This window comes from Streptomyces sp. CNB091, assembly GCF_000377965.1.
The window spans coordinates 55,114-168,130 of the sequence record NZ_KB899006.1; the positions used below are offsets into that span (position 1 = coordinate 55,114).

105 protein-coding genes, 1 tRNA gene and 1 pseudogene (2 of these 107 running past the window's edge) are annotated in these 113,017 nt (G+C 71.7%); 63 read left to right on the forward strand and 44 right to left on the reverse strand.

Annotated features, from left to right (window positions below; translation table 11 throughout):
- On the forward strand, window positions 1-315 hold the end of the coding sequence (locus D581_RS0127405) for a Zn-dependent alcohol dehydrogenase (protein WP_018960352.1). It extends 735 nt beyond the left edge of the window; only the last 315 of its 1,050 coding nucleotides appear in the window; its start codon lies beyond the left edge, outside the window; the stop codon is at window positions 313-315.
- 10 nt (window positions 316-325) lie between these two features.
- Here the strand turns inward: D581_RS0127405 and D581_RS0127410 are convergent, their stop codons facing one another.
- Window positions 326-1,351 carry a GlxA family transcriptional regulator gene (locus tag D581_RS0127410; protein ID WP_026290959.1) on the reverse strand — a complete coding sequence of 342 codons (1,026 nt, stop codon included), beginning with the start codon at window positions 1,349-1,351 and terminating at the stop codon, window positions 326-328.
- Between the two features lie 73 nt (window positions 1,352-1,424).
- On the opposite strand from D581_RS0127410, the gene D581_RS0127415 reads away from it, so the two are divergent.
- Window positions 1,425-2,828, forward strand: coding sequence for an MFS transporter (locus tag D581_RS0127415; RefSeq protein WP_018960354.1), 1,404 nt, complete (start codon window positions 1,425-1,427; stop codon window positions 2,826-2,828).
- A complete protein-coding gene (locus D581_RS01000000137805) occupies window positions 2,825-3,298 on the forward strand; it encodes a ribosomal maturation YjgA family protein (RefSeq protein ID WP_018960355.1) in 474 nt (157 codons plus the stop codon). Before D581_RS0127415 ends, D581_RS01000000137805 begins: the two co-directional genes overlap by 4 nt.
- 39 nt (window positions 3,299-3,337) lie before the next feature.
- On the opposite strand, the gene D581_RS0127425 is transcribed toward D581_RS01000000137805, so the two are convergent.
- From D581_RS0127425 to D581_RS1000000141390, 4 genes are all read right to left on the reverse strand, one after another.
- Window positions 3,338-3,718, reverse strand: coding sequence for a hypothetical protein (locus tag D581_RS0127425; RefSeq protein WP_018960356.1), 381 nt, complete (start codon window positions 3,716-3,718; stop codon window positions 3,338-3,340).
- A gap of 272 nt (window positions 3,719-3,990) precedes the next feature.
- Complete coding sequence (locus D581_RS0127430; RefSeq protein WP_051114649.1) at window positions 3,991-5,880, reverse strand: ATP-binding cassette domain-containing protein; 1,890 nt, start codon at window positions 5,878-5,880, stop codon at window positions 3,991-3,993.
- A 432-nt stretch (window positions 5,881-6,312) separates the two neighbouring features.
- A complete protein-coding gene (locus D581_RS0127435) occupies window positions 6,313-6,918 on the reverse strand; it encodes a 3'-5' exonuclease (protein ID WP_018960358.1) in 606 nt (201 codons plus the stop codon).
- Window positions 6,915-7,277 carry an NAD-dependent epimerase/dehydratase family protein gene (locus tag D581_RS1000000141390; protein ID WP_158688642.1) on the reverse strand — a complete coding sequence of 121 codons (363 nt, stop codon included), beginning with the start codon at window positions 7,275-7,277 and terminating at the stop codon, window positions 6,915-6,917. The genes D581_RS0127435 and D581_RS1000000141390 overlap by 4 nt, the downstream gene beginning before the upstream one ends.
- Before the next feature lie 159 nt (window positions 7,278-7,436).
- Between D581_RS1000000141390 and D581_RS0127440 the strand changes: the two genes are divergently transcribed.
- Window positions 7,437-8,744 carry an MFS transporter gene (locus D581_RS0127440; RefSeq protein ID WP_018960359.1) on the forward strand — a complete coding sequence of 436 codons (1,308 nt, stop codon included), beginning with the start codon at window positions 7,437-7,439 and terminating at the stop codon, window positions 8,742-8,744.
- 144 nt (window positions 8,745-8,888) lie between these two features.
- Here the strand turns inward: D581_RS0127440 and D581_RS0127445 are convergent, their stop codons facing one another.
- On the reverse strand, window positions 8,889-9,479 hold the full coding sequence (locus tag D581_RS0127445) for a TetR/AcrR family transcriptional regulator (RefSeq protein WP_018960360.1): 591 nt from the start codon (window positions 9,477-9,479) through the stop codon (window positions 8,889-8,891).
- 79 nt (window positions 9,480-9,558) lie between these two features.
- On the opposite strand from D581_RS0127445, the gene D581_RS0127450 reads away from it, so the two are divergent.
- Complete coding sequence (locus D581_RS0127450; protein ID WP_018960361.1) at window positions 9,559-10,575, forward strand: hypothetical protein; 1,017 nt, start codon at window positions 9,559-9,561, stop codon at window positions 10,573-10,575.
- Between the two features lie 100 nt (window positions 10,576-10,675).
- On the opposite strand, the gene D581_RS0127455 is transcribed toward D581_RS0127450, so the two are convergent.
- The 3 genes from D581_RS0127455 to D581_RS0127465 all read right to left on the reverse strand — a co-directional run bounded on the left by D581_RS0127455 (window position 10,676) and on the right by D581_RS0127465 (window position 12,751).
- Complete coding sequence (locus D581_RS0127455) at window positions 10,676-11,287, reverse strand: flavin reductase family protein (protein ID WP_026290961.1); 612 nt, start codon at window positions 11,285-11,287, stop codon at window positions 10,676-10,678.
- Window positions 11,288-11,487: 200 nt separating this feature from the next.
- Window positions 11,488-12,024: an HPP family protein gene (locus tag D581_RS0127460; RefSeq protein WP_018960363.1), complete on the reverse strand. Its 537-nt coding sequence runs from the start codon at window positions 12,022-12,024 to the stop codon at window positions 11,488-11,490.
- A 142-nt stretch (window positions 12,025-12,166) separates the two neighbouring features.
- Window positions 12,167-12,751 (reverse strand): CGNR zinc finger domain-containing protein, encoded by a 585-nt coding sequence (locus D581_RS0127465; protein WP_018960364.1) that lies wholly within the window; start codon window positions 12,749-12,751, stop codon window positions 12,167-12,169.
- 160 nt (window positions 12,752-12,911) lie between these two features.
- Between D581_RS0127465 and D581_RS0127470 the strand changes: the two genes are divergently transcribed.
- From D581_RS0127470 to D581_RS0127485, 4 genes are all read left to right on the forward strand, one after another.
- Window positions 12,912-13,367 (forward strand): VOC family protein, encoded by a 456-nt coding sequence (locus D581_RS0127470; RefSeq protein ID WP_018960365.1) that lies wholly within the window; start codon window positions 12,912-12,914, stop codon window positions 13,365-13,367.
- Between the two features lie 102 nt (window positions 13,368-13,469).
- The gene (locus tag D581_RS0127475; protein ID WP_018960366.1) at window positions 13,470-14,405 is read left to right on the forward strand and encodes a pyridoxamine 5'-phosphate oxidase family protein; all 936 of its coding nucleotides are present in this window, start codon (window positions 13,470-13,472) and stop codon (window positions 14,403-14,405) included.
- Window positions 14,406-14,447: 42 nt separating this feature from the next.
- Entirely contained in the window at window positions 14,448-14,639 is a 192-nt protein-coding gene (locus D581_RS0127480) for a ferredoxin (protein ID WP_018960367.1), read from the forward strand.
- On the forward strand, window positions 14,636-15,859 hold the full coding sequence (locus tag D581_RS0127485) for an FAD-dependent oxidoreductase (RefSeq protein WP_018960368.1): 1,224 nt from the start codon (window positions 14,636-14,638) through the stop codon (window positions 15,857-15,859). The genes D581_RS0127480 and D581_RS0127485 overlap by 4 nt, the downstream gene beginning before the upstream one ends.
- On the opposite strand, the gene D581_RS0127490 is transcribed toward D581_RS0127485, so the two are convergent.
- Both D581_RS0127490 and D581_RS0127495 read right to left on the reverse strand, forming a co-directional pair.
- Window positions 15,856-16,899 carry an enoyl-CoA hydratase-related protein gene (locus tag D581_RS0127490; RefSeq protein WP_018960369.1) on the reverse strand — a complete coding sequence of 348 codons (1,044 nt, stop codon included), beginning with the start codon at window positions 16,897-16,899 and terminating at the stop codon, window positions 15,856-15,858. The two genes, D581_RS0127485 and D581_RS0127490, sit on opposite strands and share 4 nt — an antisense overlap.
- Window positions 16,890-19,118 (reverse strand): acetate--CoA ligase family protein, encoded by a 2,229-nt coding sequence (locus D581_RS0127495; RefSeq protein WP_018960370.1) that lies wholly within the window; start codon window positions 19,116-19,118, stop codon window positions 16,890-16,892. The genes D581_RS0127490 and D581_RS0127495 overlap by 10 nt, the downstream gene beginning before the upstream one ends.
- A 203-nt stretch (window positions 19,119-19,321) precedes the next feature.
- Here D581_RS0127495 and D581_RS0127500 point away from each other — a divergent pair.
- Window positions 19,322-19,395: transfer RNA gene (locus D581_RS0127500), tRNA-Met, on the forward strand.
- A gap of 235 nt (window positions 19,396-19,630) precedes the next feature.
- Window positions 19,631-20,497: an NAD(P)H-binding protein gene (locus D581_RS0127505; RefSeq protein WP_026290962.1), complete on the forward strand. Its 867-nt coding sequence runs from the start codon at window positions 19,631-19,633 to the stop codon at window positions 20,495-20,497.
- 70 nt (window positions 20,498-20,567) lie between these two features.
- Here D581_RS0127505 and D581_RS0127510 read toward each other — a convergent pair whose 3' ends face one another.
- Window positions 20,568-21,599, reverse strand: a complete 1,032-nt coding sequence (locus tag D581_RS0127510; protein WP_018960372.1) for an AraC family transcriptional regulator — start codon at window positions 21,597-21,599, stop codon at window positions 20,568-20,570.
- A 101-nt stretch (window positions 21,600-21,700) separates the two neighbouring features.
- On the opposite strand from D581_RS0127510, the gene D581_RS0127515 reads away from it, so the two are divergent.
- Entirely contained in the window at window positions 21,701-22,552 is an 852-nt protein-coding gene (locus tag D581_RS0127515; protein ID WP_018960373.1) for an NAD(P)H-binding protein, read from the forward strand.
- Window positions 22,553-22,588: 36 nt separating this feature from the next.
- On the opposite strand, the gene D581_RS0127520 is transcribed toward D581_RS0127515, so the two are convergent.
- From D581_RS0127520 to D581_RS0127540, 5 genes are all read right to left on the reverse strand, one after another.
- Entirely contained in the window at window positions 22,589-23,062 is a 474-nt protein-coding gene (locus D581_RS0127520) for a carboxymuconolactone decarboxylase family protein (protein WP_018960374.1), read from the reverse strand.
- A 253-nt stretch (window positions 23,063-23,315) separates the two neighbouring features.
- The gene (locus D581_RS0127525; protein WP_018960375.1) at window positions 23,316-24,509 is read right to left on the reverse strand and encodes a flavin-containing monooxygenase; all 1,194 of its coding nucleotides are present in this window, start codon (window positions 24,507-24,509) and stop codon (window positions 23,316-23,318) included.
- Window positions 24,510-24,659: 150 nt separating this feature from the next.
- Complete coding sequence (locus D581_RS0127530) at window positions 24,660-26,468, reverse strand: hypothetical protein (RefSeq protein ID WP_018960376.1); 1,809 nt, start codon at window positions 26,466-26,468, stop codon at window positions 24,660-24,662.
- A 168-nt stretch (window positions 26,469-26,636) separates the two neighbouring features.
- Complete coding sequence (locus D581_RS0127535; protein ID WP_018960377.1) at window positions 26,637-27,476, reverse strand: class I SAM-dependent methyltransferase; 840 nt, start codon at window positions 27,474-27,476, stop codon at window positions 26,637-26,639.
- Between the two features lie 14 nt (window positions 27,477-27,490).
- Window positions 27,491-29,359 carry an FAD-dependent oxidoreductase gene (locus D581_RS0127540; RefSeq protein ID WP_018960378.1) on the reverse strand — a complete coding sequence of 623 codons (1,869 nt, stop codon included), beginning with the start codon at window positions 29,357-29,359 and terminating at the stop codon, window positions 27,491-27,493.
- 254 nt (window positions 29,360-29,613) lie between these two features.
- Here D581_RS0127540 and D581_RS0127545 point away from each other — a divergent pair, with 254 nt between their 5' ends.
- From D581_RS0127545 to D581_RS0127555, 3 genes are all read left to right on the forward strand, one after another.
- On the forward strand, window positions 29,614-30,066 hold the full coding sequence (locus tag D581_RS0127545; RefSeq protein WP_018960379.1) for a hypothetical protein: 453 nt from the start codon (window positions 29,614-29,616) through the stop codon (window positions 30,064-30,066).
- Entirely contained in the window at window positions 30,063-30,497 is a 435-nt protein-coding gene (locus tag D581_RS0127550; RefSeq protein WP_018960380.1) for a Zn-ribbon domain-containing OB-fold protein, read from the forward strand. The genes D581_RS0127545 and D581_RS0127550 overlap by 4 nt, the downstream gene beginning before the upstream one ends.
- Before the next feature lie 71 nt (window positions 30,498-30,568).
- Window positions 30,569-31,048, forward strand: coding sequence for a hypothetical protein (locus tag D581_RS0127555; RefSeq protein WP_026290963.1), 480 nt, complete (start codon window positions 30,569-30,571; stop codon window positions 31,046-31,048).
- 401 nt (window positions 31,049-31,449) lie between these two features.
- Here the strand turns inward: D581_RS0127555 and D581_RS0127560 are convergent, their stop codons facing one another.
- Entirely contained in the window at window positions 31,450-31,863 is a 414-nt protein-coding gene (locus tag D581_RS0127560; protein WP_018960382.1) for a hypothetical protein, read from the reverse strand.
- A gap of 78 nt (window positions 31,864-31,941) precedes the next feature.
- Here D581_RS0127560 and D581_RS0127565 point away from each other — a divergent pair, with 78 nt between their 5' ends.
- Window positions 31,942-32,763, forward strand: coding sequence for a helix-turn-helix domain-containing protein (locus D581_RS0127565; protein ID WP_486585887.1), 822 nt, complete (start codon window positions 31,942-31,944; stop codon window positions 32,761-32,763).
- Entirely contained in the window at window positions 32,763-33,014 is a 252-nt protein-coding gene (locus D581_RS0127570; protein WP_018960384.1) for a DUF397 domain-containing protein, read from the forward strand. Before D581_RS0127565 ends, D581_RS0127570 begins: the two co-directional genes overlap by 1 nt.
- 199 nt (window positions 33,015-33,213) lie before the next feature.
- On the opposite strand, the gene D581_RS0127575 is transcribed toward D581_RS0127570, so the two are convergent.
- The gene (locus tag D581_RS0127575; protein ID WP_026290965.1) at window positions 33,214-33,873 is read right to left on the reverse strand and encodes a pentapeptide repeat-containing protein; all 660 of its coding nucleotides are present in this window, start codon (window positions 33,871-33,873) and stop codon (window positions 33,214-33,216) included.
- 461 nt (window positions 33,874-34,334) lie between these two features.
- On the opposite strand from D581_RS0127575, the gene D581_RS0127580 reads away from it, so the two are divergent.
- Window positions 34,335-34,931, forward strand: a complete 597-nt coding sequence (locus tag D581_RS0127580) for a dihydrofolate reductase family protein (RefSeq protein ID WP_018960386.1) — start codon at window positions 34,335-34,337, stop codon at window positions 34,929-34,931.
- Window positions 34,932-35,285: 354 nt separating this feature from the next.
- Here the strand turns inward: D581_RS0127580 and pspAB are convergent, their stop codons facing one another.
- From pspAB to D581_RS0127595, 3 genes are all read right to left on the reverse strand, one after another.
- Window positions 35,286-35,879, reverse strand: a complete 594-nt coding sequence (pspAB, locus tag D581_RS0127585; RefSeq protein WP_018960387.1) for a PspA-associated protein PspAB — start codon at window positions 35,877-35,879, stop codon at window positions 35,286-35,288.
- Between the two features lie 33 nt (window positions 35,880-35,912).
- Window positions 35,913-36,821, reverse strand: coding sequence for a zinc metalloprotease HtpX (gene htpX, locus D581_RS0127590; protein ID WP_026290966.1), 909 nt, complete (start codon window positions 36,819-36,821; stop codon window positions 35,913-35,915).
- Between the two features lie 155 nt (window positions 36,822-36,976).
- The gene (locus tag D581_RS0127595) at window positions 36,977-37,657 is read right to left on the reverse strand and encodes a pyridoxal 5'-phosphate synthase (RefSeq protein ID WP_018960389.1); all 681 of its coding nucleotides are present in this window, start codon (window positions 37,655-37,657) and stop codon (window positions 36,977-36,979) included.
- A 126-nt stretch (window positions 37,658-37,783) separates the two neighbouring features.
- Here D581_RS0127595 and D581_RS01000000137810 point away from each other — a divergent pair, with 126 nt between their 5' ends.
- On the forward strand, window positions 37,784-38,407 hold the full coding sequence (locus D581_RS01000000137810; protein ID WP_032753157.1) for a hypothetical protein: 624 nt from the start codon (window positions 37,784-37,786) through the stop codon (window positions 38,405-38,407).
- Between the two features lie 59 nt (window positions 38,408-38,466).
- Here D581_RS01000000137810 and D581_RS0127605 read toward each other — a convergent pair whose 3' ends face one another.
- Complete coding sequence (locus D581_RS0127605) at window positions 38,467-39,729, reverse strand: thiolase C-terminal domain-containing protein (protein WP_018960391.1); 1,263 nt, start codon at window positions 39,727-39,729, stop codon at window positions 38,467-38,469.
- Between the two features lie 169 nt (window positions 39,730-39,898).
- Between D581_RS0127605 and D581_RS0127610 the strand changes: the two genes are divergently transcribed.
- Together D581_RS0127610 and D581_RS0127615 are read left to right on the forward strand one after the other, a co-directional pair.
- A complete protein-coding gene (locus tag D581_RS0127610) occupies window positions 39,899-41,110 on the forward strand; it encodes an acyl-CoA dehydrogenase family protein (protein ID WP_018960392.1) in 1,212 nt (403 codons plus the stop codon).
- On the forward strand, window positions 41,107-41,592 hold the full coding sequence (locus D581_RS0127615; RefSeq protein ID WP_018960393.1) for a nitroreductase family deazaflavin-dependent oxidoreductase: 486 nt from the start codon (window positions 41,107-41,109) through the stop codon (window positions 41,590-41,592). The genes D581_RS0127610 and D581_RS0127615 overlap by 4 nt, the downstream gene beginning before the upstream one ends.
- Before the next feature lie 270 nt (window positions 41,593-41,862).
- On the opposite strand, the gene D581_RS0127620 is transcribed toward D581_RS0127615, so the two are convergent.
- Window positions 41,863-42,510, reverse strand: a complete 648-nt coding sequence (locus D581_RS0127620) for a TetR family transcriptional regulator (RefSeq protein ID WP_026290968.1) — start codon at window positions 42,508-42,510, stop codon at window positions 41,863-41,865.
- A 355-nt stretch (window positions 42,511-42,865) separates the two neighbouring features.
- Here D581_RS0127620 and D581_RS0127625 point away from each other — a divergent pair, with 355 nt between their 5' ends.
- Window positions 42,866-43,675, forward strand: a complete 810-nt coding sequence (locus D581_RS0127625; protein ID WP_018960395.1) for a VOC family protein — start codon at window positions 42,866-42,868, stop codon at window positions 43,673-43,675.
- A 300-nt stretch (window positions 43,676-43,975) separates the two neighbouring features.
- Window positions 43,976-46,402, forward strand: a complete 2,427-nt coding sequence (gene afsK / locus D581_RS0127630) for a protein serine/threonine kinase AfsK (protein ID WP_018960396.1) — start codon at window positions 43,976-43,978, stop codon at window positions 46,400-46,402.
- Between the two features lie 129 nt (window positions 46,403-46,531).
- Here the strand turns inward: afsK and D581_RS0127635 are convergent, their stop codons facing one another.
- From D581_RS0127635 to D581_RS0127660, 6 genes are all read right to left on the reverse strand, one after another.
- On the reverse strand, window positions 46,532-47,641 hold the full coding sequence (locus D581_RS0127635) for a hypothetical protein (RefSeq protein ID WP_018960397.1): 1,110 nt from the start codon (window positions 47,639-47,641) through the stop codon (window positions 46,532-46,534).
- 88 nt (window positions 47,642-47,729) lie between these two features.
- A complete protein-coding gene (gene fxlM, locus D581_RS0127640) occupies window positions 47,730-49,811 on the reverse strand; it encodes a methyltransferase, FxLD system (protein WP_018960398.1) in 2,082 nt (693 codons plus the stop codon).
- 21 nt (window positions 49,812-49,832) lie between these two features.
- Window positions 49,833-51,098: a lanthionine synthetase C family protein gene (locus D581_RS0127645; RefSeq protein ID WP_026290969.1), complete on the reverse strand. Its 1,266-nt coding sequence runs from the start codon at window positions 51,096-51,098 to the stop codon at window positions 49,833-49,835.
- Window positions 51,095-54,049, reverse strand: coding sequence for a lantibiotic dehydratase (locus tag D581_RS0127650; protein ID WP_018960400.1), 2,955 nt, complete (start codon window positions 54,047-54,049; stop codon window positions 51,095-51,097). The genes D581_RS0127645 and D581_RS0127650 overlap by 4 nt, the downstream gene beginning before the upstream one ends.
- Window positions 54,050-54,267: 218 nt before the next feature.
- Entirely contained in the window at window positions 54,268-54,447 is a 180-nt protein-coding gene (locus tag D581_RS0127655) for an FxLD family lanthipeptide (protein WP_018960401.1), read from the reverse strand.
- Window positions 54,448-54,702: 255 nt separating this feature from the next.
- On the reverse strand, window positions 54,703-55,149 hold the full coding sequence (locus D581_RS0127660) for an ATP-binding protein (RefSeq protein ID WP_018960402.1): 447 nt from the start codon (window positions 55,147-55,149) through the stop codon (window positions 54,703-54,705).
- 259 nt (window positions 55,150-55,408) lie between these two features.
- On the opposite strand from D581_RS0127660, the pseudogene D581_RS1000000138710 reads away from it, so the two are divergent.
- Both D581_RS1000000138710 and D581_RS0127670 read left to right on the forward strand, forming a co-directional pair.
- Window positions 55,409-56,654: pseudogene (locus tag D581_RS1000000138710) on the forward strand (NsdA family TPR-like regulatory protein).
- The gene (locus D581_RS0127670; protein ID WP_026290970.1) at window positions 56,651-57,193 is read left to right on the forward strand and encodes a GNAT family N-acetyltransferase; all 543 of its coding nucleotides are present in this window, start codon (window positions 56,651-56,653) and stop codon (window positions 57,191-57,193) included. The pseudogene D581_RS1000000138710 and the gene D581_RS0127670 overlap by 4 nt, the downstream one beginning before the upstream one ends.
- 124 nt (window positions 57,194-57,317) lie before the next feature.
- On the opposite strand, the gene D581_RS0127675 is transcribed toward D581_RS0127670, so the two are convergent.
- Window positions 57,318-58,001 (reverse strand): hypothetical protein, encoded by a 684-nt coding sequence (locus D581_RS0127675; protein WP_018960403.1) that lies wholly within the window; start codon window positions 57,999-58,001, stop codon window positions 57,318-57,320.
- Between the two features lie 203 nt (window positions 58,002-58,204).
- Here D581_RS0127675 and D581_RS0127680 point away from each other — a divergent pair, with 203 nt between their 5' ends.
- Window positions 58,205-58,735: a hypothetical protein gene (locus D581_RS0127680; RefSeq protein WP_018960404.1), complete on the forward strand. Its 531-nt coding sequence runs from the start codon at window positions 58,205-58,207 to the stop codon at window positions 58,733-58,735.
- Between the two features lie 57 nt (window positions 58,736-58,792).
- Here D581_RS0127680 and D581_RS0127685 read toward each other — a convergent pair whose 3' ends face one another.
- From D581_RS0127685 to D581_RS0127695, 3 genes are read right to left on the reverse strand one after another with little or no spacing between them, the layout of a single operon-like run.
- Window positions 58,793-59,569, reverse strand: a complete 777-nt coding sequence (locus tag D581_RS0127685; protein ID WP_018960405.1) for an enoyl-CoA hydratase/isomerase family protein — start codon at window positions 59,567-59,569, stop codon at window positions 58,793-58,795.
- Between the two features lie 4 nt (window positions 59,570-59,573).
- A complete protein-coding gene (locus D581_RS0127690) occupies window positions 59,574-60,038 on the reverse strand; it encodes an OB-fold domain-containing protein (protein ID WP_018960406.1) in 465 nt (154 codons plus the stop codon).
- 4 nt (window positions 60,039-60,042) lie between these two features.
- On the reverse strand, window positions 60,043-61,191 hold the full coding sequence (locus tag D581_RS0127695; protein WP_018960407.1) for a lipid-transfer protein: 1,149 nt from the start codon (window positions 61,189-61,191) through the stop codon (window positions 60,043-60,045).
- A 95-nt stretch (window positions 61,192-61,286) separates the two neighbouring features.
- On the opposite strand from D581_RS0127695, the gene D581_RS0127700 reads away from it, so the two are divergent.
- The 3 genes from D581_RS0127700 (at window position 61,287) to D581_RS0127710 (ending at window position 63,601) form a co-directional block, all read left to right on the forward strand.
- Window positions 61,287-62,840, forward strand: a complete 1,554-nt coding sequence (locus D581_RS0127700; RefSeq protein WP_018960408.1) for a FadD3 family acyl-CoA ligase — start codon at window positions 61,287-61,289, stop codon at window positions 62,838-62,840.
- Window positions 62,841-62,927: 87 nt separating this feature from the next.
- Window positions 62,928-63,206, forward strand: a complete 279-nt coding sequence (locus D581_RS0127705; protein ID WP_032753197.1) for a hypothetical protein — start codon at window positions 62,928-62,930, stop codon at window positions 63,204-63,206.
- Window positions 63,206-63,601 (forward strand): PIN domain-containing protein, encoded by a 396-nt coding sequence (locus tag D581_RS0127710; protein ID WP_018960410.1) that lies wholly within the window; start codon window positions 63,206-63,208, stop codon window positions 63,599-63,601. The genes D581_RS0127705 and D581_RS0127710 overlap by 1 nt, the downstream gene beginning before the upstream one ends.
- A gap of 138 nt (window positions 63,602-63,739) precedes the next feature.
- Here the strand turns inward: D581_RS0127710 and D581_RS1000000141720 are convergent, their stop codons facing one another.
- Together D581_RS1000000141720 and afsR are read right to left on the reverse strand one after the other, a co-directional pair.
- Window positions 63,740-63,898 carry a hypothetical protein gene (locus D581_RS1000000141720; RefSeq protein WP_018960411.1) on the reverse strand — a complete coding sequence of 53 codons (159 nt, stop codon included), beginning with the start codon at window positions 63,896-63,898 and terminating at the stop codon, window positions 63,740-63,742.
- A 208-nt stretch (window positions 63,899-64,106) separates the two neighbouring features.
- On the reverse strand, window positions 64,107-67,064 hold the full coding sequence (afsR, locus tag D581_RS0127720; protein ID WP_026290971.1) for an SARP-family global regulator AfsR: 2,958 nt from the start codon (window positions 67,062-67,064) through the stop codon (window positions 64,107-64,109).
- Between the two features lie 302 nt (window positions 67,065-67,366).
- On the opposite strand from afsR, the gene D581_RS0127725 reads away from it, so the two are divergent.
- Window positions 67,367-68,587, forward strand: a complete 1,221-nt coding sequence (locus D581_RS0127725; protein WP_018960413.1) for an amidohydrolase family protein — start codon at window positions 67,367-67,369, stop codon at window positions 68,585-68,587.
- Between the two features lie 112 nt (window positions 68,588-68,699).
- Here D581_RS0127725 and D581_RS0127730 read toward each other — a convergent pair whose 3' ends face one another.
- The gene (locus D581_RS0127730; RefSeq protein WP_026290972.1) at window positions 68,700-69,524 is read right to left on the reverse strand and encodes a MerR family transcriptional regulator; all 825 of its coding nucleotides are present in this window, start codon (window positions 69,522-69,524) and stop codon (window positions 68,700-68,702) included.
- A 97-nt stretch (window positions 69,525-69,621) separates the two neighbouring features.
- Window positions 69,622-70,521 carry a MurR/RpiR family transcriptional regulator gene (locus D581_RS0127735; protein WP_381909608.1) on the reverse strand — a complete coding sequence of 300 codons (900 nt, stop codon included), beginning with the start codon at window positions 70,519-70,521 and terminating at the stop codon, window positions 69,622-69,624.
- Window positions 70,522-70,711: 190 nt separating this feature from the next.
- Here D581_RS0127735 and D581_RS0127740 point away from each other — a divergent pair, with 190 nt between their 5' ends.
- The 6 genes from D581_RS0127740 (at window position 70,712) to D581_RS0127765 (ending at window position 77,450) form a co-directional block, all read left to right on the forward strand.
- Entirely contained in the window at window positions 70,712-71,965 is a 1,254-nt protein-coding gene (locus tag D581_RS0127740; protein ID WP_018960416.1) for a C45 family autoproteolytic acyltransferase/hydrolase, read from the forward strand.
- Complete coding sequence (locus D581_RS0127745; protein ID WP_018960417.1) at window positions 71,962-73,686, forward strand: ABC transporter substrate-binding protein; 1,725 nt, start codon at window positions 71,962-71,964, stop codon at window positions 73,684-73,686. The genes D581_RS0127740 and D581_RS0127745 overlap by 4 nt, the downstream gene beginning before the upstream one ends.
- Before the next feature lie 6 nt (window positions 73,687-73,692).
- Window positions 73,693-74,640 carry an ABC transporter permease gene (locus tag D581_RS0127750; RefSeq protein WP_018960418.1) on the forward strand — a complete coding sequence of 316 codons (948 nt, stop codon included), beginning with the start codon at window positions 73,693-73,695 and terminating at the stop codon, window positions 74,638-74,640.
- Complete coding sequence (locus tag D581_RS0127755; RefSeq protein WP_018960419.1) at window positions 74,637-75,494, forward strand: ABC transporter permease; 858 nt, start codon at window positions 74,637-74,639, stop codon at window positions 75,492-75,494. The genes D581_RS0127750 and D581_RS0127755 overlap by 4 nt, the downstream gene beginning before the upstream one ends.
- 112 nt (window positions 75,495-75,606) lie before the next feature.
- Window positions 75,607-76,623, forward strand: a complete 1,017-nt coding sequence (locus D581_RS01000000137820; RefSeq protein WP_018960420.1) for an ABC transporter ATP-binding protein — start codon at window positions 75,607-75,609, stop codon at window positions 76,621-76,623.
- Complete coding sequence (locus tag D581_RS0127765; RefSeq protein ID WP_018960421.1) at window positions 76,620-77,450, forward strand: ATP-binding cassette domain-containing protein; 831 nt, start codon at window positions 76,620-76,622, stop codon at window positions 77,448-77,450. Before D581_RS01000000137820 ends, D581_RS0127765 begins: the two co-directional genes overlap by 4 nt.
- A 162-nt stretch (window positions 77,451-77,612) precedes the next feature.
- On the opposite strand, the gene D581_RS0127770 is transcribed toward D581_RS0127765, so the two are convergent.
- A complete protein-coding gene (locus D581_RS0127770; RefSeq protein ID WP_003984261.1) occupies window positions 77,613-77,816 on the reverse strand; it encodes a cold-shock protein in 204 nt (67 codons plus the stop codon).
- Between the two features lie 341 nt (window positions 77,817-78,157).
- Here D581_RS0127770 and D581_RS0127775 point away from each other — a divergent pair, with 341 nt between their 5' ends.
- From D581_RS0127775 to D581_RS1000000141395, 8 genes are all read left to right on the forward strand, one after another.
- Window positions 78,158-79,039, forward strand: a complete 882-nt coding sequence (locus D581_RS0127775) for a menaquinone biosynthetic enzyme MqnA/MqnD family protein (RefSeq protein WP_018960422.1) — start codon at window positions 78,158-78,160, stop codon at window positions 79,037-79,039.
- Window positions 79,040-79,369: 330 nt separating this feature from the next.
- Window positions 79,370-81,442 (forward strand): serine/threonine protein kinase, encoded by a 2,073-nt coding sequence (locus D581_RS0127780; RefSeq protein WP_018960423.1) that lies wholly within the window; start codon window positions 79,370-79,372, stop codon window positions 81,440-81,442.
- A gap of 72 nt (window positions 81,443-81,514) precedes the next feature.
- The gene (gene mqnC, locus D581_RS0127785) at window positions 81,515-82,714 is read left to right on the forward strand and encodes a cyclic dehypoxanthinyl futalosine synthase (RefSeq protein WP_018960424.1); all 1,200 of its coding nucleotides are present in this window, start codon (window positions 81,515-81,517) and stop codon (window positions 82,712-82,714) included.
- A gap of 14 nt (window positions 82,715-82,728) precedes the next feature.
- Window positions 82,729-83,379: an imidazolonepropionase-like domain-containing protein gene (locus tag D581_RS0127790; protein WP_018960425.1), complete on the forward strand. Its 651-nt coding sequence runs from the start codon at window positions 82,729-82,731 to the stop codon at window positions 83,377-83,379.
- 73 nt (window positions 83,380-83,452) lie between these two features.
- Window positions 83,453-83,776, forward strand: coding sequence for a divalent-cation tolerance protein CutA (gene cutA, locus D581_RS0127795; protein WP_026290974.1), 324 nt, complete (start codon window positions 83,453-83,455; stop codon window positions 83,774-83,776).
- A gap of 107 nt (window positions 83,777-83,883) precedes the next feature.
- The gene (locus tag D581_RS0127800) at window positions 83,884-84,975 is read left to right on the forward strand and encodes a hypothetical protein (RefSeq protein WP_486585888.1); all 1,092 of its coding nucleotides are present in this window, start codon (window positions 83,884-83,886) and stop codon (window positions 84,973-84,975) included.
- Between the two features lie 348 nt (window positions 84,976-85,323).
- Window positions 85,324-86,070 carry a hypothetical protein gene (locus D581_RS0127805; protein WP_486585889.1) on the forward strand — a complete coding sequence of 249 codons (747 nt, stop codon included), beginning with the start codon at window positions 85,324-85,326 and terminating at the stop codon, window positions 86,068-86,070.
- A gap of 487 nt (window positions 86,071-86,557) precedes the next feature.
- Entirely contained in the window at window positions 86,558-86,944 is a 387-nt protein-coding gene (locus tag D581_RS1000000141395) for an SdpI family protein (protein WP_158688643.1), read from the forward strand.
- A gap of 207 nt (window positions 86,945-87,151) precedes the next feature.
- Here the strand turns inward: D581_RS1000000141395 and D581_RS0127810 are convergent, their stop codons facing one another.
- The 3 genes from D581_RS0127810 to D581_RS0127820 are packed head-to-tail and all read right to left on the reverse strand — an operon-like array spanning window position 87,152 to window position 89,616.
- Window positions 87,152-88,147: a DUF3152 domain-containing protein gene (locus D581_RS0127810; RefSeq protein ID WP_018960429.1), complete on the reverse strand. Its 996-nt coding sequence runs from the start codon at window positions 88,145-88,147 to the stop codon at window positions 87,152-87,154.
- The gene (locus D581_RS0127815) at window positions 88,144-89,097 is read right to left on the reverse strand and encodes a hypothetical protein (protein WP_026290975.1); all 954 of its coding nucleotides are present in this window, start codon (window positions 89,095-89,097) and stop codon (window positions 88,144-88,146) included. The genes D581_RS0127810 and D581_RS0127815 overlap by 4 nt, the downstream gene beginning before the upstream one ends.
- A gap of 9 nt (window positions 89,098-89,106) precedes the next feature.
- Window positions 89,107-89,616, reverse strand: a complete 510-nt coding sequence (locus D581_RS0127820; protein ID WP_018960430.1) for a SigE family RNA polymerase sigma factor — start codon at window positions 89,614-89,616, stop codon at window positions 89,107-89,109.
- Between the two features lie 206 nt (window positions 89,617-89,822).
- On the opposite strand from D581_RS0127820, the gene D581_RS0127825 reads away from it, so the two are divergent.
- Window positions 89,823-90,515: a demethylmenaquinone methyltransferase gene (locus tag D581_RS0127825; protein ID WP_018960431.1), complete on the forward strand. Its 693-nt coding sequence runs from the start codon at window positions 89,823-89,825 to the stop codon at window positions 90,513-90,515.
- Between the two features lie 22 nt (window positions 90,516-90,537).
- On the opposite strand, the gene D581_RS0127830 is transcribed toward D581_RS0127825, so the two are convergent.
- On the reverse strand, window positions 90,538-91,065 hold the full coding sequence (locus D581_RS0127830) for a GNAT family N-acetyltransferase (protein WP_026290976.1): 528 nt from the start codon (window positions 91,063-91,065) through the stop codon (window positions 90,538-90,540).
- A gap of 97 nt (window positions 91,066-91,162) precedes the next feature.
- On the opposite strand from D581_RS0127830, the gene D581_RS0127835 reads away from it, so the two are divergent.
- The 3 genes from D581_RS0127835 to D581_RS0127845 all read left to right on the forward strand — a co-directional run bounded on the left by D581_RS0127835 (window position 91,163) and on the right by D581_RS0127845 (window position 94,873).
- Complete coding sequence (locus tag D581_RS0127835) at window positions 91,163-92,446, forward strand: geranylgeranyl reductase family protein (protein WP_018960433.1); 1,284 nt, start codon at window positions 91,163-91,165, stop codon at window positions 92,444-92,446.
- 506 nt (window positions 92,447-92,952) lie between these two features.
- Window positions 92,953-93,129, forward strand: a complete 177-nt coding sequence (locus D581_RS1000000141725; protein ID WP_018960434.1) for a hypothetical protein — start codon at window positions 92,953-92,955, stop codon at window positions 93,127-93,129.
- Between the two features lie 532 nt (window positions 93,130-93,661).
- The gene (locus tag D581_RS0127845; protein ID WP_018960435.1) at window positions 93,662-94,873 is read left to right on the forward strand and encodes a Cmx/CmrA family chloramphenicol efflux MFS transporter; all 1,212 of its coding nucleotides are present in this window, start codon (window positions 93,662-93,664) and stop codon (window positions 94,871-94,873) included.
- Between the two features lies 1 nt (window position 94,874).
- Here the strand turns inward: D581_RS0127845 and D581_RS0127850 are convergent, their stop codons facing one another.
- Window positions 94,875-95,735: a C40 family peptidase gene (locus D581_RS0127850; RefSeq protein WP_018960436.1), complete on the reverse strand. Its 861-nt coding sequence runs from the start codon at window positions 95,733-95,735 to the stop codon at window positions 94,875-94,877.
- An 857-nt stretch (window positions 95,736-96,592) separates the two neighbouring features.
- Between D581_RS0127850 and D581_RS0127855 the strand changes: the two genes are divergently transcribed.
- The 15 genes from D581_RS0127855 to recQ all read left to right on the forward strand — a co-directional run.
- Window positions 96,593-96,952 (forward strand): NADH-quinone oxidoreductase subunit A, encoded by a 360-nt coding sequence (locus D581_RS0127855; RefSeq protein ID WP_003967084.1) that lies wholly within the window; start codon window positions 96,593-96,595, stop codon window positions 96,950-96,952.
- Window positions 96,953-96,970: 18 nt separating this feature from the next.
- Window positions 96,971-97,525, forward strand: coding sequence for a NuoB/complex I 20 kDa subunit family protein (locus D581_RS0127860; protein ID WP_018960437.1), 555 nt, complete (start codon window positions 96,971-96,973; stop codon window positions 97,523-97,525).
- On the forward strand, window positions 97,522-98,250 hold the full coding sequence (locus D581_RS0127865; RefSeq protein ID WP_018960438.1) for an NADH-quinone oxidoreductase subunit C: 729 nt from the start codon (window positions 97,522-97,524) through the stop codon (window positions 98,248-98,250). The genes D581_RS0127860 and D581_RS0127865 overlap by 4 nt, the downstream gene beginning before the upstream one ends.
- Window positions 98,250-99,572 carry an NADH-quinone oxidoreductase subunit D gene (locus D581_RS0127870; RefSeq protein WP_026290977.1) on the forward strand — a complete coding sequence of 441 codons (1,323 nt, stop codon included), beginning with the start codon at window positions 98,250-98,252 and terminating at the stop codon, window positions 99,570-99,572. The genes D581_RS0127865 and D581_RS0127870 overlap by 1 nt, the downstream gene beginning before the upstream one ends.
- A gap of 29 nt (window positions 99,573-99,601) precedes the next feature.
- Entirely contained in the window at window positions 99,602-100,441 is an 840-nt protein-coding gene (nuoE, locus tag D581_RS0127875) for an NADH-quinone oxidoreductase subunit NuoE (RefSeq protein ID WP_018960440.1), read from the forward strand.
- Entirely contained in the window at window positions 100,438-101,820 is a 1,383-nt protein-coding gene (gene nuoF, locus D581_RS0127880; protein WP_199787844.1) for an NADH-quinone oxidoreductase subunit NuoF, read from the forward strand. The genes nuoE and nuoF overlap by 4 nt, the downstream gene beginning before the upstream one ends.
- Window positions 101,817-104,327, forward strand: a complete 2,511-nt coding sequence (locus tag D581_RS0127885; RefSeq protein WP_018960442.1) for an NADH-quinone oxidoreductase subunit G — start codon at window positions 101,817-101,819, stop codon at window positions 104,325-104,327. The genes nuoF and D581_RS0127885 overlap by 4 nt, the downstream gene beginning before the upstream one ends.
- Window positions 104,324-105,727 carry an NADH-quinone oxidoreductase subunit NuoH gene (nuoH, locus tag D581_RS0127890; protein WP_018960443.1) on the forward strand — a complete coding sequence of 468 codons (1,404 nt, stop codon included), beginning with the start codon at window positions 104,324-104,326 and terminating at the stop codon, window positions 105,725-105,727. The genes D581_RS0127885 and nuoH overlap by 4 nt, the downstream gene beginning before the upstream one ends.
- Entirely contained in the window at window positions 105,720-106,427 is a 708-nt protein-coding gene (gene nuoI, locus D581_RS0127895) for an NADH-quinone oxidoreductase subunit NuoI (protein WP_032753166.1), read from the forward strand. Before nuoH ends, nuoI begins: the two co-directional genes overlap by 8 nt.
- Window positions 106,424-107,290: an NADH-quinone oxidoreductase subunit J gene (locus D581_RS0127900; RefSeq protein ID WP_018960445.1), complete on the forward strand. Its 867-nt coding sequence runs from the start codon at window positions 106,424-106,426 to the stop codon at window positions 107,288-107,290. The genes nuoI and D581_RS0127900 overlap by 4 nt, the downstream gene beginning before the upstream one ends.
- Window positions 107,287-107,586, forward strand: a complete 300-nt coding sequence (nuoK, locus tag D581_RS0127905; protein ID WP_018960446.1) for an NADH-quinone oxidoreductase subunit NuoK — start codon at window positions 107,287-107,289, stop codon at window positions 107,584-107,586. The genes D581_RS0127900 and nuoK overlap by 4 nt, the downstream gene beginning before the upstream one ends.
- 12 nt (window positions 107,587-107,598) lie before the next feature.
- Window positions 107,599-109,494: an NADH-quinone oxidoreductase subunit L gene (nuoL, locus tag D581_RS0127910; RefSeq protein ID WP_018960447.1), complete on the forward strand. Its 1,896-nt coding sequence runs from the start codon at window positions 107,599-107,601 to the stop codon at window positions 109,492-109,494.
- Window positions 109,495-109,498: 4 nt separating this feature from the next.
- Entirely contained in the window at window positions 109,499-111,070 is a 1,572-nt protein-coding gene (locus D581_RS0127915) for an NADH-quinone oxidoreductase subunit M (RefSeq protein WP_018960448.1), read from the forward strand.
- The gene (gene nuoN, locus D581_RS0127920; RefSeq protein WP_026290978.1) at window positions 111,067-112,731 is read left to right on the forward strand and encodes an NADH-quinone oxidoreductase subunit NuoN; all 1,665 of its coding nucleotides are present in this window, start codon (window positions 111,067-111,069) and stop codon (window positions 112,729-112,731) included. The genes D581_RS0127915 and nuoN overlap by 4 nt, the downstream gene beginning before the upstream one ends.
- A gap of 153 nt (window positions 112,732-112,884) precedes the next feature.
- Window positions 112,885-113,017: the beginning of a DNA helicase RecQ gene (gene recQ, locus D581_RS0127925; protein WP_032753199.1), read on the forward strand. The gene runs 1,988 nt beyond the window's last position; only the first 133 of its 2,121 coding nucleotides appear in the window; its start codon is at window positions 112,885-112,887; its stop codon lies off the right edge, out of view.

The window sequence follows — 113,017 nt, forward strand, 5'->3', positions numbered from 1 at the left end:
GGCCGCACCGAGCTGATCCGCCAGGCGATCGACCTCCTCGACCGGCACGGGCAGGCCGTGCTGCTGGGCGTACCGGCGGCGAGCGCCGAGGCGTCGTTCCTGGTCTCCTCGATGTACCTGGACAAGTCGATCCTCGGCTGCCGCTACGGCTCCTCCCGGCCGCAGCGCGACATCGCCCTGTACGCGGACCTCTACCGGGAGGGCCGGCTGCTGCTGGACGAACTGGTCACCGAGACGTACCCGGTGGAGGACTTCGCCAAGGCGGCCGACGACGCGCACCACGGGCGGGTGGCCCGGGGGGTCCTGGTCTTCTGAGCCGCGTCCTCTACAGGCGTCCCCGGGCCGGGGCGCGAGGGCCCCGGGGCGCGAGGTCCGCCGAGGACCGGAACGTACGCCGGTAGGCCGTCGGCGGTACGCCCAGCGCCGCCTGGAGGTGCTGGCGCAGCGAGGTCGCCGTGCCGAAACCCGCGTCGCGGGCCACCTGGTCGATGGACAGGTCCGTCGACTCCAGCAGGTGCCGGGCCCGCTCCACCCGCTGCTGGGTGAGCCACTGGCCGGGGCTGATCCCGACCTCCTCGCGGAAGCGGCGCGTGAACGTCCGTACGCTCATCGCCTCCTGCTCCGCCATGTCCCGCAGCAGGATCGGCCGGTCGAGACGGGCCAGCGCCCAGGCCCGGGCGCCGGTGGTGGTCGCGAACTGCGGCTCGGGGACGGGGCGGTGGATGTACTGGGCCTGCCCGCCGTCCCGGTGCGGGGGCACGACCGTGCGGCGCGCGATCTCGTTCGCGACGGCCGCCCCGTGGTCGCGCCGCACCAGGTGGAGGCAGAGGTCGATCCCGGCGGCGACCCCGGCGGAGGTGAGGACGTCGCCGTCGTCGATGAACAGGACGTCCGGGTCGACGCGGACCTGCGGGAAGGTCCGCTGGAAGTGGTCGGCGGACGACCAGTGCGTGGTGGCGGGGCGGCCGTCGAGGTACCCGGCCGCCGCCAGGACGTAACTGCCGGTGCAGATGGAGACCATCCGGGTGCCGGGCCTGACCAGGGCGAGCGCGGCGGCCAGCTCCTCGGTGAGGCGGCCCTCCTCGAAGACCGGGCCCAGCTCGTAGGAGGCGGGGATGACCACCGTGTCGGCGGTGGCGAGCGCCTCCGGGCCGTGCTCCACGAGGATGGAGAAGTCCGCGTCGGTACGGACCGGGCCCGGCGGGCGGATGGAGCAGGTCACCACGTCGTACAGCCTCCCGCCCTTCCCGCCGGACTCCGTGCCGAGACTGCGGCCGAAGATCCGTTGCGGGATGCCCAGTTCGAAGGGGAGCAGCCCGTCGAGGGCCAGAACGACGACGCGGTGCTGCACGACGGCCTCCTCGAAGATCACAGGAAATTGCTGTAGTGGTATAGACCACGAGCTGGTACAGGTTAGCGACGTGATGGAGAAGCCGACAGAGCGCGCGTCCCTTCCCGACGCCGCGTGCGACACCCGAACGACCCAGCCCCAGCCCCAGACCTCGCCCCCGAACCCGCTCCCGGACCCGAACCCGCTCGCGACGCTGCCTCCGCTCGATCCCGGCGGGCCCGGCGGCCCCGCCGGGACGGGCCTGGGCGCCGGGTCCTCCTTCGGTTCCGCCCCCGGCCCCGCGCGGCTCTGGAACCGTAACTTCCGCTACTTCTTCGTGGCCCGTACGGTCGCGCTCTTCGGCGACGGCATGATCCCGGTGGCCCTGACCGCCGGTCTGCTGGGCGCGGGGCGGCCCGCTTCCTCGGTCGGCTTCGCGCTCGCCGCCTGGATGGGGCCGCTGGCGGTGTTCGTCCTGTTCGGCGGGGTGCTCGCCGACCGGTTCACCCCGCGCCGCATGATGATCATCGCCGACGCCCTGCGGCTGATCGGCGCCTCCGTGCTGGCCGTGACCTTCGCGACGGGCAACCCGCCGCTGTGGTCGGTGTACGTCCTCAGCTCGGTGGCCGGCGTCGGCGCGGCGCTCTTCCAGCCCGGGGTCGCCTCGACCGTGCCGCGCGTCTCCACCGACGTCCAGCGCGCCAACGCGGTGCTGAGGGTCGCCGAGGCGCTGATGACCATGGCCGGGCCCGCCTTCGCCGGAGTGCTCGTCGGCCTCGCCAGCGCCGGCGCCGTCTACGCGGCGAACGCGGCGACCTTCGCGGTCTCCGGGGCCTGCCTCTTCCTGATGCGGCTCGCCCCGGCCCCGCACGACGACGCGGCGCGCGGCACGTTCGCCGCGGAACTGGTCGACGGGTGGCGGGAGTTCCGGGCCAGGTCCTGGCTGTGGGGAGTGATCGCGGTCTGGACGGTGTACGGCTTCGCGGTCCTCGGCCCGATGCTCCCGCTGACCGCCGTCCTGGTCACCGAGGCGCACGGCTCGGGGGCGTACGGCATGCTGATGGCGGTGAACGGGGCGGGCAGCGTCGTCGGCGGACTCCTCGCCCTGCGGCTGCGCCCGTCGCATCCACTGGCGGCGGGGGCGGTGGCGCTGCCGCTGGTGGCGGTGAGCCTGCTGGTCCTGGCGCTCGGGATGCCGCTGCCGGTGCTGGCGGCGGGGCAGTTGCTGGCGGGCGGATCGGCCGCGTTCTGGCTGGTGATGTGGTCCACGACGGTCCAGACGCACATCCCGCCGGAGGCCCTGAACCGGCTGCACGCCTACGATGTGGCCGGCTCGCTCCTGATGGTCGCGGCGGGCCGCGCCCTGGCGGGTCCGGTGGCCGAGGCGGTCGGGGGGCCGGAGCTGCTGGTGGCGGCGGCCGTGATCAACCTGGGGGTGGTGGCGGTGCTGCTGGTGGCCCGGCCGATCCGGCAGCTCAAGAGGATCGGGCCGGCATGAGGCCATCGGCGCGGCCCGCGGAGCGCGCGGACGACTCCACGGGGCGACGCCGCGAGCACGGGGACGATTCAACGGGGCGACGCCGCGAGCGCGGGGACGATTCCACGGCTCGTGCCGTCGCGGCGGCGGCGGCCGTCGTCACCGTCGCCGCGGGCCTGGCCGTGCGCGCCGGGGCGGACGGCGCCTTCGCCAAGTACGCGGGGAGTGCGCTCTACACGGTGCTGCTCTGCACCCTCGTCGCGTTCTGCGCGCCCCGCGCGCGGCCGGCCGTGGTGGCCTCCACGGCGCTCAGCCTGAGCTGGGCGGTGGAGTTCGCGCAGCTCACCGGCGTACCGGCTCAGTGGTCGGCGCACAGCACGGCGGCCCGGCTGGTGCTCGGCTCGACCTTCAACGCACCGGACCTGCTCGGGTACGCGGTGGGCGCGGCCTGCGCGTGGGCGATGCTCCGGGCGGCCGGACGGCGCCGCTGACCGCCCGGAGCACTCCCTGCCGTGGGCCCGGCCCCTGGCTCACTTCTTGGCGCGGGCCCGCTCCTCGCTCGCCTGCGCCTCCAGTACCTCGAAGACATGGGCGCTGACGCGCCGTCGGGAGGTGCCGCTGACGATGAGCGCCGCGCCCGCCGCGGTCGTGGGCACGGACAGGGCCAGGATGCCGAGCAGTTCGGGCCACTCGCGCTGCCCGGCGCAGACGGAACGGCTGTTGTGCGAACCGCCGTTCTCCAGGGGGGAGCCGCACTCCACGTCCCGGATGTGGGACGGGACGGTGTACGGGACCAGCAGCAGCCAGCCGAACCACAGCAGCAGCCCGGCAGCCACGGCGGACAGCCCCACTCCCCAGACCACGCGGGCGCCGGCCCGACGGTCGAATTCCTGGCGCAGGGCCCAGTGCATGACGCTCCTCGTACTCGGTTCTCGCTGACCGGCTCGCTGACGGTTCTCGCGTACGGGCTGAGATCGTACGCAGGACCCGGGCGGAGTCCGGCCGGGGGTGGTGGGCGGGAGCGGGCGGTCCGGATGGCGGGACAGGGCCCGGGTGTGGCCCGATCCCTGCGCAGCATGTCCTCCGGGCCGCTCGTCCGCACCTGTCCGGCCCCGGATGCCGGCTGACGTGACCTACGTGACCAGCGGATTCTCCGCGGAGCCTGCAAGGGAGGTACTCGCAGTCACCGGTCCTTGGCCAGCGCGACGAGTTCGGCGAACAAGCCACCGCCACTGACGAGGTCGTCGTACGCCCCGTGCTCGATTACGCGGCCCTTGTCCATGACAAGCACCCGGTCGGCAAGGCGAGTATTTTCAAGTTGATGGGTGACGACGATCGTCATGCGGCCGGCAGCGATCCGCTTGATTTCCAGGAACAGGGCGTGCTCCCCGCGCGCGTCCATCTGAGACGTCGGCTCGTCCAGGATCAGCAGGGGCGTCTGGCGGTAGAGGGCTCGTCCGCACACCAAGCGCTGCCACTGGCCGCCGGACAGTTCGGCTCCACCGAACATCTCCCTGGTGAGGAGTGTGTCCAGCTGCTGGGGCAACTTCTCCACCGCGTCGCGCATACCGACGGCGTCGACGACGTCCCATACGGCGTCGTCGTCGAAGGTGCGGGGTTGGCCGAGCGTGATGTTCTCGCGGACACGCAGCGGCCAGCAGGCGAAGTTCTGCGGGACGAGCGCCGTGTGGTTCCACACGGCGTCGGGATCGGCTTGGGCCAGGTCGATGCCGTCCCAGAGGACGCGGCCCTTGTCGGGGAGGAGGATGCCGGTGATCAGCTTGGTCAGTGTCGACTTGCCGGAGCCGTTCTCGCCCACGATGGCCAGGATCTCTCCACGGCGCAGGGAGAGTGAGACCCCTGCGACGGCAGGTTCGTCCTTCCCGGGGTACTGATACACGGCTTCGTCGATCCTGATCTCCTCGACGACCTCCGGGATCGTCAGTGGGCCGCGCTTGGGTGCCAGCTCCTCGGTCATGTCGAGGAACGCGCGCATGTCGGCGAGATAGAGCGAGGTGTGGAACAGCGCTGCCCCGTAGATCACGAAGTTGCTGAGCGCGGCGAGTGTGGTCTGCACGGCGACGACTGCGGTGGCGGCAATGGGCAGTCCCACACGACCGGTGGCGGCGAGCCAGGCGAGAGTGGCCCAGGTGCCGCACAGGAACACTCCGCCGAGAGCGCTGGTGGCGAGCGTGATGCGCAGCAGGCGGGGGGCCGCGGTGAGGGTCCGCTGGTCGATGCGGTCGGAGAGGGCTCGGTACCAGTAGACGAGGTAGCCGGTCATGCCGTTGGCCCGGACCTCGTCCCCGTGGCGGGAGAAGGTGGCCCACGACCGCATGAGCGCACGGACGTTACGGTCGCCGACGTTGAGGTAGTGGGTCTCGTAGTCGACGCGCGCGGACAGGACCGCCCCGGCGCCGGCGGGAATGACGGCCAGGAGCAACAGCGGCAGCATCAGGGGGTGGAGAGCTGTGATGACGGAACTGGCAGCGATCATGCGAACCAGGGCGGACATGAATCGCTGAGCGTCCTGCACCATCATCGAGGTACGCGTCACACCGACCTCTGCGGCCTCCTGCCTGTCCTTGAAGCCGTCCTGGCCGTAGGCCGAGGATTCGACCCGGCACACGGCGGCTACCAGGGCGACGTCCGCCTCGGTCATCAGCCGCGGAGTGATCCGGCCGTTGGCATAGGCGGACAGGGCGCTGCTGACACGGCCGATTCCGGCAGCGGCCGTGACGACGATCAGAGCGGGCAAAGCGTTGTGCAGGCGTTCGGATACCTCGTCGTTGCCGAGAATGTGGGTCATGGCCTGGGCGGTGAACGCGAGGACGACGCCGGCCGAGACGCCGGTAAGGAGCTGGCAGGCGAGGAGGAGCAGCGAGGCTGCTCCGTCGACGGCCCATGCCATGCGCGCGGTGCGCCCCAGCACGGAGGGGAGGCGGCGGCACATGGCGCTGAAACTGGCGTCTGCCAGCGGGTTCTTGCCGTGCTTGCCGTTGAAGGTGATGGTGGCCGGGGGTGGCGGGGGAGGTGTCTCGGAGGATTCGGTCGAGGCGGCGGTCACAGTCACCTGTTCCCTCCCGTGGGGATGGACGCCGGGCCTGGACGGCCCGGGCAGTGCACGGCATAACGACGCCGACGTGGACTCGAACGCGCTCGATTTCGGACGCGTAGGCGCCCGTGCGTAGCAACGGAGTGGGCGTGTGCGCACCGGTACGGAGCCGCACTCCGAACGTGTCAGTTGGCCGAATCGCCGACCTTCGAAACCCCTGGGGCGGATGAGGTTTCGAGGGTCGTCCAGAGGGGGGCGGGGGGTGTGGCGTACGCCGGACAAGAGAGCGGGTGTTGCCGGTCACAGCTATCGCGGGCCTCTCCGGCCTCTCCGGCCTCTCCGGCCTCTCGGCAGTCAGGGCACCGGCCCGGGGCGTGCTCGGTGATCAGAGGGCTTCCGACGCTGTGGAGTGGGTGCCCATCACGCCGATGCGGATGAGGTTCGTCGAGGTCACCACAGGGTGGGCTCCTGTTCGGATTCGGGGGCGCCGGGCAGGCCCGGCGGTACGGCGGCGGCCACGAGCTGTTCCCAGCTCGCGTACTTGGTGGCCATGGCGGTGAGAAGTTGCGCGGTCGCGTAGGCGTCGTAGGTGGCGCGGTGCCGGCCGGTGGCCGGGGCCTGGCTCAGGTCCGGGGCGACGTGTTCGATCAGGGCGTCGAGGCTGTACTTGGGCAGATCGGGATAGGTGGCCTTGGCCAGCCGGAGCGTGCCGATGACCCCGGCCGGCTTCCACTGCGGCAGGTGCGCGGACAGGACGCGGTAGTCCACGTGCGCGTTGTGGGCGGTGATCCACGCCGTGCCGAGGCGGGCGTGGACCTGGTCCTTGACCTCCTCCCAGCCCGGCTTCCCGTCGAGAACCTGGTTGGTGAGGCCGTGCACCCGCGCCGCGAAGGGCGTGACGGGACGGGGCGGCTTGATCAGCCAGGCGTCGGCGTTGCTCGTGTCGGGCTGTCCGTCGCGTACGGGGAGCGCGGCGACCTCGACCAGGTCGGGCGGGTTGGTGCCGTTGCCTTCGACGTCGACGACGAGCAGCGCGGGCCAGGAGGAAAAGTTCATACGGTCGGGTGTCCGTTCTCCGCCTCCCAGCCGATGTCAGCTCGGCCGTGTTGGCGGTGGCGATGGGGATGATGGAACGGTTGATCGCCGCACGTGGAGAACTGACGCCTCCTCAGTTGAGTGGATCCGGCGGACATCCCCGAGGTGTCGGTGATCGCGTCCCAGGGGCCGATGCCGGCCAGACGAGCAAGGTCGTCCTGATGGGTTCGGTCACCCTGGATCGCACGGATTCCGTCAGGGTTTCTCCCCGTCTTGCCCCGGTTGAACACGGTCACGGACCAGCCGCGACGCAAAGCCTCCATCGCGACAGCGCGGCCGAGGAAGTGAGAGCCACCCATCACCAGAACAGAAGTCGTCATGATGTCCGACTTTGCCCTGCGCGGAGGCAGGTGCACCAGCCCGGTTGCGCCGGGGCGGGTTGCACAGCAGCCGCGAGGAGCCGACCGTGGCCCGAATCCTGCGAACGGTGTCCTTCGGGCCACTCGTGGCGACGCGTGCAGGCCACGAGGCTGGTCCACGTGACTGAGACCATCGAGAACGCCGCCCGGGACGACGACCGGCGGCCGGCCCGCGAGGAACGTCGCCGCCCCCGTTCCCGTCCCCGTGCCCACCGGGCGTGGCTCGTCGCCGCCATCACCTTCGTGACGATCATCGGCGGTGCGGCGTTCAACTCCCTGCCCGGGCTGCTCATCGACCCGCTCCACGACGAGTTCGGCTGGACCCGGGGCGAGATCGGGCTCGCGGTCTCCATCGACATGGCCCTGTACGGGCTGACCGCGCCGTTCGCCGCCGCGCTCATGGACCGCTACGGCATCCGGCGGGTCGTGGCGAGCGCGCTCACCATGGTGGCGGCCGGGGCGATCGCCAGCGTCTGGATGACCGCATCCTGGCAGCTGATGATCTACTGGGGCCTCCTCGTCGGCCTCGGCACCGGGTCGATGGCGATGGCCTTCGCCGCGACCGTGACCAACCGCTGGTTCGTGGCCCGCCGGGGTCTGGTCACCGGCATCCTCACCGCGGCAGGGGCCTCCGGACAGCTCGTCTTCCTTCCGCTCTGCGCCTGGATCGTCGACAGACACGGCTGGCGGCCCGCCTCGGTCACCGTCGCCCTGGCCGCCCTCGTCGTCGTCCCGTTCGTCTGGCTCCTGATGCGCGACCATCCGGCCGACGTGGGGCTCGCCCCGTACGGCGGTACGTATCTGGCGAAGCCCGCGCCGGTACGGGGCGCCGCGCGCCGGACGGTGCGCGTGCTGGTCGACGCGGCCCGCACCGGCCCGTTCTGGCTGCTCGCGGGCGCCTTCGCGATCTGCGGGGCCTCCACCAACGGCCTGATCCGCACCCACTTCGTCCCGTTCGCCCACGACAACCACATGCCCATCGTCGTGGCGGCGTCGCTGCTCGCGGTGATCGGGGTCTTCGACATCATCGGCACGGTCTTCTCCGGCTGGCTCACCGACCGCTTCGACGCCCGCAGGCTGCTCGCCGTCTACTACGCGCTGCGCGGGATCTCCCTGTTGTTCCTGCCGATGCTGATCGGCCCCGAGGTCGAGCCGCCGATGATCTTCTTCATCGTGTTCTACGGTCTTGACTGGGTCGCCACGGTCCCGCCGACGATGGCGCTCTGCCGCGAGCAGTACGGCGACGACAGCGCGATCGTCTTCGGCTGGGTGCTGGCCTCGCACCAGGTGGGCGCGGCGGTGGTGGCGTTCCTCGGCGGGGTCGCGCGGGATGTCTTCGGCCGCTACGACGTGGTCTGGTACGCGGCGGGGGCGCTGTGCGCGATGGCGGCGCTGATGTCGTTGGTGATCCGCAGACGGACGGCCTAGTCGTTCTTTCCAGGACGTGTCCGGCGCTCGTGTGATCCGGCCGCTGTCCGTTCTTTCGCCGAGGCCGTCACGCGGCATGGCCCGGGCCCGCGATGGTCTTCTCCGTCGGGGAGCGGAGGCGCCCCGGCCCGTGCCCGGTCGAGGTCAACGGCCGGACCGGGTGTTGAGGCTGCCCATGATCAGGTCGGTCAGGGTGGCGACCGCGTCGTCGGCGGACGCCCGTCCCTGGTTCAGCTCGGCGGCCATCGCCTCGGCCGCGCCCAGCACACCGACGCACCGTAGCCGGAGGGCTTCGGGGGTGGTGCCGGAGTGGTGGAGCAGTGCGGCGGCCACCAGGTCCGTGTACCTGTCGAGCATCTCGCGCTGGACCGCCTCCATCTCCGGATTCCCTTTCAGCGCGGCGGAGACGGCGGCGAGTTCCGGCATGTCCGTGGCGCAGGCGAAATACGCGGTGCTGATGAGGCGGGCGACCTCGTCCGCGGTGGATTCGGCCTCCTGCAACGCCTGGGCGATCGCGGCTCGGTGACGTTCGTCGAGGCGTCGGTAGAGCGCGAGCAACAGGCCGGGGCGCGTGCCGAAGTGGTCGTACACGATCGGCCTGCTCACCCCGGCCGCCTCGGCGAGGGTGACCAGAGTCAGACCGTCGGTGCCCTGGGCGCGCACGATCGCCACGGCGGTGTTGAGCAGCTGCTCCCGCCTGGCCTGCTTGGACAGGCGGGTCGAGGTGGTGGCCATGGTCCTCCGTTGTGTCGCACTCCAGACTATGTTACAAAACGTAGGCTACAAAATGTAACTTAAGGAGAGTGGGGCCACGATGGAGCAGTTGAAACCGGTTCTGATCCTGGGCGGTTCGGGGCAGGCGGGCTCGGGGGCCGCCGCGCTCCTGCGTCAGTGGCATCCGGGGCTGCCGCTGACGATCGCCGCGCGCGATGTCGACCGCGCGCAGCGGGTGGCCGACGGACTCGGCGCCGCCACGGCGGTAACCATCGACCTGCGGCGCGGCGATCTCGGCCTTCCGGCCGAGCACGGCCACCGCTACTCGGCGGTGGTCGCCGCACTGTGGGACGACCGCCTGAACGGGCTGCATTACGCGCAGGACCACGGCTTGCCCTACCTCAGCATCTCCAGCGGCCTGGTGGAGATCGCGCCGGAGGTCGTCGCGGGTGCGCGGCGGGCGAGTGCCTCGTCGATCCTGGTGGCCAGCCACTTCTGCGCCGGCGTCGTCGTCCTCGCGACGTTGGGTCTGGCCCGGGAGTTCCGCCGGGTCGACACCGTACGGATCGGCGCCGTGCTGGACGAGCTGGACACCGGCGGACCCGCGGGAGCCGCGGATCTGGAGCGGTGGTCCACCGCCACCACGGCGGGGACGGTGCGCCGTGACGGCGTCTTCACCTGGGTCGACGACCCCGACGTCCAGGCGGGTGTAACCAGTGCCGACGGCGTCGTCCTGCCAGGCCGGAGCATCGCCATCCTCGACGTACCTAGCCTCGCCCTGGCGACGGGAGCGTCGAACGTCCGTTTCGACATGGCCGTCGGCGAATCCGCGGCCAGGCGCCGCGGCGACCGCTCTTCCATCGAGATCCGGATCGACCTCGAAGGAACAGGTCCGACGGGCGCACCGCTCAGGACGAGCCGCTACCTCGTTCATCCGGCGGGGCAGCGTCCCCTGACCGCACTCGGTATCGCCCTCGGTGTCGAGCGGCAGCTCGGTCTGCGGGGCGAAGCCGTCCCGCCGGGCATCCGCACACCAGAAACCCTGCTCGAACCGGCCTACGTGGCCGAGCGGTTGGCGGAGATCGGCGCCACCTTCGTCGACGCACCCCCCACCTGACCGAAAGGCCGAAGCGGGCGGTGACGGGCCGTTCCCGGTCGAACCCGCCGAAGTCACGGGCTCAGCGGCCGAACCGGCCGAACCGGCCGAAGGTGCGGGCTCAGCGGCTGAACCGCCCGAACGCCCCCCGGTGGAACAGGAGGGGTTCACCCTCGTCCGTCGCCCCCAGCGCCTCCACCCGGCCGACCACGATGAGGTGGTCGCCGCCGGTGTGGACGGCGTGGACGCGGCAGTCGATCCAGGCGGGCACGGCGTCCAGCAGCGGAGACCCGGTGGCCGGGGCGGCCCCGTGGGTCACCCCCGCGAACTTGTCGGCTCCGCTCACCGCGAACCCCCGGCACAACGCGCCCTGTTCCGCCCCGAGGACGTTCACGCAGAACGCCCCGGCGCGGGCGATGCGCGGCCAGGTCGTCGACGTACGGGCGACCATGAAGGACACCAGCGGCGGGTCCAGCGACAGCGAGGCGAAGGACTGACAGGCGAAGCCCGCCGGGCCGTCCGCGTCGCGCGCGGTGATCACGGTGACGCCGCTGGCGAAGTGGCCCAGTACGCGCCGGAATTCGTCCGGGTCCACGGGCAGCCGCTCGTCGTCCCGGACGGCCCTCAGGTCCGGCCGGGGCAGCGCCTCGGGAGGCGTCCCGCCCGGTGCCCCCGGCGCGGCTGTCGTGGCGGCGCCGACGGACCTGAGGTACCGGACGGCGGTGGCGGCCATGCCTGCGTGTCCCATCACGCCCTTCATTAGAACTGACGGCTCGTCAGATGTGAAGTCGTGCGAGTGGTCGGTCAGTTCGGGGTGGGCAAGTGCGGCAGCGGATGGGCTGCGAGTTCCGCCATGGCGTCCTGCGCCGGGCGGAGGTCTCGTCCGGGACCAGATGGCCGGCATGCGCGTACCTGCTGGTCATCGACGTGGCCCTACCACCAGTACGTGGGGTAGCGGGCGGTCTTGCCGCTGCGGCCCGCGAGGACGCCGAGGCCGGCGATCACGACCGTGGCGAGCAGCAGCAGAGCGAGGAAGAGGGCCGTCGACGGCTGGGCCGCCACGACGATGACGGCGGTGGCCGCCGCGGGGGAGTGCGCGGTACGGGCCAGGGCCATGGCGCCGATCGCGAGACCGCCCGCGACCGCCGAGGTCCAGACCGAACTGCCCGCGACGGCGAGAACCGCGAAGCCCACGAGGGCCGAGACGAGCTGGCCGCCTATCACGTTGCGCGGCTGGGCCAGCGGCAGCGTGGGCGCGGCGAAGACGAGCGCGGCACTCGCGGCCAGCGGCGGGATGAGCACCGTCTGGTCGAGTGCGTAACCGATGGCGACCAGCAGGGCCAGGGCGACCGTCCCGCCGAGGGTCGCGACCGAGACGAAGGGCAGGGAGGGGCGCGGCGGGGCCTTGCTGGTCAGCAGGGAAGGAGCGCGCGGCGGAGCGGAGAGCGTGGTTGCGGGGGCGTCGGGCACAGGGGTTCCTTCACGACGGCGTGATCACATGAACGGTGCGCGTGGCGCGCCACAGCAGGCGTGCCCGCGAGGGCGACGAAGCGGGGTGACGGGCGGCCGGCCGGGCGACAGTCCTGGGGGCCCTTCGCCCGTGCCGTAACGGTTACGCGCCCGTGCGGCGGGCGTAGTGGCGCTGGGCCTTCGCGCGGTTGCCGCAGCCCGCCATCGAGCACCAGCGGCGGGTGCCGTTCTTGGAGACGTCGTAGAAGTGCAGGACGCAGGCGTCGTTCGCGCACGCGCGGATGCGGTCGGGCCGCTCCGCCACCAGACGGAGCCAGTTGTCGGCGGCGTACCAGGAGGGGCCCCACGACGGGTCGTCCACCTCCACCACCGACTCCGGGAGCCCGTCGGGCCCCAGGGCGCGGCGGATACGGCCGTGGGCGAGGACCTCGTTGAGCGCCGCCATGGCGCCACGGGTGGCCGTCCTGTGCTCGGTGGCCGCCGCGACCAGGGCTTCGAGTGCGGTGCGGGTCTCCAGCAGCCGGCCCAGGGTGGCGCCGTCGGCGGTCAGGGAGAGGGGTGCCAGCTGCTCCCGTACCGGCGTACTGGACAGCCAGAGGGCCAGACCGGTCTCGGAATCGAGGAGGTCGTGCGCGCCCTCCGCGTCGCCCCAGCGGGTGTTGAGCAGATCGAGGGCGAGCGGTTCGGCGGTCAGCGGCCGGGGGTCGGCCCCTGTGGGGTGCGGCACGGCTGGGTCCTTCCGTCGCGGGCTCGGTCGGGGATGGTCCATCGATGGTAACCGGACAAACGAAGATCACCGGTTGACCGAACCATTACTAACCCTTAAAGTCGTTTTCACAGGTTACGAGATCATCTCGCAGCCCTGACCGAAAGCATGGGGACCGATCATGAGCAAGGCGAAGAACCTGCAGACCGGCCACATCGGCCTCAACGTCACCGATCTGGACCGCTCGCTCGCCTTCTACCGCGAGGTCTTCGACTTCGAGGTGCTGGCCGAGGGCAAGGACGAGGGCCGCCGCTGGGTGTTCCTCGGGCGCGGATCCCGGCTCCTGGTGACGCTGTGGCAGCAGAGCGAGGGCACCTTCTCCACGGCTCTGCCAGGCCTGCACCACCTCTCCTTCCAGGTGGACACCGTCGAGGAGGTCCGGGCCACCGAGGAGGTCCTGCGCACCCTGGACGCCGAGTTCACCTACGACGGCGTCGTGCCGCACGGCGAGAGCGGGAACTCGGGCGGCATCTTCTTCTCCGACCCCGACGGCATCCGCCTGGAGATCTACGCGCCCACCGGCGCCGACCCGGCCGACGCCCCGACCTCGGGCGCACCCACCTGCGGCTTCTTCTAGCAGCGGGCACCCCACGCGGCTTCGCCCGGTGCTGCGCGGCACCGGGCCACGGCGCCGGCGACAGGTCGGCACCGTCCCCTTCCTCGGCGGAAAGGCAGAGTCATGGGCGGCTACCACCACGGTGAGATCGCCGTGCAGGAGCGGGCGGGCCTCGCGAGCGAGGCCGGACACGCGCAGGGCGCCATCGGCAGCACCATCCCCGAGGTGGCGGTGGCCTTCCTCGCCGAACAGCCCCACGTGGTGGTGGGCGGCACGGACGAGCGGGGCCGGATCTGGGCGACCCAGCTCACCGGGGAGCCGGGATTCCTGGCCGTTCCCGAGCCGCACACCCTCACCATCGGCGCGCTGCCCCCGCCGGAGGACCCGCTCGCGGCGGTCCTGGCCGCAGCCGGAGCCGGCCCCGGTCAGGAGCCCGTACGGATCGGTCTGATCGGCATCGAGCCGGCCACCCGCCGCCGGATGCGGATGAACGGCCGGGCCGTCCGCGACGGCGACGGGCTGCGCGTCCAGCTCGACCAGGTCATCGCCAACTGCCCCAAGTACATCCAGAAGCGTGCCCATCGCCCGGTCGCGGACGGGGAGGCCCAGGCCATCCGCAGGGCCGTCGACAGCACAGAGCTGAGCCCCGAGCAGCAGCGGACGCTGCGGGCCGCCGACACCTTCTTCGTCGCCACCGCCTCCGACCGGGGGGACGCCGACGCCTCGCACCGGGGCGGCAACCCCGGCTTCGTCCAGGTGCTCTCGCCCCGGCTGCTGCGCTGGCCCGACTACATGGGCAACGCCATGTTCCTGACCCTGGGCAACCTCGAACTCAACCCGGCCGCAGGCCTCTTCGTGCCCGGCTGGGAGGCCGGCACGTCCCTCCACCTGACGGGCGCGGCCCGCACGGTGTGGGACGAGGACGAAGTGGCCGGCCACCCCGGCGCCCAGCGGCTGGTGGAGTTCGAGATCACCGCCGTGCGGGAGGTCGCGGCGGCCTCCCCGCTGCGCTGGTCCGCGCCCGCCTACTCCCGCTTCAACCCGCCGACGGCCGGCTGACCTCCACCCCGGCCGCCGCGCCCTACCCGTGACGGAGTCACCATGCAGATCACCGTGGACATGGACGTCTGCGCGAGCCACGGCAATTGCGTCTTCGCCGCCCCCGAGACGTTCTCGTTCGACGACGACGACTACCTCCAGTACGAGTCGACGCCGGACGAGGCCCTGCGCGACAGGGTCGAGAAGGCCGCCGCGTCCTGCCCGGTCCGCGCCATCACCGTGACCGCCCCGTGAGCCCCGCCGGTCCTCCGCGCGACGTGGTGATCGTCGGGGCCTCGCTGGCGGGACTGCGGGCCGCCACGACCCTGCGGGCCGAGGGGTTCACCGGCGGGCTGACCGTCGTCGGGGCCGAACCGCACGCCCCGTACGACCGCCCCCCGCTCTCCAAGGAGTTCCTGACGGCCCCCTCCCCGGTCGACACCGGGCTCCCGGCCCCCGACAGCCTCCGGGCCCGCTGGCTGCGGGGGCGGCCCGCGATCGGGCTCGACCCGTACAGCCGGACGGTCACCCTCGCCGACGGCACACGCCTGCCCTACGACGGTTTGCTGATCGCCACCGGCGCCGCCGCCCGGGCCGGTGCGGTCGGCGGCGAACCGGGTCCGGACCAGGGGGTGTTCACCCTGCGCGACCGCGACGACGCGGTGGCGCTGCGGGCCGCGCTCGTCCCCGGGCGGAAGCTGCTCGTCGTCGGCGCCGGATTCCTCGGCGGCGAGGTCGCCGCGGCGGGCCGTGCGCTCGGGCTCGACGTCACCCTCGTGGAGGCCGGGCCCGTACCGCTGGAGCGCGCGGTCGGCACCGAGGCCGGCGAGTTCGTCGGGATGCTCCACCGGGAGGCGGGCATCGATCTGCGTACCGGCACCACCGTCGCCGCGTTCTCGACCGCCCCGGACGGGGGCCTCTCGGGCGCCCGGCTGGCCGACGGGCGGAGCGTCGCGGCCGATGCCGCGGTCCTGGCCCTGGGGGCGGTCCCGGCCACCGGATGGCTGGCCGGATCGGGCATCGAGGCGGCCGGCGGCGTACGCACCGACTCCCGGCTGCGGGCCCTGTTCCCCGACGGTACGGCCGTGCCCGGCGTGGTCGCGGCCGGGGACGTGGCCCTGGTCCCGCAACCCCTGGCGGACGGTGCCGCGCCTGCCCTCGGCCACTGGTCCGGCGCGGTGCAACAGGGCGCGGCCGCCGCCCGCACGTTGCTGCTCGGCGGGGCGGCCCCGGCCTTCGACGAGGTGCCTTCCTTCTGGTCCGACGTCCACGGCGTCCGGCTCCGCTCGGTGGGCCTCCCGGGGCTCGGCGACACGGTGCAGGTCCACGAAAGCGACCGGGCCGCCCGGCGGCTGGAAGTCAGCTACCACCGGGACGGACGGCTGATCGGCGCCCTGACCATCGGCCGGACCTCCCGACTCGCCGCCTACCGACGGACCTTGGCCGCATACGCCCCCGAACGGCATTGGGCCTAGCGCCCGCGGTACACCGGCGACCGGCGCTCCACGAAGGACGCCACGCCCTCGTTGGCGTCGCGCGTGGTCATGTTGATCTCCTGGGCGGCGGCCTCCGCCGTGAACGCCGCGGCCCGGTCGCCGTCCAGCGAGGCGTTCACCAACTGCTTGGTCAGAGCGAGGGCCCGGGTGGGGCCGACCGCCAGCAGCCCCGCCCACTCCTTGGCCAGGGCCTCCAACTCTGCGGCCGGAACCGTGCGGTTGACCAGCCCCAGCCGCTCCGCGTCCACCGCCGGCAGCGCGTCCCCGAAGAACATCAGCTCCTTGGCACGCTGCGGCCCCACCAGCCGGGGCAGCAGATACGCCCCGCCGCCGTCCGGGACAAGCCCCCGGCGCATGAAGACCTCGACGAACTTCGCCGTGTCGGCTGCCAGGACCAGATCGCACGCGAACGCCAGATGCGCGCCGATCCCGGCCGCCGTGCCGTTGACGGCGGCGATCACCGGCTTCTCGCAGTCCAGCACGGCGGCGACCAGCCGCTGCGCACCGAGCCGGATCGTCCGGGCGACGTCCCCGGGGACCCGTTCGCCTGTCGGGGCGGGGGCGCCGCGCAGGTCGGCGCCCGCGCAGAAGCCGCGGCCGGTGGCGGTGAGCACGACGGCCCGTACGGCGGGGTCGGCGGAGGCCTCGGCCAGCAGGGCGATGATCCGCTCCCGTTGGTCCCAGGTGACGGCGTTCATGACCTCGGGCCGGTTGAGGGTGATCCAGGAGACGCCGCCGTCGAGGGAGTGCAGGACGGTCGCGTCCTGGGGGGCGGCCTCCGCCCTGTGCGGAGGCCGCCCGGGTTCCTGGGGATCGACCCTCGCCCCGTCCGGGCCGGCGGCCTCCGTTCCGTCCGGGCCGGCGGGTTGCGGGGGTGGGGTCTCCGTTCCGTCCGGGCCGGCGGGCTGCGGGGGTGGGGCCTCCGTCCCGTCCGGGCGAGCGGCCTCCGGGGATGCGGCCTGCTGGGCTGTGGCCTCCGCCTCCGCCTCCGCCTCCGCCGCCTCCCCGCTCACCGGCACACCGCCAGCGCGTCCAGGGCCACCGCGCCCTGCCCGCGCCCCAGCACCACCAGCGGGTTGATGTCCAGCTCCGTCAGGTCGTCGCCCAGCTCCAGGGCCATGCGCTGGACCCGCAGCACCACTTCGACGAGGGCGTCCACATCGACGGGGGGCCCGCCGCGCACCCCCTCCAGCAGGGCCCGGCCGCGCAGCTCGCCGAGCATGTCCCGGGCCTGCTGCTCGCCGAACGGCGGCACCCGGACCGCCGCGTCGTGCAGCACCTCCACCAGGACCCCGCCGAGCCCCACCGTGACGGTCGGGCCGAAGAGCGCGTCGTGGGTCACCCCGACCATCATCTCGACGCCCCGGTCGATCATCTGGCAGACCAGGATGCCGTCCAGGTCCACGGACTCGTACCGGGCGATGTCGGTCAGCTCGCGGTAGGCGTCGCGGACCTGGCTGGCCGAGGTGAGGCCGACCTTCACCAGGCCCAGCTCCGTCTTGTGGGCGAGCCGGGGGCCGGAGGCCTTCATCACCACCGGGTAGCCGACCGGGCCGGCCGCCCGGACCGCCGCCGCCGCGCTGGTCACCAACTGCTCGCGCGGCACCCGGATCCCGTACGCGCGCAGCAGCTGCTTCGCCGCGTGCTCGCTGAGCTGCTGTCCCGGCCGCAGCAGGCCCTGCGCCTTGCGGAAGGAGGGCGACGGGGTGCGCGGGGCGTCCTCGAAGGGGGAGCGGTAGCGGTCGGTGAAGCGGTGGTGGTCCAGATAGGCCTTCACGGCGGTGACGCAGTTGCGAGCCGTACGGAAGGTGGCCAGCCGGGAGGAGCCCAGCAGGGTGGTGCGGTAGGCGTCCTCGGTGCCGACGGGGGAGCCCCAGACCACGCAGACCAGCTTCTCCGTGGCCTCCGCCGCGTCCGCCAGGTCCTGGGCGAGCCGGTCGCTCATCGGGGGGAAGGGGCCGGTGATGGGGCAGATCAGCACCCCGACCGACGGGTCCGCGAGGATCGCGTCGATGATCTTCCGGCCGCGCCAGTCGCCGACCGGGTGGCCGCCGTTGTCGATGGGGTTGGCGACGTTCAGGTAATCGGGTATCCAGGTGTGCAGCTCGTCCTGCTTGGCGGCGGAGAGGGCGGGCAGCGAGAGCCCCGCCGCCGTCGCCAGGTCCGCGAAGTGCGCGCCCGTGCCGCCGGAGATCGAGTACACGGCGACCCCCTCGGCCCGCGGCGGCCGGGCACGGGCCAACAGGGCGGCGGTGTCCTGGAGTTCGTCCAGGCCGTCCACCCGGATCACCCCGAACTGCCGCATCGCCGCGTCCACCACGTCGTCCGCCCCGGTCAGCTTGCCGGTGTGCGAGGCGGCGGTCCTGGCCCCGGCCTCCGTACGGCCCACCTTGACGGCGACGACGGGGACCTTGGCACGGGCTGCCCGGTCGGCGGCGAGCAGGAAGGAACGGCCGTCCCTGAGCCCCTCGACGTAACAGGCGATGGCTCCGACCTCGGGGAGCTGGGCGAAGTACGCGAGGAAGTCGGCGGTCTCCAGGTCGGCCTCGTTGCCCGTGGGGGCCCAGTGGGAGAGCCGGATGCCCAGCTCCTGGAGGGCGTGGAGCGGGCGGCCCTGGTGCCCGGACTGGGTGATCAGGGCGATGGCGGGGCCCTCCAGGTCCTCCCGGAACCGTTCGAAGGCGTTGAGATTGGTGTTCGGCCCGAGCAGGCGCAGCCCGGAGCGTTCCACGGCCGCCGCCAGCCGGGTCTGGGCCTCCGCGCCCGCCTCCCCGGTCTCGGCGAATCCGGAGGCGAAGGCGACGGCGAAGGGCACCTTGGCCTCGCCCAGCTCCTCGATCACCGGGAGCGGGTCAGCGACCAGCAGGACCGCGAGGTCGACCGGCTCGGGCACGTCGGCGACCGAGGGGAAGCAGTCCCGGCCGAACACGGCCGGGCGGGTCGGGTGCACCGGGTGCAGCCGGGCCCCGACCCGCCCGGCCCAGGCGATGAGCTGCCGGGTGATGCCGGTGTTGGGGCGGCCCTCGGCGTCCGAGGCGCCGACGACGGCCACGGACCGGGGCCGGAAGAAGCGGTCCAGGTCGGGCACGGTCAGGTGCAGCGGTCGCCCGCTGACGTCGAGGCCGCCCCGGGCCGAGGCCGTCGGAAGGCTGACGACGGCGGCGTGCGGCTCCTCGCCGCAGGCCACCACCCGGGCACGGAAGTCGGTGGTGAGGGTGCCGTGAGTCGATCCAAGCATCGTTCCGCCCACTCCTGCTCGATGGCCCACCGGTGAACAGGCGGGGCCGGCCGGTTAGCTGACACTCTGTCAGGTTACTGAAATGACGCTGTGTCAGGAATGGGTGTGCAGGCAAAGGCTCCCGTGAGTGCCGGGCGGTCGAGCGGGCGGAGCCTCTCGTGGTCACGGAGAGGCATTCCGTGGCGTAGGGTGGTGTTTACCGACGCGGGGTGGAGCAGCTCGGTAGCTCGCTGGGCTCATAACCCAGAGGTCGCAGGTTCAAATCCTGTCCCCGCTACTGAAGAACACGACCGAGGCCCGGATCCCAGTGGATCCGGGCCTCAGCCGTTTCCCCGGTGGAAACACCGGACCGCCGGAGTGCTGGAACACCGGAACACGGACCGCCGGAGTGCTGGAACACCGGCACTCCGGCACTCCGGAACACCGGAGTGCCGCTTTCGCCGGACGCTCGGACATCCTTCCCGGTCACTGAGCCATGGGCGGGGGCCGCCCCACCGGGCGAGGCTGGTGCCATGACTCAGACAGACACGACCTCCGCGCAGGAACCCGTACTCGTGATCGGCGGCACCGGCAAGACCGGCCGCCGGGTGGTGGCCCGCCTCCGTGAGCTGGGGGTGGAGACCCGGGCGGCCTCGCGGTCCGGCGACACCCCCTTCGACTGGGCGGACCCCACCACCTGGGCGGCCGCCCTGCACGGGGCCGCCGCCGTCTACATCACCCCGCTCGACACCTCCCCCTCCCCGACACCCGCCTTCGTCGAACAGGCCGTCGCGAGCGGGGTGCGGCGGCTGGTGCTGCTCTCGGCCCGGGGCACGGACGAGCCCGGCTTCTTCGGCCCCGGTTACGAGAACGGCGGTCCGCACGGCGAGGGCGAGCGGGCCGTACGCGCCTCCGGGGTGACCTGGACGATCCTGCGACCCGGCTGGTTCGCCCAGAACTTCAGCGAGGGCGTCTTCCTCGACGGCGTACGCGATGGCGAACTGGCCCTGCCGACCGGGGACGGGAAGGCCGCGTTCGTGGATGCCGACGACATCGCGGAGGTGGCCGTCGCCGCGCTCACCGAGGACGGTCACGCGGGCCAGGAGTACGGACTCTCGGGCCCCCGGGCTCTCGGTATCGAGGACGTCCTGGACGAGATCGCGAAGGAGACCGGGAAGCGCGCCGCGTACGTCCGCGTCGACACGTCCGCCTTCCGGGCCGGGCTCGTCGCCCAGGGCTTCCCGGAGGTGGAGGCCGGCCTCTGGACGGACGCGCTGTACCCGATCATCACGAGCGGGGAGGCGCCCGTCCTGGACGGGGTGCGCCGGGCGCTCGGCCGGGGGCCGCGCGACTTCGCCGAGTTCGTCCGGGACGCGGCGGCGCGGGGTGCCTGGGGCTGAGCCCTTCGGTACCCGGGGGCCGGTCTTTCCCGTTCGGACGTCGTGGGACGGCTCACCCCGCCGGGACGGCTCACCCCGCCGGGGCGGCCGTCCCCACCGGGTCGGCGGCGGCCGCCGACCGCCGGAACGCGGTCGGGCTCTCGCCGCGCAGCCGCTTGAACGCCGCGCTGAAGCCGAACGCGTCCGCGTAGCCGACCCGCCGGGCCACGGCCGCCACCGTCAGCTCCGGGCGGGTCAGCAGGTCGGCCGCGAGCGTCATCCGCCAGGCGGTCAGATAGGCCACCGGGCCCTCCCCGACCAGCTCGGTGAACCGCTTCGCCAGGGTCGTCCGGGAGACCCCCGCCCGGACCGCCAGCTCCGCCGTCGTCCAGGGATGCGCCGGGTCCGCGTGCATCGCCCGCAGGGCCGGCCCCGCCACCTGGTCGCCGAGCGCCCCGTACCACCCCGGCGGATCCGCCTCAGGCCGGTCGAACCAGTCGCGCAGCGTGCACACCAGCAACCAGTCCAGCAGCCGGTCGAGCACGATCTGTTCGCCCGGCCGCCCGCCGCCGATCTGCCCCTCCAGGTAGTCGCGCACCGGCGCGCAGTCCTGCTCGTCGGGCACCACGAGGGCGGGCGGGAGCGCCTGGAGGAGCCGCTGGGGCACCTGGGCCCGTACGTCGTAGGTGGCGGCCAACAGCACGGTGGGGAAGTCGAGTTCGGATCCAGGCTCGGGTCCAGGTCCGGGTCCGGGTCCGGGTCCGGGTCCGGGTCCGGGTCCAGCTTTCGGTGCGGGGGCGGGTGCGGGTGCGGTGTCCTGGGCCGCGCCCCTGCCCACCGCGCGTACGCGTACGTCACCGGCCCGGGCCGTCCCCGTACCGCCCGCCGGGTCGTCGGTGAAGACGAACGGGGCCGGGCCGCGGACGATCGCCGCCTCGCCGACCCTCACCCGCAGCGGCTCGCCGCCCTCCGGCACGATCCACCCCCCGCCCCGCATCGGCAGGCACAGGGTCAGATACGCCCCGTCGGTGAACCGCACCGACCACGGCGCGCGCAGCACCGAACGGCCGAACACCGCGCCACTGCCCCGCACGCCCCGCAACAGCTCGTCGAACACGTCCATGACGCCACTGTAGGCAGAGCCGGCCGTGCTCCGGACGCTCACCTATGCACGGCGGACGGACGCCCATGGGCCCGCCGGGTCCGCCGCGATGGACTGGGCCCATGACGACGAAGAGCACGCACCGCGGTCCGTCCGGGATCCTCGTCCTCGGCGGCACCGGCAAGACCGGCCGCCGGGTCGTGGACCGGCTGCGCACGACCGGGACCACCAGGGTCCGTCCCGCCTCCCGCTCCGGTGAGGTCCGGTTCGACTGGACCCTCCCCGGCACCTGGGAGCCGGCCCTCGCCGGGGCCGAGGCGCTCTATCTGGTCGCCCCCGACGACCCGTCCCCCGTGAAGGAGTTCGTGACCCGCGCCGAGGCCTCCGGGGTCCGCCGTTTCGTGGTCCTGTCCGGCCACGGCATCGAGTACGCGGGAGAGGGCTTCGGCCGGGGCATGGCGGCGGCGGAGGACGCGGCCCGGGAGTCCGGGGCAGAGTGGACCCTCCTGCGCCCCAACAACTTCTTCCAGAACTTCGACGAGGACCTGTGGCGGGCCCCGCTCCGCGAGGGCCGCCTCGGCCTGCCGATCGGGGACGTCCCCGAACCCTTCGTCGACGCCGACGACGTGGCGGCGGTCGCGGTGGCCGTCCTCACCGAGGACGGCCACGCGGGCCGCACGTACACACTGTCCGGCCCCCGCGCCCTCACCTTCGCCGGGGCCGCGGAGACCATCGCCCGCGCGACCGGCCGCCCCGTCCGCTACGAGGAGCTGACCCCGGAGGCGTACCGTGCGGAACTCCTCGCCCAGGGGTGGCCGGAGGCCGCCGCCGACTCCCTGGGCGCGATGTTCGCCCTGCACCGCGCGGGCCACTCGGCCGAGGTGACCGACGGCGTCCGCCAGGTGCTCGGCCGGGAGGCCGCCGACCTGGAACCGTGGGCGCGGCGCATCGCGGCCACGGGGGTGTGGGCGTAGGCCCGGTCCGCCCGGTCCTCCCGGTCCGCGGGCCCGTTACACGGCCTGCCCCACCTGGTAGCCGCCGGCCGGGTACTGGAGCATGACGTTCAGCCGGTTGAAGGTGTTGATCAGCGCGATCAGCGAGACGAGAGCGAGGAGCTGCTCCTCGTCGTAGTGCTTGGCGGCGTTCGCCCAGACATCGTCCGGGACCCCGCCCGCCGCGTCCGCGATGCGGGTTCCCTGCTCCGTCAGCTCCAGCGCGGCGCGCTCGGCGTCGGTGAAGACGGTGGCCTCCCGCCACGCGGCGATCAGGTTCAGGCGCAGCGAGGTCTCCCCGGCCGCCGCGGCTTCCTTGGTGTGCATGTCCAGGCAGCCGCCGCAGCCGTTGATCTGGCTCGCGCGGATCTTCACCAGCTCCTGCGTCACGGCGGGCAGCGCCGTGTCCTCGACGATCTTGCCCGCCGATACCAGGTGCTTCACGAGCTTCCCCGTGACCGGGCTGGCGAAGGCGTTGATTCGGGCGTTCATGGTGTGCTCCCTCTGCTGTCGTCACTGGCTGCACACACAGGACGGAACAGGCCCCCGGGGATGTGACATCCGGGAGAGGGGAGTGACCGGCGTCACCCGGAGCGGGGCGCGGGAGGCTGCTCACGCCCGGGGCGGGGGATGCGGTCCCGCCGGGGCGGCGGCGACGTGCCGGAGACCGACGGGGACGACCCGGAAACACATGCAGGCCCACCGGCCCCGGGGCCGACCTCGGCCACGCGGGGCTTCCGGGTCCTCAGGGCGACGCCCGGGCCACTCTCTTCGCGATCTTCTCGGCGTCCAGGGCCATTTCGCGGAGCATCCCGCTGATCGGGTTGGTGAAGCCGGTGAAGTAGAGCCCCGGGGCGCCCTTCGGTGAGCGTCCGCCGCGGGCGACCGGGCGGCCCCGCCCGTCCAGGACGTCCAGGTGGCCGAGCAGCGGTTCCAGCGCCCGGTCGTAGCCGGTGGCGGCGATGACGGCGTCCGGGTTGAGGCGGGTGCCGTCGGCCAGGACCACGGTGTCCCGGTCGAAGGAGGCGACCGTCGCCACCGGGGTGACCGCGCCGGACCTGACCGCGTCGATCAACCCGGCGTCCTGGACCGGGATCGCGCCCTGGCGGACCCGGGAGTACAGGCCGGTGTCGGGGCGGGGGAGGCCCTGGGCGGCCAGGTCGGGCACGGCTATCCGGCACATCACGGCCCCCGCGCGGTCGACGAGCCGCACGGGGAGGCGGCGGACCAGGATGCCGGTGGCCTGGGCCGGCCAGCCCGCGGTGGAGCGGCGGACGATGTGCGGGACCGTCCGGACCGCGATGCGGACCCGGGAGGCGCCGCCCTCCGCCAGGTCCGCGGCGATCTCCGCGCCCGTGTTGCCGATGCCGACGACCAGGACGTCCCGGTCGGCGTACGGGGCCGGGGCGCGGTACTGCGCGGCGTGCAGCAGTTCGCCCGTGTACGTGTCGCGGCCCGGCCAGTCGGGGATGCGCGGGGTGTGGTTGAAGCCGGTGGCGACGACGACCGCGCGGCCCCGCAGGGCCCGTCCGCCCGTCGCGGTCAGCTGCCAGTCGCCGGAGCCGTCGGGGGCCCGGTCGATCCGCGTCACCTCGACGCCGGTGACCACTTCAAGACCGTGGTGCTCGGTGTACTTCTCCAGATACCGCACCACGTCGTCCCGGCCCACCCACCGCCCGAACCTGCGCGGCATCCGCAGCCCCGGCAGGGCCGACCAGCGCCGGGTCGTGTGCAGGCGCAGCCGGTCGTAGTGGCCGCGCCAGGACGCGCCGACCCGGTCCGACTTCTCCAGCACCACGGTCCGTACGCCCCGGGCGCGCAGCGCGGCGGCGGCGGCGAGGCCTCCGGGGCCGCCGCCGATCACGTAGACGGGACGGTCGTCCGTACGGTCGGTGAGGGCGGCGGCGTCACTGCCTGTGGGGGACGGGCTGTGGGGCATGGTTCGGAGCGTAATCGTCCGCTCTGTTGATGGGGCTCGGTCAAGAGCGAAATCGATTGCGAATTGATCACGGACGGGGGCCGGTTGAACGCGGTCGGGGGTCGGCGCGGCACGGGTGGGGGCAGGTTCAGCACGGGCGGGGCCGGTTGATCAAGGGCGGGGACCGGGGGCGCTCAGAGCCGCTGCCAGCGCATCGGCCCGGGCGGCGGCGACGGTCGGTTCGGCGCCGGTCGCGGCGACCATGGCCCACCGTCGCGGTACGCAGGCCACCGCCTCCAGCAGTGCGCCGGGCTCCGCCATGGACCGGGCCGTCGCGCCCATCTGATGGAGCGTCCGGTCCGCCGGCGGCAGGAAGACACGGGTCGCCGCGTACGGCTCGTCGATGCCCTGCTCCCGGGCGCGGTCCCGGAAGGTGCGCAGGCTCTCGGCGCCGTGCGCGGAGAGGTTGAAGTCGATCGCCCCGACGAGGAGACGGTCGCCGAACGCGCCGCCGAGCCGGCCCACGGCGAAGTCGATGCCGCCGGTGACCAGCCCGCCGTGGCTGCCGTCCGCGACGCTCTCCGGGCCCTGGAAAGCCGCCCGGACGGCCTCCAGCGCGGCGCGGGCGGTCCGGTAGGCGTCCGGGGGCAGCCCGAGAGCGGTCCAGCCGGCCTCGTCGACGTAGTCGTTGCCCCGCCAGGAGTAGCCGTCCAGCATCTGGAGGGTCAGCCCTTCGGCGACCTGCCCGTGGCGGATGTGCCCCGACGGCACGACGGGGACGCGGCGGGCCGCCGGTGAGCCGGGCCGCGGGGAGTCCGTTCCCGAGGGGCCGGGCTCGGGGGAGCCGGTCCGCGAGGAGTCCGTTTCCGAGGAGCCGGTCCGCGAGGAGCCGGGCTCGGCCTTCTCCTCGCCCAGGGAGACGGTGAGGAAGGTGACCCAGGCCTCCAGGAGGTGGTCGTCCCCGACCGCGTGCGCGGTCCGGGCCTCCGCGGCCAGCCGGTCGGTGTCGGCGAGGTCCAGGTTGCCCACGATGCGCGCCCCGTCGCCCGCGTCGGCGGGCTTGAGCGCGGCCCGGTCCAGGCCGTACCGGGTGCGGAGCAGCGAGGCCGCGTCGAGCACACCGGCGACGAAGGCGTCCCGGTCGACGCCGGTCCGGGCGATCGTGTAGCCCGGGAGGACCGGGACGGTCAGTCCCAGCCGCTGATGGGCCCGGCCGAGCCGCTGCTCGGCGGCGAGCACTTCCTCGGGGGGCAGTTCCAGCGCGGACACGGGCATCGCGCGGGCGGCGGCCACCGTGGGGTGGATGTGGTTCTTCCGGTTCCATTCGGTGGCGACCGCCGGGCTGTTGGCGTCCGTGGCCAGCTCGGCCAGCCCGGTCCTGCGGAGCAGCCAGAGCAGGAAGATCTGTGTCTCCACGTCCAGCGCGTACAGCCGGACCACCGCGTCGGGCCGGTCGCGCAGCCAGTCGATGACGTGGCACAAGGGGGTGTCGGCCCCCTCCTCGTGGGCCTCCGCCATCAGCAGCAGGGCATGGGTCAGGTAGTAGTGGTCCAGGTCGCCGATGTCGACGGCGGGGACGCCCCGGAGCGCCGCGGCCTCGGCCCAGGGCGCGGTACGGCCCAGGGTGAGGTCGTCGGGGGTCCCCAGATACACCGATCTGGCTTCGACGTACGTGGTCACGTCGTGGGGCTCCTGGCCGCTCAGCAGAGCGGCCAGGTCCCCGTCGAACGCCTTGAGCAGGGGCGTGGTGGTGTGCAGCAGGAGAGACGGGGCGCTGCTGCTGCCCGGCCGGGCCCGGTACGGCCGCACCACCTCGCCGGCGGCCCTCGCCACGGCCGCGGTGTCCATGCCGAGGAGCCGTTTGGCGCTCTCCGCGACGCGCGTCCCGTCCCAGACCCGGTGTCCGGTGAAGAAGCCTTCCCAGCGTGCCTTTTGGCCGTCTCGTGCGGAGCAGACGGACGCGGCGACGGGTGAGAGCACCGTGTTCCCTTTCGGCGATGACGTTTCCGGTTATCCCGTGCTCCGGTTCCCGGTTCCCGGTTCCCGGTTTCGTTTCCTTTGCGTTCCGAGTTCCAGGGTTCCGGGTTCCGGGTTCCAAGGTTCCAAGGTTCAGGATTTCCGGGTGTCCCGGTTTTCCGGTGCGGTCCGTCAGTTGCGGACCGTGGTGAATACCACCGTTACGTAGGGTAGCTCGAAGGAGTTGCCGCTTTTCAGTTCCGGGTGCACGGTGGCGAGTTCGCGTATGCGTTCCTCGATTTCCCGGCGGCGTTCCGGAGAAGACGTCAGGTAGTACGACCGTGATTTTATGAGCGTGACGAGGGAATCGATCGTCTTCGTCTCGGAGTGCGGGAAGAATCCCTGTTCGACGGCCCCGAACTGCGGCCCGAACGTGGGATCGCGCAGCCAACCGGTGAGCCATGCGGTGTCCTGGGCGCGCAGCGCCTTCAGCGCGCCGTGCAGCATGATCGCCGCGGGGGTGCGCGGGTCGGTCCCGGTGTCCTCGTCGGCGAGGATCCCGGACAGCGCCGCCGACCAGGGGACCTCTTCGTCGCGGAGGTTCCAGAGGGTCGCCAGGACTCCCCCGGGGCGCAGTACGCGCGCTATCTCCGCGTGGGCGGGGGCGGGATCGAACCAGTGGTACGCGTGGCTGACCAGCACCGCGTCCAGGCTGGCGTCGGGCAGCGGGATGCTCTCGGCGCTGCCGGCCAGGGCCTCGGCCCCCGGGGCGGTGGCGGTGACACGGGCGCGCATCGCGTCGTCCGGCTCGACCGCCCGCGTCCGGTGACCTTCGGCGGCCAGGACCCGGGTGAGCAGGCCGGTGCCCGCGCCGAGGTCCAGCACGTCGCGCGGTTCGGTCCCCAGGACCCACCGGACGCTCTCGACGGGATATCCCGGCCGGGTGGTCTCGTAGGCGTCGACCCCGTCACCGAAGGAACTGCCTCGCTGCTGCCATGCCGTCGTGCCGTCCACGGCTTCTTCGTCCGTCATTCGGGGAGCGTCCGTCATTCCGGGAGCCTCGCATCCTTCTGTCCGTAGAACATACGGAGTCGGTTCGGGTGATAGTCGATGTGCATCGGGTGGCTTTCCCCGCGAAGGGCCGCGGCCACCGCCTCGGCGGTCACGGGAGCCTGCGCGAATCCGCCCGTGTTGTGACCGCCGGTGATGAGGAGAAGCCCGCCTCCGGCGGTCCTCGCGGTCTCGAAGACCGGAAGGCTCGAAGCGGTCCAGGGCCGCGCGCAGTACCTTCTGCTCCGCTCCAGCAGGCCGGATCGGCGGGCCGCGTCGAACGCGTCGGGGAAGAAGGAGGAGGCCGTGTCCTCGACCGCCGCGTACAGCGCTTCGAGCTGCGTCGGATCGACGTTGTCCGGGTCGGCGCCCGTCCAGCCGTAGCCCGATCCGACGGTGAGGAAGGAGCGGCTGTCCGGCCCCTCGGTGACGGTGACGTTGGCGTCGGCCGCCGTGTGCCCGCTCCTCGTGATCTTCAGGGAGTTCCTCAGCCCCCGGCCGGGATCGGGGAGGGTGAGCCAGGCGCCGACCATGCCGTGGATCAGCCCGGCGGAGGCGGTGCCGCGCAGCAGCGCCTCCCCGTAGGCGCCGGGGGAGAGGACGTAGTGCTCGGCGCGGACCGTCTCGCCGTCGCGGAAGCTGATCCCGTCCGGCGCGCCGCCCTCGCCCGGGACGAGGGCGTCCACCGGCCGCCCCCAGTGGAAGACCGCCCCCGCCCGCTCGGCCGCGTCGGCCACGGCGCCGAGGAACCGGTGCACCTGCACGGTGAACCCGTTCACCTCGATGCCGCCGACGAAGGCCCCCGCCCGGTGCGCCGCGGCCAGCGCCGGGTGGCGGGCGCTGATCCGGTCGGCGGACAGGATCTCGAAGCGCCGGTCGGTGAGGGAGCGTTGACGCGCCACATGGGCTTCCAGCACGTCCTGGTCGCTGTAGACGCGCAGGATGCCCTCCCGCAGGCCGACTCCGTGGAACAGCTCCGGAGCGTCGTGCCGGAGCTCCCGCCACAGCCGGTCGGAGGCGAGGTTGTAGCCCAGGACGTCCTCGGTGAAGGACCGGGCCAGCCAGCCGGGCACCCGGGCGTTGTCCTCGGTCCAGGCCCTCTCGGCCGGTTCGATGCGGGCCAGGTCGGCCAGGCCCCAGCCCTGGTCCTTCACCGGCTGGGTGAACGGCGGGGGCCCGCCCCCGGGGCTCGCGAAGTAGCCGTCGGCCTCGGTGAGCGTGAACATCCGGGCGTCGCCGCCGCCCCTGCTGCATCCGAAGGATGCCCACGGCGCGTCGGACCGGGGGTCGGGGCCGCTGTCGTAGAAGGTCACGCGGTGACCGGCCCGGAGCAGCCGCAGTCCGGTCAGCAGGTTCACCACGCCGGCGCCCACCAGGACGACCGACGCCGCTTCCGGCCGGACGGCGCCGAGGTGCCCGGCGAGCACCGGCCCGACCCGCTCGGCCAGAAAGCGGCGTTCGGCCGTGGCGAGCGCCCGTGCGTAGAGGTCCGCCGGGGGCTCGGCCGCCCCGGCCGACGGGCACGCGGTCACGCGTAATCGGGATCGGGCCGGTCCGGCCCCGGGTAATCGGCGGGCGGACGGGCGGTGGACGCGCCCGGCGCTCCCGCGCGCCCCGCCCGGTCCGGCCGCCCGGTCGAGGAGGACGACGAGGAGAGGGCGCTCGCCCGCCGCCGCACTCCAGGCTGCCGTTTCGGCGGCCGCGGGCATGGACCGGGTGAGCAGGACGTCCGGCCGGAACCGGGCCAGCGCCCGACCGCGGAGGGCACCCGGCCGAGCCCCCAGCGTGGGGCGGTGCAGTACGTGGGCGCCGTTCAGCAGTGGCTCGACGGAGGTCGGCACCGGATGATCCAGCAGAACCAGCAAGGGGCCTCCTCTGCAGGCTGGTTGGTCAGTTTCCAAGCGGTCGGGCGGCGAAACGCCGAGGGGGCCCGGTGGCCGGATTTACGACGTTCTACGTCTCGGAATCCCGGCGGCGGGCCTCCCGCGCCGCAGACCGCGGCCGACGCCGAGCGACGCCCCCACATGCTCCCGGCACGTGCCACGCCTCCTCCCTCTTGCGCCGGGCCCTCGAATCCGCTGAACTGACGTACCGTCAGAAATCGTTCTCCGGAGGCCCGATGCAGACGATCTGGCTCAGCGGCGCCGAATGGCTCGCCGTCCTGCGCATAGGCCTCGGCCTGTGGTGGCTGGAGAGCTGGCGGCACAAGGACAAGAAGGGCTGGTTCGAGCGCGGCACGGGCATCGCCTGGGCGGCGGACGTCGCGGGCAAGCACCGCTGGGGCGTGGTGCGCACGGGCTTCCGGCGGGTCGTCGCACCGCGCCCGAAGGCGATGGCCTACATCGTCGTCTACGCGGAACTGGCCCTCGGTCTAGGCCTGGTGGCGGGATTCCTGACCCCGGTCGCCCTGGTCGCCGGGCTTCTCCTCAACCTGCTCTACCTGGTCCTGATGATCCACGACTGGGCCGAGCAGGGACAGAACGCGATGATGGCGCTGATCTCCCTGGTGGCCCTGTTCGCCATGGCCTGGCAGACCTGGTCCCTGGACTCCGCCCTCGGACTGTTCCCGTGACCCCGCGGCGCGCGGCGGCCCCGCGCTTCGACCTCCCCGAGCCGGACGCCTTCACCCGCCCCTACTGGAACGCGGCGGCGGAGGGGCACCTGCTCCTGCGCCGCTGCGGCGGATGCGGCCGGGCGCACCACTACCCGCGCGAGTTCTGCCCGTACTGCTGGAGCGACGACGTCGGGTGGGAGCGCGCGAGCGGGGAGGCGACCCTCTACACCTGGTCCGTCGTCCACCGCAACGACCTGCCGCCCTTCGGCTCCCGCGTCCCGTACGTCGCGGCCGTCGTCGACCTCGCCGAGGGGCCCCGGATGATGACGGAGATCGTGGAGTGCGCGCACGACGGCCTCCGGATCGGGATGGGGCTGGCGGTCACGTTCCGGGGTGCCGGGGAGGGCGAGAACGGCGAGGCGGTGGCGGTGTTCCGGCCCCGGGGCTGACCTCCGAGCGCGCATCGGGTCCCTCGAACGGGGGATGGTGCCCAAGGAACTTTCGAAGTAGTTTCAAAGTCATGAGCGCTGAAAGTTCGGCTGTGAACTTCTCCGAGCTGGTCAACAAGAACAAACAGACACTGGCGCGGCTGAAGGAGTCGTCCCGCCTGTTGCTGCGCCGAAGGGATGGTGAGGATCTGGTCCTGACCACGGTGACACGGGCCGAGCAGGACCGGACGGTGGTGTCGGCGGCGACCCGGATGCTGGCGGCGATGGCACGCCGCGACCCGGGGACGACGGAACTCCTTCTGGACGTACTGCCGGACGCCTTCCCGTGGATCAGGTTCCTGCCGGAATCGGACGTCCACGCGTTCGCCGTCGAGCTGGTCGACACCATGCGTGCTGCGGATTCCCTCTCCAGCAATGCGTCGGTCGCGCAGATGCTCATCGCCTGGCAGCACACGGCGGAGGCCTACTCCGACCCGGAGCTGCTGGTCGCGCTGACGACCGACCACGCCGAGGACTACGGCCCGGCGCCCGACCCCAAGTCCGTTCAGTGAGCGCCGGACGCGGAGATCGCGTCGCGCCTCCGGCGGGAGCGGGGCAGTGGGAAGTGCGTTTCGCGGACGGGGCGGCCGCGAAGGGGTGGGAGTCCCTTTCTCGGCAAGCGCGGGAGAACACGTATCGAGCGTGGATCACCCTGCGTACCGACCCCAGGCCGGCCCTCCAGACAGCTCGCCACCACCCCTGAAAGGAGGGCTGGCGCACGGGACGCACAGGGGGCAGACCTGTGAGCAGTGGCAGATCGAGGTGACCGGCAGCGGACGTATCTGGTATCTCATCGATACTGCCCGTGACACCTGCTGGATCACCTATGCCGGGGCTGGGCATCCCCGGGCCACGGCCTGAGCCTCATGCACGGTGCTCACCCGGCTCACCCGTGCTCACCCGTCCTCCTTGCTCACCCGCCCTCCGCCGCCGGGGCGAGCTGGGCCAGCACGAGCCCGTGCAGCAGCTCCGCGTCCACGAACTCGTCCTCCTCCGGCGCCCCGCACCGCCAGCTCAGCGGGTACGTGTTGCCGTCCGGGGCGGGAATGCCGACCCACTGGTCGCGCGCGGCCGGCCCGAAGCACTTCGCGCCGGGCGGCCAGTCATACCCCTCGCTCGCGCCCGGCGGGATCAGGAAGTACGTCCACCGCGCCCCCGCCAGCTCCCGCACGACCGGGCCCGGCTCGCCCTCCGTCAGGGAGGCCAGATGCTGGAGCACGGCCTCGCCCCGGACGCCCCGGAGCCGGATGGCGTCGAAGTAGATACCGGAGAGGTGCAGTTGATGCCCGGTAGCGGGTACCCATTCGGGGTGTTTCTTGCTCGTCATGGCCCCGAGCATTCCGCCGACTGCGTAGCGTGACCAGGAGGACACGGTCCACATCGACGTGATGTGGGGAGGGTGGTGATGGCTGTGGGGACGAGTGGCGAGCTGACACACGGACGGCGGCTCGTGGGAGAGCTGATCCGTATCCACCGGGCACGGGCCGGGCTCACGCAGAAGGCGGCGGCGGATCAGCTGCTGATCTCGGAGTCGCTGCTGGGCGCGGTCGAGCGGGCGGAACGCATCCCCTCGCGCGACCTGCTGGCGGACGCCGAACGGGCGTTCGCGGCGGGCGGGGCGCTGGAGGCGTGCGGGGAGCTGGTGGACGAGGAGAAGTACCCCGCGAAGATCCTGGACTGGGTGCGGCTGGAGCGGCTGGCTCGGGTCATCAGTGCGTACGAGACGATGGTGATCCCGGGGTTGCTCCAGACCGAGGCGTACGCGCGGGCCCTGTACGAGGCGCGAGTACCGGCGTACACGGAGCAGGAGATCGTGCGGCACGTCGAAGCACGGATGGAGCGCGGCGCGGTGTTGGGCCGGAAGACGCCGCCACGCGTGGGGTACGTCATCGAGGAAGCGGTCCTGGAGCGCCCCCTCGGCGGCGAGGAGGTGCTCAAGGAGCAGATCCGGCACTTGCTGGAGTGCATGCGAACGATGAATCACCTGACGCTGCAGGTGATGCCGACGCGTCGCCACACCCATGCCGGTCTGAACGGGCCCATGAAGTTGATGGCCACGGAGGAGGGGCGCCTCCTCGTCTATCAGGAGGGGCAAGGGGGCACTACGTTGATCTCCAAGCCCGAACGGGTCAGCGACCTTTTCGACCTTTTCGGCACCCTGCGGGCGCAGGCGCTCAACCCCTGGGAGTCTGCGGAGCTCATGGAGAAGAAGGTGGCGGAACTGTGATGACCGGACCCGAACTGTCCTGGTTCAAGTCCAGTTACAGCAACAACGAGGGCGGCGAGTGCATCGAAGTCGCCTACGACTGGCACAAGTCCAGCTACAGCAACAACGAGGGCGCTGCCTGCGTGGAGGTCGCCACCTGCCCCCACACCGTCCACGTCCGCGACTCCAAGGTCACCGACGGGCCCACCTTCGCCGTCGCCCCGGCCGCCTGGACCGCGTTCCTGGGCCACGCCACCACCGTCAACGGCTGAGGCCCAAGGGCTGAAGGCCGGTGCCGCCGCGCTTCAGCGGGGCCGCAGCCCCAGGGTGAGGCGGGCCGGGAGCAGCGTCGTCATAGACGGCTGTCTCACCGAGACCGGCCTGACCATCCGACCTGCCTGATCAGCAGCACGACATCACGAGTCCAGTCTCAGCAATTCAAGGACGCCTGCGAGTTTGTGGGCGTCCTGCCTACTCGTCCCTCACTGTGAGGCCGAGGACCTGAGCGAGTGCGGGTGCCAGCTCCAGGAGTTGGTAGGTGTTGATCATTGCGCCCTTCAAGGCTTCGAGACCGGAAGTGATGTTCAGTCCGTCTGCCCCGCGCAGATCGACCTTCGTCATCTTGGCGTTGTCGAAGTGCGCTCGTTCCAGGGTCGATCCGGGGAAAGAAACGTTGGTGAGCACGGCTCCGCCGAAGTCGACGTCGCGGAGGAGACAGTCCACGAACGAGACGTTCTTCAGCTTGGCCAGGCGGGCATTGACCGAGTCGAACTTGCAATTGTAGAAAGTAACGCGGTTCATGTGGGAGCCGGACACTTCTGTGCCGGCGAGGACTACTTGGTCACACTCGCTGTCCATCCAGGTGGTCTCTGAGAGGTCGGTGCCCACCATGCGCACGGTGTGCAGCCAGACGTCGTCGAACTGAGAACGTCGATATCGGCCCCGGGTGAAGGTAACCGCAGAGAATGCTGATTCAGTGAACCCAGAACTGCCGCCATCCACATCCTGGAAATCGCAACCCTCGAAGTGCAGCCATTCGTAGGATCCTTCTCTTTCCATCTCTCCGGTGAATGACGTAAGGCGATGCAGGTACGGGAGTTCATTGAGATCGCGGGGTGTGCGGGCTCGCATCAGGTCTCTCCATAATATGGGCGCTTCAGTATCACGGGACAGGCGAGACTTACGCGGTCGCCGCGTTGAGACGCCTCGGGGTGGAAGTGCAGTCCCATGCCTATCGCGACTCGCGGCGCTCTGCCCAATCGCCAGGACCCGGAAATCTGTCGGCCGAATAGGCGGCATCGCTGGCACGCCCCCGCCCAGCGATGTGGCCCTTCGCTGCGGGCATCGATCGGCCGGACTCGGGACAGAGGAGGCTTCATCCTCGCTGAGCCCACCGCCTCCGAGCCCTGACGTGAGCCTGCACCGTTCACTCGTTGACCCGAGCCTGTGAACCAGGCCCTGCATGCGGCCTGACCGAACGTCAATTCCCGCAGGATTGACGACCTCGACCACTTAGCGGCTTCGCGCCTCGGCATGCCATCCGGCAGTGCCGTGTCGTAGCGTGACAGCCTGACCAACGGAAGGGATTCGGCATGCGCAGACTCGTCCACTACATCGCCACCACTCTCGATGGCTTCATCGCGGGCCCCGACGGCGGAGATCCCACCGGCCCCAACGGCTTCTGGCCCATACCGGAGGACTACGTACAGCACCTCGTGGCCGAGTACCCGGAGACGCTGCCCGTCCAGGCCCGGCAGGCTTTGTCCGTCAGCACGGAGGGCACGCACTTCGACACCGTGCTGGAGGGACGGCGCAGCTACGAGATCGGTCTTGCGGCCGGTATCACCGACGCCTACCCCCACCTGCGTCACCTGGTGTTCTCCCGGACCCTGACCGAGAGCCCGGACCCGGCTGTCGAATTGGTCGCCGACGATCCGGTGGCGACCGTGCGCGAACTCAAGCAGCAGGACGGCAAGGACATCTGGCTCCTGGGCGGCGCCGAGCTCGCGGGCTCCCTGTATGCCGAGATCGACACGCTCATCCTCAAGCTCGGCCCGCTGACCATCGGCGACGGGATCCCGCTGTTCTCCCGCAAGGCTGCCTTCGACCCGCGCACCTGGACACTCGCAGACCACACCGTCCTCAAGAGCGGCGCGGTGTTCCTCACCTACACGCGCGTCGGCAGCTGAACGCTTCGGACGGGCGCGCTGTTGTCCTGGCAAGGACCCACTGTCGTCACATCTCGGACTCCGGATCAACTTCCGTGGTTCCGGCTCGGCCATCAGTTCGCTGGGACGCCGAACGATGGAGACCAGCAGGTCAGTCCATTCGTTTGACGCGGGCATGAGCACGTACGGTCCGGCTCCACAGAGGTTGAGCCAGAACCACGACTCGTGAACAGAGCCCACCGAGCAGTTCGCCCTGCTCCGAGGCGACCTGGGCGGCCTCGTGGAGGGGGCGGGAGCCGGGGCTGCTCGTGCGCGGAGAACGGAAGGTTCCGGTCCGGTGGTGAGAGTGGTGTGCCGGAGTGCCGGCGCGGGCTCTCACAACCCCGGCGCGCCCCACACCGGGAACCACCGGGACAGGTCCTTCTCCACCCGGAGGTCGTTCCCGAGGACGCCCCGCACCTGGAGCTCCAGCTGGTTGTCCCGTTTCTCGGCACCGCCGGGCAGCGGGGCGAACGGATAGAACGTGCCGCGCTTGTAGAGGTAGACGAGCGCCAGCGACCGGCTCTCCGCGCCCTCCCCGTCCCGGAAACCGATCAGCGAGCAGAGCAGGTGTGGGCCGAAGCCGCCGTCCTGGAGCAGCGTGTTGACCGCGTGCAGGTCGTTGACCAGGGCGGCGGAGTCGTCGGCGGGGTGGCGGGCGAGCAGCCAGGTGTAGCCGTACGCGTCCCGGCTGAACTCCACCGGGATGCCGCCGCGCTCCGTGTCCGCGTCCAGCAGTTCGCGTACGTCCTCCTGGAGCCGGGCGAAGCCGCCGCCCTCCACCCCCGCGAAGCAGACCGAGCCCAGGCCGGTCGGTGCGAAGCCTGCGGCGGCCTGGAGGGTGAGGGCGGCGGAGGGGACGGCGAAGAGCTGGTCGAGGTCGGGGCGGACCGGTTTGCTCCGGCCGAGGATCGCGTCGAGCAGGCCCACGGGCGTAACTCCTCACCGTTCTTTACTGCGTGCTCAGCGGGACAGGTCGGTGGAGATGCGGGACAGCTGGTCCAGGCGCTGCTCCAGCGTCGGGTGGGACGAGAACAGGCGGCCCAGGGACTCCTTCGCGGAGAACGCGGGCATGAAGTAGAACGCGTTGTACGGCTCCGCCTTCCGCAGGTCCTCGGTCGGGATGCGGGCCATCTGCCCGCTGACCTTCGTCAGGGCGGAGGCGAGCGCGGAGGGCCGGCCGGTGAGCAGGGCGGCGGCCCGGTCGGCGGACAGCTCGCGGTAGCGGGAGAGCAGCCGGGTCAGCAGGAAGCTGATCGCGTACACGACGGCGCTGATCAGAGGGATCAGCAGGAGCAGGATGCCCGCGGGGTCGTTGCCGGGCCTGCTGCGGGCGAAGCCGCCCCACAGGGCGATACGGGTGATGATGCCCGCCAGCACCCCGAGGAACGAGGCGATCGTCATGACGGCCACGTCCCGGTGCGCGACGTGCGACATCTCGTGGGCGAGGACGCCCTCCAGCTCCTCCGGCTCCAGTCTGCGCAGCAGGCCCGTCGTCGCGCAGACCAGGGCCGTCTTCTCGCTCCGGCCGGTGGCGAACGCGTTCGGTACGTCGCTCTCGGCGATGGCCACCTTGGGTTTCGGCATGTCCGCCAGCGCGCAGATCCGGTCGATGGTGCCGTGCAGTTCGGGGGCCTGCTCGGGGGTGACCTCGCGGGCCCCCATGCCGTACGCGGCGATGCGGTCGCTGAACCAGAACTGGGCGATGAACAGGCCACCCGTGATGACCAGGATGATCGGCCAGGAGCCTTGCAGGGCCGCGAGCAGCACGCCCACGAAGACGACGTAGAGCAGACCGATCAGGAACATGGTGGTGACCATGCGACCGGTCAGGCCCCGGTCGGGGGCGTAGCGCGAACGGGCTCGTGGCATCGGTGCCTCCCAACAGCTCACCTCTCACCTGCCTCCCATAGTGCCCCTTTACGGTGAGAACCGGATAAGCGTGCGGTCTGCACCGGTCGAGGGCGGAACGGTTCGGGGCCGCCCGCACCGGTCGGCGGCGGACCGGCTCGGGGGCCCCGCGCCGCTCACGGCCAGAGCAGCTCGCGCGTCCAGGAGCCGCCTGCCGGGCGCCGGTAGCGCAGCCGGATGTGGCGGCGCCGGGCGTCGCCCTGGAAGAACTCGACCTCGGCCGGCTCGACCACGTACCGGGTCCAGGTCGGAGCCTCCGTGTCCGGCTCCGCCCGCGCCCGGTCCCAGGCCGCGTCCGCCACCCGGTGCAGCTCCGCCACGGAGCCCACGACCTCGCTCTGCGCCCCGGTCAGCGCGGCGGCGAGCGCCCCCGTGGACCGCGCGTGCAGGTCGGCGTGGCTCTCGGCGGGCGTGCAGCGGACGACCGGGCCCCGGACCCGTACCTGCCGACCTTGCGCGGGCCAGTAGAAGCCGAGGGCGGCGTGTGGGCGGGCGGCGAGCTGGTGACCCTTGGCGCTGGTGGCGTGGGTGGCGAAGTGGAAGCCGCGCTCGTCGGCCTCGTGGAGGAGCAGCGTGCGTACGTCGGGGAGGCCCTCGGCGTCGGCGGTGGCCAGCGACATCGCGTGCGGCTCCGGCTGCCCCGCAGCGACGACCTCGGCGAACCAGGCGTGGAAGAGGGGGACCGGGGCGGACGGGGCCGACGCCGGATCGAAGGACGGCAGCTCGGTGTCCCAGACGCGCTGGGCGCGCAGGAGGTCGCGGAAGTGGGGCGGGGCGGGGGAGTCGGCTTCGCTCATGGGCCCATTCCATCCGGTCCCGGCCGTGAGGGGGTAGTGGGGTGGGCGGCGGCGCCGCGCCTCACGCGAACGCACGCGTCGACAACAACAGTTTACGAGCCGTCGAATGTTAACTATGGTTGTCGCATGACTGCATTCGGGATCACTACGGAAGAACAGGTGGAGCTCGACAAGGCGCTCTACGACGCCCTCGACCCCCTCGCGTCGGCCATCCGCTCCCGGCTGTCGGGGCTACCCGAGGACCGCAAGTGGGAGGCGGAGCCCGTCGAGGTGGCGTTGTCCGTCCTGGCCGCGTGGAAGGTCGTGGACACGGAGGTGAAGCGGCTGACGGCGATCGCGGCGGGCACGGCCGGGAGCTACGGCGCGAGCTATGAACAACTGGGGTCCGTGTGGGGCATCACCCGGCAGGGCGCTCGGAAGAAGTGGCCCGAAGCCGTCAGTCGCCCGGCGGCCCCCGGATCGTCGACGAACCGGACCGTCGAACTGTGCGGCGGAACGGCCGAGCTGGCTCGGGAGTCCACGTCCGGCGGCTGGCGGTGGACCGGCGTGGGTGCGGACGGGACGCGGGGGGCGGCCGACGCGGAGGTCTCGTACGCGACGCCGGAGGAAGCCGCCGCCCACGCGGGCGCCTTCCTGAAGGGGCACTCACGGGAGGACGGCGCGGCGATGCGCCGTGAGGCGGACGACTTCTTCGGCACGGAGGATCGGGTCGGCGACGAGGACCCGTGGGGGCGCGGGGCGCAAGGGTGATTGAGGGGAGCGGGAGCGGGGGCGATTGAGCGGCGCCCGCTCGCGTGGGCGCCGCGCGCTCACCCCCGCCCCAGCGCCACCGTCCCCGAGGAGCAGAACCAGCCGCCCGTCCCCGAGGCCACCGCCAGCTCCGGGAGGCGGCCCCCGGCCTTGCGCACCTGGCGTTCGCCGGCCTCGCCGCGCAGTTGCCGTACCGCCTCCACCAGCAGGAACAGCCCCCGCATCCCGGGGTGGCAGGCGGACAGGCCGCCGCCGTCCGTGTTCACCGGGAGTTCGCCGTACAGCCCGGTGCGGCCCTTCTCGACGAACGCGCCGCCCTCGCCCTTCGCGCAGAAGCCCAGGTCCTCCAGGGTCACCAGCGTCATGTACGTGAACGCGTCGTAGATCTCGGCCAGGTCGATGTCGGCGGGCCGCACCCCGGCCCGTTCGAAGGCCAGGCGGCCGGAGACGGCGGCGGGCGAGACCGTGAAGTCCTCCCACTCGGACATCGAGGAGTGTGAGACGTGCTCCCCGGTCCCCAGGATCCAGACGGGCCTTTTCGCCGTGTCGGGTACGTACTCCTCGGCGGCCAGCAGCACCGCGCAGCCCCCGTCGCTACGGATGCAGCAGTGCAGCTTGGTGAACGGGTCCGCGATCATCGGGCCGGAGAGGACGTCGTCGACCGTGATCGGGTCCCGGAACATCGCCTCCGGGTTCGCCGCCGCGTTCGCCCGAGCCGTCACCGCCACCTCGGCGAGCTGCTCCAGCGTGGTGCCGTACTCGTGCATGTGGCGGCGGGCGGCCATCGCGTACTTGGCGATCAGCGAGTGCCCGTACGGCACTTCGAACTGCGCCGGCCCCCGCGCCCCGAACGACAGGTTCGACGTGCGGCGGCCCGCCTTGATGTCGGCCCGGGCCGTCGACCCGTACACCAGGAGCACGGCACGGGCCCGGCCCGCGGCGATGGCGTCCGCCGCGTGGGCGGCCATCACCTCCCAGGTGGCGCCGCCCACCGCCGTGGAGTCGACCCAGGTCGGCCGCAGCCCCAGATACTCGGCGACCTCCACCGGGGCGAGCGTCCCGAGCCCCGCCGAGGCGAAGCCGTCGACGACCGAGCGGTCGAGGCCGGAGTCGGCGAGCGCGCGGCGGGCGGCCTGGGCGTGCAGGGCGTACGGAGTGGCGTCGTCGACCCGGCCGCAGTCCGCGAGCGCCACGCCGACGACGGCGACCCTGCGCGGACGGCGGGAGGCGGCCGGGGCGGAGCGGATCGGGGCGGCGGATGCCGGGCCGGGAGAAGCCGGGCCGGAGGGAACCGGGTCGGAGGAAGCAGGGGCTGGGGCCATGAATCTGACGGTACATCAGATAGTGGTGGCCACCGCAACCGTTCGGGCACGACGGCTTCCGCCGTCCAAGCGTGTGCGGGACCCTGGGAATCGCCGCACCGCGCACCTAACATGACGGCTCGTCAGATCAGGGGCCGGTCGTCGGTCCCTGGGTGGAAGGAGCCCGCAGATGGACGCCGCCTTCACCGCGGAACAGCAGGAGATCCGCCGCACCCTGCGCGAACTGCTCGCCCGGAGCGCAGGCCCCGACGCGATCCCCGCCGCCGTGCGCACCGCCGAGGGCTACGACCCGGACCTGTGGCGCAGGCTCGCCGGGGACCTCGGGCTGCCGGGGCTCGCCGTCGCGGAGGAGTACGGCGGGGCCGGGTGCACGGCCACCGAGCTGGCCCTCGCCTGCGAGGAGACCGGGCGCGCGCTTCTGCCCACACCGCTGCTCGCCACCGCCGCCCTCGCCGCACCCCTGATCGCCGCCCTCGGCACCCCGGACCAGCGGGCCGCCCTGCTGCCCCGGATCGCCGGCGGAACCCTGACCGCCTCCCTCGCCGTCCCCGGCGGCTCGCTCGCCACCGCCCTCGGCCTCACCGGCGACAACGCCGACGGGGCCTGGGCGGGCGGCGGCCGGGCCGGGGGCATCCAGGCCCGCGGGCCCGGGGAGGGCGGCGGCCGGCGGCTCTACGGGGAGGCGGAACGGGTCCTGGACGGGCACAGTGCCGGGGTGCTCCTGGTCGCCGCCCACGCCGGGGGCTACCCGCGCAGCCGTACGCTCCTGTTCCTGGTCGACGCCGGAGCGGCGGGGCTGGCACGCACCCGGCTCACCGCGCTCGACGAGACCCGCCCGCTGGCCCGCGTCGAGCTGCGCGACACCCCGGCCGAGCTCCTCGGCGGGGACGACACCGCCGACGCGGCCGCCGCGCTCGCCGCCGCCGGACGCACGGCCGCCGCGATCCTCGCCGCCGAGGCGGTCGGGACGGCGGCGAGCGCCCTGGAGCGCACCGTGGAGTACGTGAAGGCGCGCGAACAGTTCGGCAGGGCCGTCGGTTCGTTCCAGGCCGTCAAACACCGCCTCGCCGACCTGTACGTACGCGTCGAGGCGGCCCGCTCCGCCGCTTACCACGCCGGCCGGGACCCGGAGGCCGGACCCCTCGCGCTCGCCCAGGCCCTGGAGGCGGCCCGGATCGCCACCGGTGAGGCCGTCCAGCTGCACGGCGGCATCGGCTTCACCTGGGAGCACGAGGCGCACCGGTACCTGAAGCGGACGGTGGGCGACGAACTGCTCTTCGGCCCGGTCCACCGGCTGCGCGACCACGCGGCGCGGCGGGCCGGACTCTTCGGGCCCGACCGGATGCCGCTCGCCGCGGCACCCGGGGCGGGCGTCCGATGACCGCCGCCCGCGGTGTGCGCCTGGTCCAGAAGGTCTCCTCGACCCGCGCGTTCGGGCGGATCGCCCCGCACGTGGTCCCCGCCCTGGACCGGGCCGTGCACCGGCTCACCCGGGGAAAGGTGCTGCTCAGCGCCCGGATGCTGCCGGGGCTCGTCCTCACGGTGCCGGGGGCGCGCACAGGCCGGCCGAGGACCACGCCGCTGGCCTGCATGCCGGAGGGCGAGGTGGAGGGCAGCTGGATCCTGGTCGGCAGCAACTTCGGGCGCCCGGGTCACCCGGCCTGGACCGCCAATCTGCTGGCCCGCGGGGGCGAGGCCGTCGTCAACTGGCGCGGCCGGGACATCCCGGTGCGCGCCACCCTGCTGGAGGGCGAGGACCGGGAGCGGGTGTGGCAGGCCGCACTCGCGTTCTGGCCGCCGTACGCGGCGTACCAGCGGCGGCTGGAGCGGCAGATCCGGCTGTTCCGGCTGGAGAGGCGGTAGCGGGGGCGGTGGGGGGCGGTGCGCCCGATGGCCCGTCCCGGCCCTCCAGGGGGCGGGGTGGGGCGGTCTCCGGCGCGGTCCTTCCCCCGGGTACGAAGCAGGGCGGCCCCGGCGCGGCCTCTTCTCCGGGAACACCGACGGCGGACCACCCGCAGGGTGCTCGGGTGGTCCGCCGTCGGTGAGACAGGACGTGGGGCGTCCGGGCGAGCGGGTGCCCGCCCGGTGGCGTGGGGCGCCCGGGGCCGGTCGGCCTCCCGCGCCCCGTACCGCCTACTTCGTCGGCTTCTTGCCGGTGATGCCGAGGTGCACCAACAGGGCGAGATTGGGCCGCAGTTCGGCCTGCTTCACACCCCAGGTGGTGAAACCCTTCTGGTGCGAGGCGACCGCGGCCAGCATCGCCACCAGGGAGCCCGCCATCGCCGCCGGACTGACGTCCTTGTCGACCTTGCCCTTGCTCTGGAGCTCCTTCACGGAATCCGTGAGGGAGTTGGTGACCGAGTTCAGGATCTTCATACGGATCTTGTAGAACCGCTTGTCCCCCTCGGCCGCTCCGAGGTCGATCACGCGGAGGATCGCGTCGTTGTGCCGCCAGAAGTCGAGGAACCCCTCGACGAGTTGTTCGGCGGTGGTCCAGCCGGCCTTGCCGACCCAGGAGCGTCCGGCGACCAGTTCGGTCAGGCCGGCGCCCTCCTTGGCGACCTCCTCGGCGATTTCGAGGACAGCGCCCTCCACGTCGGGGAAGTACTGGTAGAAAGTCGCGGGTGAAGTCCCGGCCTTCCGGGCGACGTCGATGACTTTGACGTCCCGGTACGGCGAGGAGCTGAGCATCTCGCTGAGGCAGTCGAGCAGCTTCTGCCGCGTCGCCTGACCGCGTCGACCGGCCACACGGCCGTCGACGGTACGTACTTGTCCTGTCATGCCGTCAGCTTACCGAGGGGTGATGGGAGCGCGATTCGGCCGACTGCAAATGGGGAACGCCGCAGGACCAGCGGGGTGCGCGGGGGTGGCGAGCGGCGGTTTTCGGCCGGTTTTCAGCCGCCGCGCGAGAGGCGCCGGAGCGGGGAGAGCGGCCGGGTGAGGCCAGGCTCGCAGCCGGAGTAAATGTTATCAACAGCCTGTGGACAACTTCGGTGGACAACTTTCGTCCACATGGTGAGCCCACCCTTCATCAATCGGTCAAAGGTTCCCTTTAGGTGCGTCCGGAGCGCGCGGGGCCGGACGCGACGTTACGTTGACTGTGACGGGCGTCACTGCTACGGAAGGGCCCGGTCCCATGGCCGCATTCGCGCATTCCGCGCCGTGCTGGGCGGACGTGCAGCTCTCCGACCTCGAAGCGGGCAAGCGCTTCTACGGCGGGCTCTTCGGCTGGACCTTCCGCGCCGGCGACGGCATGCCCTTCGCGGACGCGCTCAGCGACGGCCGCCTCGTCGCCGGCCTCGCCGCCAAGAAGGACGGCCGGATGCCCACGGCCTGGGGCGTCCACTTCGCCACCGACGACATCCGGGCCACCGTCGCCGCGATCCGCGAGCACGGCGGCCAGATCATCACCGACCCCGTACGGGCGGGGCGCGCCGCCATCGTGGCGCAGGCGGCCGACCCCGGGGGCGCCGTCTTCGGACTCTGGCAGCCGGAGGAACGCGAGGGCTTCGAGAAACAGAACGACCCCGCCTCCTTCTGCTGGACGGAGGTCTACACCCGGCAGCCGGACAAGGTGGACCCCTTCTACGAGAAGGTCTTCGGCTTCCACGGCACCGACCTGGACGAGGCGGGCCACGACATCTCCGGCGACTCCGAGGCGCTGGTCGACTTCCGGATGTGGTCCCCCGAGGGCGCCGAACCGGGCCCGGACACCGCTGTCGGCGGCCGCAGCGTCATCACGGACGCGTTCCCGGCCGAGATGCCGAGCTACTTCCTCGTCTACTTCGCCGTCGCCGACTGCGACGCCGCCGCCGAACTCGCCGTACAGCTCGGCGGCCGGGTGGCCCAGCCGCCCTTCGACATCCCCTCCGGGCGGATGGCCGTGCTGCACGACGACCAGGGGGCCGCCTTCGCCGTGCTGGAGCCTGCCGAACCGCGTCCGTAGACCCGGCTTCCGCGCCTCCGTAACCCCGGTTCTCGCGCCCCCGTAACCCCGGCTTCCGCACCCTTCGGTCCCTCTCCGCACCCCCGGTGTGGGGGATACCGCCCGAAGTGACATGAGACATCCCCATCCGCCCCCGGGTTCGCAACCGGGGCCCGGGCCAGGAAGAATCGGGGTGCGTACCGCCAGGTGATGCCCAGTGGTGAGACCCTGCACAGGGCGAGCTGCGCAGTGCGGAATTCGACCGGGCGGTAATTCGCGGACTTCGTCGCCGAGGTCCGTCTACGGGGAGGTGGCAGGCAAGTGGTGGAGCAGCTGACGCAGCACGACCCGAGACGGATCGGCCCGTTCGAGGTGCTGGGACGGCTCGGGGCCGGCGGCATGGGGCTGGTCTATCTCGCGCGCTCGGCGTCCGGCCGACGGGTGGCGATCAAGACCGTGCGGACCGAACTCGCCGAGGACCAGCTCTTCCGGGTCCGCTTCACCCGCGAGGTCGAGGCCGCCCGCGCGGTCAGCGGGTTCTACACCGCCGCCGTGGTCGACGCCGACCCGCGGGCCGCCGTGCCCTGGCTCGCCACCGCCTATGTGCCCGCACCCTCGCTCGAAGAGATAGTGAACGAGTGCGGTCCCATGCCGACCCAGGCGGTGCGCTGGCTGGCCGCCGGCATCGCCGAGGCCCTCCAGTCCATCCACGGCGCGGGGCTCGTCCACCGCGACCTGAAACCGTCCAACGTCCTCGTCGTCGAGGACGGCCCCCGGGTGATCGACTTCGGCATCGCGTCCGGCGTCTCCAACACCCGGCTGACCATGACGAACGTCGCCGTCGGCACGCCCGCGTACATGTCGCCCGAGCAGGCCCGGGACTCCCGCAGCGTCACCGGGGCCAGCGACATCTTCTCGCTGGGCTCCACGCTCGTCTTCGCCGCCACCGGGCACGCCCCCTTCCACGGGGCCAACCCGGTCGAGACGGTGTTCATGCTGCTGCGCGAGGGCCCCGACACCGAGGGGCTGCCCGAGGACCTGCGGCCGCTGATCGAGTCCTGCATGCAGATGGACGCCACCCGGCGGCCGAGCCCCGCCGACCTCCAGGCCCAGCTCGCCCCGCACCTCTTCGCCTCCGGCAGCGACGACAGCGGCACGGCCTCGGCCTGGCTGCCGTCCGTGGCCACCGCGATGATCGAGCGGCGCAGGGGCGGCGGGCGCACCGCGCCGCCCGCCCCGGCCGTGCCCCCGCCGCCGCCCCCGCATCAGCCCCCCAGGGCTCCGGAGCGGGACCCGGCCTGGCGCAGCGGGGCGGACCTGCGCTCGCCCTCCCCGCTGTCCTCGCCCTCGCCGCTGTCCGGCGCGTCCGGCCCGTCCGCGGGCCCCTCCGCCGCTCCCGGCGGCGGGCCCGTCCAGCTCCCCGGCGCCAAGGTGCCGATCGGCCCCGGTCCGCGTGCGGGGGAGGGTCGCGGGGCCGCCGCCGCGCACCCGGCCGCCGCGACCGGCTGGGTCCGGCCGCCCGCCGGAGTGAACGGCTCGTCGGCGGTGGTGGCTCCCGTCGCCCCCGTCCCGGCCCCCGGCCCCGCCCCGGACGGCGCGGCCCCCGCCCCCGACCGCTGGCGGCCCTGGCGCTTCCGCATGTCCAACGACGTGTGGGGCACGCCCGTCGTCTCCGGCGACCTGCTGTACGTGACGTCCTTCGAGGTCCACGCGCTGGACGTGGGCAACGGGCGGCGCCAGTTCAAGACCCGGGACGTGGCCTGGGCGATGGCCGTCGAGGGCGGCAGGATCCACGCCTCGGACGGCCCCTCGCTGTACGCGCTGGACGCCACGACCGGCGCCGAGCAGTGGCGGCTGGCGACCGACGCCTGGGTGTACGCCCTCAAGGCCGACCGGGGCACGGTCCTGACCGCGACCCGGGGCGGCGGCGTCCAGGGCTGGGAGGCGTCCAACGGCGAGAAGCTGTGGGAAGTCACCGGCGCGCAGAGCGACTTCGAGACGGCGGAGGCCGGCCCGGTCATCCACGACGGCACGGTGTACGTCTGGCAGGACGCCCGGCTGCGCGCGCTGGACGCCCGTACGGGCATCGAGCGCTGGTCGTACCCGATCGGCGACGCGGCCTCCTGCGGCGGCGTCCCGGTCCGGGTCACCCCGGCCCCCGACGGCTACGTCTACATCGCGGCGGGCACCCGGGTGCTGGCGGTGGAGACCGGCTCCGGCCGGGTGCGCTGGCACTTCGAGTCGCCCGCGGTCTTCCTCTCCCCGCCCGCGTTCGCCCCGGGCCCGGCGGTGACCGGCGGCGGGGTGTACCTCGCGGACTACCTCGGCACGGTGTACGCGCTGGACGCGACGACCGGCAAGGACCGCTGGCGGATCGCCACGGAGGCCCGCTCCTCCACCGAACCGGTGCTGGTCGCCGTGGGTAACGTGCACGTCGGCAGCGGCAGCGCGCTCTACACCCTGGACGCGGTCACCGGCACGCCGAAGTGGCGCTTCGCGGCGGGCGGCGACGTGGTGGGCTCCCCGGTGGTGGCGGACGGCCGGGTCCACTTCGGATCGGCGGACCACGTCCTCTACACCCTGGACGCGGCGGGCGGCCAGCTGCGCTGGAAGCTCGCGACGGGCGGCGAGATCACGGGATCGCCGGTGGCGCAGGCGGGCGTGGTCTACGCCTGCAGCAAGGACCGCTGCGTGTACGCGCTGGACGCGCTGAAGGGAACGGGCACGGGGAACAGGGCCCGGAGCTGAGCCGGGTGCAGTCCTCGAACACCGGAGGGGCTCGAAAGTGTCCTCGATCGCCGGACGGGCTTGATTTCCAGGCCCGCCCGGCGCACACCCAGCCACGCTCCTTCTCCCACCTCCGTGTGCCGGTGGGCCTCAGGGGCAGAATGACGGCGCGATGCTCTTCCGGATGACGTTGCCGCCGGCACTCAGAGCCGCCTCCAGTTCGCCTCGTAGCCGCACCGGCAGAGTCCTCGTCCGGAGGGCACAAGCCCGCACCAGGGCACGGCAGTCCCGCACTTGCCGATCCGTGGCGAGCTCGATGAACAGAGGGTGCGCCAGGTTGTCCCGGGCTGCGTAGCCGTCCTCGGTCTCCGTCGCTCTCCGGTGCAAGTCCTCAACGATGCGGCGCGCGGCGGGAAGATCGACGGACTCCATCACGTCGAGGACGGTCAGGCCCAGCCGGATGTCGAAGACGGTCATTCCCGGTTCGGCCGCCCGCTCAAGGTAGGAGGCTGCCAGATCCGCCAGGGGGCCGTCGACTGGTCGCCCCGCGGCTCGGTGCCGCAGGACAGTCAGACATGCCGTGACAGCCTGTTCCCACGGCTCGCCGGGCACCGTCTCGGCGAGGAGTGCCGAGGCGTGTGCCGTATCTCCCGCAGCGAGCGAGGCGATTACCGCTACTTGGCGTCCGTCGAGCATTCGTTTGCCCACGCCTCGGAGGGCCTCAACGTGCGCCAAGGCCTCGGTCCATCGGGTCTGGATGGTGAGAGCGCGTGTGCCGTCGGCGAGGAGCACGCGCCACAGCCACGCGACGACCTCGTGACGGTCCTTGTCCGTGGCGGTGAGGTCCGCCGGAATCGCAACGCTTCCAAACCTGGCTGGTGTGCCCGCCTCGACAGCTGCGTACAGGTCGAGCAGCCACTGACGGCCCACATCGGCGTGGCCGCCACGGATCTGGAGGCGGGCGAGATTGACGACGGGCTCCAAGCCGCGAATCGCGCTGACCGCGGGAAGGGGGCAAGCACGGAGATAGACGGCGGCGTGCTCGTGGCACATCTTGCGCGCCAGGTCGGGCAGGCCGAGATCGGAGGCGATGAGCGCGGCCTGGTTGTAGACGGAGGACGCCACCCCCTGATCGGTCTTCGTCATCGCGGTGTCGGCCAGGTCGACGAGCGCGCGCACGCGCTTCGGCAGGGGAAGGCAGGCGGGCCGGAATCGGGCGACGAGCGGAAAGCGTTGAGCGGTGGATCCGTGCGGGTCCATGGACTCCCCCAGGTGTGCGTGAGGACGGGTAGGGCGACGGTGGCCGCCGGTTGCGCGCCGACGCCCACCGTCCACTACGCGTGGGGCGTCATCGCCAGTCGACGACGATGCGGTTGAGCGGGGTGTCGAGCGCGAAGAGGCCGGCTCGCTGCTCGATCGCGGGGGAGTCGAGGGGCTGGATCTCGAACGTTGCCTCGCGGCCCCGGTACTCCAGGTCCCACGCGCGGATGGCTGCGGCGACCCTTGCGGCCAGTTCATCGCTGCCGGGACCGTGGCCGATGACCCCGAATTCCCACAGCTTGCCGCCCTCGGGTGTCTTCTTCTGCGACAGGCGCCGGGCGAGGTAGGTGACGGCCCCCTTGTCGACGGCTGCGGTCGAGGAGGGGTAGGGGTCCTCGGTGAGCAGAGTGCCCTTGGCGGATTGTGGGAACAGCATCCGGATCAGGCCGGAGGGAAGGGAGCAGGTGAGGAACAGTTCCATCCACTCCGGCGACTCCATGGCACGGAACGTCATGCCCGTCCACTCCTCGGTGCGCGGCTCGTGCAGGACGCCGGCGAGGGCCTCGGCCTCGATTTTCTGCCCGGCGGGGGCCTGGAGCCGTACGGTTCCGTCCGTGCTGAGGGGGATGACCTGGCGGTCGTCGTCGGCGATGCCCCGCCTGAGCGGCATGAAGGTGTTCATCTCGCTACCGAGGGACATCCACCGGCCATCGCGCTGCTCATAGGCGATGGACCGGGACACCGTGCCCTTGAGGCGCTGCGGGACGAGGAGCCGGCCCCTGGGGGCAAGCTGCTGCAACCAGGCATGCGGCACGCCGTGCGCGCCTACGGTGGCGATGATTCGGTCGTACGGCGCACCTGCCGCGTGACCGAGGGCCCCGTCTCGGGTCACCGCCTCAACATTCGTGGTTCCGGCGGCGGACAGATGCGCGCGGGCGCCCTCCACGAGGTCGTCGTCGACATCGAGCGTGGTGACGTGACCGCTCTCACCGACCAGATGGGCGAGCAGACCGGCGTTGTAACCGGTACCTGCGCCCAGTTCGAGGACGCGCTCGCCGGGCCGGGCGTCGAGCTGGTCCAGCATGAGGGCGACCACGCCCGGCTGGGAGGCGCAGGAGATCGAGCTGCCGTCGGTGTCGTACTTGATGTGCACCGGCGCGTTGGCGTATGCGTCTTCGATCGGCACATCAGGCACGAACACGTGACGGGGCACGGTCCGCAACGCGGTCTCCACGGCGGGAGTGCGGGCGATTCCGTCAGCGCGGAGCTGGTCCACCAGGGCGTTGCGAAGGCGCTCGGCATCGGACGTCGGGGTGGTGATCGTGTCGGTGTTCACCGCTTTCACGCTATCGACGTTGGTCGTTGACTCGGTCGGCGGCGCGGTGTGGTCACTCGTTCCCATGATTGCCTCTCGTGCGATGTTGGACAGAGCGCTCTGGTCGTCTCTGAGGAGACCGGCGCGGTTGGCGTGGAAGATGATGTGGTGGGCGATGACGGCTCGCAGGCCGCGTGTGAGGGCGCCCCGTTGCGCGAGGTCCGCGAGTGTGGCCCCCGTCCGCTCGAAAGCGGTCACCCACGCCCTGTGCCCGTGGAGTGGGCCGTCCCGGAGGGACAGGCCGTGGGCATCAGCGCTCATGAGCTTCCGTACGAACGGGGTCAGTTCGGCGACTCGTGCATGTGACAGAGCGCCGGTGACCGGCCGGAGGTCAGAGACTTTCGCCCATACGTCGCCCTGCTCGAACCAGTCGAGTCCGGCGCCGCGCATCATGGCGCTCGCCAGCAGGACCGCAGTCTCCTTGCGCCCAAGGTGCTCCGGGCCCGGCTGGTAGATGAGCAGGTGGCGGGAGTCGCTGTGGAACAGTTCGTGGGCGGCGTCCATGGCGTCCGGGCCGCCGAACGCCTCGGCCTCGGGCTCGTAGACAGAGGGCAGCCATGACACGACCACCTCGTCACCCACGAGATCGCTCAGCAGCGACTCGATGATCGGGGAGGGGGCGTCGGCGAGGTACCGCAGCGGCCAGGGCTGTTTGTTCATGAACCACCAGCCGGTGAGCTGCCCCTCGGCCTCGGCTGTGATCAGGGCGGGTCCGAGGTGTTCGTCGATGGCGTGCCGGGCGCTCTCGCGGTCGATGAAGGTGATGTTGTGCTGGTGCCAGCGGTCAGGGGGCATCGAAGTCCTTCGGTCGGTGAATCAGGCGATGAGCAGGCAGGAATCCCAGGCGGACCGGGGCGGAGCGGCGGTATCGGCAGCGAGAAGAGCCAGGGCTGTTCCGGCGGCTCCATCGAGCAGGCCGGGCCCCGCTCCGGTGCCGCTGACAAGTGCCGTGGCCGCGCGTTCGAGGTCGTCGTCCACCGGGCAGATCGCGGCCAGAAGTCCCGGGATCGCGGCTCGGAGTCGACCGACGGTTGAGGGATGGGCGTCTGCGGCCGTGCGGACGGCGAGGTGAGTGAGGCCGGCGAGACCGTGGCAGAGGCCGTTGTCCGTTGTGGCTCCGAGCTGGTCCGGGTCGGTGAGGGCGGCGGCGAGCGCCTTCTCCGCCGTGATCTGGCGTTCGGTGGCACCGGTAGCGAGCGCGGCAAGTTGCTGGGCGCGGGCGAGGCCGGCGGTGCCGTAACACCACGACGGCCGCCGGAGCTTGGACGCGGCGGGGCGACCGGTACGTAGCTCGCTCCGGGTGATCCAGTACGGCCAGGTTGGTCCTCGGCCTGTCTCCTCCTGCCAGCGGTCGAGCCAGGTCAGGATGGTGCGCAGCGCTCTGTGTTGCCCGTCGGTGGCGGTGCCCTTCCGCGCAGCGAGGGCCAGGAGCGCGAGCACTCCGCCGATGCCGTGGGCCATGCCGGTGTTGGCGTGCCCACCGGGGAATCGTTCGTCCGGGCTGCCCGAGGGCCCGGTCGCAGTCCACCAACCTGGAAGGTCCTCGCCGGAGTGCCTGATCGGTTCGGTAAGGCGTACGCAGTAGTCGACGACAGCGCGCACCGCAGGGCTGCCTGGGTTCCGGCGTAGAAGGTAAGCGCCGTATCCGGCCAGGCCCCGGATGGCGTCGAACTCGGCGAGCTGCGGCAGACATCCAGCATCGATGCGGCGATGCGCGGCGTCGAGACGGCGTCTGACGTCGGTCGCGATCTGCCGGTCCATCGCGTCCAGGGCGCGCTGGTAGGAGGCAGGAAGATGGTCGGCGGCGCAGGCAAGGGCATGGGCGAAGGCGGGCATCCCGTAGAAGGGGTGGCTGTCGGGTCCGCTCGTGAGGGGCCCGTGAGACGCGGCAGCGAGCCAGCGGTGCGCATGCTGCCACGGTCCGAGGCCGTTCGCGGCCCGCTCGATGTGGAGAAGCGCGATTCCGGGCGGGCCATAGGCGAGATGTTGCCGATATGCCTGATAGACGGAAGGCGCCGTGCCGGGGTCGGCGAGCTGCGCAGCAACGGCATCGGCCAGGCCGAGCATCGGGTGCACAGTCACGCCGGCCTCCTGGTGGTGCGGGCAGTCCACGCCAGAGCAGCAGCGCGCGCCAGGTAGAGGCACACCTCTTCCTCGGGGAAGTTCACCGCGACGTGCCGCACGAAGTGGACGTGCAGGAGGGAGGTCAGGACGTCATCGACGGCGATGCCCTGGGTGTCCGGGCCGGGAAGGTGCAACCGGTACGCGGCGAGTGCCGCATCGCGCTCTGCCCAACCCGACACGATGGCGTCTCCGCCCTGTACCTCGCGCAGGGCGGCCCAGTCGTCGGCCGGGTTCGCGAGCCGTACGGCCTCGCTGAATCGCGGGCGGGGGACTGGCGCGGGTGCTGTCGGTGAGACGTGGTCGGCCAGCCAGCGCATCGCGGCCTCCGTGCTGCCGAGGAACGCGGAGGCGATGGCAACGGTGTGGGCCGCCACCCATGCGCGTTGCGCCAGCCTCTGTGGCTCTGAAAGTTGGGCCAGGACGCTGCGCGAGTCTGCCCGGAACACCTCCTCGGCAGCCTCCCAGGCGGCTCCGGAGCCCCAACGACCCATCTCTCGATATGAGGTGGGGTAGCGCAGATCTGCCAGCAGACCGGCGTTGCGCAAGTGGTCGGCCCACGCGCTCACGGTTCGCGCCGTCCGCGCGAAGGCTCCGCGGCCAGGGAGGGCGATGCGTACGCGGAGGTGCTGGTCCGGGTCACGGAAGCGGATGAACCACCACGGCGGGTTGCCCAGTCGTTCGAGGAGTCCGGGGAGGTGCTGGGAGAGCAGGGTGTTCTGGCGGCGAGGGTCTCCGTACAAGGCGACGAGCAACACCGAGGAAGCAGCGGGAGTCTGCAACTGCGCCGCCGCGAGGGCGCGAGCCTGAGTGGGAACGGGCAGCGGCGGCCAGGACCGCGTTCGGGTCGCCCTGAGGGGCACAACGACCTCGTGGGCTCGCCCGCCGCACCAGCCGTACGCCTCTGGCTCCGGGGCTTCAATGAGCACGGCCTGGTGCGAGCGGTCGAGGTGTCGGAGCAGGAGCGTCCGGTGGCCGGCTTCATCGAGGTCGAGGAAGAGACGCCGGTCGTCGTCCACAAGGAACACGCGGCGAGGCAATCCCCGTTGTGCCCGCCATTCGGCGAGCGCGGTGTCCCACTCAGTACGAGGGCGAGCGCGACCGGGCAATTCGGACGCCTCCAGGCGCCAGCGCGCCGGGGTCAGCACCGTACGCCCGTACCGCAGGCGCGGCAGGAACGGCATCGCTGCTGCGACGCCCCAGTCGAAGGCGGTGACCTGCGCGCACTGGGCGCGGGACAGTTCGGTGAGGAACCGCGCCAATGGCGGAGTGTGGGTGCGTGGGTTCAGCGCGTTCATGCCGACGGCCTCGACGCGGTGCCCCCGTTCCGGAGCGGCCAGGTACATGCGGCGGCCGTCGCATCCCACGGCCAAGTCATCCGGGGTGAGGACGGTGTCCTTCGGTGCGCGGTGCTCTTGGAGGCTGACCAACGTGGGCAGGACCTGCGGGGCGCGGGTTACGTGAGCACTCGCAGGAAGCAGCGGTGGAAAAGAGAGCTGAGCGGGCACGGTGTCGCTGTCCGCGGCCGGAAGATCGGCCAGTTCTGCGGCCAGGTCCTGACGCTCAGAAGGTGCCAGTACGCCGAGGAACCGGCCTGCCGAGACGCCGGCGCCGCGCGACACGCTCACGACCTCCAGCCGGAATCGCCGACACCGCAAGTCCTCCAGGCTGGCAGCATGTACGCGTACCCCCACCTCCAGATGCGGCGGCAGCCGTGGTTCGTCGGGGCCCACGTCCAGGAGACCGATCTGTTCGTCAGTGAGCACGACCTCGTCACAGCCGTCGAGCGCGGCACCCTGCGCCAGGCGTACGAGGGCGTCGTCCCGAGCGGAGACGCGAGGCCGACCTGGGCCGGCGGGACTGCCTGGGTAGCCGTCGGGGTAGCCGGTCCCGCTGTCCGCGACGACCTCCGCGAGCGGGACCATCGTGCCGATGCCGTACCGCTCGTAGAAGCGCTGGTGGTAGACGTTCCACTCGGCTGGCCCGTACGGGCGGGTGCTCACCCGGGTCAGAATGAAGGCGGCGCGCTCAATCTCCCGGGCCACTTCCTCGGGTAGGACGAGCTGCGCATCCAACCGCAGGTCAAGCGCGACAGGGTGCCGACGCAGGCCGGGCACGAGGGCCCGCATGCGCGCTGCGGTGCTGTCCCGGCCGCCGCGCGTGACGCACTCCTCCAAGCCCCTCCGGACCGCGTGCAGCTCACGTGCTGTCTCCACGACCGGCGCAAGGTTGTCGATGCCGGTCGCGTCGAGTTGGTCGAGCAGGTACCCGAGGGCGTCGGTCTCGGTGCTGGGCGCGTGCAGGCTCGTGATCAGCACGCGCTGCCGGACCAGCTCCGCCAGTAGACGGCGCACCTTCTCGGGACCGGCTTCGGGGAACTCCGCCCGGAGTTTTTCCACGAGGGCTCCGCAGCGAATCGGCGTCCGGGTTACGGCGAGCACCGCACGCACCGGTTCTGTCAGGGCCAGGGATGCCTCGACGGCGCGAACCCGGTTGTCATCGGTACCGGGCTGGAACGGCACGATGAGCCGGTCTCCCCGGCTCATCACGGTGTTGTTGACGACGACGGGCAGTCGGTCGAGGAGTTCCGGGCAGGACTCCAGCCGTTCGATCACAGTGGCGAGCCATTCGGCTCCCGCACGGCCGACGGTTACGTGTTCCTCGCCCCAGTCCGCACGCACCCGAGGTCCGAACGCCGCGGTGGTCACGCCGGCGAACAGTCCGAAGGGCGTCGCACGGTGCTGGGCCCGTAGCAGGTAACGGGCCACCGACACGGCCGCGCGCTGTACCTCCCGGAGGGCGGGATGCTCGACGGTACAAAGAGCCTGGACCCGAGCGGCCAGGACCGGGCTGGAGTGCTGGAGTGCCTCGGCGACGTCCCTGTCCGCCCAGACCGACCGTAGCCACGCCACACGGGCAGACGAACCGCCGGGCGAGCGGTCGTTGCTGTCAGGACATGGCGGAAACGGCAGCGAGGGGCGAGCCACGGCGCGCACGAGAGCAGTGGACCCGGTGCGGAACGCTACGGGCGGAGCAGCAACCACCAAGAACCTCCGTAGGTGAGGAGCGGGCGGCTGGTGCCGCCGCGCGGAGACGCGACGGCACCAGGCCGAGGTGATCAGGGGCTGGTTCAGGCAACGTTCGTGGTGCAGGCTCCGCAGGTGGAACCGCAGTTGTCGTCGGTCAGGTTGACCAGGCCCGCCGGGTCGGCGATCTCGATGAGAGAGACGTCCAGGTCGAAGCCGTCCGATGCCCCCGGGATCTGCGGGAGTACTTCGGTGCGGCTGGGAACTACGGTGCTGCGCGTCATGCTGCACTCCTTTTCATCGTTGGTTGTTGCTGAGCTGGGCCGGAAGGCCCACCAGGAGCTGTACAGAGGAGCGCTGCCGGACGGCTGGTCCTCGGATCAGCTCCAGGCTGCCCGGCATGAGGGGACGGGGCCGCGCGGAAGGCACTGGCCAGGCCGACCACTCACACCGGGAAGTTCTGTGTCGGGGCCGATCGGGTGGAGCCGGCTGTGGGCGGACGAGGGTCCGGAGGCAGCGAGGGCACCGCAGACGGGCTCTCACTCGTCGCCCCCGGCGCGTAGTTCGGCCCAGACCACTTTGCCCCGCAGACGTCCGCCCGCACTCTGAAGGTCACAGCCCCAGCGGTCGGACACAGCATCGACGAGGAGCAGCCCTCGGCCCGACTCGTCCTCGATACCCGCATGGCTCAGCGCCGGTAGGCGCGAAGGTTCCTCGTCCGCGATCCCGACACGTACCCGTGTCGCGCTCGGCCGTCCGACAACGAGACGGATCTCGGGGCACGGAGTGTGCCTGGAAGCATTCGCGATCAGCTCCGTGATGATCAGCTCGGCGCGGTCGGCGAGGTCGTCGAGGTGCCAGATCCCGAGAACGCCCCGGACGAGTCTGCGTCCGGTCTCGGCCGTGGACGGCTCGCACGGGAAGACCTCGCTGTACGTGGGGTGGCTGGTGAGGACCGCCTCAACTGGTTTCCTCGGAATCGGCATGGGATGAGCCTTCGTGTCGTCTCGGTGCCCGTTCCACCCTCACGACTCTTCAGGGCGGACCGAGCCGTCAACAGCCGCTCGCGGGGAGTGACCGACACCCAGATAACTCCGTTGCCTGGAGGGCTGGTTAGGGCGTTCAGGTGCTCGCCTGACGGGATTGCCTAGGGCGTTTTGACCTGCCCTTTACCTGGCGAGGAGGGAGTGCGCGGGCTACCGTGCCCGCATGGACGCGATCCGCAACACCGTCCTTGAGGCGTGGATGACCGAGCACGGATACAGCTCGAACAGCCTGGCCGACGCCGTGAACAGGGCTGTCGAACGGCTGACAGGCCATCCTGGCGGGCTTGACGGGTCATCGATCCGCGCGTGGAAAGCAGGCCGGGTTACCTGGCCGAAGTCAGCGACCCGTAGCGCACTTGAGGCCGTCTCCGGGTTACCTGCCGTCGCCTTAGGGTTCGTGCCACGGGGGCGGTCGTCGCCCGCCCCAGCACCATCGCAGCAGGAGGATCACGACATGAAGCGCCGTACCCTCGTCGGCGGCATCGCAGCGGCGGCTGCCGCAGCAGCAGCCCCGGGGACCGCGTCACCGCGCCGCATCGGCATGAGCGACGTCAACCGGCTGAACAAGCGCTTCGCCGAGATCATCGCCAGCGACCACCGCCACGGCGGGCAACCCGGCATCGAGGAGCAGGCCACCGCGCTCGCCGACGAGGCGCTGAACCTCCAGAACGCGGGCACCGCCACGCAGCGGGTACGCAGCAGCCTCTACGCCTCCGGCGCCGCATTCCGCTCGTCTGCGATGTGGGCGGCCATCGACGGCCGGCGCTACGACGTCGCGAAGGCACACATGCGCGAGGCCCAGACCCTCGCCGAGATGTCGGGGGACCAGGCGATCAAGTTCCGCATCTGGAGTCACGCGGGCACCATGTACCGCCACATGGGCCGCCCCGCCGACGCGTGCGCCGCCAACGATGTCGCCCGCAATCTGCACCTCACCCGCCGCGACCCACTGTTCGCCTGCCTGGGACATGCCCGTCAGGCAGCTACCCTCAGCCTCACCGGCGATACCGCAGCTGTACAGCACGCCCTCGGCTGCGCGCAGGACGCACTCGAACGCGCCGATCCCGATCTCGCTCGCCCGGTGTGGATGGCAGCCGTACGCGACGGCGCAGAGCTTGAAACGCTCGCTCTGTCCGCACATCTTCGCCTGGGCAACTTTGCGCAGGCCGAATCGCATGCCCACCGAAGCCTGACCCTGCTCTGTCCCCAGATGCAGCGAGACCGAGCCATCAACACCGCACGACTCGCACATGCCCAGCTCGGGCAGGGCGACGCCGACGCTGCCACAGCCACCGCGATGAAGGTTCCCGCAAACGCCGCCACCTGCCACGCCCGCGTGTCGCGCATGCTCCAAGAGTTCTGCCGCGCTCCGCGCCATCGCACCGTGCAGTACCGCCGCCCAGACCTGGACCGCGCACACCATCACATGGAGGAGGTCCGCATGACCCTGGCGCGCGCCACCGAGCTGCGCACTTTCACCGTCCTCGACGCCGTTCGCGGCGATCTCCTCGACGTTTACGCCAACGTCCGCGTCCCGTTGCTCCACCTGCCGAACTACGCGGTCACCGCTTTCGGCGAACGCCTGGACCGGCACGCTGCCGAACCGGGTTTCACGGCCGTTCTCGCATACGCGGACGGGGGGCATCCGGTCGGCTTCGCGTACGGCAACACCGTCGAGCACGGCGACCGCTACTGGCAACGCATAAGTCCATCGCCTGCGGAGAGGTACACCGAGCGCCCGGCTGTGGCTCTGAAAGAGGGCGGCGTTCGCCCGGCCTGGCGCAAGACGGGCACCGCCCGCCGTATCCACGACGCCCTCCTCGCCGCCCGCGACGAGAAGTACGTCACGCTGATGGTCAACCCCATGGCCGGCGACGGAAAAGTTCACACACTTTACAAATCGTGGGGGTACGTGGACATCGGCCGGAGCCAGCCGTCACCGGCCTCACCAGTCCTCACGGTGATGATCCGAGCCAGCCGCTGATCGGAACCGACGGCGCCCTGCCCTCCTCGAACTCGAACAGCGCACCGCTCGAAGGGGACGGCCGCGACGACGGGTGATCCAGCCCGTCCGGCGTTTGAGGACGGAGCCCTCGACCAGGCGGCCGTCAACCCTGCGGAGGCGGCGGCGCAGGCGGCGGCGGCCGGTGCGGCGGGTGTACCGGGTCCCGGGGGTCGTCCTCCGGATGCGGGGTCCGGGGCGAGGGCCGCGTACGGGGGTCATGCGGGTCGGGCCCCGTGTACGGGTCCGCCTCCGGCTCCGGCCATGGCGACGTCTGCACGGACATCCCCGGCTCCTGCGTCGGCGGCCAGGTGTCCACCTGGTCCGGCCCCGGCGCGGCGTACGGCTCCACCGGCTCCCGCTCCCGCCGGCTCCGCCGGACCCGCCCGCTCATCAGCAGCGCCCCGATCAGCATCAGCAGCCCGCCCGCCAACGCGTTCACCACGCCCACCTGGAGCCCGGACCCGTCCCCGGCCACCACCAGTGACCCCGCGGCCTGCCCCTGGCGGACCATCCACAGGATCGTGAAGCCCAGCACCACCAGACCCGCGAGGGCGACCACGAGCCGCGAGCGGAGGACCACGCCCACGATCACCAGCAGCGCCGCGGCGAGGAACGGCAGCAGCATCGAGACCAGCACCCCCGGCTCCGCGGCGGTGATGCCTCCGAAGAGGTCCTCCACCCGGTAGTCCTGCCCCGCCCGCCCGGCGTACCAGTCGCGGAACGGGCTCAGCACGGCCGATGCCGCCCCGGCCAGGGCGACGAGGGAGCCGAGGACGTTGCGGATCATCGTCAGCCTCCAGGGCGTCGTCCCGCGGACACGCACCCCCCGCAGCCGACGCTACGCCGGGACGATCACCCCCGCCATGCGGACGATGACGGAACCGTGACAGGGTCATGACTTGGACATGGGTCGCGTGCGGCATGCTGAGGGTGACGACGCACGCCATCGGCGCGACATACCGGCAACGAAACTCAAGGGGGGCTGCATCCATGATGCGGCGACAGACGAAGCTCGCGGCGGTTCTGGTCGTGGTGGTGCTCGCGCTCACCGGGTTCTCCACCTCTTCCAGCGGCGGCAAGGGCAAGAGCGGCAAGAGCGGCAGCTCGGGCGGCGGCGGTTGCTCCAGCTCGAAGAAGAGCAACAACGGCTACCGGGACAACGACTTCGACGAGGACTACGACGACGACGCCTCGTCCTCCGGCTCGTCCGGCTCCTACGGAACCCCGACGCCCACCGCGTCCGACGCCCCCGCCGTCCGGGTGATCCGCTGCGCCGTGCCGCGCAAGGGCAAGCGCAAGGCGGTCACCTCGTCGCTGGTGGAGGTGCGGTCGAACTACCCGGGCACGCAGGCGTACGAGATCGACGTGCGGTTCGTCGACGGCCTGGGCAACACCGTGGACACGGCCGAGGCCACCACGATCCTCGACGTCGATGAGGTGGACACCCTCACGGTGCGGATGGAGAGCCCCGGCAAGGTGTCCCGGGTGAAGCGCTGCGTCGTGACCGCCGAGGCGGTCTGACCCGGCTCCGGCCCGCGGGGGACGGACCAGGGCGAGGACAGGGGACACCCGGGACGCTCACCGCACCCGAGGCTCCCCGCCCCCGCCCCGCCCCTCGAACAGCTCCGCCTGCCGCTCCGGCGGCAGACTGCCCAGGGCGATCAGCGCCGGGGCCTGGGTCATCGCCTGGGTCCTGGCCGCCTCCTTCGCGGACCACACCGCCCGGACCGTGCCCTGCACCGCCTCCGTCGGGTAGCGGGCGATCACCGTCGCCGACCGCAGCGCCGCCGCCACCGCACAGCCCGGCTCCGTCACCTCGCTGACCAGGCCGATCGCGTACGCCCGCCCGGCACTCAGCCGTTCCGCCGTGCCCATCAGGGACATCCGGGCGACCTCCCCGAACGGCATCCGCTGGGCCATCGCGATGGCCTCGTACGCCGAGACCATCCCGTACGTGGTGTGCGGGTCGAAGAACGTCGCCTCCCGGGACGCGACCACGAACTCCGCCTCGCCCAGCAGGTAGAACGCCCCGCCGCAGGCCATCCCCTCGACCGCCGCGACCACGGGCTTCCACAGGTCGTTCGCCTTGGGGCCGATCCGCAGGAGGGGGTCGTCGAGGGCGTACGGGGACGGGGGCTGCGGCACGGTGACGCCCCGGTCGATCCCCGTACAGAAGGCACGCGTTCCGGCCCCGGTGAGGACGACCGCCCGCACCGACTCGTCGTACCGCAGGTCCCGCCACAGCCCGGCGAGTTCCTCGGCCGTCTCCAGATCGATCGCGTTGAGTTTCGCCGGTCGGTCCAGGGTGACGAGCGCGACCCCCGTCTCCGCGTCCCGCTCGATGCGCAGGGCCATCCGCTCACCGCTCCAGGAGCCAGCGGACGAGTGTGACCCCGCCGCCGGGCCCCGCCGGGCAGAACGCGGCCCGCACCGGAGCCCCGATCCGCAGCCGCGCCGGGTCCACCGAGTTCAACGGAGCGTCCGGGGCGGCGACGACGTTCCCGGCCATCCGGATGTGCGGGGCCTCCGCCAGCTCGACCAACACCGCGTTGTACGGGGCCTGTTCGGCATAGGCGGGGAGCAGTGGCGGATGCGGGATCACGTACGACCAGAGCCGGCCGCGCCCGCTCATCTCCCGCCACTCGCTCTCGAACGACCCGCAGTGGGGGCAGCAGGGCCGGGGCGGGAAGCGCGGTTCGCCGCAGGCGGGGGAGGCGCAGGCCTGGACGCGCAGTTCGCCGCGTGCGGTGTACTCCCAGAAGCGTGCGCCGTCCTCGTCGGCGACGGGAAGCAGCAGGGAATCGTTCACATCGTTCACGGCCATGTCCTCAACTCCTCAGCAGTACGGCCGACGTCGGAACGCCCTCGCCCGCGGTGACCAGGCAGGTGGCGGCGTCGGGAACCTGGGCGGTGGAGGTGCCGCGCAGTTGTTTCACGCCCTCGGTGATGAGGTTGAAGCCGTGGACGTACGCCTCGCTGAGGCCGCCGCCCCCGGTGTTGACGGGGAGCCGCCCGCCGCTCTCCAGCGCCCCGCCCTCGGTGAACGCGCCGCCCTCGCCGCGCCCGCAGAAGCCGTAGCCCTCCAGGGAGAGCGGGACGAGCGGGGTGAACGCGTCGTAGATCTGGGCCACATCGACGTCTTCGGGTCCGAAGTCCGCCTGTTTCCATAGTTGTCGGGCGGCGGTCCAGGCAGGGCCGGTGAGCGGGTCGTCGTTCCAGTAGTTGACCATCCCGTGGTGCTGGGCGGGGAGCCCCTGGGCGACGGAGTGGAGGTAGACGGGCTTCCGCCGGCAGTCGCGGGCGCGTTCGGCGGAGACGATCACGCAGGCCAACGCCCCGTCGGTCTCCAGGCAGTTGTCGAAGAGGCAGAGGGGTTCACTGATCCAGCGGGAGGTCATGTACATCTCGCGGGTCAGCGGGCGGTCGTACATGATCGCGGCCGGGTTCTGGTTGGCCCGGTTGCGGCAGGCGAGCGCCACGTTGAAGAGGTGGTCGCGGGTGGCCCCGTACTCGTGCATGTAGCGCCGGGCCAGCATGCCGATCTCGTCGGCGGGCCGCAGCAGCCCGTAGGGGCGGGTCCACTGGGCGGGCGTGGGGAGCTGGACGGCGGTGTTCCTCCACGGCCGGGGCCCCGACCCGCGTTTGCGTGACCGCCAGGCCACGCCGACGCTCGCCTGCCCGGTGGCGACGGCGGCGGCGAGGTGGGCGAGCGTGGCGCAGGAACCACCGCCGCCGTAACCGACCTGGGAGAAGAAGGTGACGTCCCCGGCGCCGATCGCCTTGGCGACCTCCACCTCGTCGGTCTCCTCCATCGTGTACGAGGCGAAGCCGTCGACCTCGGCGGGGGCGATGCCCGCGTCGTCGAGGGCCGCCAGGATCGCCCGGCAGGCGAGGGTCTTCTCCGACTCGGGGAGCCGTTTCGCGAACGCCGTCTGCCCGATCCCGGCTATCGCCGTCGCGTCCTTGAGCGTTGCCATCCGCTGACCTCCCGCACCGTCGCCCCTGCTGACAGCGGCAGAGGCTACCGCTATTCTGACGGATAGTCAGCTAGTGCGACGGCAGGAGGCGCGTGATGCGGGGCGACGAGGAATGGGGCAGCATCCCGGAGCTGGTGCGGGCGGCGGCGCGGCGGTACGGCTCCGCCGAGGCGGTGGCCGACGGCCGTACCCGGCTCTCGTACGCCGAGCTCGGCGAGCGGGTGGAGCGTGCGGCGGCCGCGTGCCTCGCCTCCGGTGTGGAGCCGGGGGACCGGGTGGCGATCTGGGCCCCGAACACCCCGGAGTGGATCGTCTCCGCGCTCGGGGCGGTGACGGCCGGCGCGGTGCTGGTCCCGCTGAACACCCGCTTCAAGGGCACGGAGGCGGCGTACATCCTGCGGCGCAGCCGGGCCAGACTGCTGTTCGTCACCGGTACGTTCCTGGGCACCTCGTACGTGGCGTCGCTGCGGCGGGCGGAGGTGAGGCTGCCGGACCTGGAGCGGGTGGTGGTCCTCGCGGACACGGCCCCCGAGGACTACACGAGCTGGCCGGACTTCCTGGCGGCGGGGGAGAGCGTCCCGTCCTCCGCCGTACGGGAACGGGCCGTCGGCATCTCCCCCTCGGACCCCTCCGACATCGTCTACACCTCCGGCACCACGGGCCGCCCGAAGGGCGCGGTGATCACCCATGCGCAGACGCTCCGCGCGTACGCGGTCTGGAGCGACCTGGCGGGCCTGCGCGAAGGCGACCGCTATCTCATCGTCAACCCCTTCTTCCACACCTTCGGCTACAAGGCGGGGATCATCGCCTGTCTGATGCGGGGGGCCACGATGGTGCCGCAGCCGGTGTTCAACGTGGACACGGTGCTGGCGAACATCGCGGCGGAGCGGATCTCGGTCCTGCCCGGCCCGCCGACGCTCCACCAGTCGATCCTGGACCACCCGGCACGCGACGCGCACGACCTGTCGGCCCTGCGCCTGGTCGTCACCGGCGCGGCGGCGGTCCCTCTCCAGCTGGTGGAGCGCCTGCGCGAGGAACTCCACATCGCGACGGTCCTCACCGCGTACGGCCTCTCCGAGGCGAGCGGCATCGTCACCATGTGCCGCCGGGGCGACGCGCCGGAGGTCGTGGCCACCACGTCGGGCCGCGCGATCCCCGGCACCGAGCTCCGCGTCCTGGCGGAACCGGGCGCTCCGGGCGAGGTCCAGGTGCGCGGCTTCCACGTGATGGCCGGCTACTTCGAGGACCCGGACACGACGGCCGCCACGATGACCGAGGACGGCTGGCTCCGCACCGGCGACGTGGGCGTCCTGGACGCGGCGGGGAACCTGCGGATCACGGACCGGATCAAGGACATGTTCATCGTGGGCGGCTTCAACGCCTACCCGGCCGAGATAGAGCAGCTCCTCGGCCTCCACCCGGACGTGGCCGACGTCGCGGTCATCGGCGTCCCGGACCCGAGGCTCGGCGAGGTCGGCAAGGCGTACGCGGTCCGCCGCCGGGGCGCGACGCTCACCGCGGACGACCTGATCGCCTGGTCCCGCCGAGAGATGGCGAACTTCAAGGTGCCGAGGGCGGTGGAATTCGTCCCGGAGCTGCCGCGCAACGCGAGCGGCAAGGTGGTGAAGGGGGAGCTGCGGGGGCGGTAGACCTCGGGTTGCGGACGTTCGTTCGGATTCGCTGAACGGGGTGAACGGGGAGGGCGTCGCGACCTTCGTGGCGGTATGGTCGAGGGTATGGCAACCAAGAAGTACACGGTCACCCTGCCGGAGGAGCTGGCGGAGGAGATCCGCAGCGAGGTGGGCCCCGGCGCGTTCAGCGCGTATGTCACGCGGGCCATAGAGAGGCAGCGCGAGCATGACCGGCTGGGGGAGCTGGTCGCCTGGATGCAGGAGAAGGACGGCCCGCTCACCGAGGAGGAGCAGGCCGCGGCCGCCGCAGAGCTGCGCGACATGGAGCGGTGGTTCGAGGAGCGGGAAGCCGACGGCCGTGGCGATCAGGCGGCTGCCGCCTGATGAAAGACATCTGCTTCGTCCTGGACAGTGAGGCGCTTTCCAGGATCGCGCTGCGGGATCGCACGTTCACGGGCATCCTGACGAAAGCCCACCAGTCGGGCATCCGGGTGGTGACCAGTTCCATGACGCTCATTGAGGCGTATCACGGCAAGATCCGCATGCCGGCGTGGAACTGGGCGATGGCACGGGTGGTCGTCGAACCCGTCACCAAGGACCTCGCCGACGAGGCGATCCGTCTCCTGCGCGAGGCCGGACTGCACGGCCACAAGTACGCCATCGACGCCGCGCTCGCCGCGATCGCGAACCGGCAGCCGGGCCGGACGGCGCTCTTCACGTCCGACGTGGACGACCTGGGGAAGCTGTGCCGGCCGAGGGTTCAGCTGCGCGGCCTGTAGGCACGGTCCCGGACATGCGGGAGGGGCCCGATCGCTTCCCCTGACTCGGACCCCTCACACATTCCCCCGTACCGCGACCGCGGCGGCTCCCCCTCGGTGCCACCGCGGCCGCTTCCCCCGTATCCCCGTCGGGAAGGTCTACTTCTTCGGCTTGAACGGCTCGGACGTCGCGTGCTGGTCCTGCGTCGTCACCGTCGCCGGCTCGCCGGTCGCGTGCTGGTCCTGCGTCGTCGGCTCGCCGGTGGCGTGCTGGTCGGCAGGCTTGAAGACCGGGTCCTTCTTCGTGGCGTCGGCCATGATGGTCAACTCCCTCTCTTGTGCGGTGCGTCAGCAGTGGGTTGGCGAGACCCGTCCAGCTGTTCCCCCGTGGACTGCTGGACGGGCCTCTCGGGGCCGCTCACCTTAGTAGCGCGCCCGATGTCGCCCCCGTCTGCCCCCCGACGCGACGGATCGACAGGACTGAGCATGGCGGGCGGCGATAAACGAACGATGAACGCGTGTGCTCTCAGCGCGTCGAGATGCTCGTCAGCAACGACCGGACGCCGTCCGCCTCCGGTGAGCCGAGCTCGTCGTAGATGCCCAGTGCCTCGTTCCAGCAGACCTGGGCGCGGCCGGTCTGGCCTATGCCGGCCAGCGCGTGCCCCAGCACCGTCAGGACGTTCCCACGCCGCCACTCGCCGCCGATGCCCCGCAGGACCGTCAGCGCCAGCTCCGCGTACTGGGCGGCCTGCGCGGGCTGCCCGGACGCGTTCTCCACTTCCGCAAGCCGGAACAGGGTCATGCCTTCCCACAGCCGCTGGCGGCTGTCGCGGAATATCTCCAGCGCCTCGGTCAGCTTCGCGGTGGCCGCTGAGAACTCCTCGCTCTGGGTCAGTGCCATGCCCAGGGCGTAGCGGCCGTTCGCACCGCGCAGAGCGTGGCCGAGGAAGTCGTAGATCTCGATGCCGGAGCGGGCCAGGGTGATCGCGCTGCCCGTACGTCCGGTAGCGAGGTGGATACGGGAGAGGTTGCACAGGGCGCTCGCCTCGCCCGGGCGATTGCCATCGCTGCGGAACGCCTCGATCGCCTGGTCCAGGAAGGCTTCGCCGTCCTGGTGGCGGCTGTGGTAGAGCGCGATGATGCCCCGGGCGTTGGCCGCCCAGCTGACCGCCAGCAGGTCCTGGGCGGTTTCGGCCAGCCGCATCGCCTCCTCGGCCTCGCGGTCCGCGTGATCGAATCGCCCCGCCAACTGGTGTGCGTTGGCAAGGCACATGACGGCGCGGCTCTCCGTCCGGGGATCGCCGCACTCCCGGGCGGCCTCGCGCACCGTCACGGCCGCCGCCTCGTACTGCTTCGCGTTCGCTCCCGATTCGCCCAGGTCCAGGGCGGCGTACAGCAGGTCCACAGCGCGGCGCAGGGTGGCCGGGCGGGCCACCTGACGTACGCAGGCCAGCAGATTGGTCGCCTCCGTGTACAGCCAGTCCAGCGCCGCGTGCCGGTCGTCGAAGGACAGCCCCGCGTGATCCGTCGGCTCCAGGTGATCCACCAGCCGGTCCCCCGGCCGCTCCAGCGCGTACACCCCCGCCGCCGTCGCCAGGTAGAAGTCCAGCAGCCGCGACAACGCCAGCTCCCGCTCCACCGGCGGCTGTTCGTCCCGCTCCGCGCACGCACGCGCGTAGAGGCGCACCAGGTCGTGGTACCGGTAGCGGCCCGGGGCGGCCGACTCCACCAGGCTCGTGTCGACCAGGGCCTCCAGGAGGTCCTCCGCCGCGTGCGGGTCCAGGTCGAGCAGGGCCGCCGCAGCGGCCAGGGAGATGTCCGGGCCGTCCGCGAGGCCCAGGAGGCGGAAGGCGCGGGCCTGGGCCGGTTCCAGCTGGCCGTAGCCGAGTTCGAACGTGGCCTTCACCGCGAGGTCGCCCGCCTGGAGCTCGTCCAGACGGCGGCGTTCGTCCGCGAGCTTGGCGGCGAGGACCGAGACCGTCCAGGTGCGGCGCGCCGCCAGGCGCGAGGCGGCGATGCGGATGGCCAGGGGGAGGAAGCCGCACGCGGCCACGACATCGAGGGCCGCCTCGCGTTCCGCGCCGACCCGTTCCGCCCCGACGATCCGGGTGAAGAGCTGGAGCGCCTCCTCGGGCGACATCACGTCCAGGTCCACGAGGTGTGCCCCGGCCAGGTCCACCATCCGCACCCGGCTCGTCACCAGCGCCGCGCACCCCGGCGTACCGGGCAGCAGCGGGCGGATCTGGGCGGCGTCGTGGGCGTTGTCGAGGAGGATCAGGATGCGGCGGCCGTCCAGCGTCGAGCGGTACAGCGCGGCCCGCTCGTCCAGGGTGTCCGGAATCGCCGAGTCCGCCGTGCCGAGCGCCCGCAGGAACGAGCCGAGGACGGTCTCCGGCTCGGCCGCCCGCGCCCCCGCGCCCTGGAGGTCGACGTAGAGCTGCCCGTCGGGGAAGTGCCGGCGGGCCTGGTGGGCCACGTGCACGGCCAGCGTCGTCTTGCCGACGCCGCCGATCCCGGCTACCGCGGAGACGGCCATCACCGAACTCTCGGCGGTCGCGAGACGGCTGCCCAGCTCGGACACGAACGCGGACCGGCCGGTGAAGTCCGGCACCGTGGCGGGAAGCTGCGCGGGCCGCAGCGGCGCGGGCGCGGGGGCCGGCTCGTCCGCCGGGCGCGCCAGCTCCTCGTCGGCGCGCAGGATGCGCTGCTGGAGCTGGGCCAGTTCGGGGCGCGGGTCGACGCCCAGCTCCTCCGCGAGGAGCCGGCGGGTGTCCGCGTACACCGCGAGGGCCTCGGCCTGCCGGCCGCTGCGGTACAGCGCCACCATCAGCAGCTCGCGCAGCCTCTCGCGCAGCGGGTGCGCGGCGGTGAGCGCCGTCAGCTCGGAGACGGCCTCCGCGTGGCACCCGACCTCCAGGTCCAGGTCGAGCCGCGCCTCGGTGAGCTGGAGCCGCCACTCCTCCAGCCGGGTCCGCTGGTTGTCCGCGTACGGGCCCGGCACCGAGGCCAGCGCCTCGCCGTCCCACAGGCCCAGCACCTTGTTCGTCAGGGTGCGCGCCTGGGCGCGGTCACCGGCCGCCCGCGCCTTCTCCGCCTCGGCCGCGAGGTCCTGCGCCAGCGTCAGGTCGAGCGCCGCCCGGTCGGTCCGGATGGCGTAGCCGCCGGACTCGCTCACCAGGGTGTCCTGGCCGAGGATCTTGCGCAGCCGCGAGGCGTACGTCCGGATCGTGGCCAGCGCCTGCGAGGGCGGGTCCTCGCCCCAGAACGCGTCGATCAGCTCGCCCGCGGTGGCCGTCCGGCCCTCGCGCAGCAGCAGCGCGGCCAGCAGGGCGCGCTGCTGGGGCGAGCCGGAGGAGAGCAGCTCCGAGCCCCGCCAGGCCCGTACGGGGCCGAGCACGGTGAACCTGAGGGCGTCCGCCGTAGCCGGTCTCTCCGGAGCTCGCTGCTCCGGTACGCGCACGCGTGGCCCGTTGTCACGGTCCATTGATGCCCCCTGTCCTGCTCGCCTGCCGGTCCCGCTCGGCTGCGGATCCTGCCGGTGCTGCCCGCGTCCGTATGTCCGCCCGTGCGTCGAAGTGCGGTATGCATCCGGATGGCGCGGTACCGCTGGTATCGCGCTCAACAGTCTGCCTTGTCTCGGGCGGACTCGTCAGCAGTGGGTGATGCTCTGCACAAGCCCTCGACAACGATTCGGGAACCGTGCCACGCGTCGTACACCCGCCATGAGACATGTCAATGCGCGCGCAATAGCTGACGGTTCGTCAGATCGGCGCTACCGTGGAACGCATGGAGACCTTCCCGAAGATCATCTCGGTGGACGACCACACGGTGGAGCCCGCTCATGTCTGGCGGGACCGGCTCCCGTCCAGGTACGCGGACTCCGGGCCGCGCGTCGTCCGCGCGCCCCTGAAGGAAATGACCTTCCTGGGCGGCAAGTTCGCGCCCGTGATGGGGGCGAAGGGCGACGACGGGCCGGTCGGCGACTGGTGGGTGTACGAGGACCTGCGCCGTCCGCTCACCCGGCTGGACACCGCCGTCGGCTACGACAGGGACGAGATCAAGCTGGAGATCATCACCTACGAGCAGATGCGCCCGGGCTCCTTCTCGGTGCCGGACCGGCTCGCCGACATGGACGTCAACCACGTGCAGTCCGCCCTCTGCTTCCCGACCTTCCCCCGCTTCTGCGGACAGACGTTCACCGAAGCGAGCGACCGCGAGCTGGGGCTCCTCGGCGTGCGCGCGTACAACGACTGGATGGTGGAGGAGTGGTGCGGCCCCGAGGCGCACGGGCGCCTCATCCCGCTCACGCTCGTCCCGCTGTGGGACGCGGAGCTGGCCGCCGCCGAGGTCCGGCGCAACGCGGCGCGGGGCGTGCGCGCGGTCGCGTTCTCCGAGATACCTCCCCATCTCGGGCTTCCGTCCATACATGCGGACGACTGGGATCCGTTCCTGGCGGCCTGCGACGAGACGGGCACCGTCATCGCCATGCACATCGGCTCCTCGTCGAGGATGCCGTCCACCTCCGCCGACGCCCCGCCCGCCGTCGGCTCCACCATCACCTTCGCCAACTGCTGCTTCTCGATGGTCGACTGGCTGATGAGCGGCAAGTTCGAACGCTTCCCCAACCTGAGGATCATGTACGCGGAGGGGCAGATCGGCTGGATTCCGTACATCCTGGAGCGCGCCGACGTGGTCTGGGAGGAGAACCGGGCCTGGGGCGGGGTCGCCGAGAAGGTCCACCGGCCGCCGTCCGAACTGTTCGCCGAGCACGTCTACGGCTGCTTCTTCGACGACGCCTTCGGGCTGAAGAACCTCGACGCGATCGGTGTCGGCAACGTGCTGTACGAGACGGACTACCCGCACTCCGACTCCACCTGGCCCCGCTCCCGCGAGGTCGGCGAGGAACAGATGGGCCACCTGGCCCCGGACGTCGTCGACCGGATCGTGCGCGGCAACGCGATCGAGCTGCTGGGGCTCACCGAGGACGGGCTCTGGGCGGGGGCGTAGAGCTGGGCGTGGGCGTGGGCCCGCGTACGGGGAGGGAGGGGCCTCTCGCGGCCGTCGCCCCCTCCCCATGCGCACCGGAAGGGGGCGTGCGCCCCCTCCCGTACGTACCGGATCAGGCCTTCGCCACCGGCTCTTGGAGCTCCGTCACCCAGCTCTCACGGTCCGGCGGGCACTCCAGGTTGACCTCGCGGGTGTAGCCGGTGGAGCGGTAGCCGTTGGCGTCCAGCCAGCGGGCCAGGGTGTGGGTCGTCGACAGGACGTCGTCCATCGCGCCCCGGTGCACGATCGTGGCCGCCTCGAACGGCGGCAGCTCCACCACCCGGACCTCCGTGTCCCCGACCGGGCCCACCGGGGCGGAGACCGCCACCCCCGCGTGCACGACGATCGCGCCGCCCTCGGGGGCGTCCTCGTAACGCGCGATCCCGGGACCGGTGGGCCGGAGGCCGGCACCCTCCAGGAGCGGGAAGAGCCGCTCGTACAGCGGGCCGATCACCGGCCCGATGTCCTGCGGCTGGTAACTCGCGGCCGTCCCGGTCAGCTCGGCCACCCGGACCGCCGGAACGGTCTTGACCACAACGTCGTCGGCAGGCATGTGCCCCTCGCTCTCGATCGACCGGAGCCTCGCCTCGACCCGGGCCAGCCGCGCCGCCGCGGCCGCCACCACCTCCGCCAGCTCGGCCCGGCGCAGCCGCAGCATGCCGCGCAGCTCCTCCGGGCCCACCCGCTCGTCCAGGACCGCCCCCACCTGCTGGAGCGTGAAGCCGAGGTCCTTGAGCGCGATGATCCGGTTGAGCCGCGCGAGCTGGGCCGCGCCGTAGAGGCGGTAGCCGGTGGCGGGGTCGGTGCGGTCCGGGCGCAGCAGTCCGATGGCGTCGTAGTGACGCAGCATCCGGGGCGACACCCGTCCGTACCTGGCGAAGTCTCCGATAGTGAACATGATGGCTCCCACTGCATGCCTTCACACGGGGTCAAGGTCAAGCGTCCAGGGGCGGGCTTCTTCAGCCGGTCGGCGGCACGGTCCGCCGGCCGGACCGTCAGCCGTGCCGCTTCGGGTCCAGCAGCTGTTCGCGCAGGGCGGTCAGCTGGTGCGAGGAGCCGACGGCCCGGTCCTCGTCCAGGGTGGCCAGCGCCAGCAGCAGCGCGTCGGCCACCAGCAGCCCGGTCAGGGACTCCGCTGTTATACCGGTCGGCGTGTGCGGCGCGGTGAGCACCGCCTCGACCCGGTCCGCGTAGGCCTCGCCCAGCTCGTCCGTCACCAGGACCACCTTCGCGCCGACCGAGCGGGCCCGTTCCATCAGGACCGACAGCTCCATCAGCCGCCGCCCCGGCTGGAAGATCACCACCGCGTCGCCCTGCCCGAGCGCCAGCAGCTGGTCCGCCAGCGCGAACCCGGTCTCCGAGACGGCCCGGGCCCGGCGGCCGATCCGGCCGAGCGCCAACGCCAGGTGCCGTGCGCCCGGTTCGGAGGCGGCGACCCCGTAGGCGAAGACCTCACGTGCCTCGGCCAGGACGGCCACGGCCCGCTTCAGGGAGTCCGGACCGGTCAGCCGGCGGGCCTGGTCGATGCGCTCCTGGGCCTCGTCGAAGACATCGGTCCAGATGGAGTCCAGGTCCTGGCCCACGTGCGCGATGCGCCGCTTCAGCCGTACCTCGGGGGCGACGGCCGAGGTGAAGTCGTTGGCCAGTTCCCGCTTGAGCGCCGGGAGGCCCGCGTAACCGAGGCGTTGCAGGGCCCGTACGACGGTGGCGTTGCTGGTGGAGCTGGCCGCGCCGAGCTGCTGCGCGCTGGCGAAGAGCAACTGCTCGACCGGCGCGCTCACCAGGTACTGGGCCACGGCCCGTTCAGAAGTGGACAGATCGTTCCATTGGTCACGAATGGCAGCACGGAGGCGTGTCACTCCGGTCTCGTTCTCTGGAATTTCCATTACAAGCATTGACTTCCGTGTGACCGGCGTTACTGTCCTGGGCAGAACGTTCCAAAGGGAACGCATTCTGAAATCGACGTTACAGGACCGTGCTGGTTCCTGGTTCCCGGTTCCGGTCTCCGGTTCCGGTTCCTGTTCCGGTTCCCGGTCTCCGGTCCCTGTTCGTCGGTCGTCGAAGCGTTCCGTCGCGAGGAGAAGAATGGCACCCCTTCCCACGGAATCCGCCCCCGTCCCCACGGATTCCGCACCCCCGCCCACGGATTCCGCCGCCCGGATCCTCCCCGTCATCGAGATCTCCGGCTCCCCGCGGGAGCGCGGCCGCCAGTACGGCGAGGCCGTCCGGCCCCAACTGCACGCCGCCCTCGGCTACTACGAGGAGGCGTTCGGCCGCTCCGTAGGGCTCACCTGGGACAAGGTCACCGCCCGCGCCGCCCGCTGGCTGGAGCCCGTGAGCGCCTACGCCCCCCATCTCGTCGAGGAGATGCGGGGCATCGCCGACGGCGCGGGTGCGGACCTCCTGGACGTCCTCGCGCTCAACGCCCGGGGCGAGGTCATCTACGACAAGTCCTTCGCCGAGATCGCCGCCGACGGGGCGGGGGAGGGGCCGCCCGACGAGGAACCCGCCGAGGGCTGCACCTCCTTCGCCGCGTACGGCCCGGCCAGCGGCGACGGCCACGTCTACGCCGGGCAGAACTGGGACTGGCGGGCCGGGGTCTCCGACACCGTCGTCATGATCCGGATCGTCCAGCCGCCCAAACCCACCCTGATCATGCAGGTGGAGGCGGGACAGATCGGCCGCCAGGGCGCCAACTCCGCCGGGATCGCCTTCAACGCCAACGGCCTCGGCGGCCGGTTCGACGACCGGATCGGACTGCCCCAGACCGTCGTCCGACGTACCGTCCTCGACCAGGACAACATCTCCGACGCCCTCGACGTGCTCTGCCGTACCCGCGCCCACATCGCCAGCAACGCCCTGCTCACCTGCCGCGAGGGCTTCGCCATCGACCTGGAGACCACCCCCGCCGGGCACGGCTGGATGTATCCGACCGACGGCCTGCTGGTGCACGGCAACCACTACCAGGCGGGCATCCCCGCCCCGCTCGCCGCCGCTGGCTACCGCCCGATGTCCTCCGACTCCCTGGTCCGCGTCCCCCGCGCCGAACAGGGCCTGGCCGCCCTGCGCCACTCCACCGGACCCGAGGAGTCCCGGAAGCTGATCCGCCGGGCCATGTCCGACCACCTCGGCCACCCCGAGTCCCTGTGCACGCACCCCGACCCTCGCCGACCGGCCGTCGAGCACTGGACCACCCTCGTCTCCTCCCTCGCCGACCTCACCACCGGCGACTACCACGTGACCGCCGGAACCCCCTGCGACCGCGAGTACCAGCACCTTCCCTGGAACCTTTACGACGGCCCGCACGGCGGCCCGGAACCGACAGGAACCCAGCCATGACCCACCACCGCACGCCCGACACCTTCTGTCCGCCCGCCGCCGAAGGCCGGGCGGTACCCGCCGCCGCTCCCCGCCGCGCCCTGCGCCGTACCGTCGTCCCCGTCGCCGGAGCCGTCGTCGCCGCCCTGCTCGCCGCCGGGTGCAGCGGGGCCACCAAGCCCGCCGGCAGCGGCTCCGCCGCCGACGCCGGGCGCCTCACCCTCACCCCGACCACCGCCGCCGCCAAGGGCGAACTCCCCGAAGCCCGCTGGCTCCTGGAGGACGAACCGGACTCCCTCGACCTGGACACCCAGGGCTCCAGCGCCGGCCGGGTCGTCCTCACCAACGTCTGCGAGCGGCTCTACCAGCTCCAGCCGGACATGACGACGAAACCCTTCCTCGCCGAGAACGTCGAAACCCCCGACGACACCACCCTCGTCCTGAAGCTCCGCTCCGGCGTCACCTTCCACGACGGCACCCCGATGACCGCCGACGACGTCCTCTGGAGCCTCCAGCGGCACGCCGACCCGGACATGGAGCAGGGCGACGAGTTCGAGAACGTCGCCTCCATGAAGAAGACCGGCGAGAAGGAGATCACCATCTCCTTCAAGGCCCCCGACGCCCTCTTCCTCAAGGCGCTCGCCGGCGACGCGGGCATCGTCTGGAACAAGGAGCAGGTCGAGAAGGCGGGCCGGGACTTCGGCACCCCCGGACAGCCCGACGCCTGCACCGGCCCCTACCGGCTGGCGAACTGGAAGTCCGGCGACTCCATCACCATCGAGCGCTACGACGCCTACTGGGGCGAGGCGCCGCTGACGAAGCGCGTCACCTTCCGCTGGGCCACCGACAGCGCCCTGGTCAACGCGCTCACCACCGGGGCCGCCGACGGCGCGTACGCCGAATCGCCCAACACTGCCGCCGCCCTCGACGGCAAGAAGGGCATCACCCAGTACTACGGCCCCTCCACCTCCTCCCTCGTCCTCATCCCCACCGCACGCGGCGGACTGAAGGACCCGGCCGTGCGCCGCGCGCTCTCCCTCGCACTCGACCGCAAGGGCATCGCCGCCTCCGGCTACGGCGGGATGGTCCAGCCCTGGTCCACCCCGGTCGGCTCCGGCGCCTGGGGCTACGAGAAGCCGGCCTTCGAGGCAGCACAGCGCGCCGCCGACCCGGTCGCCCCCGCCAGCCCCGACGCCGAGGACATCGCCGCCGCGAAGAAGCTGGTGAAGGACTCCGGCGCCGACGCGGCCACCCCGATCGTCATCGGCACCGACGCCAGCCAGGGCCGCACCGTCGTCGCCAACGCCGTCCGGGCCGCCCTCCAGCGGATCGGGCTCACCGGGCAGATCAAGACCGTGCCCACCGCCCAGTTCGAGCAGTTCTACAGCGACCCCGAGGCCCGCGGCGGCATCGACGTCCTGGTCGGCGACTGGTACATCTCCAAGGCCGACCCGATGGGCTTCTACGACAACGCCCTCACCGGCTCCTCCAACAACTGGGTCGGCTTCGCGGACCCCGCCTACGACGCCACGGTCAAGAAGGCGCTCGCCACCCTCGACGACGCCGAGCGCGCGAAGCTCGCCGCCGAGGTCCAGAAGAAGTTCACCGACGCCGCCGTCTGGATCTCCGTCGCCCAGGTCCCCTCCGTCCTCGTCCTCGACGAGAAGCTGACCGGACCGCCCGCCTCCATGGCGTACCTCTACTACCCCTGGGCCGCCGACCTCGGCGCCAAGAAGGGCTGACCCGCGATGCTCGCCCGGATCTCCCGGCGGCTGGCCGGACTGCTGGCCACCCTCCTCGCCGCCTCCTTCGTCATCTTCGCCGCCGTGTACGCGGCCCCCGGCGACCCCGCCGTCTTCCTGGCCGGCGGCCGCGACAAACTCACCCCCGAGAAGCTGGAGCTGGTCCGGGCGCAGTACCACCTCGACGAACCCCTCGTCGTGCAGTACGGCCGCTGGCTCGGCGACTGCCTCCAGTTCGACCTCGGCCGCTCCTTCAAGTACAGCGACCAGGTGGCCGATCTGCTCGTCGCCCGCTTCCCGACCACCCTGGCCCTGGTGGCGTACGCGACCGTCCTCTTCGTCGTCCTCGGCGTCGGTGCGGGCATCCTCGCCGCCGTCCGGCGCGGCACCTGGCTCGACTCGGCCGTGGTCGGCGGTACGACGCTGGCGGCCTCGGTCCCCTCGTTCGTCTCCGCCATCGCGCTCGCCGCCGTCTTCGGCGTCCAGCTCGGCTGGTTCCCCGTCACCGGAGGAGGCGAAGGCTTCACCGGCACCCTGCACCATCTGACCCTGCCCGCCCTGGCGCTGGCGCTCGGCGCGCTCGCCATCATCAGCCGGGTCACCCGGCAGGCGATGGCCGACGCCGGGGCCGCCGACCACGTGGAGGCCGCCCGCTCCTCCGGCATCCCCGAGCGCGAGATCGTCCGCCGCCACATCCTGCGCAACGCGCTCGGCCCGATCGTCACCATGTGCGGCCTGGTCATGGCCGGGATGCTCGCCGGCACCGTCGTCGTGGAGACCGCGTTCGGCATCAGCGGCATCGGCTCGCTGCTCGTCGGCGCGATCAACACCCACGACTTCCCCGTCGCCCAGGCGGTCCTGCTGCTCATGGTCACCGGCTACATCGTGGTCACCACCCTCGTCGACCTCGTCCACCCGCTGCTCGACCCGCGCGTGAAGGAGGCCGCCGTATGACCGCCCCGACCCTGGCCTCGGCCCTCACCCCGGTGGAGATCCCGGCCGCCCGGCGCCCCTACGGGGCGATCCTCGCGGGCGCGGTCCTCGGCCTGGTGGTGCTCGCCGCCCTCCTCGCCCCGCTGATCGCCCCGTACGCCCCCGACGCCATCGACCTCTCCGCCTCGCTCGCCGGGACCACCGGCGACCACCTCCTGGGCACCGACTCCTCCGGCCAGGACCTGCTGTCGCGGGTGCTGTACGGGGCCCGCACGAGCCTCGTCGCCCCGGCGCTCCTGCTCGCCATCGCCGCCGTGCTCGGCATCGCGCTCGGCACCCTGGCGGCCTGGCGCGGCGGCTGGGCCGACACCGTCATCTCCCGGCTCACCGACGTCATGTACGCCTTCCCGGGGCTGCTGTTCACCGTGCTGATCATCGCGGTCTTCGGCGCCGGAATGACCACCTCCGTGCTGGCGCTCGGCCTCGCCTACACGCCGACCGTCGCCAAGTACACCCGCTCCGTGGCCATCGGGGAGCGGCGCAAGCCCTACATCGACGCCTACCGCGTCCAGGGCATGGGCGGCCTGCGGATCTGCGCCTTCCACCTCGTCCCCAACCTCGGCCGCTCCGTCATCGGCTATCTGGTGGTCCTCTTCGGCGAGGCCCTGATGTCCCTGGCCACGCTCTCCTACCTCGGCTTCGGCGCCCAGCCGCCCAGCTCCGACTGGGGGCTGATGGTGCAGGAGGGGCAGGCCGCCGTCGTCCAGGGAGCGCTGCTGCCCGCCCTGGTGCCCGGCATCGCCATCGCCCTGGTGGTCGTCTCCTTCAACGTCGTCGGGGTCCGGGCCGCCGACCGACTCGCCAACGGGAGGTAGGGGCCACATGCCGTACGACACAGCGGCGCACGCCGCACCGGGACACGCCGCCCCGGGACACGCCGCACCGGGACGCGACAGCGCGGCGCACGCCGCAGCAGGAAGTGACACCGTGCTCCTCGACATCGACCACCTCACCCTCCGCCTCCCCGGCACCGCCCGGCCCGTCCTGGACCAGGTGTCCCTGCGGGTAGCGAGCGGCGAAGTCGTCGGCCTGGTCGGCGAGTCCGGCTCCGGCAAGTCCACGACCGCCAAGGCCGCCCTCCGTACGCTCCCCGAGGGGACGGCCCTCGACGGTTCCGTACGGGTGGCGGGCCGCGACGTCCTCGCCCTGCGCGGCGAGGAGCTGCGCGCCCACCGGGCCCGGACCGTCGCCCTGGTCCACCAGGACCCGCGCGCCGCCCTGAACCCCGTCCGCCGCATCGGCGACTTCATCGTGGAGCGGCTCGCCGCCGCCGGGACCGGGGTGACCGGAGCGGCCGCCCGGAGCCGCGCGGTCGAGCTGCTGGAGGCCGTCGGGCTCGACGAACCGGAGCGCCGGGTCCGCCAGCGCCCGCACGAACTCTCCGGCGGGATGCTCCAACGCGTCGTCATCGCCGGGGCGCTCGCCGCCGAGCCCCGGCTGCTGCTGGCCGACGAGGCGACCAGCGCCCTGGACGTCACCACCCAGGCGGAGATCCTCGCCCTCCTGCGCACCCTGCGCGCCGAACGCGGCCTCGGCCTGCTCTTCATCACCCACGACCTGCACCTGGCCGCCGCCTACTGCGACCGCGTGTACGTGATGTACGCGGGCCGGGTCGTCGAGGAGCGGACCGCCGGGGACCTGTTCGAGCGGCCCCGCCACCCCTACACCCGGGGGCTGCTGGCCTGCTCGCCGACGCTGGGGGAGGAGCACCGGGAGATCCGCCCGATCCCGGGGAAGCCGCCCTCGCTGGCCGACGCCTTCGCGGGCTGTCCCTTCGCCGACCGCTGTCCGGACGCCGAACCGGAGTGCGCGACCTGGCGGCCCGAGCCGGTGGCCCTCGCGGACGGCGGTACGGGCTCCGCCGCCTGCCGCCGACTGCCCGAACTCGTCCCCGTACCGCGGACACCGAAGCAGCAGACCGTGCGGAAGGGCACCGGCCGATGACGCTCTCTCCAGGACAGGACCCTTCCCCGCTGCTCGCGGTCGAGGGGCTGCGCAAGACGTACCCGCTGCCCGGCAAGGGCCGCCTGACCGCCGCCGACGGCATCGGCTTCACCGTCCCGGCGAGCGGTTCGCTCGGGATCGTCGGGGAGTCCGGCTCCGGCAAGACGACCGTGGCCCGGATGCTGGTGGGCCTGGTCCGCCCGGACGCCGGAACGGTCCGGGTCGAGGGCCGGGCCCGGGGACTCGCCGCCCCGCGCGGCAGGGCGGCCCGGCTGGCCCGCGCGCGGGAGATACAGATGGTCTTCCAGGACCCCTACCTCTCGCTCGATCCCCGGCTCACCGCCCGCCGTTGCCTCACCACGGCGTTGCGGCTGCACGGCCGGCCGGCGGAGCTGGCCGACGGGCTGCTGGACCGGGTGGGCCTCGGCGCGCGCGAGGCCGAGGCCCTGCCGCACGCGCTCTCCGGCGGGCAACGGCAGCGCCTGGCCATCGCCCGCGCGCTCGCCGTCGACCCGAAGGTGCTGGTCCTGGACGAGGCGGTGGCGGCGCTCGACGTGTCGATCCAGGCCCAGATCCTGCACCTGCTCGACGGGATCCGCCGGGACACCGGAGTCGCGCTGGTCTTCGTCAGCCACGACCTGGCGGTGGTGCAGCACATCACCGACGAGGTCGTCGTGATGCGGCGGGGAACGGCCGTCGAACAGGGCCCGACCGCTGACGTGCTCGCCGACCCCAGCGACCCCTACACCCGGCTGCTGCTGGCCTCGGTGCCGCGCGCCGGCTGGGACCCGGCCGACGCGGTCGCCGCCCGGTCCGCCGTGGCCTGACCCGCCCGGTCGTCCACAGACGATCCGACCGTCCACAGGCGATCCGGTCGTACAGAGGCGATCCGGTCGTACACAGGCAGGAGCCCCGTTCCTCCGCCGAAGCGGGGGAGCGGGGCTCCTTGGGCACTGCTATGTACGGCCGCGATCGACCGACCCGGGCAACTAGACCGGGGTGACGTTCTCAGCCTGCGGACCCTTGGGTCCCTGAGTGACGTCGAAGTTCACCTGCTGGTTCTCCTCGAGAGAGCGGAACCCGGAGGCATTGATCGCGGAGTAGTGAACGAAGACATCCGGGCCGCCGCCGTCCTGGGCGATGAAGCCGAAGCCCTTTTCAGCGTTGAACCACTTGACGGTTCCGGTAGCCATAAGCCCTCCTTGGGCCAAAGGGTTGCCCTGCTCCAGAACCTGCAAACAAGTCTGAAAACTACAAAAGCCTGCGGGTTACATGCTCCGCAGGCTCTGTACTGCAAGGGAAACCAAACTGCAACTTGCGGGCGAGCCTAGCACGCAGTCTCCGGCGAGCGGTAGAGGGAAAGATCACTTCACCCGAATGTTTGACGGCCCTCATCGGGCTCCGGTGGGAGGCCCCGGAAAGAGGGCGCGGACAGGGCGCGAACCGGGGTGCGGACAGGGGTGCGGACAGGGCGCGGGACGGGGCGCGCGGCCCCGGTGATGCTCGCGAACGGCTGCGGGTCTAGCCTCGCGATGTGGACAATTCAACCGTCTCCCCCCGTGAAGGCGACGACGACCGTCGCAGTCGGCCCCGCGTCGGCCACATCCAGTTCCTGAACTGCCTCCCGCTGTACTGGGGTCTGGCGCGGACGGGAACCCTGCTCGACCTGGAGCTGTCCAAGGACACCCCGGAGCGGCTCAGCGAGCAGCTGATCAGGGGGGACCTGGACATCGGCCCGGTCACCCTCGTGGAGTACCTGCGCAACGCGGACGACCTGGTGGCCTTCCCCGACATCGCGGTCGGCTGCGACGGGCCCGTCATGTCCTGCGTGATCGTCTCCCAGCTCCCGCTGGAGCAGCTCGACCGGGCCCGGGTGGCGCTCGGCTCGACCTCCCGGACCTCGGTGCGGCTGGCGCAGCTGCTGCTGGCCGAGCGTTACGGCGTGCGCCCCGACTACTACACCTGCCCGCCCGACCTGGGCCTGATGATGCAGGAGGCGGACGCCGCCGTGCTGATCGGCGACGCCGCGCTGCGCGCCAACCTGCACGACGCCCCCCGGCTCGGGCTCCAGGTCCACGACCTGGGCCAGATGTGGAAGGAGTGGACGGGGCTGCCCTTCGTCTTCGCCGTCTGGGCGGCCCGCAAGGACTTCCTCGCCGCGCACCCCGAACAGGCGGCGCAGGTCCACGAGGCGTTCCTGGCCTCCCGGGACCTCTCCCTGGAGGAGGTCGCCAAGGTCGCGGAGCAGGCGGCCCGCTGGGAGGCCTTCGACGCGGAGGTGCTGGAGCGGTACTTCACGACGCTCGACTTCCGCTTCGGCCCGGACCAGCTGGCCGGCGTCCGCGAGTTCGCCCGCCGCACGGGGCGGGACACCGGCTACCCGGCCGACGTCCACGTGGAGCTGCTCGGCGGCTGAGCGGCTGAGCGGCTGAGCGGCTGAGCGACCGAGCGACCCGGCGAGTGGGCGGGCGGGCGGCTGAACCGGGGAATGGAGGGGAATTCCCTTTCCGTGGCCTCAAAGCGTCCGTACCGCAAAGGGAATGGGTGGGAGAGGCCGTGCAACAACACATTCGCGCCTTTCCCCGGAGCGAAAAGATCCCCTCCTGACCGGAGAAGGGGGAATGGTCCGGCCGTTTCCCGGTGACCGCCCCCTTGGCGCCCCCTAGGCTTCGGTCCGGGTCCGGACCGTCCACCGGGTTTACCGTCCACGGGTTCACCGTCCGCAGGGTTCACAGGGGGAGTCCATATGCAGCCGCTGGAAGCGGGCGAACCGCACACCATCGGTTCCTACCGGCTGCTCGGCAGGCTCGGGGCGGGCGGTATGGGCCGGGTCTATCTCGGCCGCAGCGCGGGCGGACGCACGGTCGCGGTCAAGGTCGTCCACCCCCACTTCGCCCTCGACGAGCAGTTCCGCGCCCGGTTCCGGCGCGAGGTGGAGTCCGCCCGGCGCATCGGCGCCCAGTGGACCGCCCCGGTCCTGGACGCCGACCCGGACGCCCCGGTGCCGTGGGTGGCCACCGGGTACGTCGCCGGGCCGCCGCTCTCGCAGGCGATCACCGAGCACGGCCCGCTGCCCGAACACGCGGTGCGCACCCTGGGCGCGGGGCTCGCCGAGGCCCTCGCCGTCGTCCACGGGCAGGGCATCGTCCACCGTGACGTGAAGCCGTCCAACGTGCTGCTCGCCCTCGACGGGCCCCGCCTCATCGACTTCGGCATCGCACGGGCCCTCGGCGCGACCGTCTCGCTCACCTCCACCGGCGTCTCCGTCGGCTCGCCCGGCTACATGGCGCCCGAGCAGATCCGGGGCCGGGACGTCTCCGGCGCGGCCGACGTCTTCTCGCTGGGCGCGGTCCTCGCGTACGCGGCGACGGGCGCGGCCCCCTTCCCGGGCGACTCCTCCGCCGTACTCCTCTACAAGGTGGTCCACGAGGAACCCGAACTGGGCGACCTGGAGGGCGAACTGCTCGACGTGGTCGCGGGCTGCCTCGCCAAGGACCCGGCGGCCCGCCCCGCCCCGGACGATCTCGCCCGGATGCTCGCTCCCGGCGGGGCGGCGGCGATGGTGGCGGGCGGCTGGCTGCCGGGCGGGCTGGTGCGCGAGGTGAGCCGGTCCGCGGTGGCGCTGCTCGACCTGGAACCGCAGGACGCGCCGGACCGGTCGGGGCCGGTGCCGTTTAGCAGCGCGTCACTGGGGGCGTTCCCGGGAACGGCCGCACCGGGCAGGGGCGGGCAGTTCGGCCCGCCCGCCCCGGGCCCGCAGGAAGCGCCCTACGGGACCCCCCGCCCACAGGAAGCGGCGCAGCAGGAGGCCCCGTACGGCACACCGCGTCCGCAGGAAGCGGCGCAGCAGGAGGCCCCGTACGGCACACCGCGTCCGCAGGAAGCGGCGCAGCAGGAGGCCCCGTACGGCACACCGCGTCCGCAGGAGGCGCCGCAGGAGGCGACTCAGGACGCGCCGTACAGGACCCCGCATCCGCAGGACGACGCGTACGGCACGCCGCATCCGCAGGACGACGCGTACGGCACGCCGCCCCCGCCCCCGCCTTCGCCCCCGACGCCTCCGCGCGCGAAACCCGCCTCCACCATGCCCCCGCCCCCCAGGCACGCCGGGACCTACCGCCAGGGCGGCGACGGCGCGCACGGGCTGCCGGACCGGCGCGTCGGCGACCCCCGTCTCTCCCTCACCGTCAGCGCCGAGAACCGGCGGACCCCCGGGGAGCGCCGGAGCCGCCGCGTCAGCTGCACCGTCGCCCTGGCGGTGGCGGGCGCGCTCGCGGTCGTCACCTTCGGCACGGGCCTGCTCGACGGCTTCTTCCCCGGCGGCGACGCCGACCGGAACCCCGGCACCGACGCCGCGGCCACCCCGTCCGGCTCCGCCTCTCCGCCCGCCTCCGGGAAGCCGACGCCCGCCGAGTCCGCCGACGCGAGCGGGGCCCCGGTCGGCGAGCTGCCGAAGGCGTACCGAGGCACCTGGAAGGGCCCGGTCACCGAGAAGACGACCGGTCAGCCGCACGGCACGCTCACCGCCGTCTTCACCGCGGGGAAACGCGGCGAGCAGGTCGTCCGCATGAGCACGACGATCTCCCAGCTCGGCCTCACCGTCACCTGCAACAGCGTCGGCACCCTCGCCTCCGGCACCGCGGAGGAGCTGAACATCCGCGAGCGCACCGACCCGGACCGCCCCAGCACGCCCGGCCTGTGCACCAGCACCGAGGCGGACGTGGTCTTCCGCCTCGCCGGCGACGGCACCCTGGACTACCGCTCGAAGGAACGCGCCGCGGGTCTCCCGTACGGCAAGCTCACCCGGTCCGGCGGCTGACGGCGTCAAGGGCTGGCGTACGCTGGATCGGTCCGAGGAACGTCAATAAAACCGCCGAAAGGTGACAGCCCGGTGACCGAGAAGGCCGACCTCCAGCCCGTCCTCGACCGAGCCGCCGAAGGCGGTCGGATCACCCCGGAGGAGGCGCTCGACCTCTACCGGTCCGCGCCCCTGCACGCGCTGGGCGCCGCCGCCGACGCCGCACGCCGACGCCGCTACGCCGGTACGGAGCACATCGCGACGTACATCATCGAGCGGAACATCAACTACACCAACGTGTGCGTGACGGCCTGCAAGTTCTGTGCCTTCTACGCCCCGCCCAAGGACACCGCCAAGGGCTGGACCCGCGACCTCGACGACATCCTGCGCCGCTGCGCGGAGACCGTGGAGCTGGGCGGCACCCAGATCATGTTCCAGGGCGGCCACCACCCGGACTTCGGCGTCGAGTACTACGAGGAGCACTTCTCCGCGATCAAGAAGGCGTACCCGCAGCTGGTCATCCACTCGCTGGGCGCCTCCGAGATCGAGCACATGGCCCGGATCTCGAAGGTCTCCGCCGAGGAGGCCATCAGCCGGATCCACGCCGCCGGGCTCGACTCCTTCGCCGGCGCCGGCGCCGAACTGCTGCCCGCCCGGCCGCGCACCGCGATCGCCCCGCTCAAGGAGTCCGGCGAGCGGTGGCTGGAGATCATGGAGATCGCGCACGGCCTCGGCGTCGAGTCCACCTCCACCATGCTGATGGGCACCGGCGAGACCAACGCCGAGCGCATCGAGCACCTGAGGATGATCCGGGACGTCCAGGACCGTACGGGCGGCTTCCGCGCCTTCATCCCGTACACCTACCAGCCGGAGAACAACAAGCTGAAGGGCCAGACGCAGGCCACGCTCTTCGAGTACCTGCGGATGATCGCCATCGCCCGGCTCTTCCTCGACAACGTCGCCCACATCCAGGGCTCCTGGCTGACCACCGGCAAGGAGGTCGGCCAGCTGTCGCTGCACTACGGCGCGGACGACCTCGGCTCGATCATGCTGGAGGAGAACGTCGTCTCCTCGGCCGGCGCCAGACACCGCTCCAACCGGCTGGAGATCATCGACCTGATCCGCAAGGCGGACCGGGTCCCCGCGCAGCGCGCCACGACGTACGAGCACCTCGTCGTGCACGACGACCCGGCGATGGACCCGGTCGACGAGCGCGTCGTCTCGCACATCTCCTCGACGGCGATCGAGGGCGGCACGGCCCACCCGGAGCTGAAGCTCCTCAACGCCAACTAGGGCCTCGGCTTCCCGTGCTGACGATCCACGCCGCGCCCCTGGTGCTCCCGGTGGGCGCGGCGGCCGTCGTGGACGGCGCCGTCGCGGTGGACGGGGAACGGATCGCGGCCCTCGGCCCGTACGAGGAGGTCGTCGCCGCGCACCCGGCGGCCCGGGTCCGCCGCTGGCCCGGCCTCCTCACGCCGGGACTGCGCCAGGACCGGGCCCGGGAGCTGCTCACCCGCTGCTACCACCCCGACCCCCGCGAGGCCGACGAGCTGGGCGAACTCCCCCTGTTCGGCGAGGAGTTCGAGCGACTGGCGGCAACGATGGACACGGCCGGGCGGGCCGGGTCCGTCCGTCGCGGGCTCCAGCGGATGCTGCGCCACGGCACGACGCACCTGGCGGGCCTCCTCGACGCGGAGGACCCCGCACTGCGCACGGCCCTCGCCCGGTCGGGCCTGGTCCGCGTCCCGCCGAAACCCACCCAGGCGGGCCCGCCGGACCTGGACCCCTTCGCGACGGGCGGCGACCTGGCCCGCACGGCGGGCGCCCCGCTGACCGTGGGAGGCCGGGCGGACCTCGCGGTCTTCGACGTACCCGACGAGGCGGCCCTGCGCGCGGGCGGCGCGCGCGCCTGCGTGGCGACGGTCCTCGGGGGGCGACTCGTGCACCGCGCCCGCTGAGGCGGGGGCCGGCACGCTTCGGCCCGAGGCGCACCGACTCCCCCGGCGGGGCCTCGCTCGTAGGCTCGCGACCATGACCGCATGCGTACTGGTGTCGACCGCGACAGCGACCCGGGAGCAGGCGATCGCCCTGACGGGCGGAGCTGTTCAACAACGCCTGGCGGCGGGCGCCCAGATCGTGGGGCCCGTCGTCAGCGTCTTCCGGCACCTGGGCCAGTACGGCACCGGTGAGGAGTGGCAAGTCCTCCTCAAGGCGACGACGGAGCGCTACGCCGAACTGGAGGCGCATCTCCTGGAGAGGCATCCCTGGGACAACCCGGAGCTGTGCGCCGTCCCGATCGTCGAGGGCGCCGACCGGTGCCTCGACTGGATCCGGGAGTCGGCTGCTCCCGCCTAGGGCCGCGCGCCGCACGTCTACTACACCCGTCTGCCTGCCCCGACTGAGAGGATCCCCGCATGGTCACCGCTACCCGGCTGGAGGCCGCTGCTGCGGCAGTCACCGTCATGAGCAACCGATCTGAGGTGACGGACTGGGCGGCCCGGTACTTCGGCCAGTGGTGGAACGCCACCTCCGTCGAGGCCGCCACGGTGTGTGCGGGGACCGTCCTCGTGGCGGACGTCGACCCGCAGGCGTACGAGGCGCTGACCCTCCTGGTCCACGACGGGCGGCACACGGAAGAGGTCGAGTACGCGCGGCACCGGATGCTCGTTGCCCGGGACGGTGAGGACGTCATCGCGACGTCGCCGGACGAAGCGATCGCGTACCGCAGCAGCCCCCTCTCCGGCCGGCTCACGCTCACGGGCATCGGCGTCATGGAACTCTCCCTCGCCGCCGCACGCCTGGCCCGCGAGGTGATCCGGGGTCACCTCCTGCGGGACGGGTGGGCAGTGCTTCACTCCTCGGCGGTCGTACGCCCACAGGACGGGGCGACGCTCCTCGCGTTCGGCGGGAAAGGCGCGGGGAAGACCACGACGGCCCTGCTGCTAGCCTCTTCCGGTTGGCGGCTCCTGGCCAACGACCGGGTGCTGGTCCGGCCGACCGGCACACGGGGCGTGGAGGTGGTGCCGTGGCCATCTGCCGCTGCGGTCGGCCTCGGCCTGCTGGAATCTTTGGGGTGGGGTGCCGCTGCGCGCGGCCACGTCGAGGAGGGCGGAGCCTTCCATCCGACGCAGCACGAAGCGGTGACGACGGCTCTCCTCGTCGGCGACTTCACGCCCCTGTGGGAAGACGGGAAGCGGCGGGAGAGGAAGGTCCAGGTGTTCCCGGACCAGTTCACGAGCCTGTTCGGGGTCGAGCTGGCCACGGGGGGCCGCGCGGCGGCGCTCCTCTTCCCTCGGGTCGACGCCGAGTCCTCGCCCGATGGGGTCGGCGGTGCGGTGCGGGCGTTGGGGGACGACGACTTCATGAGCGGCGCCACGGAGGACCGCTACCCCGACATCTTCGAGCTGGCCGGAGGTGTGGACGGCGGTGGGCGGCGGAGTGCTCGGGATGAGGTGTCGGCCCGGCTCGCCGTGCTGCCTCACCGGACGGTCCGGCTGACCCACGACGTTCCGGCGAGCGTTGCCGCCCTACGGAAGGTCGCGGAGGCGATCTGACACCGGGCGCCATGCCCAACAGGCTCCCGCGCCCGATATGCGTATCGTCGCCGATCCCGGCGGCCCTTGATCAACTTTGTGATCGTCCAGAGGCCGAGGACGGGGAGTTCGACGGTTTGCTGGAGCGGCTGGCCGAGGTGCCCGGCCCGTTCGCCCACGCCCGCCGCGACCTACACCACCACGGGACGCTTGCGCCGTGCACGACATCTAATCAACCATCGTGAAACGGGGCAGAGCGGAATTACGCCGGGGCTGTTCCTGGAGAACGATGACGAGACTGAGATCGCTCGGTCCACAGATATCGACGGCTACTTTTGGCCCGTGATCAAGCCATGAGTACGCGCACTCATGCGCCCCATGTGGGCGTGTGGCAAAGATTCATCTATGCCATCCATTCGCTTCACCGCGTCCGTTGTCATAGCCGCTGCGGGCTCCCTCGCCCTGACCGCCTGCGGCACCCAGGCAGCCTCATCCACCGCCCCGGTCGGCTCCCAGGTCTCCGCCTCACCCGCCCGGCAGCCCACCGAGAAGCAGTTCCTCGACATTCTCAACAAGTTCGCGCGCCAATGCTCCCCCGACGCCCCCAGCGGCAGCGGCGCCGCACCGGATCCCGGGACACTGCCCGGCGGCATCACCAGCGGCGTAGCCCCCCGCACCGAAAAGCCCGCCGGGACACCTGACGCGAACGGCGACATACCCATCCCCGTCGGTGAGTCAGGTGAGATACCCGACAAGCCCATGCAGTCCGGCCCACCGCGGGAAGTCGAACTCGGCGAAATCGAAAAGTGCGCCGGCGCCAAGCATGCCGAGCGCCTGACCACCAAAGCAGCCGGAGAGCCTCACACCACCTACAGCACACTTCAGCAGACCGTTATCGCCGCCGGATACCGTACCGACCGCGTCCACAAGATGCCCGACCTCGGCGGCGACCCGCGCGCCCGAGTGGACCTTCGGTTCATGGGCTCCGGCCTGGCAGTGGAAGTCATCGGCACCGGAACGGGCGTGATCGCGGAACCCTTCGGCGTCCCCGAAGACGAGAGTGTGTCCGTGACCGAGGTGAGGCGGAAGCCGAACCTGGACGCACCGTCCTCCTGAACTGCGAGTGAACCGTTCCGGGTTCGGTGGAGACTCGATTCCGTGTAGGGCTTGAGCCATGGCACGCCCTTCCCGCTACCCGCTTGAGCTGCGCCGTCGTCGGCGCGTATGTTCGCCGAGGTCCGTGGTGACTGTCCGAACGAGCCGGCCGCGCTGCGGGCGGTCGCCCAGAAGCCGGGCGTCGGTTCGGCAGAGACCCTGCGGACGGGTGAAGCGGGACGAGGTCGACTCCGGGCAGCGGCCAGGGATGACACACGACTACGCCGAAGCCTTGGCCCCCACCCAGCGTCAGAAGGGTCTCAATTGGCCGAGATTGAGCATCCTTGACCAATTTAAGGCGCGGTGTCTTGAATCGATCTTCAACTACCTCAAACGGTCACGTTACTCTCGCAACACTGCAATGCCCCGCTTGAGGTTCAGGCGTAAGCGGGGGTGGAAGGGTCTCTTCGAACGGGGAGCGCCGATCTACGCTCTTGGAGGAAAGGCAATGGATCCGGTCGCGGGATTCACTTTCGGCGCGGGATTGATGGCGCTGGGTGCGGTGATTCATTACATGAAGAGCCAGGTCGCGAGCGGCAGCATCCAGCGTAATTCCGCGATAGGAATTCGCACCAAGGCGACGATGTCTTCCGACCGTGCGTGGCAAGCAGGGCACGCCTCCGCGGCTCCGATGCTGACGGTAACCTTCCTGACCGCCTATGTCGCAGGTGCCATTTCGTTGGCACTCGGCCTGGCGTCCACGCTGAGCGATACCGTGCATGCGACGGTCATCATCGTTCCGTCGGCCGGGCTGGTAGGAGTTCTCACACTTCTCACCGCAGCCGCGATCAAGGCGAATTCGGCTGCACGTGCAGTCGGTCATTCAGGCGGATAGCCCGGTTCGCGTCGAGCTGTATGGTGCTCGTCGCCGGTTTCCACCCCTGCGGGAGATTAGTGCTCATGGAGGCGAGGCCTGTCCCGTGGAAGTCAGGACCGTGAATGCGACCACAGAGAGCAAGCTGAGAGCCTGTCAGAGTTCGCCCGACAGGCTCTCAGCCCGGAGTCGGGGCCGGAGCCGGCTCCGTACGGGGGGCGTCGCAGGTCACGGCACCTTCGGGCCGCCCAGGTAGCGTCCCTTCGTGTCGTACGGCCAGGCGTTGGCGACGCAGCCCTTCAGCCCGTCGATCTGCTGCATCATCGCGGGAGCGGGGAGCCCCTTCCCCGGGCAGGTCTCGTGGCCGCGCCCCAGCCAGTGGCCGACCTCGTGGTTGACGATCAGCGCCCGGTACTCCGCCACGGGCCCGTCGAACTGCGGTGAACCGAGCTGCCAGCGCTTCAGGTTGACCATCACCTTCTCGCCGCCCCGGCAGTTGACCTCGCCGCGCGTCCTCAGGCCGTACTCGCCGCAGATCCGGTCCGTGGTCGCCGGGGTGGCGATCTTGATCACCAGCCCGGCCGGTCCGTCGGAGACCTGGCGGAACGTGTGCTCGCCGCCGTGGCCCCAGCCGCGCGGGTGGGCGAGAACGGCGGCTATCTCCTCGGCCGCCCGGTCGGGGTCGACGCCACTGCCGTCCTCCACCTCGACCCGGTAGGCGCTGCCCCTGCCCTTCGCCTCGACCCCCGCACGGGCCACGGTGAACGTGCCGGGGCCCGAGGCGGGGATGTCCTCGGCCCGGACGCCGTCGTCCTTCTCCTTCTTGTCCTTGGCCGAGGCGGAGGGCTTCGGGGACGGGGGCGGCGGGGGAGTGGACGGGGGAGAGTCCTCCAGCGGCTCCGACGCGTTGTCCGGCCCGGCCCCCGGGGCCGTACGGGACGAGCCCGGCGCCGTGGCGTCCGCCGGGCCGCCCCCGTCCTGCCAGGGGCGGCCGACCAGCAGGGCCGCGCCCGCCACGACCACGAGGGCCAGCACGGCGAGCGACGCCGCCCGGCGCCGGTTGCGGCGTCTGCGGCGTACCCGGGAGCGGGCCGTCGACCGCGAGCTGCCCGGTGCGCGCCCCGGGGCCCGGGGCGGCGGCACGCGCAGCCGGAACGTGTCCTCGTCGCGGTCCGGTTCCCCGTACGCGCGCGGCAGGGTGCCCGTGGGGCGGCGGCGCGTCACGAGGCGGCCCCGCTCCGCTCCACCGGGTTCTCGTCGGCGTAGGCGATCAGCTCCCGGAACCGCGGGCTCTGGACGACCCGGACGAGGTCCCCGGCGGTGACGGGAGCGCCGCCCGCCCCGGACGGCGCGGGCGAGACGGAGAGGGCCACCCTGCTGCCGCCGGAACGGTACTGGAGGGAGACCTCCGTGCCCGTCCTGTCCTCGGCGGGCTGCCGGTACACCCGGGCGGGCGTGCCGTCGTCCAGGGCGAGGCCCTCGCAGGTCAGCCCCTTCGCCGGGACGTCGCGACAGGCGGGCGCCGGGCCACCCGACTCCGGGCCCCCCGGCTCCGGGCGCACCGACAGGCGGACGGGGTGCACGATGGAGCCGCGCCGCCCCTGGTACCTTTCCGGGTCCTCGCCGACCGGCAGGACCGTCCCGATCGACGCGGGCAGCAGGGCGTCCAGCGCCCCGGCCGCCCACTGCCGGAAGTCCGCCAGCCGCTGGGCCTCCAGCCGCTGGGCCTCCTCGGGGCCGAGGCCGGGCGGGACCGACGGGGAGGGCGTCGAGTAGGGGGGTGGCGCGGGAACGGCCGCGGACTCCGTCGGCACGGGGGTGGACGTGGGGCTCGGCATCTCGGGGCGTGGCTCCGTACGTTGGGGGGACGGGGTGGGAGTGGGAGCGGGCAGGGAGAGGGACGGTCCGGCGGGCGCGGCGGGCCCCGTGTCCGGTCCCGCCAGGAGCCAGGGGCCGAGCACGGCGAGGCCCAGGGTCACGGCGGTGACCGCGACGAAGGTGCCCGCGACCGCGAACGCCCGGGTCCTGGCCCGCCGCCGGCACCCCTCCCGGACGGCGTCGGGGACGAGATCGGGCTGGAGGGACAGCGGGCCGACGGTCCGTTGCAGGGCGTCCCGGAACAGTTCCTCGTCGTGGCTGCGGGGCGGCAGGTGCTCGTGCGGTTCAGGGATCATGACCGGCCTTCAGCTTCCGGAGGAGTAGAGCTGGACGTCGCCCATCCGGGCGCGCAGGCGGACGAGCGAACGCGAGCACTGGCTCTTCACCGTGGACTCGCTGCACCGCAGCAGCGAGGCCACGGTCTCCACGCTCAGGTCGTCCCAGTAGCGCAGGACGACCATCGCCCGTGCCCGGGGAGGGAGTTCGGCGAGCAGGGCGAGCAGCGTGACCCGGAGGTCGGCGCCCGGTGCGGGGTTGGGCTGCGGGCGGGGCGCGTTGCGGTTGTGGGCGAGCAGATCGCGTACGGTGCGGCGGCGCTCGGCCACGAAGGTGCGGACGAGCACGGTCTTGGCGTAGGCGTCGAGGTTGTCCGCCCTGCTCGCCTTCCGCCAGTGCTGGAACAGCTTGGCGAGCGTCGTCTGCGTCAGGTCCTGCGCGCCCTCGACGTCTCCGCACAGCAGGTAGGCCGTCCGGTACAGCCGGCGCTGCCCGGTCCGGGCGTACGCCTCGAACGCGGCGCCCTCGCCGGCGGCCATGGCGGGCTCAGCCGCTGCGGGCATCCGCCCTCCCCTCTCCTCGCGCTTCCGTGCTCCCCGAACTCCGCCCCTGGCGGACTCCCACCCCTTACAGAGCACCGGTGTGCCGAAAAGGTTGAAGAGAAGTGAAGATCAGTTCGAGTGAGGCGCGGCACCCGGGCGACCGCCCCCGCCGAGCCGTTACGCCGGGCTGCTTGAATGGCGGGGTGACCCGAGCCTCCCTGGAAAAGCAGCCGCACGAAGTCGCCTCGATGTTCGACGGTGTGGCGGCCAACTACGACCTGACCAACGACGTGATCTCGCTCGGCCAGGCCCGGCTGTGGCGCAAGGCGGTCGCCCGGGCGGTCGACGCCCGCCCCGCGCAGAAGATCCTCGACCTGGCGGCCGGTACGGCGACCTCCTCGCAGCCCTTCGTGAAGGCGGGCGCCTACGTCGTACCGTGCGACTTCTCGCTCGGCATGCTCAAGGTCGGCAAGGAGCGCCACCCCTGGATGCCGTTCACCGCGGGCGACGGGATGAAGCTGCCGTTCAAGGACGAGACGTTCGACACCGTCACGATCTCCTTCGGGCTGCGCAACATCCAGGACACCGAGGTCGCGCTGCGCGAGCTGTACCGGGTGACGAAGCCCGGCGGCCGGGTCGTGATCTGCGAGTTCTCCCAGCCGGCCTGGACCCCGTTCCGCACGGTCTACACGGAGTACCTCATGCGGGCGATCCCCCCGGCCGCCCGCGCGGTGTCCTCCAACCCGGACGCGTACGTCTACCTCGCCGAGTCCATCCGCGACTGGCCCGACCAGCCCGCCCTCGCCGCACTGCTCCAGAAGGCCGGCTGGTCGAAGGTCGCCTGGCGCAACCTGACCGGCGGCGTGGTGGCCCTGCACCGGGCCACCCGCGCCTGACGTTCCCGTAACGGCCCGGAGTTCAGAGCTCCAGCCGGAAGCAGACGGCCTCCTGGCCGCGCGGGGTGGCGTACGACTCGGCCCGCCGCATCCCGAGCCGTTCCGCGACCGCCATCGACCGGGCGTTGCGCGAGTGGACCAGCGCGACGACCTCGCCCACCCCCGCCGCCCGTACCCGCTCCAGCGTCGTGCGGGCGGCGGCGGTGGCGTAACCCCGGCCCCACGCCGGGCGCCCCAGCCGCCAGCCGATCTCGGTCGCGCCGACCGGCCCGTAATGCGTGTGCGGCCACGGCTGCGCCCCGGTGAAGCCGAGGACGGCGTCCTCCTCGTCCGTGACGGTCCACAGGCAGTAACCCAGCTCCGCGTCGTGCCGCCGCTGGCGGGCGGTGAGCTCCTCGTACGCGGACAGCTCCGCGCTGCGCCCGTCGAAGAACTCCATCACCTGCGGATCGTCGAAGACCCGATGCCAGGCGAGGGCGTCCTCGTCGGTCGGCACACGGAGGCGTACGGCCGGGGCCGAAGCATGAGGTATGACAGGTGCTGTCGACATGAGGGAGCCCTTCGGAGGGTCGGTTCGCAGGCCCCCATAGACTGCACGGGACATGTGCCGCGCGGCACGCGAATTCGAGTCTTCGGGAGATCCGACCGTGACCGAGCCCCTCTCCGAGCACAGCGCGGACGTGATCGTCGTCGGAGCGGGCCCAGCCGGCTCCACGACCGCCTACTACCTCGCCAAGGCCGGACTCGACGTCCTGCTCCTGGAGAAGACCGCCTTCCCCCGCGAGAAGGTCTGCGGCGACGGGCTCACGCCCCGCGCCACGAAACAGCTCGTCTCCATGGGGATCGACATCTCCGAGGAGGCGGGCTGGCTGCGCAACAAGGGCCTGCGCATCATCGGCGGCGGTGTACGGCTCCAGCTGGACTGGCCCGACCTCGCCTCCTACCCGGACTACGGTCTGGTCCGCAAGCGCGACGACTTCGACGAGCAGCTGGCCCGGCAGGCGCAGAAGGCCGGCGCCCGGCTGTACGAGCGCTGCAACGTGGGCGCGCCCATCAGGGACGAGCGCACCGGCCGTATCACCGGCATCGAGGCGAAGATCGGCGAGGAGAAGACCCCGGTCACCTTCCACGCCCCGCTCGTCGTCGCCGCCGACGGCAACTCCACCCGGCTCTCCCTGGCGATGGGCCTGCACCGCCGCGAGGACCGCCCCATGGGCGTCGCCGTGCGGACCTACTTCACCTCACCCCGCCACGACGACGACTACCTGGAGTCCTGGCTGGAGCTGTGGGACAAGCGCGGCTCCGAGGACCGCCTGCTGCCCGGCTACGGCTGGATCTTCGGCATGGGCGACGGCACCTCCAACGTGGGCCTCGGCATCCTCAACTCCTCCTCCGCCTTCAAGGAGCTGGACTGGCGCGAGGTCCTCAAGGCCTGGTGCGCCTCCATGCCGGAGGAGTGGGGCTACACCCCGGACAACATGACGATGCCGATCCGCGGCGCGGCCCTCCCGATGGCCTTCAACCGCCAGCCGCACTACACCAAGGGCCTCCTCCTCGTCGGCGACGCGGGCGGCATGGTGAACCCGTTCAACGGCGAAGGCATCGCGTACGCCATGGAGTCCGGCCAGATCGCGGCCGACGTCATCGTCCAGGCCCACGCCCGCGCCACCCCCGCCCAGCGCGAACTGGCCCTGAACAACTACCCGAAGGTGCTCAAGGAGACCTACGGCGGCTACTACACGATGGGCCGCGCCTTCGTGAAGCTGATCGGCAACCCGAAGATCATGAAGATCGCCACCGAGCGCGGTCTGACCCACCCCCTGCTGATGAAGTTCACCCTCAAGATGCTGGCCAACCTGACCGACCCGCAGGGCGGCGACGCGATGGACCGCATCATCAACGGCCTGTCGAAGGTGGCCCCGAAGGCCTGAGGCCGCTCAGGAAGGGTCCGCCGCACGTGTGCGCTCGTAGTGGCGGGCCACCGGGGCCCGGTCGCCGCAGGAGTGCTCGCGCCGCTCGGAGGGCATCGGGCGGAGGGCATCAGGCGGCGGGCATCAGGCGGCGGGCGTCGGCCGGGCTGGGCGGGGCCGGCCGGGCTGGGCGGGGCCGGGCCGATCACCCGCGCGAAATGGACGTCAGGCGGGGGAGTGCCGTCGGCGGCGGAGCACGCACTTCCGCGTCGCCCCCCTGAGCACCCCGAATCCGGCGCTCCGGCCGCCCCCGGCGTTAATCCTCATCCGCCCAGGTGATCGTGTGCGATGATTTGCGCGCCCCCGGTCGTCGGCAGTACCGGACCGGACGGCGCCCGCCCGCCCCCGCCCGCAGTGGCGGCACGCGGTGCGTGCCACTCTTCTTGACGCACGCTCACATCGAACGCAGGCCAGCGGGGTACGGAACAAGCCGATACAGCGCTGCTCGACCCCAAGGACAGACAGCCATGACCACCGCCTCCCTGCCCCAGCACCACGGGCTCTTCCTGGAGCCCCGCTTCGCCGTGGACCCCACCGCGACGGACGAGGACGACGACTTCGACGCCGCGTACGACGCGCTGCCCGCGCCCACCACCTCGGCCAAGGAGCCGGAGCGGACGACCCGCCGCCCGCGCCGCCGCTGATCCGGGCCGCCGCTGATCCGGGCGGCGGCCTCCCCGGTCCGCAGAACCGAGGCGGCGACTTCTCCGGTCCGCAGAACGGAGACGGCGGCCTCTCCGGCCCGGACCGAGGCGGCGGCTCCTCCGGCCCGGAAAACCGCTGGAGGCCCCGCCGCCCGCCCGGTAGCCTCTCTGCCATGGCCAGCCCCGAGTCCGACAGAGTCCGGCCACCGGTGCGCCGGTGGCCGTGTTCGTGCTGAGCGTCGCCGGCTGACCCACGGGTCAGCGGCCCCCTTCATCACGGTTCCGCGCCCCCCGCTCACCGCGGGCACGGGCCGTTCCCCCCTCGCGTACGCGCTGAAGCACCGCCGTACGCGGGGTTCGTGCCCCGGCCGATCGTCACCGCAGGGCACTTCTCCGTGCCACCGGCCGATCACCGCCGGGCACCTCTCCCGCACCGTCCCGCCGGACCACCGGCGGACGTCTCCGCGGCCCGTATCCCCGCACTCCGGTCTGTCTGTCCACCCGACGGTTCCGTCCAAGGGGCTACTCACCCATGCCATTCGCCGTCTACGTCCTGGGGCTCGCGGTCTTCGCCCAGGGCACCTCCGAGTTCATGCTGTCCGGGCTCGTCTCCGGCATCGCCGCCGACCTCGACGTCTCCCTCTCCGCCGCCGGCCTCCTCACCTCCGCCTTCGCCATCGGAATGGTCGTCGGCGCACCCCTGATGGCCTTGGCGGGCCGCGCCTGGCCCCGCCGCCGCGCCCTGCTCCTCTTCCTCGCGGTGTTCGTCGCCGTCCATGTCGTCGGCGCTCTCACCCCGAGCTACGAGGTGCTCCTGGTGACCCGCTTCGTCGGGGCCCTCGCCAACGCGGGCTTCTGGGCGGTCGCGCTGACCACGGCCATCGCGATGGTCCCGGACCGACTGAAGGGCCGGGCCACCGCCGTGGTGGTCGGCGGCGTCACGATCGCCTGTGTCGTGGGCGTACCGGCCGGCGCGGTGCTGGGGGAGCGGTGGGGGTGGCGGTCGGCCTTCTGGGCGGTCGCGATCGTCTCGCTGCCCGCCTTCCTCGCGGTCCTGCGCTCCATCCCGGGCGGCCGGGGTACGGGCCCGGGCGCCGCTCCCGTACCCGTACGGGACGAACTGCGCGCGCTGACCGGCCCCGGGCCGCGGCCGGTCCTGCTCACGATGGCCCTGGTGCAGGGGGCGACCTTCTGCGCCTTCTCCTACCTGGAGCCGCTCCTCACCCGGGAGACGGGGCTGGGCGCGGGGTGGGTGCCGGTGTCCCTGGCGCTGTTCGGGGCGGGTTCGTTCGCCGGGGTCACGCTGGCGGGCCGGTTCGCCGACGCCCGCCCGGTCGCCGTCATCGCCACGGGCATGACCGCCCTCACCCTCGGCTGGGCGGCCCTCGCCCTGACGGCGGGCCGCCCGGTGCTCGCCCTGGCGCTGATCCCGCTCCTCGGCATGCTCGCCTTCGGTACGGGCACCGCCCTGATCACCCGGGTCCTGGGCCTGGCCTCCGGGGCCCCGACGCTGGCCGGCGCCTTCTCGACGACCGCGTTCAACCTGGGGGCGGCGGTGGGCCCGTGGGCGGGCGGCCTGGCCCTGGACGCCGGGTTCGGCTACCGGGCCCCGGTCTGGGTGAGCGCCCTGCTGATGGTCCTGGCCCTGCTCGTCGCCGCGACGACGGCGAAGGGCCGCCGCTCCCGAGCGGGGGAGCGGCGGCCCTCAGAGGATGTCGACGTGAGCGCCGACGGGCGCTTGTGAATCAGAGAACGCGGACCGCGCCGGTCGGCCGGTCGTAGTCCATGGAGCGCTGCACCGTGCCGGTGTTGGAGTTCTGCGCACCGACGAACTCGCCGCCGCCGATGTAGATCGCGACGTGGTACGCGCTGCCCGCGCTACCCCAGTAGAGGATGTCGCCGGGCTGGAGGTTGTCCAGGGAGACCTGGGTGCCGAACGTCGACTGGGACTGCGAGACGCGCGGCAGGTCGATGCCCGCCGTGCGGTACGCGGCCTGGGTCAGGCCGGAGCAGTCCCAGGAGTTGGGGCCGGTGCCGCCGGGCACGTAGGCGTCGCCCACCTGTGCCTTGGCGAACGCCACGATGGAGGCGGCGGAGCCGCTCACGTTCGAGGAAGAGGAGGAAGAAGGTGCGGAGGCGGAGCTGCCCGAGTCCGAGGAGCCCGACGAGCCGGAGGAGGCGCTGAGCGTCGTGCGCTCGGAGGTCCGGGAGGCGCGCTCGGCGCGCTCCTCGGCCTCCGCCTTGGCCTTGGCCTTCGCGGCGGCTTCGGCCTTCTTCTTGGCCTCGGCCTTGCGGACGGCCTCGGCGTGTGCCTTCTTGGCCGTCTTGGCGGCCTTCTCGGCCGCGGCGTCCTCGTCGGCCTGCGTCTCCAGGTCGAGGGCGACCTGCTGCGTGGCCTGGGCGGAGGCGGCCACGGCGGTGGAGAAGCCGGACGTGATGGTGGGCATCTCGATCGTCTGGGTCACCGGCTCGGCCTGGGCCGGACCGGCGGCACCCGCGACCGCGATGGTGCTGAGGACGCCACCGGCAACTCCGGCTCGCAGTGCCGACTTCGAGGCGCGCTGACGGGGCTTCCGGTGGCTGGGTATGTGAGCGGTGTGGGACATGGGTACTAGCGCTATCAGGGCTGTAGGGGTCCCATCAAGAAACGTGTGTTGCGACACAGTTACGTTCGGAATCTGTGAATCCGCTTTCTGGCCGCCTTTATTGACGCCGTAACGGGCAAATCGGGCGGCGACCAACAGGCCCGTGATCATTGCCTTTCGGCAATACGCCCGAATTGCCCGTCGCCTACCATCCGTTCACACTGATGGCCAAGCCCGGCTTTCCGGGGTGCGGGCCCGAGTGGCGCAGGTCACAGTGCGGGTCGGCCGGAGCGGGCAACCCTCGCGGCCGCGATCCGCGTGGGCGTCCAGCGGCGGTTCTCGGTCACCCGCGGGCTCCGGTGGTCGCCTCGCGGCCGTCCCGTGCCGGCGGAGGCGGCGACTCCACTCGGGTGCCGGGCCGACGCGGGGGCGGCCTCCGGGTGCTCGATCCGGAAGTTCGTGAATGCGTGCACATGTCCGCATCGGTCCCCACCGCCCCTCGCGCGGGCGGTCGTCGATCTTGGTCGACGCCCTTATCACCCCGGGGCATTCCACCGCCAATTTGCTTGTACGGGCTGTCGATTGATAGCGCGGCACGCCTTTGACCAGCGGTGACGCCATCGAATGTCACGTCTCGTGATCACCCGGCCGCTTCGCGTACGAAGATCACCGCTCATACGACTTCATGATCGTTCGTCAGGTGGTGGAGATCACAAAGCCGTTGTCGTACCCCGTGTCGCAGATCACAGGGGGGCGGGCATAGGATGCGGGGCAGTCGGGCTTGTGAACTGCCTCACATGTGCACGATCTTGGTGAGGTGGTGAGCCGGTCGCCCGATGCGGTCCACAGGTCAAGGACGACTGGAAGGAGCGAGGAGCGTGAATGCCTACGCGCCCATCCTCGTGCTCGGCGCCCTCGGGGCAGGGTTTGCGATCTTCTCCGTGGTCATGGCCACGCTTATCGGCCCCAAGCGGTACAACCGGGCAAAGCTCGAAGCGTACGAGTGCGGTATCGAACCCACCCCGACTCCCGCCGGAGGCGGCCGCTTTCCGATCAAGTACTACCTGACGGCGATGCTTTTCATCGTCTTCGACATCGAGATCGTCTTCCTCTATCCCTGGGCGGTCTCCTTCGACGCCCTGGGGATCTTCGGGCTCGTGGAGATGCTGCTCTTCGTGCTCACCGTCTTCGTCGCCTATGCGTATGTATGGCGTCGCGGCGGCCTGGAATGGGACTGAGGGGCTGAGGGGCACACCATGGGACTCGAAGAGAAACTGCCGAGCGGCTTCGTTCTGACCACGGTCGAGCAGGCCGCGGGCTGGGTGCGGAAGTCGTCCGTCTTCCCGGCCACGTTCGGACTGGCCTGCTGCGCCATCGAGATGATGACGACCGGCGCGGGCCGCTACGACCTGGCCCGGTTCGGGATGGAGGTCTTCCGCGGATCGCCGCGACAGGCGGACCTGATGATCGTCGCGGGACGGGTGAGCCAGAAGATGGCGCCCGTCCTGCGGCAGGTCTACGACCAGATGCCGAATCCCAAGTGGGTCATCTCCATGGGGGTTTGTGCGTCATCGGGTGGCATGTTCAACAATTACGCCATTGTGCAGGGTGTTGATCATATTGTCCCGGTCGACATCTATCTGCCGGGTTGTCCGCCTCGCCCCGAGATGCTGCTGGACGCCATCCTCAAGCTCCACCAGAAGATCCAGAACGGCAAACTCGGGGTCAACGCGGAGGAGGCCGCCCGCGAGGCGGAGGAAGCGGCCCTCAAGGCACTGCCCCTGATCGAGATGAAGGGGCTGCTGCGGTGACCGAGAACTCCGACGCGAACGGCGAGCAGAACGGCAACGCCGTACCCGCCCCGCGCGACACCGGCGGCGAGGTCATCCGCGTCCGCAAGGGCATGTTCGGCGCGAACAACGGCGGCGACACCTCCGGCTACGGCGGCCTCGTTCGCACCATCACCCTGCCGGGAGCCGCCTCCCGGCCGTACGGCGGCTGGTTCGACGAGGTGGCCGACGAGCTGGAAGGGGCCCTGGAGGAACAGGACCTGCTCCCCTCCAACGCCATCGAGAAGACGGTCGTCGACCGCGACGAGCTGACCTTCCACATCGCCCGCGAGCACCTGGTCCAGGTCGCCCGCACCCTGCGCGACGACCCCGCCCTGCGCTTCGAACTCTGTACGGGCGTGAGCGGCGTCCACTTCCTGGGCGACAAGGGCCGCGAGCTGCACGCCGTCTACCACCTGCGGTCCCTCACCCACGGCCGGCTGATCCGGCTGGAGGTCTCCGCCCCGGACAGCGACCCGCACGTCCCGTCGCTCGTCGAGATCTACCCGACCAACGACTGGCACGAGCGCGAGGCGTACGACTTCTTCGGGCTCGTCTTCGACGGGCACCCGGCCCTGACCCGGATCATGATGCCGGACGACTGGCAGGGCTTCCCGCAGCGCAAGGACTACCCGCTCGGCGGCATCGCCGTCGAGTACAAGGGCGCCCAGATCCCGGCTCCGGACCAGCGGAGGTCGTACTCCTGATGACCACTCCCCATGCAACGCCCCGTACCACGACCGAGGGGACTGTATATACAGTCACCGGCGGCGACTGGGACGAGGTCGTCGAATCCGCGGTGAAGTCCGACGACGAGCGCATCATCGTCAACATGGGCCCCCAGCACCCGTCCACGCACGGCGTGCTGCGCCTCATCCTGGAGATCGACGGCGAGACCGTCACCGAGGCCCGCTGCGGCATCGGCTACCTCCACACCGGCATCGAGAAGAACCTCGAATTCCGCAACTGGACCCAGGGCACCACCTTCGTCACGCGGATGGACTACCTGACGCCGTTCTTCAACGAGACGGCGTACTGCCTGGGCGTCGAGAAGCTCCTCGGCATCGAGGACCAGATCCCCGACCGGGCCACCGTCCTGCGCGTCCTGCTGATGGAGCTCAACCGGCTCGCCTCGCACCTCGTGTGCATCGCCACCGGCGGCATGGAGCTCGGCGCGACCACGATCATGATCTACGGTTTCCGCGATCGTGAACTGGTTCTCGACCTCTTCGAGCTCTTCACCGGCCTGCGGATGAACCACGCGTTCGTCCGCCCCGGCGGCCTCGCCCAGGACCTGCCCCCGGGCGCGGTCGACCAGCTGCGCGAGTTCATCAAGACCATGAAGAAGAACCTGCCGGAGTACGACAAGCTCGCCACCGGCAACCCGATCTTCAAGGCCCGGATGAAGGACGTCGGCTACCTCGACCTCACCGGCTGCATGGCGCTCGGCGCCACCGGCCCGGTGCTGCGCTCCGCCGGGCTCCCGCACGACCTGCGCAAGAGCGACCCGTACTGCGGCTACGAGACCTACGACTTCGAGGTCCCGACCGCCGACACCTGCGACTCCTACGGGCGCTTCCTGATCCGCCTGGAGGAGATGCGCCAGTCGCTGCGCATCATCGAGCAGTGCATCGACCGCCTGGAGCCCGGGCCGGTCATGGTCGCCGACAAGAAGATCGCCTGGCCCGCCCAGCTCGCCCTCGGCCCGGACGGACTCGGCAACTCGCTCGACCACATCCGGAACATCATGGGTACCTCCATGGAAGCCCTGATCCACCACTTCAAGCTGGTGACCGAGGGCTTCCGGGTCCCGGCCGGTCAGGTGTACACCGCCGTCGAGTCCCCCAAGGGCGAACTCGGCGTGCACGTCGTCTCCGACGGCGGCACCCGCCCCTACCGGGTCCACTTCCGCGACCCGTCCTTCACCAACCTCCAGGCCATGGCGGCGATGTGCGAAGGCGGCCAGGTCGCCGACGTCATCGTCGCCGTCGCGTCCATCGACCCCGTGATGGGAGGCGTCGACCGGTGACCACATCGCGCCAAGACGTCAGTCTGGGGATGCCGCAGCTCCCCGCCACCCCCTACCCGGCCGAGGTGCGCGCCCGGCTCGACGCGGACGCCAAGGAGGTGCTCGCCCGCTACCCCGGCAGCCGCTCCGCCCTCCTGCCGCTGCTGCACCTCGTGCAGTCAGAGGAGGGATACGTCTCCCGTACGGGCATGGCCTTCTGCGCCGAGACGCTCGACCTCACCACCGCCGAGGTCACCGCCGTCGCGACCTTCTACTCCATGTACCGGCGCAGGCCCAGCGGCGACTACCAGGTCGGCGTCTGCACCAACACCCTGTGCGCGGTCATGGGCGGCGACGCCATCTTCGACACGCTCAAGGAGCACCTCGGCGTCGGCAACAACGAGACCACCGACGACGGCAAGGTCACCCTCGAACACATCGAGTGCAACGCCGCCTGCGACTTCGCGCCCGTCGTGATGGTCAACTGGGAGTTCTTCGACAACCAGACGCCGCAGAGCGCCACGCAACTCGTCGACGACCTGATCGCCGGCCGGACCGTCGAGCCCACCCGCGGCGCGCCGATCTGCTCGTACAAGGAGACGGCCCGCATCCTGGCCGGCTTCCCCGACGAGCGGCCCGGCGCCGTCGAGGCGACCGGCGGCGCGGGCCCCGCCTCCCTCGTCGGGCTGAAGCTCGCCAAGGGCGAGGCGCTCCCGCAGGCGCGCGTGGTCTCCCCGCGCGCCGGACAGCCCCAGGACGCGCAGCCCCAGGACGCGCAACCGCACGACCCTTCGCCGTCCGAGCACCTCAGCTCGCACGACGCACCGCAGCAGACCTCGGCCTCCGACCCGGAGCACCCGGCCGGGCCCGCAGCCGAGGAGGGGGAGTGATGACCTTGGCCGCCGAGATCGACCACAACGGGACGAGCCCCGAGAAGCTGCTCGCACCGGTCCTCTCCGCCTTCTGGGACCAGCCCGACTCCTGGACCCTGGACACCTACCGCCGCCACGAGGGCTACGAAGGGCTGCGCAAGGCACTCGCCATGGCGCCCGACGACCTCATCGCGTACGTCAAGGACTCCGGTCTGCGCGGACGCGGCGGCGCGGGCTTCCCCACCGGGATGAAGTGGCAGTTCATCCCGCAGGGCGACGGCAAACCGCACTATCTAGTTGTCAACGCCGACGAGTCGGAGCCGGGGACCTGCAAGGACATCCCGCTCCTCTTCGCGAACCCACATAGCCTCATCGAGGGCATCGTGATCGCCTGTTACGCGATCCGTTCGTCGCACGCGTTCATCTATCTGCGCGGTGAGGTCGTCCCCGTGCTGCGACGACTGCACGAGGCCGTACGAGAGGCGTACGAGGCGGGTTATCTGGGGACGAACATCCTGGGCTCAGGACTCGATCTGGAACTCACGGTGCACGCGGGCGCCGGTGCGTACATCTGTGGTGAGGAAACCGCGCTGCTCGACTCTCTCGAAGGACGGCGTGGCCAGCCCCGGCTGCGGCCCCCCTTCCCTGCGGTCGCCGGTCTGTACGCCTGCCCCACTGTCGTGAACAACGTCGAGTCCATCGCCTCGGTTCCCGCGATTTTGAACAAGGGTAAGGACTGGTTCAAGTCGATGGGCAGCGAGAAGTCCCCGGGCTTCACGCTCTACTCGCTCAGCGGCCACGTCACCAGCCCCGGCCAGTACGAGGCCCCGCTCGGCATCACGCTGCGCCAGCTCCTCGACATGAGCGGCGGCATCCGGTCCGGGCACCGCCTGAAGTTCTGGACCCCGGGCGGCTCCTCCACCCCGATGTTCACCGAGGAGCACCTCGACGTCCCCCTCGACTACGAGGGCGTCGGCGCCGCAGGGTCCATGCTCGGCACCAAGGCGCTCCAGTGCTTCGACGAGACGACCTGCGTCGTGCGGGCCGTCACCCGCTGGACCGAGTTCTACGCCCACGAGTCCTGTGGCAAGTGCACACCCTGCCGCGAAGGGACGTACTGGCTGGTCCAGTTGCTCCGCGACATCGAGGCCGGCAAGGGCGAGATGGCCGACCTCGACAAGCTCAACGACATCGCCGACAACATCAACGGCAAGTCGTTCTGCGCGCTCGGCGACGGCGCGGCCTCGCCGATCTTCTCCTCGCTCAAGTACTTCCGCGAGGAGTACGAGCAGCACATCACCGGCAAGGGCTGCCCCTTCGACCCCGCCCGGTCCACGGCCTGGGCCGACGACAAGAACACCGACGGCAAGAACGCTCACCGGGGGGTGAACGCATGACAGTCACCACGAGTGCGCCCTCCGGGGGCGGCGAGGCGGCGATCCCGCCCGAGGACCTGGTCACGCTGACCATCGACGGCATCGAGATCAGCGTCCCCAAGGGGACCCTGGTCATCCGCGCCGCGGAGCTCCTCGGCATCGAGATCCCGCGCTTCTGCGACCACCCGCTCCTCGACCCCGCCGGCGCCTGCCGCCAGTGCATCGTCGAGGTCGAGGGCCAGCGCAAGCCGATGGCCTCCTGCACCATCACCTGCACCGACGGCATGGTCGTCAAGTCGCAGATCACCTCTCCTGTCGCCGAGAAGGCGCAGAAGGGCGTGATGGAGCTGCTGCTGATCAACCATCCGCTGGACTGCCCCGTCTGCGACAAGGGCGGCGAGTGCCCGCTCCAGAACCAGGCGATGTCGCACGGCGGCGCCGACTCCCGCTTCGAGGGCAAGAAGCGGACGTTCGAGAAGCCCGTCCCGATCTCCACCCAGGTGCTGCTGGACCGCGAGCGGTGCGTGCTCTGCGCGCGCTGCACCCGGTTCTCCAACCAGGTGGCGGGCGACCCGATGATCGAGCTGATCGAGCGCGGCGCCCTCCAGCAGGTCGGCACCGGCGAGGGCGACCCCTTCGAGTCGTACTTCTCCGGCAACACCATCCAGATCTGCCCGGTCGGCGCGCTCACCTCGGCGGCGTACCGCTTCCGCTCCCGCCCCTTCGACCTGGTCTCCACCCCCTCGGTGTGCGAGCAGTGCGCGGGCGGCTGCTCGACCCGGACCGACCACCGGCGCGGCAAGGTCATGCGCCGCCTCGCGGCCAACGAGCCCGAGGTCAACGAGGAGTGGCTCTGCGACAAGGGGCGGTTCGGCTTCCGTTACGCCCAGCAGCGCGACCGGCTCACCACCCCGCTGGTACGCAACGCCGACGGCGAGCTGGAACCGGCGAGCTGGCCCGAGGCCCTGGAAGCCGCGGCGGCCGGGCTCCTCGCCGCCCGCGGCCGTACCGGCGTCCTGACCGGCGGCCGGCTGACCGTCGAGGACGCCTACGCGTACAGCAAGTTCGCCCGGGTCGCCCTCGACACCAACGACATCGACTTCCGCTCCCGGGTGCACAGCGCCGAGGAGGCCGATTTCCTGGCCGCCCGGGTCGCCGGACGCGGCCGGGACCTGGACGGCGAGGGGGTCACGTACACCGCGCTGGAGAAGGCCCCCGCGGTCCTGCTCGTCGGGTTCGAGTCCGAGGAGGAGGCGCCCGGCGTCTTCCTGCGGCTGCGCAAGGCCCACCGCAAGAGCGGCCAGAAGACCTTCGCGCTCGCCTCGCACGCCACCCGGGGCCTGGTGAAGGCGGGCGGCACGCTGCTGCCCGCCGCCCCCGGCACCGAGACCGAGTGGCTGGACGCGCTCGCGGGCGGCGTCGGCCTGGAGGCCGAAGGGGCCGCCGCGGCCGAGGCGCTCCGCGCCGAGCACTCCCTGATCATCGTCGGTGAACGGCTCGCCGGAGTGCCCGGTGCGCTGTCCGCCGCCGTCCGCACCGCCACCGCCACCGGCGCACGCCTGGTGTGGATCCCGCGCCGGGCGGGCGACCGGGGCGCGGTGGAGGCGGGCGCGCTCCCCACCCTGCTGCCCGGCGGCCGCCCGGCCACCGACCCGCGGGCCCGCGAGGAGGTCGCGGAGGTGTGGCGCGTGGCCGAACTGCCCGCCCGCCACGGCCGCGACACCGGCCAGATCGTCGAGGCCGCGGCCACCGGCGAACTGGGTGCGCTCCTCGTCGCCGGGGTCGGCGTCGAGGACCTGCCCGACCCGAACCGCGCCCTCCAGGCGCTGAACGGGGTCGGCTTCCTGGTCTCGCTGGAACTGCGGCCGAGCGCGGTCTCCGCCCGGGCGGACGTGGTCTTCCCGGTCGCCGCCGTCGCGGAGAAGTCCGGCACCTTCCTCAACTGGGAGGGCCGGGTCCGGATGTTCCAGGCGGCGCTCAAGCCGGAGCAGATGCCCCGGACGCTGGCGCCGACGGACTCCCGGGTGCTGCACATGCTGGCCGACGCCATGGACGTGCACTTCGCCCTGCCGGACCTGACCGCCGCCCGCCGCGAGCTGGACCGGCTCGGCGGCTGGGAGGGCGGCCACGCCGAGGACCCGCGCGAGAGCGCCCGGCCGCTGCCCCGGCCCGGCGACGGCGAGGCGGTCCTCGCGGGCCACCGGATGCTGCTCGACCTCGGCCGGCTCCAGGAGGGCGACACCGCCCTCGCCGGGACCCGGCACGCGGCCGTCGCCCGGCTCTCGGCGGTCACCGCCGCCGAGTCCGGCGTCAAGGACGGCGACCTGCTCGCCGTCACCGGCCCCGCGGGCACCGTCGAACTGCCCCTCGCGGTCACCGACATGCCGGACCGGGTGGTCTGGGTGCCGCTGAACTCGGTGGGGCGCGGCATCCCCGCCGACACCGGCGCGAACCCGGGCGGCCTGGTGCGGATCGGCCCCGCCGCCGCACCGGGTGCTCCCGTCGAACCATCGGAGGTACGAGCGTGACTGGCCTCGCCGCATTCACGACGGCGCCCGAGAGCGTCGTCCTCGCCGCCGAGGATCTCTCGATGTTCGGCACCGACCCCTGGTGGCTCGTCGTCATCAAGGCGGTCTTCTGCTTCGCGTTCCTGATGCTGATCGTGCTGTTCTCCATCGTGTGGGAGCGCAAGGTCGTCGCCTGGATGCAGCTGCGCGTCGGCCCCAACCGGCACGGTCCCTGGGGGCTGCTCCAGTCGCTCGCCGACGGCATCAAGCTGATGCTGAAGGAAGACGTGATCGTCAAGCGCGCGGACAAGGCGGTCTACGTCCTCGCGCCGATCCTCGCCGCGATCCCGGCCTTCATGGCGATCGCGGTGATCCCCTTCGGCCCGGCGGGCAACGAGGTCTCGATCTTCGGGCAGCGCACCACGATGCAGCTCACCGACCTCCCGATCGCCGCGCTCTACATCCTCGCGGTCGGCGCGGTCGGCGTGTACGGCTTCGTCCTCGGCGGCTGGTCCTCGGGCTCGACCTACCCCCTGCTCGGCGGAATCCGTTCGTCCGCCCAGATGATCTCGTACGAGATCGCCATGGGCGCGGCCTTCGCCTCGGTCTTCCTCTACTCCGGGTCGATGTCCACCTCGACGATCGTGGAGGCGCAGGCGGACCGCTGGTACATCATGCTGCTGCCGGTCTCGTTCATCATCTACATGGTGACCATGGTCGGTGAGGCCAGCCGGGCGCCGTTCGACATGCCGGAGTCCGAGGGCGACCTGGTCGGCGGGTTCAACACCGAGTACAGCTCCATCAAGTTCGCGATGTTCATGCTCGCCGAGTACATCCACATGGTGACCGTGTCGATGATCGCGGTGACGCTGTTCCTCGGCGGCTGGCGGGCCCCGTACCCGATCTCCGCCTTCTGGGAGGGAGCGAACCACGGCTGGTGGCCGATGCTCTGGTTCTTCCTGAAGCTCCAGGTGCTGATCTTCTTCTTCATCTGGCTGCGCGGCACGCTTCCCCGGGTCCGCTACGACCAGTTGATGAAGCTGGGCTGGAAGGTCCTCATCCCGGTCTCGGTCGTCTGGCTGATGCTCGTCGCCACCGTCCGCGCCCTGCGCAACGAGGGCTACGACTTCTCCCGGATCGTGCTGTACGTCGGTGCGGCCGTGATCGCGATCCTGCTGATCTCGTTCGTCGTCGACATGTTCCGCGACCGCAGGAACCGGGCCGAGGAGGAAGCGGCCGGACCGGAACCAGCCTTCGACCCGATGGCGGGCGGGTTCCCGGTGCCTCCGCTGCCCGGCCAGACCCTGCCGCCGGTGCCCAGGCGCACACCACGACGGGAGCGGGAGCTCGTTGTCAGTGGTGGGACCGATACTCAGAGTGACGAAAGCGCGAGTGACGGAAAGGAGGCCGGCGGTGTCTGAGAAACCAGAGCTCACGGGCTCATCGGGATCCGCTGGGTCCTCGGGCCAGGCGGGGCAGGCAGGGGAGTCGGGGGAGAAGTTCCAGAACCCCGTGGCCGGCTTCGGCGTGACCTTCAAGGCCATGTTCAAGAAGCGGCTCACCGAGCAGTATCCGGAGACGCCGAAGGTGACGGCGCCCCGCTTCCACGGCCGCCACCAGCTCAACCGCCACCCGGACGGTCTGGAGAAGTGCGTCGGCTGCGAGCTGTGCGCCTGGGCCTGCCCGGCGGACGCGATCTACGTGGAGGGCGCGGACAACACCGAGGAGGAGCGCTACTCCCCGGGAGAGCGCTACGGCCGCGTCTACCAGATCAACTACGCGCGCTGCATCCTGTGCGGACTCTGCATCGAGGCCTGCCCCACCCGGGCGCTGACGATGACGAACGAGTTCGAGCTGGCCAACACCACCCGCGAGAGCCTCATCTACACCAAGGACGAGCTGCTCGCGGGTCTGGAGGAGGGCATGGTCGACAGCCCGCACGCGATCTTCCCCGGCATGGACGAGCAGGACTACTACCGGGGCGTGGTCACCGAGGCCGCCCCCGGCACGGTCCGTCAGACGGCCGTGTCCAAGGGCGAGGGCGACAAGCCCGACGAGGACCCCATCGAGTCCACCCGGGCCGCCGACGCCACCCGGCCGGACAAGGGGGTGGGGGAGTGAACGCGCTGGCCGCAGCCACCGCCACCTCGACCGGCGAGGCCATCCAGTTCTGGATCCTGGGCACCGTCGCCGTGATCGGCGCGCTCTCCACGGTGCTGATGAAGAAGTCCGTGCACAGCGCCCTCTCGCTCGCCGGGACCATGATCGTCCTCGCGGTCTTCTACCTCGCCAACGGCGCGTATTTCCTCGGCATCGTCCAGATCGTCGTCTATACCGGCGCGATCATGATGTTGTTCCTCTTCGTCGTCATGCTCGTCGGCGTCACCGCCGCCGACTCCCTCCAGGAGACCCTCAAGGGGCAGCGCTGGCTGGCCCTCGGGTGCGCTCTCGGGTTCGCCGTGCTGCTGATCGCGGGCATCGGCAACGCCTCCCTGAGCACCTTCAACGGGCTCGGCGCGGCCAACGCGCAACACGGCGGCAACGTCGAGGGAATCGCCAACCTCATCTTCACCAAGTACGTCTTCGCCTTCGAGATCACCGGCGCCCTGCTGATCACCGCGACGGTCGGCGCGATGGTGCTCACGCACCGCGAGCGCACCGAACGGGCCAAGACCCAGCGGGAGATGTCCGAGGAGCGCGTGCGCGGCAAGCACCTCCCGCCGCTGCCCGCCCCCGGCGTCTACGCCCGGCACAACGCGGTGGACATCCCCGGGCTGCTTCCCGACGGCACCCCGTCCGAGCTCACGGTCATGCAGACGCTGCGCCAGCGCGGTCAGATCCGTGACGTATCGCAGCAGTCCCTCGCCGATCTCAAGGCCCTGGAGCAGCGCTCCGGGGAGCGGCTCGGACGTGAGGACGCGGACGCCGTGGCGCGCGGAGCCAATCCCCCGTCCGCGGCGGAGAATTCGGAGGCCGCCAAGTGAACCCGGTCAACTACCTCTACCTCGCGGCCCTGCTGTTCGCGATCGGCGCCTCCGGGGTGCTGATCAGGCGAAACACGATCGTGCTGTTCATGTGCGTCGAGCTGATGCTCAACGCCTGCAATCTGGCGCTCGTCACGTTCTCCCGGATGCACGGCAACCTCGACGGGCAGATCGTCGCCTTCTTCACGATGGTCGTCGCCGCCGCGGAAGTCGTCGTCGGACTCGCGATCATCGTGTCGCTGTTCCGCTCCCGCCACTCGGCCTCGGTCGACGACGCCAGCCTGATGAAGCTGTAAGGGGTCGGAAACGTGGAGAACCTGATTGCGCTGCTCGTCGCGGCGCCCCTGCTCGGAGCGGCGGTCCTGCTCTGCGGCGGACGCCGCCTGGACAAGACCGGCCACTGGCTCGGCACCGTCCTGGCCGGCGCCTCGTTCGTCGTCGGACTGATCCTGTTCACCGACATGCTGGGGAAGGACGCCGAGGACCGGGCCCTGCACCAGCACCTGTTCAGCTGGATTCCGGTGGAGGGCTTCCAGGCCGACATCGCCTTCCAGCTCGACCAGCTGTCGATGACGTTCGTCCTGCTCATCACCGGTGTGGGCACGCTGATCCACATCTACTCCATCGGTTACATGGAGCACGACGAGCGCAGGCGCCGCTTCTTCGGCTATCTCAACCTGTTCCTCGCGGCGATGCTCATCCTGGTCATCGCCGACAACTACCTCCTGCTGTACGTCGGGTGGGAGGGCGTCGGTCTGGCGTCGTTCCTGCTCATCGGCTTCTGGCAGCACAAGCCCACCGCGGCCACCGCCGCGAAGAAGGCCTTCCTGGTCAACCGGGTCGGCGACATGGGCCTGTCGATCGCCATCATGCTGATGTTCACCACCTTCGGCACCTTCGCCTTCGGGCCGGTGCTGGAGTCGGCGGACGAGACGAGCCAGGGCAAGCTGACCGCCATCGGGCTGATGCTGCTCCTGGCCGCCTGCGGCAAGTCGGCCCAGGTGCCGCTGCAGTCCTGGCTCGGCGACGCGATGGAGGGCCCGACCCCGGTCTCCGCCCTCATCCACGCCGCGACCATGGTCACCGCCGGTGTCTATCTGATCGTCCGCTCCGGCGCGATCTTCAACGCCGCCCCGGACGCCCAGATGGTCGTCGTCATCGTCGGCGCGGTCACGCTGATCTTCGGTGCGATCGTCGGTTGCGCGAAGGACGACATCAAGAAGGCCCTGGCCGGCTCCACGATGTCGCAGATCGGCTACATGATCCTGGCCGCGGGCCTCGGCCCCATCGGCTACATCTTCGCGATCATGCACCTGGTGACGCACGGCTTCTTCAAGGCCGGACTCTTCCTCGGCGCGGGCTCCGTCATGCACGGCATGAACGACGAGGTCGACATGCGCAAGTACGGCGGTCTGCGGAAGTACATGCCGGTCACCTTCGTCACCTTCGGTCTCGGCTATCTGGCCATCATCGGCTTCCCCGGCCTGTCCGGCTTCTTCTCCAAGGACAAGATCATCGAGGCGGCCTTCGCCAAGGGCGGCACCGAGGGCTGGATCCTCGGCTCCGTGGCCCTGCTGGGCGCCGCGATCACCGCGTTCTACATGACGCGCGTGATGCTGATGACGTTCTTCGGTCAGGCGCGCTGGCAGCCGGACGCGGAGGGTCACGAGCCGCACCCGCACGAGTCCCCGAAGTCGATGACGATCCCGATGATCGTGCTGGCCTTCGGCTCGGTCTTCGCCGGCGGGTTCTTCGCGATCGGCGACCGGTTCATCAACTGGCTGGAGCCCGTGACCGGTTACGACCACGGGCACGCCCCGCTGAGCGCGGCCACGGTCACCGGAGCCACCGTGGTGGCCCTGGTCATCGGCGTCGGGATCGCCTGGGCGATGTACGGGCGCAAGCCCGTGCCCGTCGTCGCCCCGCGCGGTTCGGTCCTCACCCGGGCCGCCCGCCGCGATCTCCTCCAGGACGACTTCAACCACGTGGTCCTGGTCCGCGGCGGCGAGCACCTCACCCGCTCGCTGGTCTACGTGGACCACTCCCTGGTCGACGGCGTCGTCAACGGCACGGCCGCCTCGGTCGGCGGGCTCTCCGGCCGGCTGCGCAAGCTGCAGAACGGCTACGCCCGCACCTACGCGGTCTCGATGTTCGGCGGTACGGCGGTCGTCATCGCCGCGACCCTGCTGATGAGGGCGGTCTGATCACATGTCCTTTCCCCTCCTGACCGCGACGGCGGCGCTCCCGGCGATCGGCGCCATCGCCACCGCCGCGGTTCCCGCCGCGCGGCGCACCGCGGCCAAATGGCTCGCGCTGCTCTTCTCCCTCGGCACGCTCGTCCTGGCGGCCGTCGTCTTCCTCCGCTTCGAACCGGGCGGCGACCGCTACCAGCTCACCGAGTCCCGGTCCTGGATCGCCGACTTCGGCGTCCGCTACGAACTGGGCGTGGACGGCATCGGGGTGGCGCTCCTCGGCCTCACCGCGCTGCTGATCCCGTTCGTCATCGTCGCGGGCTGGCACGACGCCGATCCCCAGGAGACGAAGTCCTCGCGCTGGCGTCCGACACAGGGCTTCTTCGCCCTGATCCTCATGGTCGAGGCCATGGTGATCCTGTCGTTCGTCGCCACCGACGTCTTCCTCTTCTACATCCTGTTCGAAGCCATGCTCATCCCGATGTACTTCCTCATCGGCGGCTTCGGCGACCGGGCCCACGCGGGCACCGACGAGAACGCCGCGACCCAGCGGTCGTACGCGGCGGTCAAGTTCCTCCTCTACAACCTGGCCGGCGGCCTGATCATGCTGGCCGCCGTCATCGGGCTGTACGTGGTCGCGGGCAGCTTCTCGCTCTCCGAGATCACCGAGGCCCGGGCCAACGGCTCCCTGGAGATGGCGACCAGCACCGAGCGGTGGCTCTTCCTCGGGTTCTTCCTCGCCTTCGCGATCAAGGCCCCGCTCTGGCCGCTGCACACCTGGCTGCCCAACGCGATGGGCGAGGCGACCGCGCCGGTCGCCGTGCTGATCACCGCGATCGTCGACAAGGTCGGCACCTTCGCGATGCTCCGCTTCTGCCTCGGGCTCTTCCCGGAGGCCAGCAAGTGGGCGACGCCGGTGGTGATCACCCTGGCGCTCGTCTCCATCGTGTACGGGGCGCTGCTCGCGGTCGGCCAGCGCGACATCAAGCGGCTCATCGCCTACGCCTCGATCTCGCACTTCGGCTTCATCATCCTGGGCATCTTCGCGATGACGAGCCAGGGCCAGTCGGGCGCCACCCTCTACATGGTCAACCACGGGATCTCGACGGCCGCGCTGCTGCTGGTCGCCGGATTCCTCATCACCCGGCGCGGATCACGGCTCATCGCGGACTACGGCGGGGTGCAGAAGGTCGCCCCCGTGCTGGCGGGCACCTTCCTCATCGGCGGTCTGGCGACCTTGTCGCTGCCGGGGCTCGCCCCGTTCGTCAGTGAGTTCCTGGTCCTCGTCGGCACGTTCAGCGCCTATCCGGTGGCAGGCATCATCGCCACCTCCGGCATCGTGCTCGCCGCGCTCTACGTCCTGGTCCTCTACCAGCGCACGATGACCGGCCCGGTGCAGGAATCGGTCCGGTCCATGCCGGACCTCAGGGCCCGGGAGCTGGCGGTCGCGCTTCCGCTGATCGCCGTGCTGATCTTCCTGGGCGTCTTCCCGAAGCCGCTCACCGAGGTCGTCAACCCGGCGGTGGAGCACACCATGTCCGACGTACAGAAGAAGGACCCCCAGCCCGAGGTGGAGGCCGCCAAGTGAGCGCAACAGCTGTCCACAGTCTGTGGACGACGGCGAGCGGGGTGACATCGGCGGCACCGGGCAGCACGTTCACGGCGCCGAAGATCGAGTACACCCAGCTGATGCCGGTCCTGATCATCGTGGTCGCCGCCGTCCTGGGCATCCTGGTGGAGGCCTTCGTGCCGCGCCGGGCCCGCTACCACGCCCAGCTCCTCCTGACCGTGGTGGCGGTCGCCGGCTCGTTCGCCGCGATCGTCGGCCTCGCGGCCGGCGGATACGGCACCACGGACGCCGGGATCGTGGCCATGGGCGCCATCGCGATCGACGGCCCCACCCTGTTCCTCCAGGGCACCATTCTCCTGGTCGCCATGGTGGCGGTGTTCACCTTCGCCGAGCGCCGACTGGACCCCACCGCCCACGGCAACCGGGTCGACTCCTTCGCCGCCCAGGCCGGAGCCGTACCGGGCGGTGAAGGCGAGAAGGCCGCCGTCCGGGCCGGCTTCGCCACCACCGAGGTCTTCCCGCTCCTCCTCTTCTCGGTGGCGGGGCTGCTGGTCTTCCCGGCCGCCAACGACCTGCTGACCCTGTTCATCGCGCTGGAGGTCTTCTCCCTCCCGCTCTACCTCCTGTGCGCCGTGGCCCGCCGCAAGCGGCTGCTGTCGCAGGAGGCCGCCGTGAAGTACTTCCTGCTCGGCGCGTTCTCCTCGGCGTTCTTCCTCTTCGGTATCGCCCTCCTCTACGGCTACGCGGGCTCCCTCTCGTACGCCGACATCGCCAACGTCGTCGACGGGTCGGTCCTGGAGATCGACCCGGCCCTCGCCGACACCATGGGCAACGACGCGCTGCTGCTCATCGGCGGCGCGATGGTCCTGGTCGGCCTGCTCTTCAAGGTCGGTGCGATCCCGTTCCACATGTGGACCCCGGACGTCTACCAGGGCGCCCCGACGCCGGTGACCGGCTTCATGGCCGCCGCCACGAAGGTCGCGGCGTTCGGCGCGATGCTGCGCCTGCTGTACGTGGCGCTGCCGGGCCTCGCCTGGGACCTGCGGCCGGTCATGTGGGGGGTGGCCATCGTCACGATGCTGGGCGGCGCGGTCGTCGCGATCACCCAGACCGACATCAAGCGGCTGCTGGCCTACTCCTCGATCGCGCACGCGGGCTTCATCCTCGCGGGCGTCATCGCGGCCAGTCCGGAGGGCATCTCCTCGGTCCTCTTCTACCTGCTGGCCTACTCCTTCGTGACGGTCGGCGCGTTCGCCGTCGTCACCCTGGTGCGGGACGCGGGCGGCGAGGCCACCCACCTGTCGAAGTGGGCCGGGCTCGGCCGGCGCTCGCCGCTGGTCGCCGCGGTCTTCGCGGTGTTCCTCCTGGCCTTCGCGGGCATCCCGCTGACCTCCGGGTTCTCCGGCAAATTCGCGGTGTTCAAGGCGGCCGCCGAGGGCGGGGCCGGCGGGCTGGTCGTCGTCGGTGTGCTCTCCTCGGCCGTCGCCGCGTTCTTCTACATCCGCGTGATCGTCCTGATGTTCTTCAGCGAGCCGAAGGCGGACGGCCCCACGGTCGCCGTCCCGTCCCCGCTGACCATGACGACCATCGCGGTCGGCGTCGCCGTCACCCTGGTGCTGGGCCTGGCCCCGCAGTACTTCCTGGACCTGGCGAGCCAGGCGGGAGTGTTCGTGCGGTAGCCCGCGCGGTAGGGAGGAGAGCAGCGCCGGGCGGTCGGTTATCCACAGACCGTCCGGCGTTGTCGTTGCCGCCGCCTATCGTGGACGGGGACGAGAGCAGGACGGACAGGGCCGGGCGTGCGGACCTCGGGGGACAGAGCATTGGGTGTGACCATGGATGTGACCGGGACGGTGACCGACACCGACACGGGCGGCGAGAGCGGCACGGGCGGTGAGAGCGAGGCGCGGCGGACGCTGCACCGCGTCTTCGGGTACGAGTCGTTCCGCGGCGAGCAGGGCGCGGTCA

Bases quoted from the DNA above. Each gene is read 5' to 3' on its own strand.
- D581_RS0127415 (WP_018960354.1), top strand. From the start codon at position 1,425: ATGGAGAAGCCGACAGAGCGCGCGTCCCTTCCCGACGCCGCGTGCGAC.
- D581_RS01000000137805 (WP_018960355.1), top strand. From the start codon at position 2,825: ATGAGGCCATCGGCGCGGCCCGCGGAGCGCGCGGACGACTCCACGGGG.
- D581_RS0127425 (WP_018960356.1), bottom strand. From the start codon at position 3,718: ATGCACTGGGCCCTGCGCCAGGAATTCGACCGTCGGGCCGGCGCCCGC.
- D581_RS0127435 (WP_018960358.1), bottom strand. From the start codon at position 6,918: ATGAACTTTTCCTCCTGGCCCGCGCTGCTCGTCGTCGACGTCGAAGGC.
- D581_RS1000000141390 (WP_158688642.1), bottom strand. From the start codon at position 7,277: ATGACGACTTCTGTTCTGGTGATGGGTGGCTCTCACTTCCTCGGCCGC.
- D581_RS0127445 (WP_018960360.1), bottom strand. From the start codon at position 9,479: ATGGCCACCACCTCGACCCGCCTGTCCAAGCAGGCCAGGCGGGAGCAG.
- D581_RS0127450 (WP_018960361.1), top strand. From the start codon at position 9,559: ATGGAGCAGTTGAAACCGGTTCTGATCCTGGGCGGTTCGGGGCAGGCG.
- D581_RS0127455 (WP_026290961.1), bottom strand. From the start codon at position 11,287: ATGGCCGCCACCGCCGTCCGGTACCTCAGGTCCGTCGGCGCCGCCACG.
- D581_RS0127470 (WP_018960365.1), top strand. From the start codon at position 12,912: ATGAGCAAGGCGAAGAACCTGCAGACCGGCCACATCGGCCTCAACGTC.
- D581_RS0127475 (WP_018960366.1), top strand. From the start codon at position 13,470: ATGGGCGGCTACCACCACGGTGAGATCGCCGTGCAGGAGCGGGCGGGC.
- D581_RS0127480 (WP_018960367.1), top strand. From the start codon at position 14,448: ATGCAGATCACCGTGGACATGGACGTCTGCGCGAGCCACGGCAATTGC.
- D581_RS0127495 (WP_018960370.1), bottom strand. From the start codon at position 19,118: ATGCTTGGATCGACTCACGGCACCCTCACCACCGACTTCCGTGCCCGG.
- D581_RS0127505 (WP_026290962.1), top strand. From the start codon at position 19,631: ATGACTCAGACAGACACGACCTCCGCGCAGGAACCCGTACTCGTGATC.
- D581_RS0127510 (WP_018960372.1), bottom strand. From the start codon at position 21,599: ATGGACGTGTTCGACGAGCTGTTGCGGGGCGTGCGGGGCAGTGGCGCG.
- D581_RS0127515 (WP_018960373.1), top strand. From the start codon at position 21,701: ATGACGACGAAGAGCACGCACCGCGGTCCGTCCGGGATCCTCGTCCTC.
- D581_RS0127520 (WP_018960374.1), bottom strand. From the start codon at position 23,062: ATGAACGCCCGAATCAACGCCTTCGCCAGCCCGGTCACGGGGAAGCTC.
- D581_RS0127525 (WP_018960375.1), bottom strand. From the start codon at position 24,509: ATGCCCCACAGCCCGTCCCCCACAGGCAGTGACGCCGCCGCCCTCACC.
- D581_RS0127535 (WP_018960377.1), bottom strand. From the start codon at position 27,476: ATGACGGACGAAGAAGCCGTGGACGGCACGACGGCATGGCAGCAGCGA.
- D581_RS0127545 (WP_018960379.1), top strand. From the start codon at position 29,614: ATGCAGACGATCTGGCTCAGCGGCGCCGAATGGCTCGCCGTCCTGCGC.
- D581_RS0127555 (WP_026290963.1), top strand. From the start codon at position 30,569: ATGAGCGCTGAAAGTTCGGCTGTGAACTTCTCCGAGCTGGTCAACAAG.
- D581_RS0127560 (WP_018960382.1), bottom strand. From the start codon at position 31,863: ATGACGAGCAAGAAACACCCCGAATGGGTACCCGCTACCGGGCATCAA.
- D581_RS0127565 (WP_486585887.1), top strand. From the start codon at position 31,942: ATGGCTGTGGGGACGAGTGGCGAGCTGACACACGGACGGCGGCTCGTG.
- D581_RS0127570 (WP_018960384.1), top strand. From the start codon at position 32,763: ATGACCGGACCCGAACTGTCCTGGTTCAAGTCCAGTTACAGCAACAAC.
- D581_RS0127575 (WP_026290965.1), bottom strand. From the start codon at position 33,873: ATGCGAGCCCGCACACCCCGCGATCTCAATGAACTCCCGTACCTGCAT.
- D581_RS0127580 (WP_018960386.1), top strand. From the start codon at position 34,335: ATGCGCAGACTCGTCCACTACATCGCCACCACTCTCGATGGCTTCATC.
- htpX (WP_026290966.1), bottom strand. From the start codon at position 36,821: ATGCCACGAGCCCGTTCGCGCTACGCCCCCGACCGGGGCCTGACCGGT.
- D581_RS0127595 (WP_018960389.1), bottom strand. From the start codon at position 37,657: ATGAGCGAAGCCGACTCCCCCGCCCCGCCCCACTTCCGCGACCTCCTG.
- D581_RS01000000137810 (WP_032753157.1), top strand. From the start codon at position 37,784: ATGACTGCATTCGGGATCACTACGGAAGAACAGGTGGAGCTCGACAAG.
- D581_RS0127605 (WP_018960391.1), bottom strand. From the start codon at position 39,729: ATGGCCCCAGCCCCTGCTTCCTCCGACCCGGTTCCCTCCGGCCCGGCT.
- D581_RS0127610 (WP_018960392.1), top strand. From the start codon at position 39,899: ATGGACGCCGCCTTCACCGCGGAACAGCAGGAGATCCGCCGCACCCTG.
- D581_RS0127615 (WP_018960393.1), top strand. From the start codon at position 41,107: ATGACCGCCGCCCGCGGTGTGCGCCTGGTCCAGAAGGTCTCCTCGACC.
- D581_RS0127620 (WP_026290968.1), bottom strand. From the start codon at position 42,510: ATGACAGGACAAGTACGTACCGTCGACGGCCGTGTGGCCGGTCGACGC.
- D581_RS0127625 (WP_018960395.1), top strand. From the start codon at position 42,866: ATGGCCGCATTCGCGCATTCCGCGCCGTGCTGGGCGGACGTGCAGCTC.
- D581_RS0127635 (WP_018960397.1), bottom strand. From the start codon at position 47,641: ATGGACCCGCACGGATCCACCGCTCAACGCTTTCCGCTCGTCGCCCGA.
- fxlM (WP_018960398.1), bottom strand. From the start codon at position 49,811: ATGCCCCCTGACCGCTGGCACCAGCACAACATCACCTTCATCGACCGC.
- D581_RS0127655 (WP_018960401.1), bottom strand. From the start codon at position 54,447: ATGACGCGCAGCACCGTAGTTCCCAGCCGCACCGAAGTACTCCCGCAG.
- D581_RS0127660 (WP_018960402.1), bottom strand. From the start codon at position 55,149: ATGCCGATTCCGAGGAAACCAGTTGAGGCGGTCCTCACCAGCCACCCC.
- D581_RS0127670 (WP_026290970.1), top strand. From the start codon at position 56,651: ATGACCCTGGCGCGCGCCACCGAGCTGCGCACTTTCACCGTCCTCGAC.
- D581_RS0127675 (WP_018960403.1), bottom strand. From the start codon at position 58,001: ATGATCCGCAACGTCCTCGGCTCCCTCGTCGCCCTGGCCGGGGCGGCA.
- D581_RS0127680 (WP_018960404.1), top strand. From the start codon at position 58,205: ATGATGCGGCGACAGACGAAGCTCGCGGCGGTTCTGGTCGTGGTGGTG.
- D581_RS0127685 (WP_018960405.1), bottom strand. From the start codon at position 59,569: ATGGCCCTGCGCATCGAGCGGGACGCGGAGACGGGGGTCGCGCTCGTC.
- D581_RS0127690 (WP_018960406.1), bottom strand. From the start codon at position 60,038: ATGGCCGTGAACGATGTGAACGATTCCCTGCTGCTTCCCGTCGCCGAC.
- D581_RS0127695 (WP_018960407.1), bottom strand. From the start codon at position 61,191: ATGGCAACGCTCAAGGACGCGACGGCGATAGCCGGGATCGGGCAGACG.
- D581_RS0127700 (WP_018960408.1), top strand. From the start codon at position 61,287: ATGCGGGGCGACGAGGAATGGGGCAGCATCCCGGAGCTGGTGCGGGCG.
- D581_RS0127705 (WP_032753197.1), top strand. From the start codon at position 62,928: ATGGCAACCAAGAAGTACACGGTCACCCTGCCGGAGGAGCTGGCGGAG.
- D581_RS0127710 (WP_018960410.1), top strand. From the start codon at position 63,206: ATGAAAGACATCTGCTTCGTCCTGGACAGTGAGGCGCTTTCCAGGATC.
- D581_RS1000000141720 (WP_018960411.1), bottom strand. From the start codon at position 63,898: ATGGCCGACGCCACGAAGAAGGACCCGGTCTTCAAGCCTGCCGACCAG.
- afsR (WP_026290971.1), bottom strand. From the start codon at position 67,064: ATGGACCGTGACAACGGGCCACGCGTGCGCGTACCGGAGCAGCGAGCT.
- D581_RS0127725 (WP_018960413.1), top strand. From the start codon at position 67,367: ATGGAGACCTTCCCGAAGATCATCTCGGTGGACGACCACACGGTGGAG.
- D581_RS0127730 (WP_026290972.1), bottom strand. From the start codon at position 69,524: ATGTTCACTATCGGAGACTTCGCCAGGTACGGACGGGTGTCGCCCCGG.
- D581_RS0127735 (WP_381909608.1), bottom strand. From the start codon at position 70,521: ATGCTTGTAATGGAAATTCCAGAGAACGAGACCGGAGTGACACGCCTC.
- D581_RS0127740 (WP_018960416.1), top strand. From the start codon at position 70,712: ATGGCACCCCTTCCCACGGAATCCGCCCCCGTCCCCACGGATTCCGCA.
- D581_RS0127745 (WP_018960417.1), top strand. From the start codon at position 71,962: ATGACCCACCACCGCACGCCCGACACCTTCTGTCCGCCCGCCGCCGAA.
- D581_RS0127750 (WP_018960418.1), top strand. From the start codon at position 73,693: ATGCTCGCCCGGATCTCCCGGCGGCTGGCCGGACTGCTGGCCACCCTC.
- D581_RS0127755 (WP_018960419.1), top strand. From the start codon at position 74,637: ATGACCGCCCCGACCCTGGCCTCGGCCCTCACCCCGGTGGAGATCCCG.
- D581_RS0127765 (WP_018960421.1), top strand. From the start codon at position 76,620: ATGACGCTCTCTCCAGGACAGGACCCTTCCCCGCTGCTCGCGGTCGAG.
- D581_RS0127770 (WP_003984261.1), bottom strand. From the start codon at position 77,816: ATGGCTACCGGAACCGTCAAGTGGTTCAACGCTGAAAAGGGCTTCGGC.
- D581_RS0127780 (WP_018960423.1), top strand. From the start codon at position 79,370: ATGCAGCCGCTGGAAGCGGGCGAACCGCACACCATCGGTTCCTACCGG.
- cutA (WP_026290974.1), top strand. From the start codon at position 83,453: ATGACCGCATGCGTACTGGTGTCGACCGCGACAGCGACCCGGGAGCAG.
- D581_RS0127800 (WP_486585888.1), top strand. From the start codon at position 83,884: ATGAGCAACCGATCTGAGGTGACGGACTGGGCGGCCCGGTACTTCGGC.
- D581_RS0127805 (WP_486585889.1), top strand. From the start codon at position 85,324: ATGCGCCCCATGTGGGCGTGTGGCAAAGATTCATCTATGCCATCCATT.
- D581_RS1000000141395 (WP_158688643.1), top strand. From the start codon at position 86,558: ATGGATCCGGTCGCGGGATTCACTTTCGGCGCGGGATTGATGGCGCTG.
- D581_RS0127815 (WP_026290975.1), bottom strand. From the start codon at position 89,097: ATGATCCCTGAACCGCACGAGCACCTGCCGCCCCGCAGCCACGACGAG.
- D581_RS0127820 (WP_018960430.1), bottom strand. From the start codon at position 89,616: ATGGCCGCCGGCGAGGGCGCCGCGTTCGAGGCGTACGCCCGGACCGGG.
- D581_RS0127830 (WP_026290976.1), bottom strand. From the start codon at position 91,065: ATGTCGACAGCACCTGTCATACCTCATGCTTCGGCCCCGGCCGTACGC.
- D581_RS1000000141725 (WP_018960434.1), top strand. From the start codon at position 92,953: ATGACCACCGCCTCCCTGCCCCAGCACCACGGGCTCTTCCTGGAGCCC.
- D581_RS0127845 (WP_018960435.1), top strand. From the start codon at position 93,662: ATGCCATTCGCCGTCTACGTCCTGGGGCTCGCGGTCTTCGCCCAGGGC.
- D581_RS0127850 (WP_018960436.1), bottom strand. From the start codon at position 95,735: ATGTCCCACACCGCTCACATACCCAGCCACCGGAAGCCCCGTCAGCGC.
- D581_RS0127860 (WP_018960437.1), top strand. From the start codon at position 96,971: ATGGGACTCGAAGAGAAACTGCCGAGCGGCTTCGTTCTGACCACGGTC.
- D581_RS0127870 (WP_026290977.1), top strand. From the start codon at position 98,250: ATGACCACTCCCCATGCAACGCCCCGTACCACGACCGAGGGGACTGTA.
- nuoE (WP_018960440.1), top strand. From the start codon at position 99,602: ATGCCGCAGCTCCCCGCCACCCCCTACCCGGCCGAGGTGCGCGCCCGG.
- D581_RS0127885 (WP_018960442.1), top strand. From the start codon at position 101,817: ATGACAGTCACCACGAGTGCGCCCTCCGGGGGCGGCGAGGCGGCGATC.
- D581_RS0127915 (WP_018960448.1), top strand. From the start codon at position 109,499: ATGTCCTTTCCCCTCCTGACCGCGACGGCGGCGCTCCCGGCGATCGGC.